Below are 111483 nucleotides of genomic sequence, written 5' to 3'. Positions count from 1 at the left end.
GGCGTGAACAGGTTCAGGAAACTGTGGTTTCAATCGGCGCACTGGCCGACGGCGTCACCGACACCTCACAACGCATCGAGCAACTGGCGGGCCGGGTGCAGGACATCAGCAAGGTGTTGGACGTGATTCGCAGCATCGCCGAGCAGACCAATCTGCTGGCCCTCAACGCAGCCATTGAAGCGGCCCGTGCCGGTGATGCCGGACGCGGTTTTGCCGTGGTCGCCGATGAAGTGCGCGCCCTGGCGCATCGCACCCAAGAGTCCACCCAGGAGATCGAGCAGATGATTGGCAACATTCGTCTCGATACCGGCCATGCGGTGACTGCCATGCAAAGCAGCAGCAACCTGGTGCGGGCCACCCTTGAAGTGGCGCAACGGTCGGGCGATGCACTGGATGAAATCACCCGGTCGATCTCGCAGATCAACGAGCGCAACCTGATGATTGCCAGTGCCACGGAAGAGCAGGCATTGGTGGCGCGGGAGGTGGATCGTAATCTGATGGGGATTCGCAACTTGTCCGAGCAGGTCTTGCTCGGCGCCCAGCATACTCACACGGCGGGTCACGATTTGGCGCAGATGGCCGGGGCGCTGCACCAGACGGTGGCGCGTTTTAAGGTCTAGTTGATCCGGTGGGTGGTTGTGTCGGGGGCTCAGGCCCAGCCCCAGAATTGCAACCACCAGCCACATCCAACCGTCCCGATGGCCAGTAACAGGCAAGCGCTGCCGAACCCGCGCCGCGCCAGGGAAAGGCCTTCGCGGTCCAGCCGTTTCCATCCCAGCAACAGGCTCCAGCCCATCGCGGCCAATAACAGACAAGCCCTGGCCGGTTGCACCCATTCCAGCAACAGACCTTCGTAGCGCAGCAATTTCACCGTTGTGGCCGACAGCCCGAGAAACAATCCAGCACCACCCAGGGGCGTGAGTGTCAGCGCCAGGGGCCAATACAGTGCGGGATCTTGCGCCAGTCGAGCCGTCAGGCGCAGAAGGATCATCAACGCCGTGCCCAACACCATCGAGCTCAAACTCAGATAAACGACGATGCTGAAACCGTCGAGCCAGCTGAAGCTGTCGTTGAGCTGCGGGTAATGGGTGAGCAGCCACCAGGGCGCGCTGTCCTGCAATGCCCAGAGTTGGTCGTGCTCGACCAGCCATTGGGCGAGGGTTTGTTTGAGGGCGACGAACCATGGGCTGACCGTCCACTGAAAGGCGCCCATGGCCAGGCCGATCACACCGAACAGCAACAAGCGCGCGTCCCACGGTGACAGCGTCTGCGCCGTTGCGTGAAGAATCTCTTGGTTGCTGGAACGGGCGATCAGCTGAACGGCGCCGCGTTGTCCGCTGCAGCGTCCGCAGGCGTGGCAGTCACTGGCGCCTCGCATACGACGGATATCGAGCAAGGGCGCGCAGTTGGGCGGCGGCAGGCGCTGCGCGGCATTGTCCATCCAGCGTTGTTCGTCGACCTGAAAATGCACGGGCGCCAGGCGGGCGAGCAGGGCGAAGACGCCGCTGACCGGGCACAGGTATCGGCACCAGACCCGCTTGCCCCGGGCGAACAGCAACCCGACGACGACCGCGGCGACGGTCGAGCCGCCCAGAATCAACAGCGCCGCCTGGGCGTAGTCATAGACGCTGATCAACTGGCCGTAGAGGGTCGTCAGACAGAACGCCAGGGTTGGCCAGCCGCCCCAGCGCAACCATCGCGGCACACCCAAACCTTTGCCGTAATGGCTGGCCCATTCGCTGAGTGAACCTTCTGGGCATAAAACGCCGCACCAGAGTCGGCCGAATAGCACGATCGACAGCAACACGAACGGCCACCAAATGCCCCAGAACAAAAACTGCGCGAACAGGGTCAGGTTATCGAGCAGCCGTGCCTGGCTGTCCGGCAGCGGCAACACCGCTGGTACCACCAACAGCATCGCGTAGAACAGTACAACGGCCCACTGCATGGCACGAATGACGGGCGCGTGACGACGCATGCCATCGCCCAGGCGCTGCAGCCATTGATTGCGGCGACTCAGCTCAGGCATGGGACTTTTTCCGCAGCCCGTTGACGCAGCCAACCGCCGACGGTCAGCCAATAACCGGCCAGCACCAGTAACGTCATGCCGCTGGGCGTCGCACGATAACCGGCAAAGCCCGCGAGAAAACCACCCAATCCATGGCTGTCGCTGAGCAATGCGCTGCTGTCCCAAAGTGCATCACCGACGAGGCTGTACATCACCTCCGGTAAATCCAGGGCGAGTAATTGACCGCCGATTCGCTCGGTGCCGCTGACCAGCAATGCCGCGCCGAGTACCAGCAAAACAACTTCGCTGATGGCAAAGAATCGCTGCCACGAAATGAACCGGCGGCTGCTGTGCAGTAGGGCAATGGTCAGCGCCGACAGCACCAATCCCATTGCGCCGCCGATGGCAAACAAACCGAGCTGCGGACCTCGTAACTGAGCGCCTGCACCATAGAGAAAGACCACCGTTTCACTGCCTTCGCGGCTGACGGCGAGCATGGCCAGCAGTAACAGACCTGCGCCACCTTGCTGGGCCAGGTGGCTATCGGCGTGTCGTTGCAAATCGTGCTTGAGCGTGCGCCCGTGGCGGTGCATCCAGCCGACCATTTGCACGATCAGCAGGCTGGCCACCAGCGCGAGTGCAGCCTGGAACCATTCACTGGCTGAGCCGCTCATGGCCTCACCGGCAAACAGAATCAACACCGCCAGCAGGCCCGAAAGCATCATCCCCAGTACCACACCTGCCCACAAGAACTTCGCCAGTCGATCACCCTGATGCTGCTGGCTGACCCAGGCCTGGAGAATGCCGATCACCAGCAGCGCCTCGACGCTTTCGCGCCAGACAATGAACATTGATTGATTCATGGGAACTCCGTGTTTGAACGGGTTATTTCGCGAGGATGCCGCCCTCGGGCAGTTGCGGATTGAACTCGTCGAAGAAGGGGTAGTGACCGGGCCTGAGGGGGTGAATGACCACGAACGTCGTCACACCCGGCGACAGTACTTTTTCAACCCGCAATGGCGTGCTCTCGAACTCTGCTGGCCCTTGGCCGATATTTTTCAGGATGATCTTGAAGCGCTGTCCGGCCGGAACCTCCAGCAAAGCGGGAGAGAAGTGGCCATCGCGCAGGCTTAGCTCGTAGCTGGGTAACTCGGCATGAACCGTTAATGGCACCACTGCTCCGGCCAGCACCAGCCAGGCTATGTGCAGGCGCTTCATTCAATAGCCGCCTTTTTTACCGATGCCGGCGTAGATGAACTCATAGTGCAATTCGCAGCGTTCAAACCAGGGAGCTACACCGGTTTCCTTGTCGGTATGGCGGCCAAGGGACCCATGACCGCCGGGTGGCAGGACGGTGAAGGTCAGCTGATATTTGCCTGGACCGAGCAGCTTTATATTGTCGCCATAATGCGGACCGTCATTGGCGACCATGGCGTGGAAATCACCTTTGAGTTCGTTCTCGTTGCCCTGTTTTTTCAGGTTGAACGAGACATTGAGGTAAGGCACAAAACTGCCTTCCTGAAAGCCCTGTCGATTGTCCGCCGTGGCGCGAATGTCGGCTTCCAGGTGCACATCGGAATCCGCAGTGGCCCGCATCATTCCGGCAGGCGCCATCTCGATCGGCTGCAAATACACCGCCCCGACTTCCAGCCCTGGGCATAACTGGGGTTCCCCGATCGGGTATTCCTTGGCCTCAGACAACGGTGTGAGCAAGAGCAGGGCGAGTGACAGCGAAAAGGTCGTACGCATGATGTCTTCCTGGGCACTGACGAGTAAGAGCCCGATTGTAGGAAGCTTTCCTGCGAATAATAATGATTATTATCAAGTTTGGAGTGATTAAGGCATTTGATTTCAGTCCTTGATCCGTATCAAGGGCGTTCTTGCGCAGGCGATGTAGGTTGGAGGCACATCCTAGAGGCGAACCGGGGATCGACATGGCCAAGAATTTTCCCATCAGCCCCAAACATCCCGAGCGCATTTGCTGGGGCTGCGATAGATACTGTCCAGCCAATTCCCTGGCGTGCGGCAATGGCTCCGACAGGACAATGCATCCGGCCGAAATGATCGGAGACGATTGGTATCTGCATGGCGACTGGGGCATTGAACCGTTGATCGCGGTAGAAGACGTAACGGACGATCCCGGCCGGAAGGGCTGAGCAACCCCCTTGAAACATAGAAACCACCTGACGGAATTTTTTTTGAAATCAAGGGGTTGCCAGCCTCGGGAAATCAGTACATAATTCACGCCATCGAAAGCACTGACCGCTGAAAAAGCTCAATGTTTTCAAGGAGTTAGATCACGAATCTTACTCCAAGTTTGTACGCGTTTGATGTTGTGCTACATGACATCAGATGTTTGAGGCCGAGTAGCAAAATGGTTATGCAGTGGATTGCAAATCCACCTACGCCGGTTCGATTCCGACCTCGGCCTCCACTTTAAACAAGCTCCGTAGATCTATGATTTACGGAGCTTTTTTATTTGCACTGCCCTGCAAGATTTAGTCTTGAAAAGGTCAGTCGCAAACTTGCTTCGCCGGAGCGGGATGTATATATTTCCCCTCTGCTGCACAGGCGTCAGAACTGCCAGATCGTTATTTGACAGTCTTCAGACTGCTTCACCGCGCTACCGCCCGAATGGCGAAACTGGTAGACGCATGGGACTTAAAATCCCCCGCTCGTAAGGGCGTGCCGGTTCGATTCCGGCTTCGGGCACCATGAATATCAAGGGCTTGCATGACATACCTCATGCAAGTCCTTAATTCTTTTTTCCGCAATCAAAAAATCTTTTCCGCAATTCGCGACCGTAAGTCACTTCGTTGGGGTTACCTTCATGCCCTTTCGCATTCGGATGTACTGTTCTGTCATCCCGACGGTTGTGTGCCCTAACTGGTCCCGAGCTTCGCGGATGCTCCCTGTTGACTCCTCTTTATCCGTTGCCGCTTTTACTCGTAAGTCGCGCATCTGAAATTCTGCTTTTGGAATCCCGGCTGCTTCCCTGGCGTCATCAAACCTTTTCCTGAGCATGCTCGTCGTCATCGGTTGTCCAGAATCGATTACCACCAGACGTGTTGATCTGATTTTGTGTCCAGCCTTTCGAGCCATGATTCGGTCGATCACGATTTTGAGCTCACCAATAATCTCGATCCTTCGTTTCGCCCCAGTCTTGCCTTGCTGCACGGAAAGCTTCCCGTCTTTTATGTCTCGCTCATCCATCTTCAACGTGTCTGCGACCCTTTGACCTGTCAGATAGAACAGGTCCAAAGCATCTCTTAATGGTTGATCGGCATGTTGATAGGCTCTGGCAAGTACGTCGTCTTCGAGTGGGCCTGTCGCATCTCATGTGCGCGTTAATGTACTCTCATCGCGTTAGACTAGATGTACCTTGCACAGTAGCTATCTGCAGTGGCGATAGGGATACTGCCCAGCCCTTAATTACAGGAGTTCAAAATTGAATAGAAGCTCGCGTGAGACGCCCGCAAGATGGGGGCGTGTCCGGAAGATGGCGCTAGTGACGTTCACACTGGTAGTTTTGATTGGGGGGATGGCCGTCTCAGCAATTGTTCAAAATCGTGGGCTGAGTGTTGAAGTAACCCCCAAACAGATAGGTTTGACGTTGCAACCAGCAGAGCAACCGAGCCCTTCTATCTCCACTTACGGCGCCGCCTCTCCCATCATCACTGCGCCTAATGCGCATGTCGTAACTGACGCCAAAGGACCAAACAGGCCGGCGGCCGCAGATGCCACACCGAAGAACGGAATATCCACCCACGGTGCGGCCTCACCAATCGTGACCGGGCAAGGAGCTGTGGTTAAATCCACTGTCGATACGCGGCCATGATGAAGGAAAAACTCCGCTGTGCGGTGATGATGATTTCGGTGCTTGCATTGCCTCAGCTTGCTCTGGCGCAATCCCAGAATATGCAGACCACGGGGCCATGCTCGTCGATCGTTACCGGTGCGGGCGCATCTGTTAATAGCACTTGCATCGGCGTCACGGAAGAAGTGCTGAGGCGTTTGACCGAGACTACTGCCGTGAGCCAGAGCCGGAGGCTCTTTGTTGCAGAAGCTTGGCTCAGTCCAACTGAGATGTTCGGACAACCCAACAGCGGTAAGCAAACTGTAAATGAGCAGGTCTACATCTCAGTCCGTGTGACAAATATTACGGCGGCGCCAATTCTCCTGACGTCAGCTAAGTGGGAGATAGTGCAGGCGCGAAATCTGTCGAAAGGTGGCGCCTCATACTTTTCCAAGAACTTGTTATGGCCTGTGATTTCAATGAGCAAGCCGATCAAAATCGATACTGGAGAACAGGTCGATGTCGAGTTCGCTGAAGGATTGGAACTGAGCGGGATGGCAAGCCGCATCCGTAAGAATCGAGACCTGGACGCTGCTTATACGCTGCCTGGCAACCCAACACGGATCAACGGCGACCAATACGTCAATTGGTTCGCCGAACAGATGGGCCTGCTGTACGGCGACAAGGCAAAGCTGCGGCTCACGCTTTATGAGGGCGACTACAAGCCTGCCGCCAGCGTTTTAGTGCCACTTACCCAGGGCGTGGACTTCTTCTACCACGGCGAAGCGGTGGACCAGAAAGGAAACGTTCTGTACGCGCCCCGTCTGGCTTACGACGCCTTCCTAGGCCAGTACCTCGAAATGCGTGAGAAGATGGAGCCAGGGTTTAGTATCAACACTCCGCCGACGAGGGTGATCGAGGTGATTCCCGATCCTACCGTGTGGGGTAAGCAAAAGTATCGAGATCTCGGAGTTCAAGAGCAGCCGGAGGAGTAGCGTGCTGCGTTGGAGTTAAGGATCAAGCTGCTAGAGAACTGCAGCCGCTGCATTCAGTCTGGTTACCCAGACATACAGCTGAACCTCATGATGATGGTTCGCTCGCCTCCATGAAATTCATTCAGAAATATCCTGTCGCCAAACGTATCGTGAAACCCTCTGCAGTAATCGATAACTGCACCAGCAGTGATCCGCGCTTCTAGCTATGGCATGAATGATCGCCATTATTAGCTTGCCGACTCCGCAACCTCAGTAGGAGCACGAGACTCATCTCTTTTTTTGGTTACTTGCGGCGATCGTTAGGATTCCAGTAATCTACAAACAGGCACATTCGGTAGGTGCCCGCCGTCCACTCTGGCAAAGCAATAGCGCTATCGTGATTTCACCCGTTTCATACCAACCCTGTATTGGGTTCTCGTAGTGGACAACAGGCCCAGCCTTTGGAGGCTGATATGCAACACGCCCTTACTTTCGCTGACGTACAAAGCGTCAAGCGCCTCGCGAAGCAACTCAAACAAGCGCATCCTGAACTGCCTCACGGTAAGCGGCTCGACCTTGCCGCGGCTGAGCTTCTCGGTGTTCGCAATTATCACGAGCTGAACCGCTGGTTTCAGGCAGTGATCGATCAGTACCTGGATTCACCAAGTGGTCCGAATGCGGTCGCGCATTGCCTCTACTGTGATTTTCGATTCGCTGCTGATCTTAAGGACGATCAGAGGGAGCATCGCGAGATTCATGAGCGGATCATGGAGGTTCAGGAGATCACTGGCTATCGCCCAGGAACTTACGTGGAGCGCGAAACCTTGAAAAAGGATGGCCACACCAAGGCGCGCAGTGCCGACCTCTTGGAAGATCGTATTGAGGGGGCGCTGTTGGTTTTGCGCGGATGGTTTGATCGTTCATATCACAGTACTATTGAAGCAGGCCAATGGCGTAAGCACCCCTCCTTCGGGGTATACGTGGCCATGATGGTCCCGTATATAGAGGAGCTTTTTCCTGAATTGGCTCCCTCTCTGGCGCAGCGCTACGGTCGTACTCCTGGCGTGATTGCGCACGGCCAGACCAACTGGCCGCTGCAATAGCTAGCAAACAAGGCCCAGCTTCGGCTGGGCTTTTTACGCTTTAGGTCTCGCCGACAGGTCTATCAAAACTCGCCAGGGGCATGTTATTGGAAGCCTGCTGGAGGCTGCACCATCAAACTGCTTGATTGATACTTCCGCTCCTTCCTGGGCGGAAGTCCTTAGGGCGAAGAGCGCTTTACCCATACATGTACAAAAGGTCGTCGATCAGCTCAAGCTCCTGCTGTGAGTACTGAACCTTGTTGTACCGTCGAATGTCCTCAAGCACACCTCTGATCGGAACTTGCCGCGAAGGATCCTGAACAATTTCGATCAGACGGTCGTAATCGGGATCTCTGCCCTTGAGGTATTTTTCAATCAGTTCTTTGAGCGCTACGCGCGCCTCTAGATCGGTTAGCACTGTTACTTCTCCGGCAAGATAGTGATTTCATCCGCTTTGATGATGGTGGTGGTACCCGGTTTGGGGATGAGTTGCTGCGCACCACCCGTACCGTACTCAGGGTACGCTTTTGTGAACGGCTCCAGGTTCGGACCTTTACCACCGAGTTCGTACGGCACTGTAGCGTTGGGTACACCGTCTTTGTAGAGTTGCAGCGTGTCAAACTTCAAGCGCAGGCGCCCATCACTCCACGCCGGATCCGGGTCGGCCGCTGTAACGTGCTTCGGAGCTCGTACCTGGAAAGCTTCCGTTGCGGCGTCACCTGTCTCAAGTTTTTCAAAACCAAAATACGACAGTCGAGCTTCCTGAGTGTTGATCGTGTTCTGCGCGTGGGTGTTTACGGTTCCGTCAGCATTCTTGTAGCCCATGTATCGGTAACCCGTCGCAGGCAAGGTCGAGTCCGGTCCGGATGGTCCGACATAGAAGTCGGGCTTCGACTCGATGACTGCCGGTGGGGTGACATCTCCAGTTTTTACGCTGGAGTCTGCGAGGGTAGGGGTTGTGTTTGGAGACGATGATCCTCCGGGCTTGGGGCAGTTCGCTGAGGGTTTCAGCGGTGCCTTCTTGGCCACACCGGAAACAGCTTTCGTAATCGCCCTGAACATCAGGCCGAGAGGGTCTACCCATCCAGTTGGATTGGGGGCGTACTGGTAGTTGTTTAAGCCACCTGCCAGCTTTACCGGGTCTGGGGTCAGAAACCGTCCTGTACTCGGGCTGTAGTAGCGATGGCGGTTGTAATGAAGCCCCGTCTCTGCGTCGAAATACTGGCCTTGAAAACGTAGCGGGTTATCGATCTCCGCGATATCCAGCGCAGCCAGGTTGCCATAGGCCCGATATTTGGCCGACCACATGATCGCACCGCTGTAATCGGTGAGTTCCTGCGGCGTGCCCAAATGATCGAGCTGGTAATAGAAAGGCGTGGCTTTCAGTGGGCCTTCACCGTCGAGCATCGCCAAGGGCCGGAAGCTGTCCGGCTCATAGACATAGGTGCGATACCGATTGTCACCACTCTCTACGATCAGACGTTCGCCTTGCCAGAGGAATTCGGAGGTATGGCCGTCGACCGTTTTCTCTATGCGTCGACCAAAGGCGTCGTACTTGTAGGCGGCGATACTACCGCCCGGTAGGCTAACGCCGATCAAACGATGCTGGCAGTCATAGCGGTATTCGGTGACGAGTTTCTGTCCGGTACCTCGGCGCTCACGAATCAGATTTCCGTAGGCGTCGTAGTCGTAGTGACGGTCGCCCTGCATGAGCAGACGGTTGCCCTTGATGTTGACCAAGTGGGCGGAGGGCACGTCATTTTGGCCCAGCAGATTGCCGGCTGGGTCGTGCGCGAAGCTCTCCGGTGTAGCGCCTCGAACGCTGATCAGACGATCAAGCGGATCGTAGTGAAAATTGCGGGCACCCTTGAGGCTGTCATTGATGCCTGCGAGGTTGCCTGTCGCGTCGTAGTTATACCGGCGTTGGATCAGGACGCTATCGCGTTGGCTCACGCTGTGGGCCTGCAGGCGACCTTGATCGTCGTATTGATACTGACTCAACAGCAAGCCTTGCTGGCGCTGCTGTTCACGACCAGCCTTGAACTGGTGAGAGGTGAGGCGAGAACCGTTGAGGTCAATACTGCTCAGATTACCGCCGGGCAATCGGCGATAGTCGAGCTTGCTACCGTCAGGTAGACGGCAATGCTTGAGTTGGCCGATGCTGTCGTACTCGTAGCGCAGGGTGCCCCATCCCTGATGTTCGGTGATCAGCCGATCTTGGGAGTCGTATTCATAGGCCAGTGGCCAGTGACCGTCATCGACGTTGACCAAGCGACCGAGAGCGTCATAGCTGTAGTGAATTTCTTCACCATCATCCAACGTCTTCACGAGCAAGCGACCGGCGGAATCACGCTGGTATCCAGTGACCAGTTCGCTTCCGTCGTCGCCGTACTCGATTTTTTTCAGCAGGTGGCCGTTCAGGTCATATTCGTAGGCAGTACGACGACCATCGAATCCCGTTTCCTGCTGTATCAGACCGTTTGAGTAGTAGTCGAGCAGGTAATGTTCGCCGCGCTCGTTTTCAATCGCCGTGAGCAGCAGGCGTGAGTTGTCGTAGCGATAGCGCAGCTCACTGCCGTCCGGGTTGATGCGGCGGCTGACAAGTTGCAGGTTGTCGGCGAATTCGTAGCGGGTGATGCGGCCCAGTTCATCGCGCTCGGCTGTAACCTTCCCGTAGGCGTTATAGGTGTAAGAGCGGGTCGAACCGCCAGGCTGTATGGTCTGCGTCAAGCGGCCAGCCGCATCCCATTGGTAATGGGTGATGGTGCCGTGCTCGTCCTGGCGGGTGATCTGACGACCCAGTGCGTCGTAGCGGTATTTACGTCGACCACCATCAGGCAATTCTTCTTCGAGCAACTGACCCAGTCCATTCCAGGCGAGCTGATGTCGTCCGCCGTCTGGATGTACGATCTCCAGCACACGACCTTGGGCATCGTAGCTGTAGTGTGTTTCGTTACCATCAGGATCTGTCTGGCGGGTGATGTCGCCCTGGCTATTTCGCTGGTATTTCCAACTGGCTTTGCCGCGATGAATCTCACTCACGAAACCGTGACGGTATTCGTAAAATGTCGGCGCATCTTCAGGCGGAATAACAGCGGCAAGCAGTCCGGCGACGTTGTAGCGGTATTCGGTGATTGCGCCGAGCGGATCCTTTTCTTCGATCAGACGACCTTTGTCGTCATAGACCTTTTGTGTTTCGGCGCCGTCTGCAGCGGTCTCACTGATGAGTCGCGCATTTTCGTCATGCACATAAATCTGCTCGCTGCCATCCGCGTTCGTAACGGTGACTTTGCCGGCATCGTCCCAAGCGTAATGCGAGTCCATCTGCGAAAAACTGGCCCAGTGATGGACGCTGCGTGACGATTTACCTTCGTTTTCCCACTCCCAAAAGAAGCTCGCACCGCCGGCCAGTTGACGCTCTAAAATGACGTGTTGGTCGTTGTAACGGTAATGCTCAGTCTCACCTGCAGCGTTGGTGGCACTGACCAGTTCGCCTTGTCGGTTGTACCGATAGGTCACCAACGTTTGTACGGTGACCCAAGGTTCCTGTCGTTGACCCTGATCTGTGTATTCGGCGCGCCGTTGCTGATAATCCACGGCGACGATATGACGATCTTCGTATTGGATGAGCAAGGAGCGACCGGCACCGTTGTCGATACGCTGGATACGCTCAGCAAAGTCGTAGCTCAACAGCAACTGGTTGTCGTACGCGTCGCTAATGGTGATTAAACGGCCCGCACGGAAATGGTAAAAGCGCGGACTTTGCCCGGCCTGCGTCAGGATGAGCTCGCCGGGAGTGGACCCCAGGTAGATGGCCGCTTTCGACAAGCTATTAGTGATAGCAGGGCGCTGCTGTGTCGGCATCGGAAAACGAGTGGTTCGGTTTTCGTTATCCGTCCACAGGACGCCTTCATCGTCCAGATCCAGTCGATGAGAAAGGGCGTGGCTCCAGCCATATCCAAGACGGCTGTCGATCTCGACCGCACTGGTGCGATAAAGGCGCGTCCACTCAAAAGGCAGCAGGCCGTCGAGTTGGCCATCGGTAAGAGTCAGTAGTTCTTCACCCGTGACCATCGAAACCGGGCAGCCGTTGGTGCAGGTGTCTTGCGCCGGCGCCGCGCTTTTTTCGTCGGGGTTCTTTGATTGTTTCGAGGCGTCATCAGGACGTTTGCTGTGTTCAACGGTCGCATTACGTTTGCCATCAAAGCGTAGCTGCGCGACTCCTTTTTCTACCCGAGTCGCCACACCTCGGGCGGCAACAGCAACGTATTTACCTACGTAACCCATGAAGCCTTTGATTATGTTGAACAACGACTTCACAAATCCGGTAACAGCCTTGACGATGATCTGGCCGTACTTCGCTAAACGTGCGGCCAGGTAAAATAGCCCGGCGCCTTCGGCTGCGACGGTCAGTACGACCGAAATGACGATGTCGATGAGAATCCCGATAACGGCTGCAGATGTCATCTTCGCCGTTTGGCCAGCCGCTTGCGTCGGTGGCAATGCTGAAACCCAGATAGAAGCGCAATGCACCATCAAGAACAGTGCGGCCTCGTCGCTAGCAAGCAACATGGCCTGTTTCATCACATCTGGCGCCTCTTTGGCCAGCTTGATCAGTTCCTCGGCACCGGCCCCCAAGTCCTCTGCGAACTTTTTAGGGTTTTGAAGGATGTCCAAGGCCTTTGAGATGCCATCCCAGACGCCTTTGATGGCTTCCCATCCGCCTTCGAGAATGCCGATCCCAATTGCCATCGCTTTGGCTGACGCACTTTGATTCGACCACTGCGGTTTGAAGCCTGCCCATTCCTTGCGCAGAAACCCTTCCAGATCGGCAGCTAAGCCGTCGTAGGATTTGAACAGGGTGTCGATCTGCGCAGGCGTCACCTGATCGTGGACGTGGATCTTATAGGATTTTCCAGGCTGGCCCTGAAAGCTGCCTTTACCTTGCTTATCTAAGGTAATCGTCGACTTCGCGCCTCCATCCACTGCAATGATGTCGACCTTGATATCGCCGATAGGGATGTCGAAAACCGATTCGAATTTGCTCTCAATCAGCAGCGGACCTACTAGCGGGCACTTGGCGACGTATGAAAAATCACCATCAGTCATGCTGACAGACTTACTGGAGTTGCCAGCCTTTATCACGCGCTCCATACCCAGCAGGGAGGGCATGTCTGCGGCTCGGCTGGCTTTGTCAGCAACCTGCGCGTACCAGCTCTTGGTTTCTTCACGGTACAGCTTCAGGCTGTTTTTGAAGGAGTCCAATTGTGTTTCGATAGTGGCAACGCGATCCATCAGCCTTGCTCCAGAATCAGGTGGTTTAACAGTGCTTCTTTAAGGTTTTTCGGCGCATCCGGGCGGCGCACGAAACGGCTGACTTTCAGCTTCAGGTTGTTCTCTGGCCAAGCGTTGTAAATGTCCGGACGTTCTTCTTCGAGCCACTGCAGGAGATTGCCAATCAGTGTCGAAGGGTTTTCCTTGGTCAAGCTGTCCAGCAACGATTTCGGCACCTCCCACCACGGCCAGTCCCGCACCTTCGGCAACACCCTCGTCCCAACCTCCAGCGTTAGGCCGTTTATCAGATACCGCTCAAACATCGGCAGCACTTCCCCGGCTTTGTCGCCAAGCCCATGCAGAATCGGATAGATATGCCGCCCGTCCCAGAACCGGAAAAACACTTCAGTCCCGTCTGGCATCTTCACCTGCGTCAGGCTGCGCAGATGCTCGAAGACGTCATTCGGTTCGGCGCGTGATACCGCCAGCCAGCCCCAGTCTAGGGCGTCGGTTTCGGCGATCCAGGGCAGGAATGCGGAGTTGGACGATAGCTCGGTGACGTAGGGCATCACCGGTTGCCAGGTGGAGTAGGGCGTGCCGCCCCAGATCGGCAGGAGCTGGGCGGTGGGTTCGGTCAGGTACAAGGTTTTCAGTGCATCGGCATCACTCGCCGCACTAATAACCAGATACAAACGCTCGCCAGTCTGCAGCGGCTGTTGTGCCAGCCAGTCCTTGGGTGTCAGTCGATCAGATGGCACAGGCACCTGCCTTGCATTTTTCGCATTCTTCGCAGAACGGCGCGTTGCGTTTGAGGGTGTTGATCTGCGCCGGGGTCAGGACCTGGCCGGCCTTGTCGGCGTCGGCCTGTATCAGCACGCCGGGCATCAGCGGAGCGGCGCCGGTGCCGCTGCCGGGGCTGCCGCCGGAGTTCATGTTGATCACCGGGCCGCTCAGGGTCACGCCGCTGCCATCAATCTTGATGAAGCTACCACCCCCCATGAGGGTCAGTTCACTGCCGGCTTCGAGCACCACTTTCATGCCGCTGCTCAGGTGGATTTCCTGGCCGGCTTCGATGAATTGCCCGGTACCCACCTTGATGTGTTGGTTAACACCCACGGTGAGGTGGTCGTTGGCGCGGGTTTCGACTTTGCGGTCGGCGTAGACGGTGTGGTGTTCTTCGGCTTTGAATTCGCTGTAGCTGTTTTGCTCGACGGTGTCGTGGCGTTCGTTGCCGACGTGGATTTTCTGGTCGTGCTCGACGTTTTCATCCCAGTCGCGTTGGGCGTGCAGGAAGATTTGTTCCTGGCCCTTTTTGTCTTCGATGCGCAGTTCGTTGTAACCACCGCCACCGGGGGAGCTCAGGGTTTTGAAGGTGCTGCGGGTTTTGTTCGCCGGCAGGGCGTATGGGACGACGTTTTCCTTGTGGTACAGGCATCCGCTGATCAGCGGTTGGTCGGGGTCGCCTTCGAGGAAGGTGACGAGCACTTCCATGCCGATGCGCGGGATGGCGATGCCGCCGTAGTGAGCACCGGCCCAGGCGGAGGAGACGCGCAGCCAGCAACTGGTCTTGTCGTCGGCCTGGCCTTCGCGGTCCCAATGGAATTGCACTTTGACGCGGCCGTATTGGTCGCAGTGGATTTCTTCACCTTTTGGCCCGGTAACCACGGCGCTTTGGCTGCCGAGGATGCGCGGCTTTTTCTGCGTTAGCGGTGGACGGTTCGGCACATCCCACGGGGTGGCCTGGAAACGGTTGCGGTAGCCCTGGTGGAAATCGTCCTTGAGTTTGGTCGTGTCGCTGGTGACCGACTCTTCCAGCACTTGCGGCTGTTTGCCTTCGTGGAGGATTTCGGTCAGCAGCCACAGGTCGTTCCATTTGGCTTTCGGGTGTTGGGTCAGGGCCAGGAAGTGGCCGCTGACCAGCAACGGCTGATCGCTTTTGCCTTCGGCGAGCTGGAAGTCACTGCGGTGACGCTCGAGGGCGCGCTTGGCCAGGTGCTTGCCGCGTTCGCGGTCGATGAAGCGACCGGGGTAGTCGTAGTCTTCGAGGTCGGGCAGGGCGTCGCCGCGTTTTTCGCTTTCGAGGGTGAGGCGCGGCTTTTCGAAGTCGTAGTCGCGGCGAGTGGTGCGGCTGGTGCGGGTTTCCAGGCGCAGGTCGAAGCGCTTGATCACCGGGTTGTTGGCGACCATGCCGGAGTCTTGCTGGTAGGCCACGGGGGTTAGTTTCGGGAACACCGTCTGGTCATCGCCGAACACCAGCTTGTGGGCCGTGGCGCTGTGCTGGAAGTGGTAGTGGATACCTTCTTCCTCGCACAGGCGCTGGATGAACTGCAGGTCCGATTCATCGTACTGAACGCAGTAAATGCGCTCGGGATAAATCGCCCCGACTTTGAATTCATAGGCGTTGCTTTGGATGCCGTGCTCTTCGAGGACGCTGCCGATGATTTTCGGCACGTTAAGGTTCTGGAAGATGCGTTGGTTGATGCGGTGCGCCAGGTAAGACAGTTGCGGGCGCAGGGTCACCGCGTAGCGGGTCAGGCGTTTGCCGGAATCACCCTGGGCGGCGCGGTAGATCTGGCCATGAATGCCGCTGCCGTCAGGCGAGAGCTGCAAGAAGGCCGGTTTGTGCAGCAGGGTCTCGAGGTCCAGAGACGGCTGTTCACTGACCAGCTCCACCTCAAACACAAAGGGCTGGCTGATGGCTTCCCGACCTTGCAGGGAAAGAACCTGGAAGTCGCTGGAAAGACCTTCGATGGTCAGGGCAAAGTGAGTTTGATTGGCCGGCGCGAACATCCCTTGTTCCTCGTGCAGTGCAGCGGCGCTCGCCAATACCGGAAAAAGGAATCAGCAGACGCAAAATTCTGGAAGGGCGAAAACAACATCGACCAGCAGAGCTGGCCGATGCTTGAGACGGTCGGCCTGAATCAGGCGACCGGCTGACGCCAGTCATCGGAACCCGAAGTACCGGATACTTCGTGGGTCCAGGTGATTTTGCGGTAGGTGAATTGCACTTCTTCCAGGTGAGTGAAGTGCGAGTTCGACGGGTCCTGGCAGTTGTGCATTTTGTTGTTGATGGCGACGATGATCGCGTCTTCCAGTTTGGTGGTGTAGTAGTGCTCTTGGGTACCTTGAGCCGAGGTGCGGTACCACTGGATAACGATTTCGCTCATGCGCTCGCCGGAGGTCAGAGCCGCCTGCAGCAGTGGCGAAGCCTTGTCGTAGACCTTGGTGATCACGACTGGCTTGTGGACGCGCTGACCGGTCGGTTGGCCGGACTGCGGGTCACGCGGGATGATCACGTCGTGGCTGAAAGCCTGAACCATGACCTGGTCTTCGTGACCTTCTTGATAAGTGTTGCCAACCGAGTCGGCGGTGAATGCGCCGGCGGTGATCAGACCTTGTTTTTCGCCAGTGACGGACATGTACGCTGGAGTAGCCATGGATGTGCTCCTTGCTAAAAGTTAGGGTGCCCGGGAGGCGGTATCGCCCGGTGGGTGCCTTACTGTGATCAAAGAGCGTGCCAGGATTCTCGAAGCCGTATAAACCAAGGGCTTGGCTTAGAGCGTCCTTGAATTTGCCAAAAAAAGCAGAGATTCAGGAGAAAAGTGCGCAAGAAGTTGCGCAGTACTGCGCAACTTCTTGCGCACTTGGCTGGAAGCCTTGATCAGCGTGCCTTGCAGCGGTTTTCAGGGGGGGGTATTACGTACAACTGCGCAACTTCTTGCGCAGCATGGCGTTAGGCCATGCTTGGCGAATATATCGTTCTACCGTCCTGAAAAATGTGACGGGGGGCTGGCTGCTTTCGGCCCAGAGTGTGTAAAAACGCCTTCGCGAACCCTTGCTATGATTTCTGAGGATTTCATCGCAGGGATCGCCCATGAAGCGCTTTATCCAAGGTGAACATCGAGGCCAAGGCACCTTACTTCCCGAGAGCCTCGACGACTACGTCAGCGATACCAATCCGGTGCGTGTAGTCGACGTCTTCGTCGACGAACTCGATCTGGTCAATCTGGGTTTTGAAGGTGCCATTCCAGCCGATACTGGCCGGCCGGCTTACCACCCCGCGATCTTGCTGAAGATCTACATCTACGGCTATCTCAATCGCATTCAGTCGAGCCGACGTTTGGAGCGAGAAGCTCAACGCAACGTCGAACTGATGTGGTTGACCGGGCGTTTGATGCCGGACTTCAAGACCATCGCCAACTTCCGAAAAGACAACAGCAAGGCCATCCGAGGTGTCTGTCGCCAGTTCGTTGTGCTGTGTCAGCAGTTGGGACTGTTTGGAGAACATCTGGTCGCCATCGATGGCAGTAAATTCAAGGCCGTCAACAACCGTGACCGCAATTTCACCAGCGCCAAGCTGAAGCGGCGAATGGAAGAAATCGAATCGAGCATCAGCCGTTACCTGACCGCGCTTGATGCTGCCGATCGGCAAGAACCAACAGCTTCCGAGCCCAGTACCGTGTGGCTGGAAGAAAAAATCGCCAAGCTCAAAACTCAAATGAAAGAGCTTCAAGCGATCGAGATCCAGCTCAACGAATCGCCGGACAAACAGGTCTCACTGACCGATCCAGACAGCCGCTCCATGATGACTCGCGGCACGGGAATCGTCGGCTATAACGTGCAGACGGCGGTCGATACTCAGCACCATTTGATCGTTGCACACGAGGTGACCAATGTCGGTTCCGACCGCGATCAGCTCAGCTCGATGGCCAAGCAGGCCCGCGAGGCGATGGCGTCAGAAACGTTGTCGGTGGTGGCGGACCGAGGTTACTTCAAAAGCGAACAAATCTTGGCTTGTCACGATGCAGGCATCACCCCCTACGTGCCCAAGCCGATGACCTCTGGAGCCAAGGCTGACGGACGTTTCAATAACGATGCCTTCATCTATGACGCGGAAAAAAACGAATACATTTGTCCAGCTGGCGAGGCGCTGATCTGGCACTACTCCTACGTTGAAAAAGGCCTGAAGTTGCATCGTTACTGGAGTTCGAAATGCCAGGGCTGCGCGTTGAAGTCGCAATGCACTCCGAGCACAGAACGACGAGTTCGACGCTGGGAGCATGAAGACGTATTGGAGGAGATGCAGCTTCGGCTGAGCAAAGCACCAGAGATGATGCGAGTCCGAAAACGGACGGTTGAGCATCCCTTCGGGACGCTCAAACAATGGATGGGGGCGACGCACTTCCTGACGCGAAAGCTGGCCGGGGTGAGCGCGGAGATGAGCTTGAATGTGCTCGCCTACAACTTGAAACGGGTTATGAAAATCATCGGTGCCAACGGTTTGATGAAAGCGCTGACGGCCTGAAAAAGGCTGATTTTGGCCCATCCCAGAGGCTGTAAAAATAGCGTTGGCGTGTTCCAGGCTGAGACTGATGTGGCCCGCGACATAACCGTGCGATCGCTCAGCCAACGAATGTCACTACTCCACAACGACGAGGTCCATGAGCGTTTTTACACGCTCTGGGCCATAAGCAGCCGCTGGACAGACTAGTGGCTAATAGGTAGCGTCGACCCTCTGCACTGAATCTTTCCCGTAGTTGAGTCGTCAGGCGTATTGGTTGGAGGAGTTGCAATGACAACAATCGATGTGAAATCCCGATTCGAAGCAAAGCTTCTCCGTCCGGCAAAGCCTGGTAATGATACGTCGTGGGCGTTTCTGGTACTGCCAGGAGACGCGAGTGAACAGCTTCCGAGGCGAGGAAGGACGACAGTTGAAGGCACAATCAATGCGCACCACTTCCAGGCAACCCTTGAGCCGGATGGTCAGCTGAGCCATTGGCTGCGGGTCAGCAGAGAGTTACTCGAAGCCGCAGGCGCGGCTGTTGGGGACATCGTTACGCTGGAGCTAGCCTCTGTGAAGAAGGAACCCGAGCCTGACATCCCGGCAGATTTTCAGGAGGCACTGGCAGCCACTCCTGAGGCTCGTAAAGTCTGGAACAATACGACGACCATCGCACGAGTAGACTGGATTCACTGGATTACTTCAGCCAAGCAACTCAAGACCCGCGCAAAACGAATCAGTGATGCCTGCGATATGCTCGCATCCGGCAAGAAGCACGTTTGCTGTTTCGACCAGTCCGGTTACTACAGTAAGGCCTTCCGTGCGCCCGAGGCGGATAATTCTTAAATGGGGTATTAGATTCAAATCGTTCGGCTCGTTCACCGGGACCGACTAAGCTGGCCTTTTAGCTTGATTGTTATGAATGTCTGCAAAGGGTTGTGGATTTCGGTCAGTTACGACAGGCAGCAATCGGCTGTGGATTCAACCGGTCGGAGCAACACACCTAAATCCCGCTGTCTGCCGAAGACGTTCACGGCGCCGACGCCCTATTGCATCGGTCTCGCTGATCCCGTCTCGCACCACCCCGAATGCATGTAAGGTCAGGGTGCGCGGGCTGGCGACGTTGATTCCGTACGTTGCACTATCCGGCTAACGACGTTCAGGCCTCCCCGAGGGCTGCCCGCGTTGAGCGGGCATCGGAAATCATCCGAACTAATTCAGGCACCTGATTCAGGGTCACTCGCAGGCAACCCGCGAGCCTCCTTATCGTTTTCGTCCTGGTCGTTCATCTGTGGGTCGTTGTCTGGGTTATCGACGTGGCTGTTCGTACCAGCTTTTGGATGCTCACTCGATACCGAATTAGTAGCATCCACATCAGCCACATCAGCCACATCAGCCATATCTGCATCGACAGGAGCTTCATCGTCGGTCGGTAATGGAACTTCGTACTGGTTCCAGCTCGGGTCGTGGCCAGTTTCGTTGTCCGTAGTGCGTGTTTCGCGTTGCTGCGATTTATTGCCTGGTGCGTTCTCGTTAATTTCCATGGTGGCTCTCCGACCTAATGCGCGTGATTTCCGTGCTTAAACATGAGAAGCGGTCGTGCGCTGCAAGTGCCTACCATCGGACAGACGGCGAACACAAAAAACCCGGCTTGCTGGCCGGGCTTTCTCTCCTATCGCATATCGTCTGATAGCGGTGTTATTTCATCTGCCTCTGGTGTAGTCCTCTCACCAGGTTCTTTCCAGTCTTCTGGGCGATCATCGCTGGGTTTTGTTAACGGATCGTATTTATTCGGATCGTCTGGATCTAGCGTCGGCTCATCTGAACCTGACTCAGGCTTGGATGGAACAGAACCTTGTGTTTGGTCTTGAAAACTCGAATCGGAAGACATACCCACCTCACCAATGAGGTCCAGCTTTTCTGGGCCGTAATAGTTTGAAGTTGGCAGGTGAAAAGTGTGCGACTGAGCAGATGAGCGGGCAGTAAAAAGCCGTTTGGGGTTGCACGGAATTGCCCCCAACTGCATCACCACTGACCAGTCATTTGCATCGGACTTGACCAGCGCACATGGGAATGACGATCGGCAGAGAACGGCCAAAAGCGGCCGGCGAGTACCAACAAGAGTCTGAGATCAGTGGGGCGTTCGGTTGCGTCTACTAAGCCAGGGGCTATTCAATGCTACGCTTCCTGTGATTCGTACTCGAACCCTCATCTAGGGCCAAAAAATGACAGCACTGAGGTTCTTTTTCGTGAAGTACAGATATCGCCTCAAGTCGTCGCTCGATAGCGAGTCCTGGTCCGAAGGCACAAGGCCGATTCGGGCGGATGGCCAATAAGATGCCAATTACAGTGCTAGGCAAATGCTCCCGCAGGAGATGCCAGATCATGTGGTTGAAATTTTAGACCTCAGAAACGAACCATAGGCCGCATACATGTCAACCGAACACCATCAAGCAACATCTGTGTCGCTTCCTCCGGAGTCGGCGATTGCTAAAGCCTACGCATCGATGAATCTCGCCGACGCTTACTCGATCGAGCTTCCCACCGGAGCGTCAACCAATCCCGAATTGTTGGCGAGGTTCATCTTCGCTCACCAAGCGCCTTGGGTCAGCAGCCTCTTAACGGTTCGAGACGCGCTCGTAGCCGGTTTCGGCCTCAAGACAGCTAAGCATCTCGCATCACTGGATGCGGAGAGCGGAGCGGGCCGACTCGGCATCTTTAAGATCTACAGCACAAGTCCAACTGAAGTTGTTCTTGGAGAAGACGACAAGCACCTGGACTTCAGGCTCTCTGTTCTGTGTTCCGGTCAGTCGTCGCCGGGAGCTAAACGTCACTTGACTCTGTCGACCGTTGTTCATTGCCACAATCGCTTAGGTCGTCTCTATATTTTTCTCATTGCCCCGTTTCATCGCTTAGTCGTTCAGTCCAATCTTCGTAGTGCGGCACGGATCGGCTGGCCGTCGGCGACGGAGGCGTAAGCCAAAGCCCAAATCATCATGCGCGGCCAACTGAGGTCTAACCCTTCCCTCAACTCGGACCGCAACCGAAGACTGCCGCTGCGCGGCATAGGTTGCGGCCTGTTAGCTCGGCTTTGAACGACAGCTTCCGGGAAGCATGACCGACGGCAAAGGGTCGAAAGCTGCTTGCTCCGCTATTGCAGCGGAACATACACATCTGTTTGCCATTGATCCTGTGGTGTCTCGGGATGGACGCTCAGGTAATTGAAGAATAGCGGCTGGTCACGGAGTTCCTCTCCACTGGCAGGAAGCCAATCGCGGTAAATCGGATAGATCGTTTCGCCGATGTGATCCGGTGACCCCGCGTGTCGCACCACGACGTAGCGACCGGCAGGAATGACGATCTCGTGCACGCCGAACTCATTCGGCGCCACGGCCTCGTGAATCTCGCCGCAGATTGCGAAGCGGAATGCTTGTGGAGGTGTCGTATCGGGGTTGCTATAGGGAATGCCAAAGGTGCGACTCGATGCCACCGGCGACTGTCCGCTCTGCATACGCCACTCGATGAACGTGCGCACGCTATCATTGACGAGCCCGGCTGGTCCGCAGTGCTCAAGCGCTGCTACCTTGACTTCAGGGAAATCTATGATTCGTACTTGCATGATGATAGTCCTGGAAAAGTGAGGGATTGCGAATACCGCATTCCAGACCTGCCAGTTCGGTTCCTTCCTGAACGCACTCGGCGTCATACCGAACGCCCGTCTGAACGCCCTGCAAAATGCCTCGGGACTTTCAAAGCCGGCACCGAGTGCGGCGTCCAGTACCGAGTGATCCGCGAGGGCGGCTAGGCTATGTGCCGCGCGTCGTAGTCGCATCAGTTGCACATAACGTGAGACAGGCACTCCTACGAACGCGGTGAATTGTCGATGGAAGTGAAACGCCGAAAAGTTCGCCACATGGCTCAACGTCCTCACCGACAGGTCGCCTTCGAGATTGGCATCAATGTAGGCGAGTACGGCGTTGAAGCGTTTTGTGTAAGCGAAATTGGTCGGCATGTCAGACACTGGAAAAAGCTCCTGGAAGTACGGTCGGCAATAGAGTCGACTATAGCGGCGTGAACGCACCTAGCCGCGTTTGCTCAAGGCACGTTTTGGGTTGGCCAATACGATCTCTTCCAAGGCGATGTAAAGGTCAGGGGCATTTCAGGTGTCCACTTCTGGCCGGAAACAGCCTGCTGTAAATGTGGCAGGCAAGGAGATTATTCGGTCATGGATCAGTGGGCGCCTAGGAGTCGCTGCCCCTCTACGCTGTAGCTGCGAGTGTTGCTCTGCGATCGCTCCGCCGCGCACAGGTTTGCCTTTGCAAGAGAAAGAGCTACAGTTTGCGCTACGTGGGGCTGGATGCCTCGATCACGTCAGAGATGAACATCGTGTTTCCAATCGATATCTGGCTTGCCTACACCGCAGCGTGCCTGCTTCTGGTGCTCGCGCCAGGTCCGGACAATCTGTTGGCCGTGGGCCGCGGGCTCAGCCAGGGGAAAACAGCCGCGATATTATCGGGACTGGCATCCGGCGCAGGAATTCTCTTTCATGTGACGGCCGCTTCGTTAGGACTGACGCTACTTATGCAGACCTCCGCAGCAGCCTTCTGGATCGTCAAGCTTATCGGTGCTGGCTACTTGCTCTGGCTAGGTATCAAGGTGCTGCGCTCTCGTAGCCTGCTTAGCTTTCATCCGGCAGCTCGACAATCCCTGCCAAGCATTTTCCTGACAGGCTTCTGCTCCGCAGCACTGAACCCCAAGCCGGGCTTTTTCGTGTTGGCATTCATCCCGCAGTTTGTTGACCCGCACCGCGGCTCAGTGAGTATCCAAATGCTGGTGTATGGGGTGTGGTTTGCTGTACTTACGGCAGCTGGATTCGCACTCATGGGCGTCTTCGCCACTGCACTCTCCGGTTTTTTACGCCAGCGGCCACGACTCGTGAATGGTCTGAACGTGGGAGCAGGGCTGACGTTTGTGGCGTCGGGGGTATCGATCGCGGCGCTCAGCCAAAAGTAGAACTTGGGGTTCGCGAGGTAAGGGGCTCGCCCCGCTGAACAGCACGGTAAAAGTCCAACTCGTGAAATCAAGCTGATGAAGCATGGGTACATGGGGCCGGTAACTGCCGGACATCAAGGGCTGCTATTGGCCGTTTCTTACCTCTCGCGACGGGCCAAAAACGGCCAGGAGCGGTCATTCGGGTTAGACGCTATCCGGAATAACGTTAGTCCCTGACGTTAAATCTGCTCAATAACGCGGCACCATCCGTGACATCAAGAACCTGATCGATCGCAGTGATTTTCTGAGTCGCGTGGCCAAGCTGAGAGTCGGCGTTGCTGTACGCAACCTCTGCCTCATTATGGAGTGCATAGGCCATGTGGGCCGCGATGCGGACGCTCATTGGCTGCCGGGAGAGGTCGATGCCGAACTGGTCGCCACTGTCGTGCTGCGCCTGGTTGTCGAGAACAATAGCAAGTTCGTGCGCAGCAGAAAGCGAGCCGGGGAAAACATCGGGCGCTACTGCCTGGAACCCTACGGGATGAAGCGGCTGGGGTCGGGCAATTACGAGCTGGCCACACCCATTGGAGCGACGAAGAGCGGGATAAGGCTGTTCACGATCGGCCGGCAAAAATCTGCCAAGAAGCCGATATGCGCAATTGCTTCATCGAGGCTGACGCTTGAGAAGTGAGCGCTTTACTAAGCCCGTGTTAGATAGCTACCTTGTCGGAAAGCTGAATTAAAAGCTGTCTGGACGCTTTCAATCAACTGTTCCTCTAACAGCGTTGTGGCTGATGGTAGCTTGCTCGGTGCTCGATGCAAAACGATCTCGATCTCGGGCAATTGAGGAAAATCATCCTCGACCCCGAAGATCCGCCACTCAACCGGAACCATGCTCTGGGCCATTACAGTCACTGCTAAACCTCCGTTTACAGCGATTGTTCCTCCAGCAAAGCTCCGACTGGAATAGGCAATTCGCCAAGGCCGTCCATGGGCGTTAAGAGCAGCTATGGCATGCTCACGGAACACACACCCTTCGGGGAAAAACGCCAGCGGAACCGGCTCCATGCTCTGAGCCATATGTTGGCGCGAACCTACCCAGACTAACCGTTCTTTGCGCAAAATCTTTCCGCAGCTTCGATTTGGCTGTCGCGTGATCAGAGCCACGTCAAGATCTCCCGCCTCAAGTAGGTCAAGCAGCTCCCCACTCAAAGCCCCAGTTACTTCAAGCTGCACTCGTGGGTAAGCATGTGCAAAACGGGTCAACACAGAAGGTAAAAAAAACTGAGCGTAATCATCAGGTATGCCTAGTCTGAGGTGCCCCTCAGTGTATGGCTTTCCAACGGCCGCAAAGGCGCTTTCATTTAGATGGATCATACGACGCGCATAACCGAGAAGTATCTCACCGTCTTCCGTCAACCTTATTTGACGATTATCCCGTTGAATCAATTGTTTGCCCATCTGCTCTTCAAGCTTTTGCAACTGCATGCTTACTGCTGACTGAGTACGGCATAAAAAGTGAGCAGCACGCGTGAAACCTCCACTGTCGACAATGGCTATAAAAGCCTGGAGCAGGTTCAAATCAAGGTTTTTCAATCGCTTACCTCCTACTATCACGTTTCATGATCGATACTATAATAATATTTCATTTGTTTATAGCCAACAAGCATTTTATGTTGCTCCTAGCTTCCAATCGCCCCATCAATAAAAACGAGAAACATTATGAAAATTGGATTTGTTGGTTTAGGAACAATGGGACTTCCCGCGGCTCGGAACATTCAGGCTTTAGGCTTTGACTTGGTTGTATATGACCTGCGGAGGGAAGTGGCAGAGTCTTTATTAGCCAATGGTGCTGTGTGGGCTGACAGCCCTCGAGAAGTGATTGAGAATGTGGATGTCGTAGTTAGCATGGTCTTCGGACCAGTGCAAATTGATCAAGTCGTACGTGGTGCCGGCGGTTTTTTTGAAGCCGATATTACTGGCAAATACTGGATCGACCTGACAACCAGCAGTCCGTTTATGATGCGCAAGCTCGCCGACGAGTTCGTCGCGCGGGGTGGATTTCCTATTGATGCACCCGTTACCGGGTCAGTTGATTCCTCCATACGTGGTGACATGATTTTGTTTGTAGGTGGGCAGGATGCTCATATCGAAAAAACGCGTCCTGTTCTTGAAGCAATGGGTGTAATTCGAAAAGTTGGCCGCTATGGCAACGGTTACGTCGCTAAGCTGGTTAACAACCAGCTTTGGAAAATCCACGCTGCCGCTATAGGCGAAGCTATGGTGGCCGCTAAGGTTGCAGGTTTGGAGCCAGAGGTATGGTGGGAAGCAATGAAGGGAGGGGCCGCCGATAGCTTCGTAATGCAACACGATGTACCGTCGATATTTGCCGGTCACTACGACCCATCCTTCCCGCTTGCGCTGTGCCTGAAAGATCTTGGCCTGATAGAAGAATTGTTAAATGAAACCGGAACACGCTGCGAGCTAACCCGTGCAACTCATGCGCGCTTCGAAGAAGCGAAGCAGCGTTACGGTGAGCGTTCCGGTGAAATGAGTGTCTGCCGGCTCATTGAAGATGATGCAAAGATAGCGTTGCGAGTTGCGGGCGACTGGGTAGCACCGTGGGAAGTCCTACCCGTACACGCATAGGTAACCGCTTAAATAGGATCTCCTCGGAATTCAGGAACTCCAAGAGCTTGCGCTGGCGTAAATTGATCTTCCATACACCACCCAAAAGCTAAAATAATAGGATGATTAAAATGAAGCTTGATTTTATGTATGTATTCAAGTGTGCGACGTTGGCAGTGGTACCTTTAATGTCATTAGGCGTTCAAGCGACGGAGTCTGAATTCAGGGAAGATCAAGCCTTGCGATTGAGTTTTATTTCAGAGCCGGACTCTGAAATCGTTACAAATATGGCCAAAAAAATCCTAGAGGAACAACTCGACTATAAAGTAAAACTCTCACTGCTAGCACTTGGCGTGCAATATCAAAGCATCTCAACTAAAAAGCTTGACGTTATGCTCATGGCTTGGCTACCGAACACCCAAGCTGCTTATTGGGACAAGTATAAAAATAGTGTTGATGATTTAGGCATAATCTATGGCGGGAAGCTTGGATGGGTGGTGCCAGACTACGTGCCGATTAACGAAGTAAGAACAATCGCTGATTTGGAAAATCCCGAAGTTGCAAAGAAATTTAAAGGAACAATACAAGGCATCGACCCTGGTGCAGGCTTAATGAGAAAATCCGAAGAAACAATAAAAAATTACAACTTAGTCGATTACAAACTCTCTGCTAGCAGCGCAACTGCAATGACTATTGCGATGGATCGAGCCATTCTTAAAAAAGACTGGATCGTTGCCACAGCCTGGACCCCTCATTGGATGTTTGGAAAGTGGAACCTACGCTATTTGGAAGATCCAAAGGGCTCTTTAGGTGGTGCTGAAGGCGTACATACCCTTTCTCGCAAAGGGTTCAGTGAAGATTTTCCTCGAGCAGCGAACTTCCTTCAAAACTACAAAATCCCCCTTGCCGACTTGCAGGGAATTATGGCCGAGTCTCATGAGACTTCAAACCCCGATGGGGCTATCACCCATTATCTTGACTCACACCCAGAGAAAATTACTGAGTGGACCGAAAGTGCAAAAAAAATTCCACTCTACAAAAATTGACATAACCCTTGCTATGTCAAACAGCTAAAGTAATCGCACGCAAACTCGTTATCAGCTTCCCAAGCTGATAACGAGGCTTAATTCCCTTCGCCCGCCCCACTGTTTTCACGGTTTCCAGCGGTGCATGTACTGACTGCAATCAGTTGGGGGCCGTTTTGGGGGGGCGTTTCATAATTGAGCGAGGGATTCGAACCCCTTCTCGCGTCCCCACCGGCCGCTTCAGGCCAGAGAATACGGTGTTTTCGTCCTTTGCCCATCCGTAACCTCTGTCGAAAGTAAAGATTTCGTAAGCGCTCCATGAAGCCCACATTCCAAGCCGAAACCTGATGTCCGATGCTGTGCTCCCGATTTCTTTCTGGAGCCAGTCCGTCATGATGCGTCCCGACGCCAAAGTCGAAAAAGTGTACCTATACCCCAAGCCCGTGGACTTCCGAAAATCCATCGACGGCCTCGCGGCCCTGATCGAGCTAGATATCAAGGTAGCGGTATTCGACCCCGTGCTTTTCGTCTTTCTGAATCGCCCCCGTAATCGGGTGAAAATCCTCTATTGGGAGCGCAACGGCTTCTGCCTTTGGCTCAAGCGCCTGGAGTCTGAGCGTTTCAAAACCTCGCCCGATGGCACCGACGAAGCCATCGTGCTGACGGTTCAGGAACTGAACTGGCTGCTCGACGGTTTTGATCTCTGGCGCAACCGTCCGCATCAGGTTTTGACGCCGCGATTCGTTGCTTGATTGGGTATAATCCGGGCCATGATTTCCATGCCCGACAACCTTCCCGATGACCTGGCTGCGCTCAAGCAATTACTTGCTCAGATGCAGTCGAAGGTCGTTCTTCTTGAAGAAGAGAATGCGCTACTTCGTCAGCGCCTGTTCGGGCGCAAGTCAGAGCAAACCGCTGATCCGGCGACGCCACAACTGCTGCTGTTTAATGAAGCCGAAAGTATCGACACGCCAGCGCCCGTTGAAGCTGACGGAGAAGTTGTCGCCCCGACCAAGCGCCGTGGCAAACGCAAGCCACTGTCGGCTGACTTGCCACGCATCGAGGTCATCCACGAACTCTCCGAGCACGAACTGACCTGCGCTTGCGGTTGCCGCAAACACGCCATCGGTGAAGAAACCAGCGAACAGCTGGAGATCGTGCCGATGCAGATCCGGGTGATCAAACATATCCGCAAGGTCTACGGCTGCCGAGGCTGCGAAACAGCACCGGTCACCGCCGACAAACCCGCGCAACTGATCGAAAAAAGCATGGCCAGCCCCAGCGTATTGGCGATGCTGCTGACCACCAAGTACGTCGATGGCCTGCCGCTGCACCGTTTCGAAAAAGTCCTCGCTCGTCACGGTGTCGATATTCCGCGTCAAACCTTGGCGCGCTGGGTGATCCAGTGCTGCGAACACTTCCAGCCACTGCTGAATCTGATGCGTGATCGGTTACTGGAGAGTCCGATTGTTCACTGCGATGAAACGCGAGTGCAGGTGCTGAAAGAGCCAGACCGAGACCCGACCAGCCAATCCTGGATGTGGGTACAAGCCAGTGGCCCACCGGAGCGCCCAGTCATCCTGTTTGACTACACCACCAGCCGAGCGCAGGAGGTGCCGTTGCGGCTGCTCGCCGACTATCGCGGCTATCTGATGACCGATGATTACGCCGGCTATAACGCTTTGGGCGCGCAGCCGGGTATCGAGCGTTTGGCCTGCATGGCCCATGTACGGCGCAAGTTTGTCGATGCGCAAAAAGTGCAGCCCAAGGGCAAAGCCGGTCGAGCCGATGTTGCGCTGACGATGATCAACAAGTTGTACGGCATCGAGCGTGGGTTGAAAGAGATGACCGATGAACAGCGTTTTGCCGGTCGCCAGGAACAGAGCTTGCCGGTGCTCAGCCAGTTAAAAAACTGGCTGGAGAAAACTCATCCCCAGGTCACATCACAAAGTGCCTTGGGCAAGGCCGTGGGTTATTTGGCCAGTAACTGGAGCCGGCTGGAGCGTTATATAGAGGCTGGCTTTTTACCAATCGACAACAATGCCGCCGAAAGAGCAATCAAACCGTTTGTGATCGGTCGCAAAGCATGGCTATTCAGCGATACGCCCAAGGGCGCCGCAGCCAGTGCGCAGATCTACAGTCTGGTCGAGACCGCCAAGGCAAACGGCCAGGAGCCCTATACGTGGCTGCGCCATGTACTGGAGCGATTACCGCAGGCTGAGTCGGGTGAAGACGTTGAAGCGCTACTACCCTGGAATTGGAGGGCATCATGAGTATCAATATTGATCATCTGAGTGTCGATGAGTTAGTGACATTGAATCATCACATTATCGAACGGCTGAAGATGCTGGAGTCGTTGGAAGCTCATAAATCGATGATGCAGTTCCATCCAGGAGCACGGGTAAGCTTCGACTCACCCAGTGGTGAGCGCCTGTCCGGTACCGTCATGAAGTTCAACCGCAAGACCGTCACAGTGGTAACCGACACCAGCCAACGCTGGAATATTTCGCCGCACTTGCTTTCACCGATCAAAAACGTACAAGCGGGCACGGTGGTGGATATCAAGCCACAAAAAATGAAGTAGCTGCGCCGCGAATGGCCTCCGCGCCAGCATGATTTGATTCCTCCCCCACCTCAGACGCCGCCTGTTTGGATAGGTGGGGTTTATGGATCAGTTACAAGATTTCAATCTCAGACGCATACTTTTCTGCACCGGAAACTATGGCCGACTTTTTCAACAGAATCGGCCGATTGCTGCCTGTTGCGAGGGGCCGCTATGGGTCGAAAGCGGTCACCGACTCACAGGCCGGTGCTTTGGAGGAATGACCACTTTGCGTTGCAAAAAAGTGCACAGCGGGTCAAGTGTGACCTGTAGCATCTTGTTAGCTTTTTCTGTCACTAATGCTTCTTTTATATTTTTCGAGAAGATGTTTGTCATTTGCTTTCGCATATAATCGTCTTATAGCGTCGTCTGTAATAGAGGTTTTCCCACACTTCGTTCCGTACAACCCATAGGGCACGACCGCTTGTTTCTGTTCAAAGTCGCGAAGGATTAAACGTGTTTTTTCCAAAGCACTCAAATATTTTCCAGCAATCGCGACAAGATCACGCGATCTTATATCTGAGATTATGTATCGGTGGATAACGCGATTTCTCGAATTATAGAGCTCATTCAAACTATCGAAAGTCTCCACATCAATTACTTGAAATTTTAAAGCATCATCGAAGACTTTTCTCTCCAATATGCCCTTTTCACCATCTGCCTGGAAAAGGTATCTAATTTCGATATTGTCTGTCTTTTCCTCCAGCTGTTTTGCAATTACCAAGCTCAACCTTAAATGCGCATCTATTTGATTTGCTGCAATCGCAATGATCTCAATGAATGCCATAGCATCAATTGCTGAGTAAAGAAGATCATATGACGCTGCAAGAGCCCCTGTAAATCGATCAAACTTATCGAGGTCTGCAGCCAGTTTACGATCACTCTCGGGGACTATTACGACCGAATTCAGAATTTTATTCACGATTGCAAGCTGTTCGGCAATCCTCTTGTCGCCTTCAAGGCCTACATCGTAGATATACTTACCTATCAATGCTTGATCATAATAAGCGCCGAAAAACAGATGTGTGCAAAACTCGGAGTTATCTTCCCTTGACTCGTTCCAGCTTAGTTTTCTGACTCCGTTGGGATTGGCTTTGGCAATTCTGGGAGCAAGTTCGTTCAACGGATAGCAACTCAGCTGAAAGCAGCCTAACGGGTCTTCATAAGGTTGAAACCCGTAAGGCGACTTCTCTTCATAGTCGCTAAGGCCTGAATTAAGGTACTGCCAATCGATTGGGACTTGAATTAAAAGTATTCCGTTGGGCTCAGTCCAGTGTTTCATGCATGCCTGCCATATCGCATTCTAGTCGCTCCAAAATAACAAACTTAACAGTTGGGAGACAGAAATGTCCTGGATCTTTCGGGCACTTCAGTCGCATGGCATGTGCCCTTTTGGGCGATTGCAGTCTTTGACGACCGGTACATTGAATTCCACCCTATGTTCAATCGGCCCCCACACCTGGCGCAGGTGTGGGGGCCTTTTTTGGCGACCGTGTAAACTACTCCCCACCGTGCTGGTCTACCATTCCCTTACTGTCTGGTCGATGCATTCGGCCCACTTCTTCGAACAGGGAGCACCCTTCATGTCGTAAGTCTATGAGGGCTTGGCTACCGTCGCCGTGATCGCCCGCTACCTGGGGCAGGCACCGATCGAGCTGACGACGCTCGAATGTCCGGTACGCTTGAGCGATGCCGACTCTGGGCGAGCCCGCATTGAACTGCAGCAGTATCTACAAGGATCCAAGGCGGCCAACCTGCTGCGGATGATCCCGCCTGACGGGCACATGGTGCAGGGGTAAATAATCGACGCCTGCAACGAACCGGGTGGCGGCTGGCTGCTGATCAATGTCGGGCAATTCGAGTTGACGCCTGAGCCGCCGGCCAACGTCAACTCGGTTCGCCTGGTGGCCAGGATCGCGGGCGGCCCCGATTGGGGGGTGTCGATTCGCCTGGGCGGCAGCGGCGCACGCTGGGTGCCGGTGCGCTCAAGACGTGAGCCGTTGCGCACCTGGTCCAGCTTGACCGCGGTATGGCGCTTTGCCGAAAGCGTCGGCCTGAGTTGATTCAGTGTAGAGCTGTAACCGGTGACAGTTTCAGGGCCAGTTGCAGCATGCCCACCACGTCCGGTCCGTCCTCATTGATGCAGGTTCCGTAGTGCTTACGGATCATGTTGCCGTTGGTATGGCCCACCTGATCGGCGATCCAGCTAGCAAAAGCCATTTCTACAGACCGACGTCCGTCCGTCTTGCCTTCGAATGCGGGATCCCTGCAGCCCGATTTCTTTTGCTTGCTGTTTTTTAGCCCGTAGCAGTTATTGACCCCGGCCGCTAGCCCCTGGATTAGCGGCGCGTCGATCTTCGCCAGAAGGGTTGCCGGTATCGACAAGCCTTCTCTCGACCAAGACATTTTGAAGGGCCTGGCGGGCTTCAGCGTCCAGCTGGTGCTCTCTCTCCTTGAGTTCAAGCAAGATTGGGCTGGACCAGGTGCGATAGGTTTGCTCGGTCTTACGAATTGATGTCATCTGTCCCCTCCTTGATGAGTGCCCGCCAACACCGTCGGCGCAATTTTGGTTCGATAGAACCCTAGTTGAGGAATCTGTTTGCCGCCAAAAAATTGCATGGCAATGGTGCACACCTCGCTGACGCCGCTATTGATGTTATCGTCAAAAAATATATTGATCAGTTTGGGGTTATCTAGCCTTAAAAGTTACGTTGTCTGAATATAAAAAATTGTAAGAGGTGGAAGTGATGCGTAAGTTGTTGGCTGCCATTGCTGTAGCGTTCTTTCTCTCTGGATGTTCTTCCGGACCTCAGATTCCAAACGATGCCCATACCCCGGCACCTGCTGGTGCGAAGCAATTAAGCGGGGATGAAACTCACCAGGTGTTGATTGGTCGTGAACTCAAAAGCAATAACGCCAAAGGCGAGCCGTTCTCGGAAACATTGAGTCCTGGCGGAGCCGCGTTAATTAAAATTGCTAATTATCCAGAGGTTAAAGGTAATTGGACTGTGGCGGGTGACGTGATCTGCGTCACCTATAAAGAATATGGAAAGGAATGCAATACCGTGCACAGTGATGGCGCTTCAGTGTGGCTTGTAGACCAAAATACAAAGACAACTAACAATAAATTCAGTGTGCATTAGTTAAGTATCATCCAGCTAACGCACACCCGTTATCTCACTGTACGCCATCGGCAACCGGTGTATTGCGGCCATCAAGCACGATGGTGAAGAGATACAGCACCAAGTCGATCAGTTGTGCGGGAAGTTCTTCCTGTGCCAACGCCTGACGATAAGCCTCCGACGGTACTGCGGCGAAACGGATTTCGCGTTTTGTCGCACGGGCGATTTCATCAGCGGCTTCGGAAAAAGCGCATGTCGTTGCTGGAAATCATGGCGCCAGCGGCCGGATCGAGTGAATTCGATTCAGCCGCCGATGCTGTCAGCTAAACGAAAGGCTGACCGGTGAAACCACGAGGCAATCGTTGCAGTCCTTCCATGGCGGTGAGCCGTTCGACCCAAGCCGCGCGCCAGTCATTGGCTGTATGCGTAACTTTGGCTTTGCGTGCGGCGCGGCGTGCAGCGTTGCGTTGGTCTTTGCGCGCATCCTTGAACGCGTCGGTGTTGCGGCAGCTTCTGCATTTCACCCGGGTCAGTTCACTGGTTGAAACGAGCTTGCTGCCTTTATGGCCGCAGGCCAGATGCCCGCCGACTTTAAAGTGAGTAACCATCAGACGTCTCCTTCGTTGCGTGTAATGGTTTGACCTCCAGCGTACGGCGACGTTCGTTGCCTGATTAATGGGCAAAAAAAGGCCCGCATGCGGGCGGGCCAGGGGGATTCTTCAAAGGAGTCGGGGCCACTGTAGGGCGTGAGTTGTGAATACAGTGTGAAACAGACTGCGCAGCCAAAAAAAAGCCCAGCGCCAGGCTGGGTTGGGGATGTAGCAGGAAGCGCTCAGGCAAGGACGCACCCGGTGACGATAAGGTCGCCGTTCATGCGTCCTGAATCAGGCCGTGTCCTTGAGGATGTCCAGATCGAATCATCTGAACCGCGGCAGGGGCGGGTCGACAGGTTTGAGCGAAGACAGCGTATTGCGAATCAGTGGTGCGTCCTTCTCGATGTCGTTCAGACGATCACGAATTCTAAGGGCCGTCGGGTGCCCGCCTTGATGATCGACCCAGTCGGCGATTTCCTTGCACGCCGCTGCCAGGCGAGCCTGACGGGAATCGAGAAGGGTGAGCAGAGTGGTGATGGACTCTTTTTCGGACATGGCAAACACCTCCGTTCAAGAAACCTGTATTTGGCAGCAAAAAGCCCGCGGGGAGCGAGCTTTCTGCCGATGGGGTCGCTATTCCTTCAGCTTTTTCAGTATAGACCCCTAAATGGCAGGTGACCTCAGCCTTGTCGGGCCGTCACTTGCGACCTGGCATTAAGCTGCCAGCATTCACGCAGGGCGTCTTCTTCACGATCGAAACCGTCACCGATGAAGCCGCGGGTTCGAGTATCGGCGATGCGATACCAGACGGCGGCGTCGGGTGGTGGATGATCGGGTTCTCCGGCCCTGCGACCATGGATGATGATCTTGTTGCATCGCTTCACAACGAAAATGTCTTCCATGGCTCACCGCAGCTAATTCAGGTTCACATCAACTATAGAAGCCATTGGCGATCATGCAAAAAAATAGACAGGTCAGTTCGTCGCCTCAGCCATTGCCCCGCATCTCCAAAAACACCGCCAGCCCGACTTCCTCTGCCCTGAGCCCTTTGCGCGCTCGTGGTCTGGGCAGCTCAGCCAACGCACCCAAAAGAAAACCATCGAGCACCGCCGGGTGGATGTAGCACTTGCGGCAGACTGCCGGGGTGTTGCCCAGTTGTTTGGCAACGTTCTTGACCATCTCCACCACATGCCGCTTGGCATCCGACTCGGGCTCCCACTGCAGTTCGCGCAAAACCGCCAACGCCAATGCGCTGCCGGCCCAGGTTCGGTAGTCCTTGGCTGTGAAGTCGGCGCCGGTGAGGGTTTGCAGGTAGGCGTTGACGTCGGAGGAACTGACGGTATGTCGTTCACCGTTTTCATCCAGGTACTGAAACAGGTTCTGCCCGGGAATTTCCAGGCAGCGTTTGATAATCCGCGCCAGGCGTCGGTCTTTCACGGTGATCTGGTGCTCGACACCGCTCTTGCCACGGAACTGGAACAGGATCGCGTTGCCGTTGACCTCGACGTGACGGTTGCGCAGGGTGGTCAGGCCGTAGGATCGGTTGTCCCGAGCATACTGGGTGTTGCCGACCCGGATCAGCGTCGCGTCGAGCAAGGTGATGACCGTGGCCATGACCTTGTCGCGACTGAAGCCGGGAGCTGCCAGCAGTGCTTCAAGCTGTTTGCGCAGTTTCGGCAGCGCCAACCCAAAGTCCCGTAAACGTGAGTACTTGTCGGCATCACGCACTTCTCGCCAGCGTGGGTGATAACGGTATTGCTTGCGACCTCGGGCGTCACGGCCGGTGGCTTGCAGATGGCCGCGCGGGTCGGCACAGATCCATACATCGGTGTAGGCCGGGGGCACGGCGAGGGCATTGATGCGTTTGATCTCGTCTTGATCGGTGATGAGCTGACCCGCAAGGTCGTAATAGCAGAACTTGCCGCGCAGTTTCTTGCGGGCGATGCCGGGCTGGGTGTCATCGACGTAATGCAGGTCTGATGGCAGCGCATCGGGCAGCGCGATATCGGGCATGGCGGTAGTCCTTGGCGACGGATCAGGGGCCGTTACAGCCATTGACCGCACGCCGTTGCAGTCGTGCCAGCGGATTTATGCCAGAACCGCTACTGCCTTGATCTGTGCCCAGAGTTGCTGGCCGGGGTGCACGCCCAATTGGTCTCGGGAGTAGCGGGTGATCCGCGCCAGCAGCGGTGTGCCGCCAGCGTCCAGACGGATCAGCACGTGGGCGGCGTTGTCCGCGCCCATTTCACTGATCACGGTGACCGGCAGGCGATTGAGGATGCTGCTTTGCTCGACGCTTTGCAGGCTCAGGCTGACATCCCGTGCCTGAACCTTGCAGCGCAGCGCCTGACCCAAGGTCATCGGTGAGTGAGCCACCCGAATATTCAGGGTCGTGTCGGGCAGTTGCAGGGTTAGCAACTGGTAGTCGGCGTCATGGGCACTGACGTGCCCCTCGATCACCACGCCGGCGTCGTCGCCCAGCGCCAGGGGCAGGTCGAGACGGGCCAGCGTTTCGCCAATAGCCCCGCTGGCCAGCACTTTGCCTTCACTCAGCAAGACGATGTGGTCGGCCAACCGCGCGACTTCATCCTGTGAGTGGCTGACGTACAGCACCGGGATGTCCAGCTCATCATGCAGTCGTTGCAGGTAAGGCAGGATTTCGTTTTTGCGTTGGCTATCCAATGCCGCCAGCGGCTCGTCCATCAACAAAAGTTTCGGGCTGGTGAGCAGGGCGCGCGCGATGCCGACCCGCTGCCGTTCACCACCGGAAAGGTGCTGCGGATGGCGATCCAGCAAATGGCCGATCCCGAGCAGTTCGGTCGCGTGTGCCATGTCGACCCGTCGCTGTGGGCGAGGAATGCGCTTGAGGCCGAACTCCAGATTGGCCAGCACCGACAGATGGGGAAACAGGCTGGCTTCCTGGAAGACGTAACCCAATGCCCGTTTATGTGGCGGTACGAAAATCTTCTTGTCGCTGTCCTGCCAGACTTCATCGTTGACCTGGATGAAACCCTGCTCGGCCTTCTCCAGGCCGGCGATGCAACGCAGACAGGTGGTCTTGCCCGAACCGGAATGACCGTAAAGGGCAGTGACGCCGCGGCCGGGCAATTGCAGATCCACCTCCAGGGCGAACCCTGAATACCTCAGTTTCAGACGCGTATGAATCATCGATCAGCTCCAGCCCGCTTTGGTTTTACGGCTGGAGTAAAGCGCCAGCAACACAATAAAGGAGAACACCAGCATCGCTCCGGCCAGCCAATGGGCCTGGGCGTACTCCATGGCTTCGACGTGATCGTAGATCTGCACCGAGACCACGCGGGTCTTGTCGGGAATGTTGCCGCCGATCATCAGCACCACGCCGAACTCACCGACGGTGTGGGCGAAACCGAGAATGGCAGCGGTGATGAAACCGGGGCGGGCCAGCGGCAGGATCACGCTGAAAAATGTGTCCCAGGGATTGGCGCGTAAGGTCGCGGCCACTTCCAATGGGCGAGTGCCAATGGCGGAAAAAGCATTTTGCAGCGGTTGGACCACGAACGGCATCGAGTAGAGCACCGAGCCGATCACCAGCCCTGCAAAACTGAACGTGAGGGGACCGAGGCCGAGTGACTGGGTGAAGTGGCCAACAAACCCGTTGGGGCCGAGCGCCAGCAACAGGTAGAAGCCAATCACCGTCGGCGGCAGCACCAGGGGCAGGGCGACGATCGCCCCGACCGGGCCGCGCAACCACGAGCGAGTACGCGACAGCCATAACGCAATCGGAGTGCCGATGACCAGCAGGATAAGCGTCGTCAGGGACGCCAGTTTCAGGGTCAGCCAGATGGCGGAAAAGTCGGCACTCAATAGCGTCATTTAGAGTTGGTAACCGTAGGATTTGATGATTGCGGCGGCTTTCGGACCTTTGAGGTACTCAACCAGTGCCTTGGCAGCGGGGTTGTCCTTGCCTTTGTTGAGGATCACCGCGTCTTGTTTGATCGGGTCGTGCATGTCGGCTGGAACGATCCAGGCCGAGCCGCTGGTGACTTTGCCGTCTTTGTAGATCTGCGACAAGGCCACAAAACCGAGTTCGGCGTTGCCAGTAGAGACGAATTGATAGGCCTGGGTGATGTTCTGGCCTTCAACGATCTTGGTTTTGACCTTGTCGGTCAGGCCCAGCTTGGCCAGCACTTGAGTAGCGGCCAGACCGTAAGGCGCGGCTTTCGGGTTGGCGATGGACAGATGCTGATACTGGTTGTCGCTCAACACTTTGCCCTTGGCATCGACGTAACCTTCCTTGGCCGACCACAACGCCAGGGTGCCGATGGCGTAGGTGAAGCGCGAGCCCTTGACCGTGTCGCCTTCGGTTTCGAGTTTTTGCGGGGTGGTGTCGTCCGCCGAGAGGAACACTTCGAACGGTGCGCCGTTCTTGATCTGGGTATAGAACTGGCCGGTGGCACCATAGGAGGTGACCAGTTTATGCCCGGTATCTTTTTCGAAATCAGCGGCGATCGCCTGAATCGGTGCAGTGAAGTTGGCGGCGACGGCGACCTGGACTTCGTCCGCCTGGGCTGACCCGAAAGCGAACACTGCAAGCAGGGTTGCCAGACAGGTGGGGGCAAAACGTGAGGCACGAATGGTCATGAAACGGCTCCGTTATAGGCAAGTGCAACGAGGGGGTGAAACGCTATATAGCGGAATATATAGCGAAATGCCTGCAAACGGAATGTGTCGGATGCGCGTTATTGAGGCCACGCATAACCCTGTAGCAGCTGCCGAAGGCTGCGTTCGACTGCGAAGCGGTCGTGAAACCAGATACCGCGGTCTTTCAGGTTAATCGTGGCAGCTGAATTTACGACTGCTTCGCCCGAGCGCGGACCGGGCCGAACGCAGCCTTCGGCAGCTGCTACAGGTGAGTGCATTACCGACCCAACAACTTGGCCAATCCTTCCTCAGCCAGGCGCCGGGTCAGTTCAGCCGTGGTCATTTCAACGCCCAGCGTGAATGCCTGACCCGCCCAGAGATTGCTGAAATCCGCTTCCCCCTTGGCCCGCAACGGCATCAGCGCACCACCCGCCAGCGGGAAGACCGGGGCTTTTGCGCTCATCGGCCCAAGTTCGCGCATCACCCGATTGAGAATTCCGCGCGCCGGGCGTCCGGTGAAAATGTTAGTGACGGCAGTTTCACTTTCCTTGGCCGTGCGCAACGCCTTGTGATGAGACGCGCTGACCTTGGCCTCTGGCGTGAACAAGTACGCCGTGCCCACTTGCACCGCCGAAGCCCCTAACAGGAAAGCCGCCGCGACGCCTCGTGCATCGGCAATCCCGCCGGCAGCAATCACCGGCACTTTCACGGCATCGACGATCTGCGGCACCAGCGCAAAGAGGCCCACCTGGCTGCTCAGATCATCACTGAGAAACATGCCCCGATGGCCACCGGCTTCGTACCCCATGGCGATGATTGCGTCACAACCCTGCTGCTCCAGCCAGATCGCCTCTTCGACGGTGGTGGCCGAGGAGAGTACTTTCGCCCCAGTGGCTTTCACGCGATCCAGCAGGGACTTTTCCGGCAGTCCGAAGTGAAAACTCACGACTTCGGGGCGAAACTCTTCGATCACTTCGCAGGCTGCGCTATCGAACGTCGCTCGATTGGACACTGGCGTCGGCGCGTCGAAGTCCACGCCAAGTTCCCGGTAGTAGGGTTCCAGCAGATTCTTCCAGTCTCGAGCGCGTTGCTCATCGGCGGCGGGTGGCTGATGGCAGAAGTAGTTGACGTTGATCGGACGTTGAGTGTGTTGACGAATCGTTTTCAGCTCCTCGCGCAACTGATCGATGCTCAACATGGCTGCCGGCATTGAGCCCAGTCCGCCGGCATTACTGGCTGCGATAACCATGGCCGAATGGGTCGCGCCGGCCATGGGCGCCTGGATGATCGGCAGCTCAATGCCAAGCAGGTCAAGAATGCGGGTGTCTGGCCATTTGCTCATTTGAAGGGTTCTCCGACGTCATAACAGGGCAGGGACGGTAGGACCGTTTTTGTATCAGCAATGACTGACATAAGGCCAGTCGAGTTTTCAGTTCGTGTGCCACTCTTGGCTTAAAGTCGAGTACGGTGAAATGTGGCTGTGTGTTATTTCAACTGCACGACAACTGAGTGATTCCATCTGGAGGCAGCAATGTTCCAAGGCATTTTGATCGACAAAGACGACAGCGGTTACCGGGCCACACTGCAAGAGATCAATGACGATCAACTGCCCGAGGGCGATGTGACAGTGCGTGTTGCGTACAGCACGCTGAACTTCAAGGATGGCCTGGCGATCACCGGCAGCAGCCCGGTGGTGCGAAAATTCCCGATGGTGCCGGGGATCGATCTGGCAGGTACTGTCGAAGTCAGCGGGCATCCGGACTACAAGGTCGGTGATCAAGTCGTACTCAACGGCTGGGGTGTTGGCGAAGGGCATTGGGGCGGACTCGCGCAGAAGGCTCGCTTGAACGGCGACTGGCTGATTCCGCTGCCCAAGGCGTTCACCGCGGCGCAAGCGATGGCTATCGGCACGGCCGGTTACACGGCGATGCTGAGCATCCTGGCGCTGGAACATAATGGCGTGACGCCCGAGCAGGGAGACGTGTTGGTCACCGGCGCCAATGGCGGTGTAGGCAGTTTCGCCATCGCACTGCTGAGCAAGCTCGGCTATCGGGTGGTCGCGTCTACCGGCCGCACCTCCGAGCACGATTACCTCAAGCAATTAGGCGCCAGCGAAATCATCGACCGCGCCACGCTGTCCGAGCCGGGCAAACCCTTGGCCAAGGAGCGTTGGGCGGCGGTCATCGACTCGGTCGGCAGCCACACATTGGCCAACGCCTGTGCCAGCACCAAGGCCGACGGCACTGTCGCCGCGTGTGGCCTGGCGCAAGGCATGGACTTCCCGGCTTCAGTCGCCCCGTTCATTTTGCGCGGCGTGACCCTGGCCGGGATCAACAGCGTGACTCAGCCCAAAGCCAAGCGGATACTGGCCTGGAATCGTCTGGCCAAGGATCTCGACTTCACCTTGTTGCCGCTGATCAGCCACGAAATCGGCTTGAGCGAAGTGATCGAGGCTGCACCGCGATTACTCGCCGGCCAATTGCGTGGTCGGGTGGTGGTCGACGTCAATCGTTGACTGTCTCACCGCCAATCAAACAGACAAACGACAGAGACAAGGACTATCGACCATGGATGTAAAACAGCGTGAAGTGCGGCCCTTTAGCGTCTCGGGCCTGCAAGTGCGCACCTGCAATGCCGCAGAGCAGCAACCAGACACGGCGCGCATCGGCCCGATGTGGGAACAATTTTTCGTTGAGGGAATCTTCGACAAGATCGCCCACAAGCAGCCGGATTCCTTTGTTTACGGCGTCTATTCCAACTACGAGTCCGACGCTTCGGGCCACTTCGATGTGACCGCGGGGGTGGCGGTCACCGCGCCCTCCGAGGACTTTCCGCAGGTTCAGGTGGAGGGAGGCGAATACCTGGTGTTCAGCGCCAAAGGGGCGATGCCAGACAGCGTCATTCAGGCGTGGGGCCTGATCTGGGCCTACTTTAAGGACAACCCGCAGGTTTGCCGCACGTTCGCCACAGACTTCGAGGTTTATACCAGCCCGGATTCAGTGTCGGTCTATATCGGCATTCAGGACTCAGACGGGTTTTCGCGCTCAAGCAACTGACGCTTGCGCTCCACACCCCAGCGATAGCCTGAAAGGTTGCCGTCGCTGCGCACCACGCGGTGGCACGGAATCGCCACCGCCAGGTTGTTCGCGCCGCAGGCTTGAGCCACGGCGCGCATCGCTTTTGGCGCGCCGATTCGCTGAGCGATATCGGCGTAGCTGGCGGTGCGACCGACGGGAATCTCCCGCAGGGCTTGCCAGACCCGTTCTTGAAAAGCGGTGCCACGAACATCCAGCGGCAAGTCCAGGCCCAGGGCCGGCGCTTCAATAAAACCTACAACCTTGGCGATCAGTTGCTCGAACGTGTGATCGGCGCCAATCAGATTCGCACGTCGAAACTTGTCCTGCAGATCGCAGACCAGTTGGTGCGGGTCATCGCCCAGCAGGATCGCGCAAACACCACGCTCACTCTGCGCCACCAGAATCGCTCCCAGGGAACACTGGCCGACGGCAAAACGAATGTCGTTGTTCTGACCGGCGGCGCGGTAATCACCTGGTTTCATGCCCAATAGTTGATCGGCGGATTCATAGAAACGGCTGTTGGAGTTGAAGCCGGCGTCATACAGCGCGTCGGTCACCGAGTCTCCGTCCGCGAGACGCTCACGAACCCTGCGTGAACGATGGGCCGCGGCGTAGCCCTTGGGCGTCAGACCGGTCACCGCTTTGAACACCCGATGGAAGTGAAAGCTACTCAGGCCCGCAGCAGAAGCCAGCTCGCTCAGAACAGGCAGATTCTCCGCGGTTTCGATCTGGCGGCAAGCGGCGGCCACCGTCGCGGCATGTTGTGCGGCGACGTCGCTTTGATCTTTCGCGGCGCGTTTACTGGGGCGATAACCCGCCGCCTGGGCCTGTTCGGCAGTGTCGAAGAACTCGACATTCTGCGGTTTCGGCAAACGCGCCAGGCTGCTGGGACGGCAGTAAATGCCGGTGGTTTTCACCGCATACACAAACTGTCCGTCTGCCCGGGGATCACGCGCGACGACGGCGGCCCAGCGCGGGTCGTTCTCGGTGGCGATCTTTGTCGAATGGCTTGTCATGGCTTCATGTCCGTTGATCCGTTTCATGCAGATTAACCAGCCGACGGGGTCGCTGCACCCCGGGTCTTGCGGTCGAATTCGAAGGCTTCACCCGGCGGTACGAAAGGTGCAGTTGATCCGTTGTTCGCCCAGTCGCGGGTGTTGGCCGTCCTTGATTGGCAAGACGCCGTGATACCGCAAGCGATCCACGCCACCCCAGACCACGATGTCGCCATGCAACAGCGGCACTCGTTGGCTTTTATCGCTGCGTTCGAAACCGCCGAACAGAAACATCGCCGGCAATCCCAGGGACACTGAAACAATGGGCGCTGCGTAGGAAACTTCGTCTTTGTCCTGGTGCAACGACATCTTGGCTCCGGGAACATAACGGTTGATCAGGCAGGAATCAGGTACAAAATCCGCAAACCCTGCTTCCCGCGCCGCCGCTTGTGCCAACTCGAGAAACACCTCGGGCATTTTTGGCCAGGGTTCTCCGGTCAGCGGATCATGGCGGGTATAGCGATAGCCGCTGCGGTCGGTGGTCCAGCCCAGCGCGCCGCAACTGCTCAAGGCGACCGACATGGTAAAGCCCCCGGGCGTGATCATCTGCCGAAACGGTGCCGCCGCCAGAACTGCGTCCAGTGCGGGCAGCAACTGATCCAGCCAGGGCAGGGCAAAGCCTCTGAGGACGCAGGACTGTTCGCCGATCCGATCGAGCCTGGTTTGCTGCTCGGGTTCCGCGTCGGCAAACAAGTCGAAGGTGATCGGGTTCATGGGGTCATAACGCATCGTGAAAGATGATTCCAAGGGTATGCCGTTTTCCGCTGTGCAGGCGACTCACGCCGTGACGCAGGGTGACTCGGTAATAGCCACGAACGCCTTTGACCGGCCGTTGGTTGACGGCAAAGATCAGCGCGTCACCTTTCTTCAGGCCAATGACCTGGGGTCGCGATTGCATTCGAGGGCGCTGTTCCGTCAGTACGAACTCGCCACCGGTGAAATCGTCGTCGGGCTCGGACAGCAGAATCGCCACTTGCAGCGGGAAGACGTGTTCGCCGTACAGATCCTGATGCAAGCAGTTGTAGTCCTGCGGTCCATATTGCAGCAACAACGGCGTCGGGCGTTCCTGACCGGCGGCATGGCAGCGTTCGAGGAACGCTTCATGGGTTTCAGGGAAACGCGTCGGCAGGTCCATGAGCTCGTACCAGCGATTGGCTATCGGCACCAGGCGAGGGTAGAGCGCACTGCGCAAACGGGCGACGACATCCGGCAACGGGTATTTGAAGTATTTGTACTCGCCACGGCCAAAGCCGTGACGAGCCATGATCACTTGCGAGCGAAACGGTTCGGCACTGGCATACAGAGCGCTGATTTCATCGCACGTCTCGTGGCTAAACAGCGACCGGATGATCGCGCAGCCATCCTGATCGAGTTGCTGCTCGAGCATGACCCAGTCCAGTCCATCGAGAGAGTGCTCGCTCATCGCTGCGCCTCACGATCCAGCAGTTGCCGTTTGCGCTCCAGCCCCCAACGGTAGCCGCCGAGGCTGCCATCCTGACGCAGCACTCGATGGCACGGCACGATAACCGCCAGCGGGTTTGCTCCGCAGGCATTGGCCACCGCCCGAAAAGCCGTGGGTTGACCCAGTTGTCGCGCGATATCCAGATAGCTGGCGGTTTCACCCACCGGTATTTGCCGCAGGGCATCCCAGACTCGTCGTTGAAATACGCTGCCTGTCAGATCCAGCGGCAAATCAAGGGTGCTACGCGGGTCTTCGAGGTGGCGAAAGGTTTGCTCCAGCTCAGGCATCAAGCTTTCATCACGCTGCGGTGCTTGTTGGCCGGGGAAGCGTTGCGAAAGATCGCGTTCCAGCGTGGCCTGGTCATCGCCGAGCAGCAGCGCACACAACCCCTCGGCGCTGAATGCGAGCAGCAAGACGCCAAGGCTGGAAGTGCCGCTGATGAAGCGAATCGAGGTAGTAGACATGTTCTGACTCCTTAACCAAAGGTTGAGGTGGCCAGTCTAGGGAGCGGGGACTTCGTTAACACTCCGGCGCTTGCGGTTGAATTCCAGAGGCGGGAGCAGACGTCCATGTTGTCGCTCCGGGTCCCTTTACAGCGCTTTGCTGACGCTTATTTCGCTGATGACGTCTTCGCTCGAACCATGAAGAGCATCCAGCGCGGCCTTGGCTTCTTCTTCCGTGCCGTTTTCAAGCTGGGCAAATTCGAAGCGACGCTCACCATTGAGTTTGTATTTGATGACGTACTTGGTCGTTTGGGCCACGGTCATACCTGCTTGTCTTCGTGTTTGGGTGTCACTCAGCTCAGTTTCGTGCTGGAGCGGCGGATGATCTTGATGGTGTGAGTCAGGGTCGGTTTGTGAGTTACGCTGATCGGCCGGCGGTTGACCGTGTCGATGGTGATGTTCCAGAAACCGGTACTCGGTGCAGTAATCCGGGCAGGGAAAGTGTCGAATGCTCCACCATGGTAAGTGTGGCGGCCGCCATTCTTGAAGCTGCGGAAATTGGCGTCGTTCATCAAGCGGATATTGCATGTTTGGGAGCATTGAATGACGACGATGTCGTCTTCGTTGAGGTGCTCGCGCTGGTGGATAAATTTCATGAGGCGCCTCCAGAAGGGCTTTTTCTACAAAATCAAAACGATAGCATGGGCGATTGGCGCAGTTTATCAGCCCGAACGGGTTATTATCCGGTCGTCGGGGTCCGCTTTGACAATTAAAAACAGTTATACGGAATTCTATGAGCGATAAACGCAGCAAGCCTCGGAGAAAAACAGCATTTGTACTGTCGGAGTGTCTTTATCGGAGGTGTTGTATGAAGTGGGGTGTGCTGGTCCTGCCTATGGCGATAGCGATGAGTGGCTGTGCGAGTGTCTCGGAGATCAATGAGACGCTGCCCACCATGAACGTGATTTCAGGCAAGAAGCCTCATGAGTACGCGCAATGCCTGACCGAGAAACTGGCCAGCAGCCGGGGAGCGCTGCAAGTCGAACCGCATAAGGACGGTATGCGAGTCATCGTGCCGCAGAAGTTCTCCTCGGGCCCGGCCGCCGTATTTGATATCGAAGACCGCTCCGGCGGCAGCAGCATCAAGTTGCATGAGCGCATCTCCAACGTGCCGTTGCGCCCCATGGATGTACGTAATGCCGCTACCGCGTGCATTTCCGGCTGATAGACTGTCGCCCGTCAGCACCGATGCCGCCAAAGCAGCGCTTTGGCGGCATTGTCATTTCTGGAGTCGAGCATGAAGCGAGAGCAGGTACGGGAGCGCCATGCAGAGGGTCACATCTCTGCCACCCACGTGATTCAGAATCCGGCGAATTCGGGAGAATGGATCGTGTTTTTCAAAAAAAGCGCCGGTCGCAGTTATTTTCTGGTGGATGAAAACGATGAAGTCGAATCCTTCAGTAGCCTCGACGATTTGATCGAGACGGTGCGCGGTCTCGGGATCAAGTTCGCCGAAATTCACATGTAGGGCAGGGCGCCTTACTTGCAGACCACCACGACGCTGCGGTTCTTGTAGTTGCCGACGTCGACACCCAGCGTCTTGTCGCTTTCCTTGGTCGAAGGTGTTCCGTCGGTACCGACGATCCGATAGCCGGTGCCGGCGCAAGAGGCATCGGCTTTTTCGTAGCAGGTCGCCCAGGAATTGGCTTCCCCGGAGCAATCGATCGCCAGGCCTTGCTCGCCGTTGTTCAGGTAGGTCGTTTCGGAAGTGGCGCAGCCGCTCAGGGCCAGTGCCGCGATCAGTGGCAAAAATTTATTCATGTCGTTGTCGTCGTCAGGATGAAGGGGCTGAGCCTGTGACAGCGCTGGCATCAAAAGGTTATAGCGAATGGCCACTTGGTTGCAGGCAATCACAAAAAAGCCCTGCGCGAGCAGGGCTTGGGTCGAGTCGGGTGCTTCTCAGGACTTGTCCTTGCCGCGACGCTTCGGGGCTGGGTGTTCGAGCTCCAATACGGATGCCACTTCGATCGCCAACGCCTCGGTCGGGAAAGGCCCGGCAATATTCTCGCCGCTGGCACTGTCTACCCACCACTGGCCGTCTTTCGCCTGATTGATCAGGAACCCGTTGACACTTTTTGCTTCCGACATCTATCTGCCTCGTTGGCTGGTTCAATCGCGCAATGTTAGCGCCAAATGCACTCAACCGGTGCTGATGGTGTAGGGTTGTGCGATTCGCGGCCGTGCAGATCTGATGGTCTGTGCTATCTATAAAGGCTGCGGAGCTATCTCGGGAACTATCCGCGAGAATATTTCTCTATGATGGCATCGGTTAGCCAGTGCGGGGCATTGTAAGGTGCACGCCGCCTGATTAGACTGCGCCGAAACTCGTACACACAGCCCTATCAAGGACTTTTATGATCAAGAAATGCTTGTTCCCAGCAGCCGGTTACGGTACTCGCTTCCTGCCAGCGACTAAAGCCATGCCCAAAGAAATGCTGCCGGTGGTAAACAAGCCACTGATCCAGTACGGCGTCGAAGAAGCACTGGACGCTGGGTTGACCGAAATTTCCATCGTTACCGGTCGCGGCAAACGGGCTCTGGAAGACCACTTCGACATCAGCTACGAGCTGGAAAACCAGATCAAGGGCACCGACAAGGAAAAATACCTGGTCGGCATCCGTAAACTGTTGGACGAGTGCTCGTTCTCCTACACTCGCCAGACCGAAATGAAAGGCCTGGGCCACGCCATTCTGACTGGCCGCCCGCTGATCGGCGACGAACCGTTCGCGGTAGTGCTGGCGGACGACTTGTGCGTCAACCTCGAAGGCGACGGCGTCCTGACCCAGATGGTCAAGCTGTACGAGCAGTATCGCTGCACCATCGTAGCGATCCAGGAAGTGGATCCGCAGGAAACCAACAAGTACGGCGTGATCTCCGGCGAGCTGATCGCTGATGATTTGTACCGCGTTCGCAACATGGTCGAAAAACCAGCCCCGGAAGACGCACCGTCCAACCTGGCGATCATCGGTCGTTACATCCTGACGCCGGATATTTTCGAGCTGATCAAACAAACCGAGCCAGGCAAAGGCGGCGAGATTCAAATCACCGACGCCCTGATGAAGCAGGCGAAAAACGGTTGCGTGATTGCCTACAAGTTCAAGGGCAAGCGTTTTGACTGCGGTGGCGCTGAAGGCTACATCGAAGCCACCAACTTCTGCTTTGAGAACTTCTACAAGACTGGCAAGGCCTATTAATAGCCTCTGACCCAGTTGTTTCTTAAAAGCCACCTCTTCAGGTGGCTTTTTCATTTTCCGTCCCCATATCGATTGCAGCGCTTGCCCAGCGGACGTCTGCGGGTATGCTTGTGGACTGCCGAGGAGATTGAAAATGGCCTACGATTTTGACCTTTATGTGATTGGCGCCGGTTCCGGCGGTGTGCGGGCTGCGCGTTTTGCTGCCGGTTTTGGCGCGAAAGTGGCCGTGGCCGAGAGCCGCTACCTGGGTGGCACTTGTGTGAATGTCGGCTGTGTGCCGAAGAAGCTGCTGGTCTACGGCGCGCATTTCGCCGAAGACTTCGAGCAGTCGCAAGGTTTTGGCTGGACGCCGGGCGAAGCGAAGTTCGATTGGGCAACGCTGATCGCCAACAAGGATCGCGAGATTAATCGCCTGAACGGTATCTATCGCAACCTGCTGGTTAATAGTGGCGTGACCTTGCATGAAGGCCACGCCAAAATCGTTAATCCGCACCAGGTCGAGATCAATGGCGAGCGTTACACCACCAAAAACATCCTGATTGCTACCGGTGGATGGCCACAGATTCCGGAAATTCCGGGGCATGAGCATGCAATCAGTTCCAATCAGGCGTTCTTCCTCAAAGAGCTGCCCAAGCGCGTTCTGGTGGTAGGCGGTGGTTACATCGCCGTCGAATTCGCCGGGATCTTCCACGGTCTGGGTGCCGAGACCACGTTGCTGTATCGCGGTGAGCTGTTCCTGCGCGGCTTCGACGGTGCGGTGCGCAAACACTTGCAGGAAGAACTGACCAAGCGCGGCATGGACCTGCAATTCAACGCCGACATCGAGCGTATCGACAAGCAGGCCGATGGCAGCCTGAAGGTGACCCTCAAGGACGGCCGTGAGCTTGAAGCGGATTGTGTGTTCTACGCCACCGGTCGACGTCCGATGCTCGACAATCTTGGGCTGGAAAACACCGGCGTCAAACTCGACAAGAAAGGTTTCGTCGAGGTCGACGAGCAGTATCAGACTGCTGAGCCGTCGATCCTGGCGCTTGGCGATGTGATCGGTCGGGTTCAGCTGACGCCGGTGGCGTTGGCGGAAGGCATGGCCGTGGCGCGACGTTTGTTCAAACCTGAGCAGTATCGCCCGGTCGATTACAAGATGATCCCGACCGCGGTATTCAGCTTGCCGAACATCGGCACGGTCGGTTTCACCGAGGAAGAGGCCCGGGAGGCCGGTCACGATGTGGTGATCTTCGAAAGCCGCTTCCGGCCCATGAAGCTGACCCTGACCGAATGCCAGGAGCGCACCCTGATGAAACTGGTGGTGGACGCCAAGAGCGACAAGGTTCTGGGCTGTCACATGGTCGGTCCGGAGGCTGGGGAGATTGTGCAGGGCTTGGCGATCGCCTTGAAAGCGGGTGCCACCAAGCGAGATTTCGATGAGACCATCGGCGTGCACCCGACTGCCGCCGAAGAGTTCGTCACCATGCGCACGCCGGTCGCGGGTTAATCGTCCTTTTGGGGCTCTGATGCGTCTGGCGCTGTCGCAATGACGGCCGCCAGGCGCACGCTCTCATCGAGGCTCGCCTGGGTCTTGAGCAACTCAATTTCCAGCGCTTTGTTTATCTGCGACTGCTCATCGACGCTCTGTTTCAGCGACTGGCTTTCCAGCAGGGCAGCGCGCAAGCGTTCCTGGAGGAGGGTGCGTTCGCTGTCGATACGGTTCACCTGTTCCAGTAGCTGATCCTGTCGAGCGTTGGTTTGCTTGAGTTGATCCTGCAGTAGGCTCAACTCTCTCAGGGTGCCACGGTTCTCCGTCAGCAAACGCTCGTTGTCGCGGTGCAGTTGGGTGATCTCATCCTGGCGCACCAATGCGCTTTGCTGGGCCTGACGCAATTCCATTTGAATTTGCTGCACCTGGCCTTCGTGGCGACGTTGTTCCTGCTCGCGCTGTTCTTTGACAGCGTTGCGATAATGTTCCAGGGCATCGCGAGCGTGCAGGTGCTTTTCTTCCAATGAGCGGATCTGCTCATCCTTGTCTTGCAAGCGTAATTCGAAATCGGCCAGCGCCTGGTTCAGTCCGGCGTTGCGGGTTTGCTCGGTCTGCAGCATGGCGCGGGTTTCTAGCAGGGACTCGGACTCTTGGGTCAGTGCCAGACTTTGAATCTCGTACTGCTGATGCAATTGCGTGTTGGCTTGTTGGGCTTCATGCAACTGCGTATCCAGCTGTTTTTTTTGCTGATCGAACTGCCCGCGGGCCTGATCGATGGGTTCCTGAGCCTGCTCCTTGAGTCTTTGTGCCAGTCGCGAGACCAGTCCCGCCAGCTCGTCATCAATGGGTTCTGGCGGCACTTCGGCGCGCTCGGCGCCGTCATCCAGCTCCTTCAAATAGCGGTGGATAGTGGTTTTTGAGCCGGTATTGCCCATCTCGATCCGTACCGCATCGATGCTTGGGTTTTCGCCGCGGGCGAGAATTGCCAAACGTGCCGCTTGCACCACTGCTTTATTAACGCCGCCACGAGCCATGAGTTCTCCTACGATTTCGTACTGTGGTACATGCCACTTAAGTACATACTGTACCACGCTAACGAAAAACTTTAAATACGATAGGTATTCATGCGGGATATACTGGTATTACCCCGTGTGATGAGCCCTGTTGCGTGTTTTCACCCGCCAAAGCGGTACGTTTTAGAGAGTTGAGCCGATGACTGAGCTGGATCGTTACCTGCAAGCCGCCACCCGCGACAACACCCGTCGCAGTTACCGGGCGGCTATCGAGCATTTCGAAGTCAGTTGGGGCGGCTTCCTGCCAGCGACCAGCGACAGCGTCGCGCGCTACCTCGTTGCTCACGCGGGCGTGCTGTCGATCAATACCTTGAAGTTGCGTTTGTCAGCACTGGCGCAATGGCACAACAGTCAGGGATTTCCCGACCCCACCAAGGCGCCGGTAGTGCGCAAGGTCTTCAAGGGCATTCGCGCGCTACACCCGGCTCAAGAAAAACAGGCCGAGCCATTACAGCTTCAGCATCTGGAGCAAGTGGTTGCCTGGTTGGAGCAAGAAGCGCAAACCGCAAAATCTGAGCACGATCAACCTGCCCTTTTGCGGGCCAGGCGCGACAGGGCGCTGATTCTGTTGGGCTTCTGGCGCGGCTTTCGTAGCGATGAGTTGTGCCGGTTACAGATCGAGCACGTGCAAGCGGCTGCCGGCTCAGGCATCACGCTCTATTTGCCGCGAACCAAGAGTGACCGCGAAAACCTCGGCAAGACTTACCAGACGCCAGCGTTGCAGCGCCTGTGCCCGGTGCAGGCGTACATCGACTGGATCACCGAAGCCGCGCTGGTCCGTGGACCGGTATTCCGGGGCATCGACCGTTGGGGCCACCTGAGCGAGGAGGGGTTGCACGCCAACAGCGTGATCCCGTTACTGCGCCAGGCGCTTGAACGTGCCGGCATCCCGGCCGAGCACTACACCAGTCACTCCTTGCGGCGCGGCTTTGCCACTTGGGCTCATCAGAGCGGGTGGGACTTGAAGTCGTTGATGAGTTACGTGGGCTGGAAGGATATGAAGTCCGCCATGCGCTATGTTGAAGCCAGCCCGTTTCTCGGGATGACACCGCTCGCGGAAAAAACCATTGGCGCTGCTAAGTAAGTTTTCTTCTATTAATACGTTCGGCTAATAGCGAAAACCAATGAGCAGCATGAGCTTTGCCAATGAGCCATCCGGCAATCGAGTCGGTAGGATTCACGCCATCAACTTCTCAACCCAACTTCTCAACCCAACTTTTCAACCCTGACGGAGAGTCATCGATGCCTATCATCAACAGCCAAGTTAAACCGTTCAAAGCTGACGCCTTCAAAAATGGCGACTTCGTAAAAGTGTCGGACGCTGACCTGAAAGGCAAGTGGTCTGTCGTGTTCTTCTACCCAGCCGACTTCACCTTCGTTTGCCCGACCGAACTGGAAGACCTGGCTGACAACTACGACGCGTTCCAGAAGCTGGGCGTCGAGATCTACAGCGTTTCCACCGATACCCACTTTGCTCATGCTGCCTGGCACAACACTTCGCCAGCCATCGGCAAAATCCAGTACACCATGATCGGCGACCCGACTCACGCCATCTCCCGCAACTTCGACGTGCTGATCGAAGAAGCAGGTCTGGCTGACCGTGGCACCTTCGTGATCAACCCTGAAGGCCAGATCAAAATCGTCGAACTGAACGACGGCGGTGTGGGTCGTGACGCTTCCGAGCTGCTGCGCAAAATCAAGGCTGCTCAGTACGTCGCTGCTCACCCAGGCCAGGTTTGCCCAGCCAAGTGGAAAGAAGGCGAGGCCACTCTGGCTCCGTCCCTGGACCTGGTCGGCAAGATCTAAGTCTGTGGATCGCATCATCAGGGCGGGTTTCCGCACCTAAGTAAGCTGCAACCGCCCTCAAAAACGCCCGGGCGAGATTCGCTCGGGCGTTTTTTTTTCGAATTCACTCCCTATTAAAAGCATGGAAATCGCCCGTATGTTGGACGCCAATCTTAAAGCCCAGTTGAAGTCATACCTGGAACGGGTCACCCAGCCGATCGAGATCATCGCATCCCTCGACGACGGTGCGAAATCCCAGGAAATGCTCGCTCTTCTGAAAGACGTTGCCAGTCTTTCTACCCAAATTACCTTGCTCGACAACGGTGACGATGCACGTAAACCATCGTTCTCGATCAACCGCCCGGGTGCCGATATCAGCCTGCGTTTCGCCGGCATCCCGATGGGCCACGAATTCACATCCCTGGTGCTGGCCCTGCTGCAAGTCGGCGGTCACCCTTCGAAGGCCAGCGTTGAAGTGATCGAACAGATCCGTTCGCTCAAAGGCGAGTTCAGCTTCGAGACTTACTTCTCGCTGTCCTGCCAGAACTGCCCGGACGTGGTCCAGGCATTAAACCTGATGGCCGTGCTTAACCCGAACATCCGCCACGTCGCCATTGACGGCGCGCTGTTCCAGGCCGAAGTCGATGATCGTCAGATCATGGCCGTGCCAAGCATTTACCTGAACGGCGTGAACTTCGGTCAGGGTCGTATGGGCCTTGAAGAAATCCTCGCCAAGATCGACACCAGCGGGATCGAGCGTCAAGCCGAGAAGATCAGCGCCAAAGAAGCCTTTGACGTACTGGTCGTCGGCGGTGGTCCGGCCGGTGCTTCGGCCGCGATATACGCTGCCCGTAAAGGCATTCGTACCGGTGTGGCGGCTGAACGTTTTGGTGGGCAGGTGCTCGACACCATGGCCATCGAGAACTTCATCTCCGTGCAGGAAACCGAAGGGCCGAAACTGGCTGTGGCACTGGAAGAACACGTCAAGCAGTACGACGTCGACATCATGAACCTGCAACGCGCCGACAAGTTGGTGCCGGGCAAGAACGGCGAGTTGCACGAAGTCCACTTCGCCAGCGGCGCGACCCTGAAAGCCAAGACCGTGATCCTGGCGACCGGTGCGCGGTGGCGTGAAATGAACGTCCCGGGTGAGCAGCAATACCGCAACAAAGGCGTGGCGTACTGCCCGCACTGCGACGGTCCGCTGTTCAAAGGTAAGCGCGTAGCGGTGATTGGCGGCGGTAACTCCGGCGTCGAAGCGGCCATCGATCTGGCGGGCATCGTGTCCCACGTAACACTGCTGGAGTTCGACGTGCAGTTGCGCGCCGATGCGGTCTTGCAGCGCAAGTTGCACAGCCTGCCGAACGTCACTGTCATCACCAGTGCGCAAACCACTGAGGTGTTGGGCGACGGTCAGAAGGTCAACGGCCTGCGCTACAAGGATCGTCAGTCGGACGAGTTGCGTACCGTCCAGCTGGAAGGGATCTTCGTGCAGATCGGCTTGCTGCCAAACACCGATTGGCTCAAAGGCACGATCGAGTTGTCGCCTCGCGGTGAGATCATCGTCGATGCTCGCGGTGAGACTTCAATGCCGGGCGTGTTCGCTGCCGGTGACGTGACCACCGTGCCGTACAAGCAGATTGTGATTGCGGTGGGCGAGGGCGCCAAAGCCTCCCTGAGCGCATTCGATCACCTGATCCGGACCTCGGCTCCGGCATAAAACCCGACGCTGAAAACACAAAAACCCCATGAGCGATCATGGGTTTTTTTTGTGCTTCACACATTCCCAATGTGGGAGCGGGCTTGCTCGCGAATGCGGACTGTCAGCCGACATCACTGATGAATGACACACCGCATTCGCGAGCAAGCCCGCTCCCACAGGGATCTGCAGTGGGGCTTACATCGGTGCGGGTTGGATGATCTCAACCCAGTACGCATCCGGGTCTTTGATAAAGGCCAGGCTCTTCATGCGGCCATCATTCAGGCGCTTCTGGAAATCGCAGCCCAGCGCTTCGAAGCGCTCGCACGCAGCGACGATATCCGGCACCGAGATGCAGATGTGGCCAAAACCACGCGGGTCGGTGTTGCTGTTGTGGTAAGCGAAATCCGCGTCGTTCTCGGTGCCGTGATTGTGGGTCAGTTCGAGGATGCCGGGGATCGACTTCATCCATTCAGTGCGGGCAGCAGCGTCGGCCGGGATCTGGTTTTTATCGACCAGCGCCAGAAAGTACAGGCTGAACTCGGCTTCCGGGAAGTCGCGTTTTTCCACCAGCGAGAAACCCAAAATGCGCGTGTAGAAATCCAGGGACTTGGTGATGTCCTTGACCCGCAGCATGGTGTGGTTGAAGACGAACTTCTGGGTGGCGGTGTCAGGTTGGGCAGTCACGCCTGGGAAGGTGTTCAATTCGTGCAGGCTCATGGGCCCTCCGGAAAATAAGTGGGGCTAACGAATGGCGACAATGATACGCAAGGGCTCTGACATCACCAAACCCAAAGCGTCGGCTATTGCCTGACAGGCGGGCGAGGCTCAGACTTTACGGTTCAATCCGTGAGTGTTCATTGCAATGATTCGTTTCTGTAAATCTATGTTCGTCCTGATCGGCGTGCTTTCAGGTGTTAACAGCGCTCACGCAGACGCGCCAGTCATGACCTGGCCCAACGGCTGGGAAGTCGAAGCCGTCCCGCAAGATGACGCCAACACCCACGTTTCCCGCCAGCGTGCGGTGAAAAACGATCAGGGTGGCACGCCGGTGATGGTGATGGAGTTGACCATGACTCAGGTGGAAAGTGGTCATAAGGTGAATCTGCAGGGCGTATTGCTGGAGATGCGCAAGTCGGTGCAGAAGGACTTCTTTCAAGGCGGTTATCAAAGTGTCTGCAACAAGATTCATCCGACGACCTTGAGCCGCTTATCAGCGCTGGAAACAACCTGCACGATCACGCAGAACGGAAGGCATGTGCTCTCTCAAACATTGGTTGCCGCCGTGGATGCCGATAAGGCCTATGTTCTTTCCTACGCGGGGCAGGCTGAGGTTTATAAGGCAAGTCAGGATGAAATAGACGCGGCCCGTAACAGCTTGAAACTTTAGTTAATGATTTCAATGGCTGCCGGTTTCAGCGCATTCTGAAATTTTTAGATACCCAAACGGATTAAGCACAAAGTTATTCAGCAAGTAGCGAGTTGATCGACGCTAATCGTTGCATTTAGAAGGCGTCCATGAAAAAGCCCTGCATTGGCAGGGCTTTTTTTGTCACCGTGAGTGCTTAGCCACGCAGCCAGGAATCAACGGTAGCTGCACCGTATTGTTCCTTCCAGGCTTTCAGGCCGCGGTGGTTGCCACCCTTGGTTTCAATCAGTTCACCGGTGTGCGGATTCTGATAAACCTTGACCACGCGAGCGCGGCGGGTTTTAGGCGTCGGCTGTTGCAGACCGGATTTTGCCGGGTTCGGATCGAGAATGGCGATGATGTCGCGCAGGCTCTTGCCGTAGGTTTTCATCAGCCCCTGGAGCTTTTCTTCGAATTCGATTTCTTTCTTGAGCCCGGCATCATTCTTCAGGGTTTCCAGCTGCTTGAGCTGCTCTTGAAGGGCCTTTTCAGCTGCACGAAATTCAGCGAGTCTGGACAATATCTTTACTCCAATAGTGTGTTTGGCTGATACCAACCGCAAACAAAGCTATAAGCCAAGAGCCTTGAAGCGACTCGGTGATAATGGCTCACCTGCCAATCTAGCGCAGGCATGAAAAATTGTAGTAGTTAATTGGCCAAGAGTAAATCCTGTCTTTTTCTTCATGTAACAACAGTAGTCTTTTGATTCAAATGGGTGCGCGATCTCCTTGTCTCGTCGCTTAGCGTCGCTAGTTAATGGTGACTTAATGCGTTAATGAAGTCCGCGCCGGGCATCGGTCGGCCGAACAGATAACCTTGCAAGAAGTTCACGCCGTGGGTGGTCAGATAATCACTTTGCTCCACGGTTTCCACACCTTCGGCGACGATACCCAGGTCGAGCTTGGCCGAGAGTTCGATGATGGTGTCCAGAATATGCCGTGAGAGGGCGTCAACGCCGATCATGGCGACAAAACTCTGGTCGATTTTCAGAAAGTCCACATTGAACTGACGCAGGTAACCCAGGCTTGAGTGACCGGTGCCGAAGTCATCGATCGCGATCATCACGCCCAGCGCGTGAAGCTGCTCGAACAGTTGGTGGGTGATGGCCGTGGGTTCGATGAGTTCGCGCTCGGTGAGTTCCAGCACCAGGCTGACGGCACCCGGTTCGAAGGCCGCGAGGAATTGACGGCAATCCTCGACCAGTTCCAGGTCCTTGCAGTGGCTGGCGGTAATGTTGATGCCGATGTGAAAAGCGCCCTCGAAAGAGGATGAAACAGGCGCCAACCATTCGGCGGTCTGCTGCATCAATGAGCGGGTCATCGGCACGATCAGCCCGGAGTGTTCGGCAAACGGAATGAACAGCTCCGGACGCACCAGACCTTCCTTGGGATGATTCCAGCGCATCAGCACCTCGGCGCCGGACCACTTCTTGTTATCGCCATGCACCACAGGTTGAAAGTACGGAATGAACTCCGCCGCCTCCAGGGCGCGCCGCATTTCATTGCTCGGTGATGACGAGCGTTTTTGCACAAAGTGCCCGATCAATCCGGAAATCACACCGAAGAAGATCAGCAAGCTGAACAGCGGCGGATACTCACTGCTCATGAAGCGCCAGGTTTCGCCTTCGGGAAATCCGGCCGTCACCGAAAAGGCGTAACGCGAGGACGCCAATTCGGTTTGCGCCACCGCAAAGGCAGGCAGGGCACCTTCATGGAATTTGCCATCGGCGGACAACCAATGGGGGCCTACTTGGAGTAGCAGCAATGTCTTGCGACCGATCAGCCGCAGTACGTTACTCAGGTGATACCCGTCCAGGGTGCTCATCGCGCCCTGTTTTTCTTTGCTGAGCCGATACACAAGCAATGCGGTATCAGGCGTGACCGGGTTGCCCTTCATCAGCAACAACGCGCCTTCGCTGTAGTCGCCGGAAACGATCGTTTCCTGAACTTCACCGAACAAAGAGCTGCAGTAAATGGTGTTGTCCCACACCAGATTGGTCGAGCGCACGAACGGCCGGCGGGTGACCTGTTCGCGCAAGGCCAGTTTGACGTCGTTGCAGTTTTGGCCGGCCAGCGGCAGAAGCTCCCGAGCGGCCTGGGCGGTGTTGTCGAGCATCAATTCGAATTGGCGAATGGCTTCTTCGGCCGTCTGTTCAGTGCTTTGCTTGAGCGCACGCTCAGCTTGCATATAAAGAATGGCAAATCCCAACAGCACCGGGAGTAATCCGCTCAGTAGCGTCACAGCCATCCTGATACCGCGTTTGCGGCGGGTTTTGACGTTCAGTGGCATTTGCGAAACCTGTCACGATGAAGTAGGGCTCTCAAATGCTGGCAGGACGGGACGCCTTCCAAAAAGAGTTCAGGTAGAGGCCATGATAGTTGGCCCTCGGTGTGTGTGCCGCTCAACGGTAATTCAGGCGTTCGGCCAGTTTGATAAAAGCCAGCGCCGCAGGGGATGACTGGCGCTGGTCGAGTACCGCCAGACCAACCTGACGGATGACCGGTGGCGATAGCGGTTTTTTCACGTAGCGACTGTCGCGGTCGTCGGGTAATGAGCTTTCGGCGACAACCGTCAGCGCGTCGCCTCGGCCAACGGTGTCCAGCGTGCTCAGTAGTTGCGAGCAGCGATAACGGATGTTCGGAGTTAGCCGGGCGGCACTGAACAGTCGCGACACCAGTTCCGAGGAACCGGCCTCGGTCAAGACAAAGGGGTCGTTGCACAAATCGCTCAGGGTCAGGCTGTCGCGACGGGCCAGCGGATGATCGACGGGTAGCAGCGCGACCATTTGGTCTGCGATCAGCGCAAAGGTGTCGAACCGCTCCTCGGGCAACACCACGAAGCCGATATCGATACGCCGTTCCTCCAGCCACTGGATCACCTGCCGGTCCGGGCCTTCGTCAATGTGGACCTCGATGCCCGGGTGAGCCGCGCGGTAGTGCTGCAGGATCAGCGGCAGCAGTTTGATCGATGAGGTCGGGCCGAACGAGCCGATGCGCAATGTGCCGCGTTTCATCCCGCGCGCATCCGCCGCTTCCTGGCGCAAGGTGTTGGCCAGGCCCAGCATCGCTCGGGCGCGCAGCAAAAGTTGTTGGCCGATGTCGCTGAGTTCGACCCGGGACTGATGCCGGCGCAGCAGCTCGACGCCCAATTCCTGTTCCAGCGACTTGAGGGCGTGAGAGACCGCGGATTGGGAAATCCCCGAGCGATTGGCTGCCGCCGTAAAGCCTTGAAGCTCGGCGACCAGAGAAAATATCTCCAGTTGGGCAAGGGTCATGAGTGTTTACTCATTTTACGATGAGAAGGTATTAGTCGAATGATACTTCATCTCTCCCGATTTCTCGTTCTGGAAACCTATGACGACCTATGAGCAGAGCCTGTCCAACCCTTCGGACGTGCCGGTTTATCTGAAACTGGCGGCAGTCACCATGATCTGGGGCGGCACCTTTGTCGCCGGGCGGTTTCTGGCCGACAGCCTCAGCCCCTTGTTTGCCGCCAGCCTGCGATTCTTGCTGGCCAGTGTGGCGCTGCTGGTGTTTCTGCTACTGGCTCGCGTGCCTCTTGCAAGGCCCAGCCCCAGGCAATGGCTGCAATTGGCGCTGCTGGGTTTTTTCGGAATCTTTTTCTACAACCTGTGCTTCTTTTATGGGCTGCACTACATCAATGCTTCACGGGCGTCATTGATCGTGGCGTTGAACCCTGCCGTGATCGGGCTGGCGTCATGGCTGCTATTTAAGGAGCGCTTGAGCCGAGCGAAAGTCATCGGAATTGCGATCTGTATTGCCGGGGCGAGCCTGGTAATCATCAGCCGTAACCCACAACTATTGGCCAGCAACCCCGATGCCTGGATCGGCGATCTGTTGATCTTCGGCTGTGTGCTCGGCTGGGGCGTTTATTCGCTGTTCTCCAAAGACCTGAATCAAACCCTGGGGCCGGTGCAAACGGTGACGTACTCAATTCTGATGGGCACGCTGATGCTGTGGGTGACCAGTGCTGTTCGCGGTGAGTTGAGTATTACGGCACTCACCAGCCTCGGACCAACGCAATGGTTGAGCCTGATGTACCTGGGCGTATTGGGCTCGGCGCTGGCCTATATCGGCTATTACGACGGTATTCGCAAAATCGGCGCGACGCGTTCAGGCGTGTTCATCGCCCTCAACCCGCTGACTGCGGTGATCCTCGGTGCGCTGTTGTTAGGCGAGCAGTTGACCTTGGCGATGTGCCTGGGAGGAGGGCTGATCCTCGCGGGGATTTTCCTGTGCAACAAACCCCTTGCGCGCGCAGGGAAAAAGGGGATTTGATACAGAAGGCGGACAAACCTATTTACGCTGTGTAGAATCTGGTTACGCATATAAGAATAATCGTCTTCTGGCAGCAGAAGCCTTGCCCGCAAGAGCCTTGGGTCGACAATGAAGAGTTTCGGGTTTCAATTGATCTATGGTGACTTCCTCGCCCGCAGCGTGCGGGGTATCTCCTGCGCGCCACCCGCCGGTCTCAGCATTGCTAGCAACTAACGATCCGTTAATTGACAAGAAAATGATGAGGCGCCAACCATGGCAGATTTATACGAAAACCCAATGGGCCTGATGGGCTTTGAATTCATCGAATTCGCATCGCCGACCCCGAACACCCTGGAGCCGATCTTCGAGATCATGGGCTTCACCAAGGTCGCGACCCACCGTTCCAAAGACGTGCACCTGTATCGCCAGGGCCAGATCAACCTGATCCTCAACAACGAACCGCACAGCGTCGCTTCGTACTTCGCGGCCGAGCACGGTCCGTCGGTGTGCGGCATGGCGTTCCGCGTCAAGAATGCCCAGCAGGCGTTTGCCCGGGCCCTGGAACTGGGCGCCCAGCCGATTCACATCGAAACCGGCCCGATGGAACTGAACCTGCCCGCGATCAAAGGCATCGGCGGTGCGCCGCTGTACCTGATCGACCGTTTTGGTGAAGGCAGCTCGATCTACGACATCGACTTCGTATTCATCGAAGGCGTTGACCGCAACCCGGTCGGGGCTGGCCTGAAGATCATCGACCACCTGACCCACAATGTGTATCGCGGTCGCATGGCCTACTGGGCCAACTTCTACGAGAAGCTGTTCAACTTCCGCGAGATCCGTTACTTCGACATCAAGGGCGAATACACCGGCCTGACCTCCAAGGCCATGACCGCGCCGGACGGCATGATCCGTATCCCGCTGAACGAAGAATCGTCCAAGGGCGCCGGGCAGATCGAAGAGTTCCTGATGCAGTTCAACGGCGAGGGCATCCAGCACGTTGCCTTCCTCAGCGATGACCTGATCAAGACCTGGGATCACCTGAAAAGCATCGGCATGCGCTTCATGACCGCGCCGCCGGAAACCTATTACGAAATGCTCGAAGGCCGTTTGCCGAACCACGGTGAGCCGGTTGATCAACTGCAATCGCGCGGCATTCTGCTGGACGGTTCGTCCGAGTCGGGCGACAAGCGTCTGCTGTTGCAAATCTTCTCGGAAACCCTGATGGGCCCGGTGTTCTTCGAATTCATCCAGCGTAAAGGCGACGATGGTTTCGGCGAAGGCAACTTCAAGGCGCTGTTCGAATCCATCGAGCGCGACCAGGTTCGTCGTGGCGTGCTCTCCACCGACTAAACCGTTTCAGATGTAAAAAAGCCCGGTCAGCAGCAATGCTGGCCGGGCTTTTTAAGTTCAAAAGATCGCAGCCTTCGGCAGCTCCTACAGGGATATTGTGTTCACACTGTAGGAGCTGCCGAAGGTTCGGGCCGCGTTCGGACGATCTTTTGCTTTTAAGGGCGTCGATGTCGCATCAAATGCTTGAACCCTTCAAATACCAACACCACAACAGCCAACCAAATCGGGATGTACGTCAGCCACTCACCGGCCTTGATGCTTTCCCCCAGCAGCAACGCAACGCCGAGCAACAGCACCGGCTCGACATAGCTCAACAACCCGAACAGGCTGAACGGCAGCAGTCGGCTGGCGATGATGTAAACCACCAGCGCCGAAGCACTGATGACGCCGAGTAACGGGATCAGCAGTGACAGCCACGGGTGCTGATCGAACACGGCGAAACCCTGTTCACCGCCCTGAACGAACCAGAACGCCACGGGCAACATCAACGCCATGTCCATCCACAAACCGCCGAGGTTGTCGGTCGCCAGTCGCTTGCGCAGGATGAAGTAGAGCGGATAACCGATGACGACCAGCAAGGTCGCCCAGGAAAAGCCGCCGACCTGATACAGCTCGTTGAGCACGCCGAGGGAAGCAAAAAACACGGCAACCTTTTGCAGGTAAGACAGTCGCTCGCCATAGGCGACCCGCCCGGTCAGCACCATGGACAGCGGCAACAGGAAGTAGCCCAGGGACACATCGAGGCTATAGCCATTGAGCGGCGCCCACATGAACAGCCAGAGTTGCAGGCCCAGCAAAGTCGCGGAAACGATCAGGCCGGCGAGCAGTTTTGGTTGGCCAACCAGCCGCCGAAAAAGGGCGACTACGCGTTTCCATTCACCGGAAACCACCATGAACACGGTCATGCATGGCAGGGTCAGCAGCATTCGCCAACCGAAGATTTCCACGCCGCTCAAAGGCGTGAGCAGCGAGGTGTAGTAATACATGACGGCAAACAGCACCGAGGCTGAAACCGATAGAGCGATACCTTTAGACAAACTGTCCTCGCGAAGTTGAACGTGAAACGGGCGCAGAGGATACGTGGTTCGGCCGGAGAATGTGTCGCCAGATAAAAGATCGCAGCCTTCGGCAGCTCCTACTGGGGTACACCGATCTAGGTAGGAGCTGGCGAAGCCTGCGATCTTTTGCTGTTAGCGCGGTTTGCGCCCCGACACAAAGTGGCTCACATCATTAAACCCCGGCGTCGACGCATGCCCAGGCACAACCAGCGAATCAATAAACGCTTCATCCTCGGCCGTAATCTTCACCGCCTGCGCCTTGGCGTAGGCATCCCACTGTTCTTCGGTACGCGGTCCAACGATGGCCGAAGTCACGGCGCTATTGTTCAGCACCCAGGCGATGGCGAATTCGACGATGCCCACGCCGCGACCCTGGGTGTACTGCTGGATCTGCTGAGCAATGCGCAGGGATTCGACGCGCCATTCGGTTTCCAGAATGCGTTTGTCTGCGCGGCCGGCGCGGCTGTTGGCATCCGGCTTCACGTCCGGCGCGTATTTACCGCTGAGCACACCACGCGCCAGTGGGCTGTAAGGCACCACGCCCAGTCCATAGTTTTGCGCGGCGGTGATCTGCTCGGTTTCCGCCTGACGGTTGACGATGTTGTACAGCGGCTGACTGATCACCGGCCGGTCGACGCCCAGTTGATCGGCCACACGAATCACCTCGGCGATGCGCCAGCCACGGTAGTTCGACAAACCCCAATAGCGAATCTTGCCCTGGCGGATCAGATCGCCAATCGCCGACACCGTGACTTCCAGCGGCGTGTTGTGGTCTTCGCGGTGCAGGTAATAGATGTCGAGATAATCGGTGCCCAGGCGCGTCAGGCTGGCATCGATGCCATTAAAGATGTGCTTGCGGCTCAAACCGCTGCGGTTCGGAACGCCGTCCACCGGGCCGAAACCGACCTTGGTCGCCAGCACCCATTCGTGGCGGTTACCGGCAATCGCTTCGCCGACGATCTCTTCGGAGCGGCCGTTGGTGTAGACGTCTGCGGTGTCGATGAAATTGATGCCCTGGTCCCAGGCCTTGTCGATGATCCGCAGGGAATCTTCGGTGCTGGTCTGTTCGCCGAACATCATGGTGCCCAAGGTCAGGGTGGAAACCTGTAAACCCGAATGACCCAGCGTGCGATAGCTCATGACGAAATCCTTTTACCGGTGGGAGAAAGGCTCAATCAAATACCAGAACGACTGTCCAGAGCAAACGCAAATCTAAAACACCCTCAGATCAAATGTGGGAGCGAGCTTGCTCGCGAAAGCGGTGTGCCAGGCAACCTTGATGCCGACTGACACTCCCTTTTCGCGAGCAGGCTCGCTCCCACAGGGGATCTTCGGTGATCAGACGCGAAGCGTACGCGTCATGCGCAACGCCAACAAACTCCCGCACACAATCACGCCCGCCAGCAGGTAAAGCGCGGCATCGGTCGACCCGGTGCTGTCCTTGACCCAACCCACCAGATACGGACTCAGGAACCCGGCCATCTGCCCCATGGAGTTGATCAACGCCAAACCACCCGCCGCAGCGCCCGCGCTCAGCAGCGCGGTAGGCACCGGCCAGAACATCGGCAAACCGGTGAGGGCGCCCATGGTGGCGATGGTCAGGCCGAGGATAGCAATGGCCGGCGTAGTCGCAAAATTCACAGCGATCAGCAAACCGACCGCACCCATGAGCATCGGCACCACCAAGTGCCAGCGGCGTTCTTTGCGCAGGTCCGCCGAGCGGCCGACCATCAGCATGAACAGCGCCGCCAGCAGGTACGGAATCGCGCTGAGCCAGCCAATCACCAGGTTATCGCTGAAGCCCAGGTTCTTGATGATCGACGGGAGCCAGAAGTTGATCGCGTAGACGCCGCTCTGGATGCAGAAATAGATCAGACCGAAGGCCCAGATCGCTGGGTTCTTGAACACGGCCAGCAACGAGTCGGTGGTGGTTTTCGGTTTGTTGGCCAGGTCTTCAGCGTGGTCGGCTTCCAGTACCGAGCGCTCGAACGGCGTGAGCCATTTGGCGTTGGCGTAACTGTCGCTCAACAGGAAGTAGGCGAGGGCGCCGAGGATCACGGTCGGAATGCCTTGCAGCAGGAACATCCACTGCCAGCCCGCCAAACCTGCCTGGCCTGCCTGGCCTGCGCCGAAGTGGTTGAGAATCCAGCCGGAAAACGGGCTGCCGAGCAGGCCGGACACCGGGATCGCCGACATGAACAACGCCATGATGCGGCCACGGCGGAAGGTCGGAAACCACTGCGAGAGATAAAGCACCACACCCGGGAAAAACCCGGCTTCGGCCGCGCCGGTGAACAGGCGCAAGGTGTAGAACTCGGTCGGTGTGGTGACGAACAGCAGGCAGGTCGACAGCGAGCCCCAGACGATCATCATCAGCGCGATCCAGCGGCGCGGGCCGAATTTGGTCAGGGCCAGGTTGCTGGGGACGCCGCACAACACGTAGCCGATAAAGAAGATCCCGGCCCCGAGGCCGTACACGGTTTCACTGAATTTCAGTGCGTCGAGCATCTGCAGCTTGGCAAATCCAACGTTCACCCGGTCGAGGTAGTTGAACAGGTAGCAGATGAAGATGAAGGGGATCAAACGCAGGGTAATGCGTTTGTAGACGGCGTTTTTCTCGTCAACGATGGCCTGGGTAGCGGCGGCGCTCTGTGACATGGCGGGTTCTCTCTTTATTATGATTTTTTGCGATGCAAGGGTAACGTTGACCGCCCAGTGAGTCTCGGCCACCGCTTGGGTCATTGTCTTTGTGCCTGAGCACAGGGTTTGCAACCAAGGCCTGTGCGGGTGAACAATCCGCTCCATCACGCTTTCAAGGATCACCGCTATGTTCGAACTCGATCACGACCTGGCCCAGGACATCGTCGACCGGGCGATGGCCATCCTGCCGTACAACGTCAACGTCATGGACAGCCAGGGCCTGATACTCGGCAGCGGCGAACCGGAGCGGGTCAACACCCGCCATGAAGGCGCGCAACTGGTGCTGGCCAACGGGCGGGTGGTGGAGATCGACGCCCAAACGGCGATTCATCTGAAAGGCGTGCAGCCGGGCATCAACCTGCCGCTGTTGCTCGATCAGCGCTTGATTGGCGTGCTGGGCATCACCGGTGAACCCGAGCAATTGCGCACCTATGCCGAACTGGTGCGGATGACCGCCGAGATGCTGGTCGGCCAGCGCAATCAGCAGGCCGAACAGCAATGGCGGCGCCAGCGATGCGACGATCTGCTGGCATTGCTGCTCAGCGAGGCCGGGGATTCGCCGCGGTTGATCGACGAAGCGCAACAACTGGGGCTCAAGCCGCAGATGACGCGGGTGCCGTATCTGTTCGAGTTAGGGATGGAACACGGTCCGGGGCAAACCGTCGAGGCGCTCAGCGCCTGGTTGACCTCACGCTACCCGGACAGTTGGTGCGTGAGTTCGGCCAAGTCCTCGTTGCTCTGGTGCCGACCGGCGGCGCAGGCGATCGAGAATGACCGGCTGCTGGAAAAACTCGACGGCCTGGGCTGGAACATTCTGCGCATCGCCGTAGGCGGGCAGGCGGATGGATTGTCCGGGCTGCGTCGTTGCTATCGACGCGTTGGCGACTTGCTGGCCTATGGGCGCGATGTGTTACCGCACTCCCGTTTGCTGACGCTCAACCGTTATCGGTTGCCGGTGATGCTCTGGCGGCACCGCAACGACGACGCGCTGGACGAGTTGCTCAAACCGCTGCGCAAAGTCATCGCCAAGGATGGCAACGGCCAACTGCTGGCGACCCTGCGCAGCTGGTGCGATCACGATGGTCAGAGCCAGGCCTGTGCCGATGCGCTGGGCATCCATCGCAACAGTTTGCGTTACCGGATGGAGCGGATTGCCGAGCTCAGCGGTGTTGACCCGTTAAGGCTGGACGGAATGCTGGCGCTTTATCTCGGTGTCCAGCTCCTTCCCCAAACCGAACTCCCCAACACCAATCCGTAGCAGCTGCCGAGCCTGCGAGGCTGCGTTCGGCTGCGCAGCAGTCGTGAAATCATGCGACGCGGAGCATCAGGTAAACCGTGCTTGCAGAATTTACGACTGCTTCGCCGCCGAACGCAGCCTCGCGCTGCTCGGCAGCTGCTACAACGAACGGTGTGGAGGGAGGTTTTGTGGAAATGAACAATAAACGCCACACCGGCTTGTGCAGCGGACCGGCGTTATTGTTCTTGCCTGCTGGCAGCATGGAACGCATTGGAACTGGAGAATTCGCATGAAAATCGTCATCGCCCCCGATTCGTTCAAGGACAGCCTGAGTGCCCAGGGTGTGGCTGATGCCATTGCTCTGGGGTTGGCGCAGGTTTGGCCCGATGCGCTCCTGGTCAAATGCCCGATGGCTGACGGCGGGGAGGGGACCGTCGAGTCTATTCTGGCGGCGTGCGAGGGCGAACTTCGCCGCACCCATGTCCGTGGGCCGCTCGGCGCAATGGTTGAGGCCGCTTGGGGCTGGTTGCCCCAGAGCCACACTGCGATCATCGAAATGGCCGAGGCCAGTGGCCTGCAACTGGTTCCGCCGGGCAAGCGTGACGCCTGCATCAGCAGTACGTTCGGCACCGGCGAGTTGATCCGCGCGGCGCTCGATGCCGGGGCGCAACGGGTGATTCTGGCGATTGGCGGCAGCGCCACCAACGACGGCGGGGCGGGGGCGATGCAGGCCTTGGGCGTCAAGCTGCTGGACGCCCAGGGCCAAATACTGGCACCGGGCGGCTTGGCCCTCGCGCAACTAGCGCGAATCGACATGAGTGGAATCGCCCCGCGACTGGCCGAAGTGCAATTCGACATCGCCGCCGACGTCAACAATCCACTGTGCGGACCTCACGGTGCCTCAGCGATTTTCGGCCCGCAAAAAGGGGCATCACCCGAGCAAGTCGAGCAACTGGATCGAGCGCTCGGGCACTTTGCCGAGCGGTGCGCGCAAGTCCTGAACAAAGACGTACGTGACGAACCGGGCAGCGGTGCGGCAGGCGGCCTGGGGTTTGCCGCCAAGGCGTTTCTGGGGGCGCAGTTCAAGGCCGGGGTCGAAGTGGTCGCCGAACTGGTCGGCCTGGACGATGCGGTCAAGGGCACCGACCTGGTGATCACCGGTGAAGGCCGTTTCGACGCTCAGACCCTGCGCGGCAAGACGCCGTTTGGTGTGGCGCGTATTGCTCGGCAGCATGGCGTGCCGGTGATCGTCATCGCCGGGACACTGGGTGAGGGTTATCAAGCACTGTACGAACATGGCATCGATGCCGCGTTTGCCTTGGCCAGCGGGCCAATGACGCTGGAGCAGGCGTGTGCCGAGGCGCCCCGGTTGTTACGGGAACGGGCCAGTGATGTTGCGCGGGTTTGGCGGGTGGCCGCTCGCAAAGCCTGAAGCCGTACGATCGCCTGTAGCAGCTGCCGAGCCTGCGAGGCTGCGTTCGACTGCGAAGCAGTCGTAAATCCGGCAACCGGTTTTTCCTGACACACCGCGCCGCATGACTTCACGACTGCTGCGCAGTCGAACGCAGCCTCGCAGGCTCGGCAGCTGCTACATAGAGCTAGAGTGTTTCATGGTTGAAACACTCGTAATCCGGTGAAATATTTTTCTCCAAATCCCCGCAGGAATCCTCATCCCCAGCCGATACAGCCAATAGGCCCACACAAACCTATTCCAACAGTGGCGCCAAACTGAAAGCGCGTGCGCCACCGCCCGCCCTTCAGCGATCACGCAAGGATGCTCGTAGCCCCATCACCCGAGAATCATCCTATGTCACTGCGTAATCTGAATATCGCGCCTCGAGCCTTCCTGGGTTTTTCCTTCATTGCCTTGCTCGTCATCGTGCTGGGTGTGTTTGCCGTGAACCGCATGTCGACCATCCGCCAAGCCTCCATCGACATGGCAACCACGCAGCTGCCCAGCATCGTGTTTCTCGGCAACCTGACAGAAAACATCCTGCGCCTGCGCATTCTTTCTTTCCGGGTGTTGGTCAACCGTGATCCTAACGCGTTGCAGGAAGCCCAGACACGTACCGGCTTGCTGGTCGACAAGGTTCGCAGCGCACAAGCCAGTTATGCAGCGTTGCCGGCCACCCCGGAAGAAGCCGCGCTGTACAAGACGTTCACGACAACACTGGACAGCTATATGCAAGACCAGAATCAGATGCTGGAGCTGTCGCGGCAGAACAAACTCGATGAGATGCGCACGCTGATCAACACCCGGATCAAGGACGGTACGGACCAGATGGGCGAGCAGTTGAACAAACTGGTAGCGTTCAACAACACATATGCGAAAACCGCCGCGGCCGAAGCGGGCGAGCACTACAGCAACGCCGTGACTGGCATCATCGCAGTGGCGGTGACTGCGGCGCTGATGACCGTGCTGCTGGCCTGGCTGCTGACCCGCAGCATCGTCACGCCGCTCAACCGTGCGCTCCAGGCGGCCGAAAACATTGCGGGCGGCAACCTGACTAAAACCATCGACATCGACGGCAAGGACGAACCGGCCCGTTTGCTCGGTGCCTTGTCCACGATGCAAACCAACCTGCGCAAAACCATCGAACAGATCGCCGGTTCCGCCACCCAACTGGGTGCCGCCGCTGAAGAACTCAGCACGGTCACCCAAGAAGCGTCCCGCGGTCTGCAACAGCAGAACAACGAAATCGAACAGGCCGCCACCGCCGTCAACGAAATGACCGCTGCCGTGGAAGAAGTGGCACGCAACGCGGTGTCGACGTCCGAAGCCTCGAACCAGTCGACTCAGGCCGCCCGCGAAGGTCGCGACCGTGTGGTGGAAACCGTCGGCGCGATCCAGACCATGACCCACGATGTGCAAAACACCTCGGTGATGATCGAAGGCCTGGCCGCTCAGGGGCGCGACATCGGCAAGGTGCTGGACGTGATCCGCGCCATCGCCGAACAGACCAATCTGCTGGCGCTGAACGCTGCAATCGAAGCCGCCCGTGCCGGTGAAGCCGGGCGCGGTTTTGCGGTGGTGGCGGACGAGGTTCGGGCGTTGGCCCATCGCACCGCGCAATCGACCCAGGAAATCGAAAAAATGGTCGCCGGCATCCAGAACGGTACCGGCCAAGCGGTCTCCTCAATGCAGCAAAGCAATCAACGCACTCAAAGCACCCTGGAAATGGCCCGCGCCGCCGGTGTGGCGCTGGAGCAGATCACTCAGTCGATCCAGCTGATCAACGAGCGCAACCTGGTGATCGCCAGCGCGTCCGAAGAACAGGCCCAGGTGTCCCGCGAAGTCGACCGCAACCTGGTGAACATCCGCGACCTGGCCACCCAGTCCGCCGCTGGCGCCAACCAGACCAGCGCCGCGACGCACGAACTGTCGCGCCTGGCCGTGGATTTAAATGCCATGGTGGCGCGTTTCGTGATTTGAGATAGGGTTGTGGCTTGGAACCCGCGCGACTGGAGAATTACATGCGCTATTCAGCCTTGACCAAACGAATTGCCGGTGACGGCGCAGCGGCCTGGCAGATTCATGACCGAGCACTGGAATTAATCGAGCAGGGCGTTGATGTGCTGCTGCTATCGATCGGCGATCCCGACTTCGATACGCCGCAGCCCATCGTTCAGGCGTGCATCGATAGCTTGTTGGCCGGTGACACCCACTACCCGTCAATACGTGGCAGTCGGGGGTTGCGCGATAGCATTGCCAACCGCCATCGACGTCGCAGTGGTCAAGCAGTGGATGCCGATCATGTGATCGTGCTGCCGGGTGCGCAATGTGCGGTGTATTCGGTCGCGCAATGCCTGCTCGACCCCGGCGATGAAGTGATCGTCGCCGAGCCGATGTACGTGACCTATGAAGGCGTGTTCGGTGCTTGCGCAGCCAAAGTGGTGCCGGTGGCGGTGCGCCCCGAGAACGGCTTTCGGGTCGATCCGGCGGATGTCGCGGCGCTGATCACGCCTAAAACCCGCGCCATCGTGCTCAACAGTCCGAACAATCCTTCCGGCGCCAGTTTGCCACTGATGGTCTGGCAGGAACTGGCATCGCTGTGTGTTCGTCACGACTTGTGGTTGATCAGCGACGAGGTCTACAGCGATCTGTTGTACGAAGGCGAACACATCAGCCCGGCGAGCCTGCCGGGCATGGCCGAGCGCACGGCGACCATCAATAGCCTGTCCAAATCCCACGCCATGAGCGGTTGGCGTGTGGGCTGGGTGATCGGGCCGAAACCTTTGGCCGAACACTTGGTGCACCTGTCGTTGTGCATGCTGTTTGGCATTCCGGATTTCATTCAGAACGCCGCGCAATTGGCGCTGGATGAGGATCTGCCGGAAGTGGCGTTGATGCGCGAGGAGTATCGCCAGCGTCGCGACCTGGTGTGCGCGAGCCTGAGTGATTGCCCGGGCATCCGGCCGATCCGGCCTGATGGCGGCATGTTCGTGATGATCGATGTGCGCCAGACCGGGTTGTGTGCCCAGAGTTTTGCCGAGCGGCTGTTGGAAGGTTATGGCGTGTCGGTGCTGGCGGGTGAAGCGTTCGGCCCGAGCGCGGCGGGGCATATTCGACTGGGGTTGGTGGTGGATCAGCTGAAGCTGGCGGATGCGTGCCAGCGGATTGCGTTGTGTGCGGCGGACCTTCTGGAGGCGCGTCGGGCCTGAAGTTGTGCTGGCTTTGATGGCCCCTTCGCGAGCAAGCCCGCTCCCACATTCGACCGCGATCAAATGTGGGAGCGGGCTTGCTCGCGAAAGCTATCTAACAAACGCCAAATCCATCAAGCCTTCCACGCCCCGACATTCACCAGATTCGCCGGCCTTTCACCCGCCAGCGCCGCCAGCAGATTATCCACCGCACAAGTGGCCATCGCCTCCCGCGTTTCATGCGTCGCCGAACCAATGTGCGGCGTCGCCACCACGTTGTTCAGTTGCAACAGCGGCGAGTCAGTGTTCAGCGGTTCGCGTTCGAACACATCCAGCCCCGCAGCGCGAATCTGCCCCTCACGCAAGGCCTGAATCAGCGCTGGCTCGTCCACCACCTTGCCCCGTGAAATGTTGATGAAGATGGTTTCGGGGCGCATCAGGGCAAACTGCTCGGCGCCGATCAGCCCTTCGGTTTCAGCGGTCAGCGGCAAGGTCAGGCAAACGAAATCCGCCTGCTGCAACAGCTCCGGCAAGCTTCGGTATTGCGCGTCGAACCGTTGTTCCACCGCCGGTTTTGGCGAGTGGCTGTGGTAGATAACCGACATGCCAAACCCGAAATGCCCACGCTGGGCCAAGGCCTCACCGATCCGCCCCATACCGATGATGCCCAGGGTTTTACCGTGCACATCGGTACCGAATTGCGCGGGACCGACATTGCGCTTCCACTGACCGGCGCGAACCATGTTCGCCAGTTCCACCACGCGCCGGGCGGTCGCCAGGATCAGCGCGAAACCGGTGTCGGCCGTGGTTTCGGTGAGTACGTCCGGGGTGTTGCTGAGCAGGATCCGTCGTTCGGTCAGGTAGTCGATGTCGTAGTTGTCGACCCCCACGGAGACGCTGGCGATGGCCTCCAGGTCAGGTGCCAGATCCAATAATCCGGCATCCAGTTTCAGACTCGCACCGAGCAACCCGTGGGCGCGGGGCAGGGCCTCGCGCAGCGTTGCCAGGCCGTCGGCATTGAGGTTGTCGATCAGCGTCACCTCGGTCTGCTCGTGCAGGCGAGCCATCAGCAGCGGCGAGAGTTTCTTGTACAGCACAACCTGCTTTTTCATCATCGTCATCTCAACTTCAATTCAGGAATGAGCAGCGGTCGGCCGTTGCACAACGGCCTTGGCCACAACCCGGTCACTGGCGCCGGGCTTGAGGAACATCGTCAGCACCACCGAGAGCATTAACGCGCCGCTCATCAACAGATAAGAAGCACCCGGCGAGCCGGTGGAGCTGTTCAGGTAGCCCACCAGATACGAACCGCCAAACGAGCCGAGCGCACCCATGCTGTTGATCAGCGCCATGGCGCCACCCGCGACGTTGGCCGGCAGGATTTCCGGGACGATGGCGAAAAACGGTCCATACGGCGCATACATGCAGGCGCCCGCGATCACCAGCAAGGTGTAGGACCACCAGAAGTGTTCAGCGCCCAGCGCGTAGGAACCGTAGAACGCAATCGAAGCGATCAGCAGTGGCGGCCAGACAAAGCGTTTGCGCTTCTGCAATTTGTCCGAGCCCCAGGACACCAGCAGCATGCCGATCACCGCTGCCAGATACGGCAGCGCCGAAAGCCAGCCGGCCTCGATCATGTCCATTTGCGCGCCGGCCTTGAGGATCGACGGCAGCCACAGCACGAAGCCGTAAACGCCAATGCTCCAGCAGAAAAACTGCAGGGCCAGGATGATCACCTTCGGCGAGCGGAAGGCTTCTGCGTAGTTCTTCACCGCTTTGATACCGACCTGTTCGGCCGCCAGGGCGCTTTGCAGATCCTGCTTCTCTTGATCGCTTAGCCATTTGGCTTGAGCGGGACGATCATCGGCCAGACGCCACCAGATAAATGCCCAAAGCACCGCCGGCAAACCTTCGATGATGAACATCCAGCGCCAGCTGAAATGCTGCACCAGATAGCCCGACACCACCGACATCCAGAGCATGGTCACCGGGTTGCCGAGGATCAGGAAGGTGTTGGCGCGCGAGCGTTCGGCACGGGTGAACCAGTGGCACAGGTACACCAGCATCGCCGGCATCACCGCGGCTTCGACCACGCCGAGCATGAAGCGAATCACGACCAGCCAGTAGGCGTTGGAGACGATCCCGGTCAACGTGGCCAAACCACCCCAGAGAATCAGGCTGACGAAAATCAGCTTCTTCACGCTGTGCTTCTGGGCGTAGATCGCGCCCGGCACCTGGAAGAAGAAGTAGCCGAGGAAGAACAGCGCGCCGAGCATCGACGACAGGCCCGGTGTGATCATCAGGTCGGCGGCCATCCCGGAGGCGGCAGCGAACCCGTAGTTGGCGCGGTCCAGGTACGCCAGGCTGTAGGTGATGAACACGATGGGCATGATGTACCACCAGCGGCGGGCGGCGAGTGTTGCGGTTTTCATAGTGGTGCTCCTGAGCTTGTTGTTTTTGTCGCAGCAGGTAACGGGTTAAAGATTTTCAGTGACTGTGCGGGCCTCATCGCGAGCAAGCTCGCTCCCACAGGTGATTTGTGTTTGAACCCGATCCAATGTGGGAGCGAGCTTGTCTCCGGGCGGCGATCCGACGATGGCGGCCTCAAACTCGGCAGACATTTCGAGGCGATTGGGCAACCCCTCCATATCCCCACGGCTCTGCACCGCGCGGCTGCCAATCCAGTTGGCACGCTTCACGGCGTCGGCAAAGCTGTGGTTTTCCAGCAGGGCGCTGATCATGCCGACTGCAAATCCGTCGCCGGCACCGACGGTGTCGACCACCGTTTCCACCGGCACGCCCGCCACGAAACCCTGATCCAGATGGGTGCGGTAATACGCACCGTGCGGGCCCAGTTTGATCGCCACGGCTTCAGCGCCCTGATCGAGGTAAAACGCCGCGATGTCGGCCGGGTCTTCAAAACCGGTCAGCAAGCGGCCTTCACTCAGCCCCGGCAGCACCCAATGGGCGAGGGTGGCGAGGCGGTTGATCTCGGTAATCATCCGTTGCTCGCTGGCCCACAGGCTCGGACGCAGGTTCGGGTCGAAGGACACGCTGCGCCCGGCATCACGCATGCGGGTCATTAACTCGAAAGACATTTCCCGGGCCGTTTCGGACAGCGCAGGGGGAATGCCGGTGGCGTGCAAGTGCCGGGCGTTCAGCAATTCAGGCGCGATCGACTGCCGCGACAGATGACTCGCCGCAGACCCTCGGCGGAAATACTCGACCACCGGATCGCTGCCATCGTCGGTGCGCGACTTGAGTTGAAAACCGGTTGGGTGCGCGGTGTCGATGGCGACGTTGCTGCAATCCAGGCCTTCTTTCTCCAAAGTATCGATGACGAACCGTCCCAGCGAATCAGCGCCCACCCGGCTCAGCCAGGCCACGTTGAAACCCAACCGCGACAAGCCAATGGCAACATTGCTGTCGGCCCCGGCAATGCGTTTGTGGAAGTGGCCGACGTCGGCCAAATCACCGTTGTGTTCGGCGACAAACATCGCCATGGTTTCGCCGAACGACAGAATATCGATCTCAGACATGAGCGCTCTCCAACCGGGTTTGACCGAGGCGGGCGAGGGTGGCGACGTGCTCGGTGGTCAACTGCACCAGGTCGTCGCCTTGCAACGGATATTCCGCCGCCCGCATGACGCCTTGGGCCATGTGCCGCAGCAGTTGTTCCCACAGATACAAGTCACTGGCGGCCGGCGGTATGGCGACCAGTTTGCCGTCGGCCCGGCGTGTCACGGCTTTGCAGTGCACGTAGCCGACGTGGCGACCGAGCAACCGCGCGGCGCTGGCGGCGGACTGGTCTTGCCAATGCCAGTTGCCGATGTCGAAGGTCATTTTGACCGGCAGGCTGTGTTGCTCGACTTTAGCGAAAAAGCGCTGGAACGGTTCGATCCTGCCACCGTGCAAGGTTTGATCGTTTTCCACCAGCAACTGCACCGCACTTTTTCCCAGTACGCGGGCCAAGGTCTGGAGGTCGCTGTTGTCGGTGAAATAGCCCAGGGACACTTTCAGCCATTTGGCACCGAATGCCTGGGCGCGCTGTAACGCAGAGATCAGTTCGGGATTGGGTTTGGACTGGCCAGCCAGCCACAACTCCATCGGTGAGGAATACACACTTTCGAGGCCCTGGGCCTGAGTGGCATTGGCCAGTTGGGCGGGGTCTTCGACGGTCAGCAGTTCTTCGCGCCATTCGATGCGCGTGGCGCCGGCGGCGGCCAACACCTCAATAAACGATCCCTGGCCGCGTTGGCGAACAAGGTCGGCGCCGTAGCTCGAAAGGCTGATGGAAACGGGTGGTTTATTCATTGTTGTATACCTCTGAAACCGGTTTCATTTTTATTCAAAAAAAAGGTTGGTGACCTTTAGGACCTCATCGCGAGCAAGCTCGCTCCCACACTGGTTTTGTGAGCGCCGTAGGCCCCCTGTGGGAGCGAGCTTGCTCGCGATGGGGCCAGTCCAGTCACCGAAAATGTCCATCGGTCGACCCACGCACAATCAACCGCGCCGAAAAATCGAGGGTCCGCACCGGCCCGTCATCACCGCGCAAACGCTTGAGCAAACACTCGAACGCGCTGGCACCAATTTCGGCCGTCGGCTGGGCGAGGGCGGTGATCCCGCTGCCCACCAGCGGATACCAATCCAGATCATCGAGGGCGATCAGGCCGACGTCCTCGAACAGATTGCACTTCAGTTCACGCAACGAATGGGTGCTGGCCAGCGCGGCGATTCCGTTGGCGCAGAACAGCGCCTTCGGGCCGGGGCCTGGCGTTTCGAGGAAGGTTTTCAAACGTGTGCTCAGATCGCTGCCGGTCTCGGCAATGGTCCCTTGAAGCGTCGAACGCTGCTCGATCTGTGCCTTGAAACTGCTGACCCGCTCAATCCGCGAACTGGTGCCGTCAAACGGCTCGGTCACCAACAGCACATCGCGATAGCCGCGCTCTTCAAGGTGCGTGAGGGCGAGTTCGACCGCTGCCGGATTGTCCAGCCCGACCAGATCACTCTCCAGCTGCTCGACCTTGCGATCCACCAGCACCAGCGGCATTTCCCGATGCAGCTCGCGTAATTCATCGCGGTGATGACCCAAGGTGTTCACGATCAAGCCTTCGATGTTGTAGGAGCGCAGCAGGGCCAGGTGCTGGCGTTCCTGCTCGTCATCGCGGTCGGTGTTGCACACCACCAGGCTGTAGCCGTGCTGACGGCAGGCGGTTTCCACCCCATGCATCACGGCTATCGAATAAGGGTTACGGATATCGGCCACCAGCATGCCGATCAGGCGGGTTCGCCCGCGTTTCAGACCGCGGGCCATCTGGTTCGGGCGATAGCCCAACTCGCTGATCGCCTGTTCGATGCGCAGGGCAATGGCATCGGAGAGCAGGGCGCGGTCATCGCCGATGAAGCGCGAGACGCTGGCTTTGGAGACGCCGGCGTGTTCGGCGACGTCGAGCATGGTCACGCGGCTGCGCTGGGCGGCGGAGAAGTCGTTCAAAGGGTCGACCTTTCTATTGGAATTATTAGGCTCGAGCACGCTGCGCTGAAACCGGTTTCAGGAAACTCCATTAATGGTCGTCCGTCAAGCAAGTCGTGCCGCGATCCAACGCGCTAAACGTTTATATTCCGACGAGCGGTAGCAATACCTGTCAAATATGACAGTAGGCGGCAATGAGATAAGCGGGTCTAATTTCTTCCATACACACCCGATTGCTCTGAACCGGAGAATAGCGGATGGCTTCTACAACAAGTGCCGGGATTGGCCTGTTCGCCCAAGCGTTCACCGTGGAGGGAGTGGACCCAAACGACCCGACGGCGCAGTTACCGCCTGATGCATCGACCAATGGCGTCTACCTGAACATTCCCCTGTGGGAATCGCCATCCATAGAGGCTGGAAAAAGCGACTTGTTGGAAATCTGGGTGCTGGAACCGGGACTTCCGGTTGAAACGCGTTTCTATAGCCACCCTTTTCCTGTCCCGATAACAATCCCCGCGCGGTTCCCTCTGCCGCCACAGTACCTGCAACGTGAAGGTGAGATCAGCCTGCGGTACCGGGTGACATTGGGAGATAACGGCAACGAGGACACAGCGTTGCCTCAACGGTTCACCTTAAGGCGTCAGGTGCCGACCAATTTGGCTGAACCGGTTTTTCCCAATGCCACACTTTGGGGTTACCTCAATTGCAAATCGGTCCCGTCTATGTGGGAAGAGATTCGGGTTCGTATTCCGCCACAAGCGGGCAAGTTTGAGCGCGATGACGAGTGCTTTCTGGATTGGGAGTCTTTCAGGAGCCTGAATGGAATCGGCGCCATCCCGAATACATCCACTCGTTTCACCAAACGGTTGACGGAGCAAGAGGCTGCTAACGGTTTCAGCTTCGTACTCATGCAGTACGACAGGTTAATAAGGCCCATCGAGGGTCTCGGTTCGGCATTAGTGAGCTACTCGCTTTATCGCTATAACGTTCCAGTGGGAAAGTCTGCCGTGGGCTTGGTAAAGATCGATCGCGTCATTCCAGGGCAGAAAGAGTTCTGTGGTCCATGAAGTTACTGAAGGAGCAGTAATAGTTGTAAGTGTTTAGCGTTTAACAGCATTTGAAACTGAAAAACGTCAATGCCGGATTTCAAGTACTGGGTCAACCACCTGATACTCGGAGCATGCAGCCAGCAGTCGCGCGGTTCTCCATCGGGCAATGACGTGTGCGGGTCAATTATTAACTCATGATGGAGAGTACGAAAATGAATATGCAGGTTAAAACAGGTGTCGGTGTACTGGCTTTACCACCCACCATTGTCGACCAGCTGCCGGATAATCGCCTGACTTATAAGCAACTCAGGGAAGACCGAATCATCAAGGTGCGGTTAGCCGATATTGACGATAAAAGTCCCGACGGCGGCGCTAAAGTCGAACTTCATTTGTTCCCGAAAGGTGTAATCCCTGTCGAATTCGATCCCACTTATGTCGTCGTGACCAAATTAAAAGCCGACCAGACTGGGGGGGATTGGGCATATCCGATTGAGTTTGAAGTACCCGTCACGTCACTGATCGAGAGGTTCCATGTTGACGGTGAGTACACGCCTTACGAGCTGGCATTCATTATTTATGATGCCTTTGAAAACAGCGATACCTCCGGTCCATACGCCGAAGCTCTGGTCGACTTGACCGCGCCTTACCAACGGCAACCCGGCGGGCCCAACGGTACGGGCCCAAGGCCGACGCTGCTGACCCTTGGTGCTACGGTGCCAGCCGTCATCGACGATGCCTGGTTGAACGACCCCGCCAACTCCGGTGGACTGAACCTGACCATTCCCACCGCTTATCAAAAATTTGAAGCGGGCAACGACAAGGTCAACTTCTATATTTCTACGCAAACAACTTTTTCATTGATGCAGGGTGCAGGCGCAGCGGTTCCAGACTTTCCACTACCCACGGGTGGAGCTATTAATGTTCCGCTTGCGTATCTGACTGCCCTGGATGAGGGCACGTACTATTACTCCTACAACCTCACGGATTTACCAGGGAATATCAGCAACAACGCTGCCATTACCACCATGTTCAGAAGGGTCAAGACACCGGCACCTGTTCTCGAAGCGCCAACAATCCCGGTTACCGGAGCTTCTGGCCGTACGCCGATCACCTTTTCGACGGTGCATCCTGCGCCGACCAAAGCCATCATGGAAATCAAATTTCCACTTAACTCGTTTCCCGGTGACCGGATCATCCCGTACATCACCTCCGACCAGGCAGGTGCGCCTATTGCCTTGCCGGAACAAGTGATTCCACCCGCAGGTACCCCAGGCCCTCTGACTTTCGAGTTGGATTACGACATTTTTGATCAGGTTTTTGGAGATCCCAACGGGGCCGAAGAGGTGGAGTTCGAATATTGGTATGAACTGTCCCGCTCTACGATTTCGGACAATCCGGTTTCGCCATCCGCATTTGGTGTCGTCGACTTTGCTTACGCCGGGCCGGAACAACCGAACCTGCCGGAGCTGGAGAACCCTAATATTTCACCGGTGGTCATCCAGGGCGCAGGTAACCCGGCGCCGGCCCCTAACACGCTCGGCCCAGCGCAGGCAGGCGTTGCGGCGGCCATGAACTGGCTTGTGTGGACTGACCTCAATCGCCCTGTAACAGGCCGGGAGATCGTCAAGTTCTACTACCAGGGCAAACAGGTTGGCGACCCGATACCAATGCGGGTGGGGGATACAACAGTCACGACCACATTGCCTTGGGAGACGATTCGGGCTGAAATGAACGGCACTGTCGCAGGCGGTAATCCCAGAGAGGCTTACGTGACCGTCGAGTACCCTGGCAGTGCCAACGTGATGAAACAGGTGGTTACGACAAAAGTCGACGTGACAGCGATCGTGATCAATCTGCCGGCACCTCAAATTATTGTTTCAGCCTTCCGAACAACAGCTGCATTAGTACCGGAGCGCGTCGTTACCAGTATCAACTGTCCGAGCCTCAACCACCCGGCAGTGGCGAATGGACCCATGCCGCCTTATCAACCGCGCCAACTGCGGATCAGGATCCGGCGCGATGCCAATATCCCGACGGGTGCCACGGTGGATCTGGACTTTGAAGGCCGGACAACCAACGCGGTGGGTGCCCCTGCTATCCCCAATACACAAATCACCGCTTCGGCACCTATGCCACCGACAGGGGACCTTGAGTTCAGACTGACAAACTACACCGCGATCAGGACGATCCAGTTGCCAAGTACGACTCCGGGCCAACGTCCTGCTACCCGCTATGCGCGTATCGCTTATACGGTCAACGGGATTGTGTCGGAGGTCACGGTGCCTGTGGCGTTGTTGAACTCGAGCCTGGTGTATTGCGAGCAAGAGCGTCCTGAGCCAACCCCTTAATCGATACTTCAAGTAAATCTTCCTACTGATGGAGGCAGCGTTAGTTGTCGTCTTCATCAGTGGAAGCGAAGTTTTTTACGTTCAGATACGGAGCCTCTCACAACAACAATGGATAAATCTCACATATACAAGGATTTGTCCTACATATAGCTGGATAGGTAAACCGTAGTCTGGCGGCCGTTTTAGTCCGGCTTGCGCACTGTTTGAGTCGGAGACTCGTTCCTGAGGGAATGCAATCGAGTAGGACTCAACTATGTCGTTAAAGACGCAACCTCCATTTCCCAAAGCATCAATCGGCATCTGGGCAATTTCGTTTATGTCCCTCGTGTTGAATTCTTCACTGATCCAGGCTGCCACTGTTCCGGCTGGCCCCCCTCGGTCCATCGATTCCAATACCCCCCTTGAGACCTGGCAACTTGAAGCCAACGCCGTACTTATCGGCTCCGGTGCCGCAACGCTCGGTATCACCAGTTCAGCGGGCGGGGTGATCGACCTGACCAACTCGAGCGTCACCTCCGCGGGAGAAGGTGGTTTTGCCCAAGGTATTTTCCTGACGAATGCCAACGCCACACTGAGCAATTCAACGGTTACCAGTGTCTCCGGGATCGGCATATCGGCTGTACGAGGCGTCTCAAGTATTGGCGGTTCCACAGTGACCCTGCGTAACCAGGCTGTTGTTCGAGGTTTGCAAGGCGGGATCGCAGGCAACCGTTTCAGTGAAATCAACGTTCAGAACTCGACTGTCGAAGGCACCGGCGCCAACAGTTTCGGGATTCGTCTGCTTGAGGGTTCATTATCGGCCAGCGGTAGCACGATTACCGGTGGTCTCAATGGCTTGACGGTGGGTACTGACACACAGGCGTCAGCGATCATTCCAACGAAAATCGTGCTGGACAATACTCGGGTGGAGGGCAAGAGCGGCTCGGCCATTGTGGTTGGCATCAACGCGCCTGATTTCCCCACCGTGGCCAACATTGAAGTACGCAATGGTTCGAGCCTGGTCGCCGGTAACGGTACGCTGCTTGAAGTCCGCCCTGGCGCCTCGGCCGGTTTTCTCGTGGATAACAGTAACTTGACTGGCAATGTCGTGGTTGCTGCCGGCAGTTCAGCCAACGTCACCTTGCAAAACAATGCGTCGTTGACCGGTGATTTACAGAACGTTACCACCGCTATGCTCAACAATAAGGCGCGGATGACCGGCAATGTGCTGGGCGCTTCCAGCGTGGTGATCGACAACGCGTCTACGTTCACCGGCAATTTGCAAGAGGTAGCCAATGTAACGATCAACAACCAAAGCGTGATAACCGGCAACGTGCTGGGCGCCTCAAGCGTGGTGATCGATAACGGGTCTGCGTTTACCGGTAATTTGCAAGATGTGGCCAATGCAACGATCAACAACCAGAGCGTGATGACCGGGAATGTCACTGCAGCCGCTGACAGTGTTGCCGGCCTGTCTTTGGACAACGGTGCCAGCCTGCTCGGTCAGGTGAACAATGTTTCCAACTTCACCATCAGCAATCAGGCCCTGTGGCAAATGACCGACAGCCAGTCGGTCAATAACCTCACACTTAACAATGGCGGCAGGGTGCGCCTGGGGGGGAATCAGGAATACTTCCAGCTGAACGTGACCAATCTGGTGGGCAGTGGCACGTTTGAGATGGGCACTGATTTCGCCAAGGGTATAAGCGATCTGTTGAACGTCACCGGCAGCGCTGCGGGCGATCATCAATTACTGGTGTCTAGCACAGGCCTTGACCCGGTCAATGATTCGTCGATCAAGGTGGTGCAGAGCGTCGCAGGAAGCGCTCAGTACGGCCTCGTCAACGATCGGGTTGATGTCGGGGCGTTTACTTACCGCTTGGTCAAGGAAGGTGATGACTGGTACCTGCAACCCGATAAAGAAGTCGTCAGCACGCCGACCCGTGCGGTCATGGCGATTTCCGCCGTAGCGCCGACGGTGATCTATGGCGAGACCGTTCTATTGAACAACCGGATGGGGGATCTTCGCGTCAACGGCGGGCAAACAGGGGGATGGGTCCGCTCTTTCGGTAGTCGATACAGCATCAGCAACAATGCCTACGGGAATGGTTACAGCCAGAACCAGTACGGGTTTTCCATGGGGGTCGACACCCCGGTACAGATTGCAGGCGAGCGAGTATTGCTGGGTGTTTTTGCCGGTTACAGCAAGTCGAATCTCGACTTGAGTCGCGGCAGCTCCGGCGAAATCGATAGTACGTCCATCGGCCTTTACGGTACCTGGCTCGGCGATAGCGGCTACTACCTGGATACCGTGGCCAAACTCAATCATTTCCGCAACGATGCCAAGGTGACGATGAGCGACGGCAGGCAAACCGAGGGTAATTACAACAACCTGGGCGCGAGCGCATCGGTCGAGTTTGGTAAACACATCGACATCAAGGACGGGTATTACGCAGAAGTGTTTACCCAGTGGCAAGCAGCCTCCGTGCAAGGCAAGGACTTCAGTCTGGATAATGGTTTGAAGGCTGACGCCGACACGACGCGTTCCATGCTTGGCAAGGCGGGCGTAACCTTGGGGCGGGGTATGACACTGTCCAACGGCAGCGTACTGCAACCGCACATTCGGGCAGCCTTAGTTCATGAGTTCGTGAAAAGCAACGAAGTGCGGGTCAACGATAACAAGTTCAATAATGACCTGTCGGGCAGCCGGTTCGAAGTCGGGGCAGGGGGCTCGTGGACATTGAACGATCGCTGGCAGCTCCATGCTGAACTGGATACCAGTAAAGGCGACAATGTCACTAAGGATTTTGGCGTGAACATGGGGGCTCATTACTCGTTCTGAGTGCTAAATAAAAAGGGAAGCTTCGGCTTCCCTTTTTATTGCCCTTTTTGTTGATGCCAAATTGGACTATCCCGCTTTTAGTACCTGAAAGTTGCCCTTGAGAAGAAAGGTCTTTCCGTCAGTGTCTGGCAGTTCGAGGTCGACTTTGAAGGAACCCTTGACACTTTCTCCCACGGCTGGCTCCAACACGATGTTGCCCGAAACACCTTCATAAATAATGTTGTCTGCGTCTTTGAAGCTGAAGCTCACATCGTCGCGACTTTTCAATGGGTATTCACCCACGTCGAAAGTTGCGGGAATGCAAATATGCAGCTCTCGAGCAGGCATGCTTTTCGCTTTTGTTTTTGAAGCAGGCCGGTCAATAGCCGTAATCAACACGGCTTCAGTTTTGTTGGCGCCCGCTTTGACCCTCTCGATCAGTCGGGATGTGGCAATAAACTCTGGAAATTCTTTGTCAGTTGCGAAAGCAGAGGCGTTGACGTAGTTGCCGGCTGCAAAGCTGGTGCGTTTGATCACAGCGTTCATGGATTCGGTCTCCGTTACGTTAAGTAAGGTATCCAAAGGCCTTGCTCGGCCCTAATCCTGGATGAACTATAAAAGCCCGTTATGGTGCAGGTTGTAAACTGTCATTGTTGACAGTTTACAAAGGCTGGCATTCGTGAAATTAATGACGAAACCATCGTGCAAGATGTCTGCTGATAGGCACTTATAGTGCTCGCTGCTATACCGTGACAGGCAACCAGACAGCACATAACAACAGAACGCTCATGCCTCTATTGAAATACGTTTGCGCCGCGGGTGATCGCAACAATCTGCCAGACCTCGCACCCAATACCGCCCAGGCCCCCGCACACGGCAGCGACACCGAAAAGAACACCAGCGACAAGTGCATCACCTGTAGGGTTTTTTCTGCACCGTTCCTGGAAAAAACACCCACCACGGCCAACGCCATCATCCAGGTCTTGGGGTTTATCCACTGGAGTCCGGCCGCTCCCCAAAATCCGAGTTGAGGGCTGTCGGACGGAGATTGGGGATCGATCAGGTCTGGCGGCAAGCGGAAAATCTGCCACGCCAGGTAACTGAGCCAGACAGTGCCCACCCATAGCATGGAAGTTTCTATAACGGGATGGGCTTTCAAGGCTTGCCCCAAACCGCTGCCTGCCAGCATTACTACCAGTGCCGCACTGGCGCAGGCTCCGAAAATGATCGGCAATGCGGCTTTGAAACCGTACCTCGCGCTGTTGCTCAGGACCAAAATGTTTGTTGGCCCCGGCGTAATGCTGTCGGCGCGAGCAAAGCACCAAAGTACGCCGGGCAAGGTGTTTCTGCTCGAACCGGGTGACATCCACGACGGCGAAGCACCGACCGAAGACGGTTTCACCTACCGCATGCTGTACCTCGATCCGCAATGGCTGAAACGTGAACTCAGTGCAGTCTTCGATGAAACTGCTGAACCCCTTGTTCGGTGACGCCCACCAGATAGCTGTCATGCCAGTGCGGGTCGTAGGCATGTCCTTCGAAATGCGCGCGCAGGGTCTCGATGCCGGTGTCGGCGTCCTGGGCCAGGTCGATCCAGTTGTGAGTCGTCATGCTGCACCTGTGAGACGGATAGCCGACTTATTTAACGCCTGCGCCGAGGGCGATGACTAGTGTGCCGTCTCACAAATAAAGCTCCTCATGCCTGTGAGACCATTGCCGCACGGGCTCGCTGTATCTTGTTCAAAATATCTTCCCCCTTTGCGTTCCAAACGTAGCGGGTCGGCTGGGCATTTCGCAGTGCCAGGAAGGTGGTGATCGAGCTTTCCAGTTCGCGAACCGAACTGAAACTGCCGTCACGCAGGTACACCGTGATATCGCGAAAGAAGCGTTCAACCATGTTCATCCACGAGCTGGAAGTCGGGGTGAAATGCATGTGGAAGCGTTTATGTTTTTCCAGCCAAGCCTTCACTTTTGGATGCTTGTGCGTGGCGTAGTTGTCGACGATCAAATGCAGCTGAAGGTGCTTGGGCGTTTCGCGATTGATCTTCTTGAGAAACTCCAGCCATTCCTGATGCCGGTGTTGGCGCTCGATGGAACTGATCAAGCGTCCCTGAAGATAGTCCAGCGCTGTGAACAAGGTGACGGTGCCATGGCGGATATAATCGTGCGATTGCGTGCGGATATGACTGATCCCCAAAGGCAGTCCAGGCTGAGTGCGCTCCAAGGCCTGAACCTGGCTTTTTTCATCGCAACAGAGCACCAATGCCTTATCCGGCGGATCCAGATACAGCCCAATAACGTCCCAGAATTTCTCTTCGAAGTTTGGATCGTTGGACAGTTTGAAGGTACGTGTCAGGTGCGGCTTTATATCGTTGGCGGTCCATATGCGCTGGACGCTGGCCGGCGAGATGCCGGCGACTCGCGCCATGCTTCGGCAGCTCCAGCGAGGTTGACCGATACGCGGTTGAGTGACTTGCTCAAGGGTTCGTTTCAATGCTTCGGCCGGCAAGGATGGCTTGCGACCGCGTCCGGGCAGATCCACCAGGCCTTGTAGACGCAGCTCTTGAAAACGCTTGCACCAACGGGTGACTGAAACAACGGAAAGACCGGTCAATTGGGCAATCTCGTTACGCGAACGACCTTGAGCCGCCAGCAAAATCACCCGCGCTCGACGACCGTCGCGCTGACTGATTGTGGCGGATCTTATGCGCCGACTCAGTTCAACTTGTTCGGCTTCACTGAGCACAATGTCCTGAAAATTCATGTGATCATTCCATGCACTGACTGACCACAGAAGCATAGCTCAGACTAGAAACTTATTTCGGAGACAGGACACTAGAACGTTTGTGCAGGGATCAGTTGAACAGTCCCGCCGCGATGTTGATCGAGAACCCGAGAATGGCCGTGTTGAACAGAAAGCCGATCAGCGACTGCGCCAGGACAATCTTGCGCAAATCCCGAGTCGCCACGCCAACATCGGACGTCTGGACCGCCGCGCTGATGGTGAACGAGAAGTACAGGAAGTCCCAGTAATTGGGCGTTGTCAGACCTTCAGCAAAACGCAGTGCCGGGTCTTTGCCGCCCCAGGTGTAGAACAGACGGGCGTAGTGCACGCTGAAAATTACCCCGATCAGCAGCCATGAACCGATGACCGTCAACGCGGTAAAACCGTAATGCAGCAGCTTGCGGGCCGTTTCCAGGTCCTTGCTGCCGGCCAGCTCGAAGGTGATGGTCGCCAGGCTGGCAATTGCGGCGACGCATACAACAAACAGCACCAGCCCGGCGTTTTCGTCTTCGACCTCGGCAATGCGCTTCACGTCCGGCGCTTTGGCGCGCGCGGTGAGCCAGAGCATCAGGATCAGGTAAGTCCAGACCCCGGTGTTCCAGCCGATGAGGATTTTGCTGATGATCGAGTCGGCTGGTGTCAGAATGCCTGCCGCAACGCCGAGAGTGAAGGCGGCGGACAGGCGAGGGTGGGTGCGGGCGAGGAAGGGCATGTGAACTCGATGCGTCAGGGCTTTGCAAACACCTTAGCCCAGCGCAGTTCGTTGTGACCACACTGGTGAAACCAATGAGGATCCCTGTGGGAGCGAGCTTGCTCGCGATAGCGGCATAACAGCCAACATAGGTATCGACTGTTATGGCCTCATCGCGAGCAAGCTCGCTCCCACAGGAGGCCGGTGGTGTGGGTTAGAGGTCTTTATGCCGCTTGCGGACCAGTTTCATCACCACCACAAAAAACACCGGCACAAACACCACCGCCAGCGTCGCCGTGATCATCCCGCCAATCACCCCGGTGCCGATCGCTTGCTGGCTTGCCGAGCTGGCACCGGTGGCAATCGCCAGCGGCACCACGCCGAGGATGAACGCCATCGACGTCATCACAATCGGCCGCAGGCGCAGGCGCGCGGCTTGCAGCGTGGCGTCGATCAGGTCGTGGCCTTCGTCGTACAGGCTCTTGGCGAACTCGATGATCAGGATTGCATTCTTCGCCGACAGCCCGATGATGGTGATCAGCCCGACCTTGAAGAACACGTCGTTGGGCATCCCGCGCAAGGTCACGGCCAATACCGCGCCGAGCACGCCGAGCGGCACCACCAGCAGCACCGAGGTCGGAATCGACCAGCTCTCATACAGCGCCGCCAGACACAGAAACACGATCAATAGCGACAGCCCGAGCAGGATCGGCGCCTGACTGCCGGACAACCGTTCCTGCAATGACAACCCGGTCCATTCCTGGCCCAATCCCGCCGGCCCTTGCGCCACCAGCCGTTCGATTTCGGCCATGGCTTCGCCGGTGCTGTGACCGGGCGACGGTTCGCCGGAAATGCTGATCGCCGGGTAGCCGTTGTAGCGAGTCAATTGCGCCGGCCCCTGGGTCCACTTGGCCTGGACGAAGGCCGACAACGGCACCATTTTCCCGACGCTGTTGCGCACGTGAATCTTCAGCAGATCGGCGACCTGACTGCGCTGATCGCCTTCGGCCTGAACCACCACCCGCTGCATCCGCCCCTGATTGGGGAAGTCGTTGATGTAGGCCGAACCGACGGCGGTGGACAGCACATTGCCAATGTCGGCAAAGGAAACGCCCAACGCGTTCGCCTGTTTGCGGTCGACTACCAGTTGCACCTGCGGCGCTTCGGCCAGCGCGCTTTCGCGCACGTTCATCAGGATCGGGCTTTTTTCGGCGGCAGCGAGCAATTCACTGCGTGCCTGCATCAGCGTGGCATGGCCAAGACCGCCACGGTCCTGCAGGCGGAACTCGAAACCGCTGGAGGTGCCAAGACCGTCAACCGGCGGCGGCAGTACCGCAAACGCTACGGCTTCCTTGATCTGGCTCAACGCGATGTTGGCGCGATCGGCAATGGAACTGGCCGAGTCGTCGCTGCCCCGATCAGACCAGTCTTTGAGCGTGGTAAACGCCAACGCGGCGTTCTGCCCGCTACCGGAGAAGCTGAAACCGAGAATCACCGTGCTGTCGCCAACGCCCGGCTCGTTAGCGTTGTGGGCTTCGATCTGCTCGACCACCTGCACCGTGCGGTTCTTGCTCGCACCCGGCGGCAGTTGAATGTCGGTGATGGTGTAACCCTGATCCTCCACCGGCAGGAACGAGGAGGGCAGTCGACTGAAGCACACGCCCAATCCGATCAACAGCACGCCGTAGATCAGCAGGCAACGGCCAGTGCGTTTCAGCGCGTAGGCGACCCAGCCCTGGTAACGCGCGGTCAGTTGCTCGAAACGCCGGTTGAACCAGCCGAAGAACCCGCGCTTCTCGTGATGCTCGCCCTTGGCAATCGGCTTGAGCAACGTTGCGCACAGTGCCGGGGTCAAGGTCAGGGCGAGGAATGCCGAGAACAGAATCGAGGTGGCCATCGACAAGGAGAATTGCCGGTAAATCACCCCGACCGAACCCTGCATGAATGCCATCGGAATGAACACCGCGACCAGCACCAGCGTGATGCCGATGATTGCTCCGGTGATTTGCTTCATCGCCTTGCGCGTTGCCTCTTTGGGCGACAGGCCTTCGGTGGCCATGATCCGCTCGACGTTTTCCACCACCACAATCGCGTCATCCACCAGGATGCCGATCGCCAGTACCATGCCGAACATGGTCAGCACGTTGATCGAGAAGCCGAGGGCCAACATGGTCGCAAAGGTGCCCATCAGCGCCACCGGCACCACCAGGGTCGGAATCAGCGTGTAGCGGATGTTTTGCAGGAACAGGAACATCACCGCAAACACCAGCAACATCGCCTCGCCGAGGGTGTAAACCACCTTGGTGATCGAGACTTTGACGAAGGGCGAGGTGTCATACGGGATCTTGTATTCCACGCCAGCCGGGAAGTAGCTCGCCAGCTCGTCCATCTTCGCCCGCACCAGCGTGGCAGTGCTCAAGGCATTGGCGCCCGGTGCCAACTGCACGCTGACGGCGGTCGACGGTTTTCCGTTGAGGCGGGTGGAGAACTGATATTCCTGACTGCCGATCTCGACGCGCGCCACGTCTTTGATGCGCACCGTTGAGCCGTCGGGATTGGCTTTCAGGACGATGTCGGCGAATTCTTCCGGCGTCGACAACTGGCCTTTGACCAGAATGGTCGCGGTGATTTCCTGAGTGGCGCGGGTCGGCAAGTCGCCGATGCTGCCCGCCGACACTTGAGCGTTCTGCGCGACGATGGCGGCATTGACGTCAGCCGGGGTCAGGTTAAAACCGATCAGCTTCTGCGGGTCGATCCAGATTCGCATCGCCCGTTCGGCACCGTACAACTGCGCCTTGCCGACGCCGTCCAGACGCTTTATCTCGTTCATCACGTTGCGCGCCAGGTAATCGCTGAGCGCCACGTCGTCGAGCTTGCCGTCGCTGGAGGTGAGGGTGATCAGCAGCAGGAAACCGGCGGAAACTTTCTCCACCTGCAAACCCTGCTGCGTCACCGCTTGAGGCAGGCGCGACTCGACCACTTTCAGACGGTTTTGCACATCGACCTGAGCCATTTCCGGGTCAGTGCCCGGCTGGAACGTCGCGGTGATGGTGGCACTGCCGAGGCTGCTCTGGGATTCGAAATACAGCAGATGGTCCGCGCCGTTGAGTTCTTCCTCGATCAGGCTGACCACGCTTTCGTCCACGGTTTGCGCCGAAGCACCGGGGTACACGGCGTAGATTTCGACTTTCGGCGGCGCTACGTTGGGGTATTGCGCCACCGGCAACTGTGGAATGGCCAAGGCGCCGGCCAACAGGATGAACAGGGCAACCACCCAGGCGAACACCGGGCGATCGATAAAGAACTGCGGCATAAAGAAGCGTCCTGCTTACTGACCAGAAGCCTGGGCAAGAGGAAGAGGGGTGTCGTCGATCTGCACTTTTTCACCGGGACGGGCGTGTTGCAGGCCTTCGGTGACGATGCGATCACCGGGCTTGAGCCCGGCGGTGACGATCCAGCGATCGTTCTGCACGGCGCCCAGTTCGACCGGTTGCTGGCCGACCCGCTGTTCGGCGTCGAGCAACAGCACTTGGGCGATGCCGGCACTGTCACGCTGGATGGCCCGTTGCGGCACGCTGATGCCTTGCTGATTGACCGCTTGCTCCAGACGGACGCGAACGAAGCTGCCCGGCAGCAAGTCGAGGTCCGGGTTGGGAAATTCGCTGCGCAGAATGATCTGACCGGTGCCGGGGTCGACGGTGATGTCGGCGAACAGCAACTTGCCGGGTAACGGATAGAGACTGCCGTCGTCCTGGATCAGCGTGGCTTTGGCCTGGTCCTGACCGACCTGCTGCAACTGGCCGGAACGGAACGCCCGGCGCAGGTCGTTGAGTTCGCGGGTCGATTGGGTAAGGTCGGCGTGGATCGGGTTCAGTTGCTGAATCAATGCCAGCGGTGTGGTTTCGTTCTGCCCGACCAGTGCGCCTTCGGTCACCAACGCGCGGCCGATGCGCCCGGAGATCGGCGCCGTGACCGTGGCGTAACCCAGGTTGAGTTTCGCCCGCTCCACGGCGGCTTTGTTCGCGGCGACGTCGGCAGCGGTTTGCCGGGCACTGGCCCGGGCGTTGTCATAATCCTGGCCGCTGATGGCATTGCCTTCGATCAACTGCGCGTAACGCTGCTCTTGCAGGCGCGCCTGGAACGCATTGGCTTCAGCCTTGCGCAGCGCCGCTTCGGCACTGTCCAGGTCAGCCTTGAACGGCGCCGGGTCGATACGGAACAACACTTCGCCTTTTTTCACATCGCTGCCTTCACGGAACGCCCGTTGCAACACCACCCCGGCAACCCGGGCGCGGACTTCGGCAATGCGTGGCGCGGCAATCCGCCCGCTCAATTCGCTGGTGATCGACAGGGGGCTGGCTTGGATGGTCTCGATGCGAACCGTGGCCAGAGGCGCCTGTTCTTCGGCCGTCGAGGCCTTGTCACAAGCGCTCAGCGTCACCGCCAGTGCAATCAGGCTGAGCCTGGCAAGCAGATTCTTTGACATGTAATACCCCAATAATGACCCCCCAGCATCCTACGGGGAGGCGACGACGGTAGCGGTGAAGCTTTGTAGGCGCTGTGTGAAATTGTGTAAGGGTTTTACTCAGGCACGGGCGAGGGCGTATATCCTTGGCAGCTTGATTCCTTTTGCGACTGTCAGGCCGCCTTCGCGAGCAAGCTCGCTCCCACATTTTGAAATGCATTCCCCTGTGGGAGCGAGCTTGCTCGCGATAGCGGTGTATCAGGCGCTACAGCACCTTCTGGAAACACCCATGCCCAACATCCTCCTGGTCGAAGACGACACCGCGCTCTCCGAATTGATTGCCAGTTACCTGGAACGCAACGGCTATAGCGTCAGCGTGATCAGCCGTGGTGACCATGTGCGCGAACGTGCGCGGGTCAATCCGCCGGACCTGGTGATCCTCGACCTGATGCTGCCGGGGCTCGATGGCCTGCAAGTCTGCCGCTTGCTGCGCGCCGATTCGGCCACGTTGCCGATCCTGATGCTCACCGCCCGCGACGACAGTCACGATCAGGTGCTGGGACTGGAAATGGGCGCCGACGACTACGTCACCAAACCCTGCGAACCGCGGGTGTTGCTGGCCCGAGTGCGGACGTTGCTGCGGCGCAGCAGCCTCACCGAACCGCAGACGGCCAATGACCGCATTCTGATGGGCAATCTGTGCATCGACCTGTCCGAGCGCACCGTGACGTGGCGCGAGCAGTTGGTCGAACTGTCCAGCGGCGAATACAACCTGCTGGTGGTGCTCGCCCGGCATGCCGGCGAAGTGCTCAGTCGCGACCAGATTCTGCAACGCCTGCGCGGCATCGAGTTCAATGGCACCGACCGCTCGGTGGACGTGGCGATTTCCAAGCTGCGCCGCAAGTTCGACGACCACGCCGGCGAGGCGCGCAAGATCAAGACCGTGTGGGGCAAGGGTTATCTGTTCAGCCGTTCCGAGTGGGAATGCTGAGTCGATGTTCAGAATCCTGTTTCGCCTGTACCTGGTGACCATCGTTTCGTACAGCGCGGCGATCTATCTGGTGCCTGACGTGGTGATCAAGGTCTTCCAGGAGCGCTTTGTCACCTACAACCTCGATTATTCGCGCGGGCTGCAAACCCTCATCGTCAAACAGTTTCACGCCGTGCCCCCGGAACAGTGGCCGGCATTGGCCGCAGAGATGGACAAGGAATTCAAGCCGCTGCACATCGTCCTGACCGGTAACGACGATGCCGATTTCACCCCTGATGAGCGCAAGCGTTTGCAGCGTGGCGAGAACGTCGTGCGCATCGGCGACTGGGGCTGGCGCACCCTGGCGGTGTCGCCGCTGAACGAGCGGACGGTGGTGGAGATGGTCGTGCCGCCGGACCCGATGGACGTCAGCCTGTTGTATTGGAGCATCAACGTGCTGATCGGCGCGACCATGCTCGCCTGCCTGTTGCTGTGGTTGCGCCCGCACTGGCGCGACCTGGAACGTCTCAAAGGTACGGCTGAACGTTTCGGTAAGGGCCACCTCGGCGAGCGCACGCAGATTTCCCCAAGCTCCAACATCGGCAGCCTGGCCAATGTCTTCGACACCATGGCCGGCGACATCGAGAACCTGCTTAACCAGCAGCGTGACCTGCTCAATGCCGTCTCTCACGAATTGCGCACGCCCCTGACACGACTGGATTTCGGCCTGGCGCTGGCGTTATCCGACGATTTGCCTGCCGCCAGCCGCGAGCGTCTGCAAGGTCTGGTCGCGCACATTCGCGAACTCGATGAGTTGGTGCTGGAACTGCTGTCCTACAGCCGCCTGCAAAACCCGGCGCGGTTGCCGGAGCAGGTCGAAGTGTCGCTGGATGAATTTATCGACAGCATCCTTGGCAGCGTCGACGAAGAACTGGAATCCCCGGACATCGTTATCGATGTGCTCTTGCACGGACAACTTGAACGCTTCGCCCTCGACCCAAGGCTGACTGCCCGCGCTATTCAGAACCTGCTGCGCAATGCGATGCGCTACTGCGAAAAACGCATTCAGATTGGTGTGCGGGTGTGTGCCAAGGGGGCTGAAATCTGGGTGGACGATGACGGGATCGGTATTCCGGATGAGGAGCGTGAGCGGATTTTCGAACCGTTCTATCGGCTGGATCGCAGTCGGGATCGGGCCACGGGAGGCTTCGGTCTGGGGTTGGCAATCAGTCGGCGGGCGCTGGAAGCCCAGGGCGGCACACTGACTGTGGAACCGTCGCCATTGGGCGGCGCACGGTTCCGTTTGTGGCTGCCCACCTCAGCCTGACGCATTTTTTGTAGCAGCTGCCGAGCCCGCGAGGCTGCGTTCGAGCCGGGGTCGCGCTCGACCGAAGTCCTCGCCAACCCGACGGATGCGGTTTTCCTGGAAGAACGGGGTGCCTGACTTTATGACTGCTCCGTCCGAACGCGGCCCGAACCGAACGCAGCCTCGCGGGCTCGACAGCTGCTACAGGGGGTTAACCTGGCACTTCGGTTGATGGAATCAACCCAACCCCAGCCACCTGCATCCGCTCGATCGCCGCGGCCAGTGAGCCGTCCAGATCAATCGCCCGACACGCATCCAACACCACAAACGCGTTAAACCCTGCCGCCCGCGCATCCAGCGCAGAGAACATCACGCAGAAATCGAGTGCCAGCCCAACCAGATAAACCGTGTCGACACCGCGTTCCTTCAAGTACCCGGCCAAGCCTGTGGTGGTCGTTCGGTCCGCCTCCAGAAACGCCGAGTAACTGTCGATGTCCGGGTTGCAGCCCTTGCGGATGATCAATTGGGCGTGGGGCAGGTCCAGATCCTTGTGCAACTCGGCACCGGGCGTGGCTCGCACGCAATGGTCCGGCCAGAGCGTCTGTTCGCCATAAGGCAGTTGAATGACGTCATAAGGCGCGCGGCCCGGGTGGCTGGAGGCGAAGGACGCATGTCCGGCCGGGTGCCAGTCCTGGGCGATGATGACTTGAGTGAACCGGGCGCCGAGGCGGTTGATCAGCGGGATGATCCGGTCGCCCTCCGGCACCGGTAGATGGCCGCCGGGGATGAAGTCGTTCTGTACGTCGATGACCAGCAAGGCTGTGCGTGAAGAGATTGGCATGGCTAGGTTCCTCCTTGGAATTGAGAAACCGAGCATAGTGACAAACGGGATCACGCGCTAAGTCGGCCTCTCAACAATTTCGCCATGTCCTCCAGGTCCGCCACCGGATTATGCCCGATCAACATCCAGGCATGTTGCATGTCAGCCCAATAGACAATGTTCATCCCGTACCGTTGCTCCTGGGCGAAATGCCGGCTGCCGCTGTTGGAGCGGGTGACGCACAGCGCCATGGGGCCGTGGGCCGGGTCCAGGTAGGTAATCTGGGCAATGGCGACGCCGTCGTACTCGAGGATTTGCGCGCGCTTGAACTCGGACCGTGGCAGGGTCAGTTTCGCCGGCACAAGATTCAGGCCAAGACGCGCATCGATGGTCCGCAGTTGCGCCTGCTGAGCGGCTTCGTCAGTGGGCAAGTGGTCCAGGGTTTGCGGCACGTAAAGCGACATGTACTCGGCCACCAGCCCGCGCCAGTTTTCCTTTTGCTGACTCAACTGCCAACCGAGGAACAGCCGATCCGCTACCACACCGCTCACCACCAATCCGGCGGCCGCTGCGAGAAACCAGCGCCGATTCATGGCCGGACGTTCAGGTGAAGGCAAGGTGTCGAGCATCGATTGCAAGCGATCCACGGGCGCCTGTCGACCCAACTCGTCGTAGGCCTCCTTGAACGGCAGGCTGCTGCGGGCCAGCCATTGCAGGCGCAGGTTGAGCGTTGGGTCATCAAGGATGGCCGCGTCGATGCGGGTGCGCTGTTCGCTGTCGAGCTGGTTGTCGAGGTAGGCCACCAGTTGCTCATCCGAGGGTATCGTCGGTCGTGCGCTGTCGTTCATCGACGTTCTCCAGTGGAAGGGTTCGGCACAGTGTGCAATGGCGGATACTCGGCCAGTTTCGCGCGTGCGACGGCCAGGCGACTCATGACCGTGCCGATGGGCACGTCCAGGACCTCGGCCACTTCGCGGTAGGACAAACCCTCGACGTAGGCGAGAAACACCGTTTCGCGCTGGGCTTCGGGCAGGGCATCCACACGCCTGATCACCTGAGCCGCGAGGACATGGGTTTGCGCCGCGTATTCACCATCGAACGACAAGGCGTTGTCGGCATCCACCAGCCCCTGTCCATGACGCACCCTTCGGGAGCGGACTTCGTTGAGCCAGATCGAGTGCAGAATACACAGCAACCAGCGGTCCATGCGGCTGCCCGGGACAAACTGCCCGGCACGCTCGAGCGCCCGCACGCAGGTGGCCTGCACCAGGTCTTCGGCGACATGCCGTTGCCGGGACAACAGCAAGCCGTAGCGCCATAAACGCGCCAAGTGCTGCCCCAGTTCTGTCCGTATTGCCTGATCGCTGGCGATGGCGACCTCCGTCTGCTCGGTGTGTCAGGTTTTCGATGAATCGTTGATGGCTTCGGCCAGGTCCTGGTATTCCTCGCAGGTGGTGCTGCCGCAGATGGTTTTGATCTGCTGCAACTGTTCCTGAGCGAGGTCCAGCCGACCTTTGATCACATACGCTTCGCCGAGGTATTCGCGAACTTGTGCGTAGTGCGGGTCAAGTTGGACCGATTGCAGGTAATAACCGATGCCTTCGTCGGTGCGCCCCAGTTTACGTGTAGCGTAGCCGCGATAGTTCAAGGCCTTGGCGGTGTTTGGCTCTTTGAGGGTGTCGAGCAGGGCCAAGGCTTCTTCGTAGCGACCGTCCTTGGCCAGGCGATAAGCGTAATCGGCGCGGTCGGCGTCCGGTACCAGACTGCTGGTTTGCTTGAGGCATTTTTGCGACCGGGAGTCGAAGACCTGCCCTTTGGGGCAACTAGGTCTTGCGGGGGCGTCATCGCCACCACCATTGGCGAATGAAAGCGAACTGGACAAGGCGACTGCCAGCAGCAACGGGGCGGTTAACACAGCGAAACGGGTGTTCATGGGCGATGCTCCACAGGTTAATTCGTTTCAGTTCGTACCACGTCCCGGCAATGTGCGGCGCAAAGTATTATCACGCAGGCTGAAATGGTGAACTCTCATGGGGGATGAAAGGTGAACACCACAGGGTGAACAATTATTCATTTCTTTCTGGCGGTCTGTGCAAGGAAAGCTCAAATCGAGGCGCTATGCTCGATAGCATTCGTTGTAGATCTGGAGCACTGCCATGAAAGATCAGGTCCATCACTCGGCGGCCGCCGGCTATAAAGCCGGCGCTGATACCTACGTTCGCGGTCGTCCGGACTATCCGCCGCAAGTGGCCGATTGGCTGACGGGCACCCTTGGTTTGAACGCGGACAAAGCCGTGGTTGATCTGGGCGCCGGCACTGGCAAGTTCACCGGTCGGCTGGTGGCGACGGGTGCGCAAGTGATTGCGGTGGAGCCGGTGGCGCAGATGCTCGAGAAATTGTCCGAAGCCTTCCCCGAAGTGCTGGCCGTCAGCGGCACCGCCATGGACCTGCCGCTGCCCGATGCTTCGGTGGACGTGGTGATCTGCGCCCAGGCCTTTCACTGGTTTGCCAGTACTGAAGCACTGACCGAAATTGCCCGTGTACTCAAACCCGGCGGCAAGCTGGGACTGGTGTGGAACCTGCGGGATACCCGGGTGAGCTGGGTGCCGAAACTGGATGCGATCGTCAATGCGCTGGAGGGCGATACGCCGCGCTATTACACCGGGGCCTGGCGGCAGGCGTTTCCGCATGCGGCGTTCGGACCGCTGGCAGAACAGCGTTTCAGCCATGGGCATACAGGTTCGCCGGAAGATGTGATTTTCAACCGCGTGCGCTCCACCAGTTTTGTTGCAGCATTACCGGCGGTGGAGCGGGCAAAGGTTGATGAGCAGATCAGGGCGCTGATTGCGGCGGAGCCTGATCTGCGTGGCAGAGACGTAGTCGCTGTGCCCTATGAGACGGCGGCGTTTGTGGCAGAGAAGGGCAGTTAGATCGGTGGTGAGGCCATTCGCGAGCAAGCTCGCTCCCACATTGATTTGTGGACGACACAGATCAAATGTGGGAGCGGGCTTGCTCGCGAAGAACGATGACTCGGTATTAGCTCAGTAGACGGATCGGTTCTCCCGCAGACCAGGCCTGAATGTCCTCAATCATCTGCAAAAAGAACTGGTGATAGTTCTGTTGGCTGACATACCCGACGTGGGGCGTGGCCAGCACATTGTCCAGGGTTCTGAACGGATGATGAGGCGGCAAGGGTTCCTGCTCGAAGACGTCCAGCGCAGCGCCTGCCAGTCGCCGTTTCTGCAACGCCTTGATCAACGCCGCTTCATCGACGATCGGCCCACGCGCCGTGTTGACCAGCAGCGCCGAGGGCTTCATCCAGTCCAGCGCCTGGGCGTCCACCAAGCCTCGGCTACGATCGCTGAGTACCAGATGGACCGACAGCACATCGGCCTGTTCGAACAGTTCCTGTTTGCTGACGTAGGACACGCCGACCTCGGCTGCACGTTCGGCGGTCAGGTTCTCGCTCCAGGCAATCACCCGCATGCCGAATACTTGACCGAACTGGGCAACGCGAGTGCCGATGCTGCCCAGACCCAGGATCGCCAGGGTCTTGCCGTGCAGGTCGCCACCCAGGCTTTGCTGCCATAAACCGGCGCGCAGGGCGTTGGCTTCGACCACCAGGTTGCGGGTCGCAGCCATGATCAGCGCCCAGGTCAGTTCCGGCGCGGCGTGCTTGTAACTGTCGGTACCACAGACCTGGATGCCCAGCGCGGCGGCCGCTTTCAGGTCCAGGGCGGCGTTACGCATGCTGCCGGTGACCAGCAGCTTGAGTTTCGGTAAGCGTCGCAGCAGGTCCTCATCGAACCGGGTGCGCTCGCGCATCACGCAGATCACCTCGAACTCGCCCAACCGTGCCGCCAGGATTTCGTTGTCGGCAGGGTAGTCATGGATGAAATTCACTTGGCCGATGTCGTCCAGCACCGACCAGTCCACCACGTCACGGGCCACGTCCTGCCAGTCATCAATCACCGCAATCTGCACTGCCATCAGCCTTACCTCATCAATGAACGGGGTTGGTTTTGTTCAGCCAGGCGAGCAGGGCCTGGTGGAATTGCGCCGGTTCCTCCATTTGCGGCGCGTGTCCCATGCCGGGGAATTCGACCAGCGTCGACCGGGGAATCAGTTTCGCCACCTGTTTGCCGAGGACGTTGTAGTGACCGAGTTTCGCCTTGACCTCGGGCGGTGCGATGTCGCTGCCGATGGCCGTGGTGTCGGACGTACCGATCAGCAGCAGGGTCGGCATCTTCAGGTCCTTGAACTCGTAGTACACCGGTTGGGTGAAGATCATGTCGTAGATCAGCGCCGAGTTCCACGCTACCTGGGTTTTACCCGGGCCTTTGCTCAGGCCCGCATACATGTCCACCCAGCGGTCAAACTCGGGTTTCCAGCGGCCGTCGTAATAGGTACTGCGTTGATAGTCATGGATGCCTTGTGCGGTGACCTTCAACTCGCGCTCATACCATTGATCAACGGTGCGATAGGGCACGCCGAGGGCTTTCCAGTCTTCCAGGCCGATGGGATTGACCAGTGCCAGTTGTTCGACTTGATCGGGGTATTGCAGCGCATAGCGAGTGGCGAGCATGCCGCCGGTGGAATGCCCGAGAACACTGGCCTTCTGAATGCCCAGGGCCTTGAGCAGTTGCTGGGTGTTGGTTGCCAGTTGCTGGAAACTGTACTGATAGTTGTCCGGTTTACTGGAGGTGCAGAAACCGATCTGATCCGGGGCGATGACCCGGTAACCGGCCTCGCTCAGGGCCTTGATCGAAGTGTCCCAGGTGGCACCGCAGAAGTTCTTGCCGTGCATCAGCACCACGCTGCGTCCATTGGCCTTGCCGTGGGCTGCGACATCCATGTAACCCATTTGCAGGGATTTGCCCTGGGACTCAAAGGCAAAATGCTTGACCGTGTAGGGGTACTCGAAGCCTTGCAGCTCCGGCCCGTATTCCGGGCCTTCGGCGTGAGCAATGACAGGCAATGCAGCGGTCAGCAGCAGGCCGGGCAGCCAGCGGGAGCGGGTGAGGGACATGGGTGAACTCCATTGGAAATCGGCCGATGCTGGATCGGCATGATTAGGGCGACATTAAACACAGGCAATCGCCGTGGATGATCGTTCAACCCATCCAGCCCAATGTGGCCATGGCCAACACACCATAACGGGCGCCTTTGGCAAGGGTCACGATCAGCAGGAATCGCCCCAGCGGCTCGCGCATCACGCCGGCCACCAAGGTCAGCGGATCACCGATCACAGGCACCCAACTCAGCAGCAACGACCAATGACCGTAGCGCTGATAATGGACTCGGGCTTTTTCCAGATGGCGCGGGCTGACCGGAAACCAGCGCCGATCACGAAACCGCTCGATACCGCGCCCCAGCCACCAGTTCACCAGCGACCCCAGAACATTGCCCAATGTCGCCACGGCTAGCAGCGACCAGAGCCAATACTTGCCGCTGAGCAACAGCCCCACCAACACCGCTTCGGACTGCAAGGGCAGCAAGGTTGCCGCACCGAATGCGGCGAAGAACAGCCCGATGTACGCACCGAACATCAATGGGCGGGGTAGTCCGCCACTACCACGTCAGAGCCGTCCTTTTTCAGGCCGATCACTTGATACGCATCGCTCATGCCGTCCATTTCCATGCCCGGCGACCCCATGGGCATACCGGGTGCGGCCACGCCCAACAGATCGTCGCGCTTGCTCAAGGCCAGCACCTGATCGGCAGGGACATGACCTTCAACGAATTTGCCGTTGATCAAACCGGTATGGCACGACGCCAGACGCGGAGGCACGCCGTGCTGTTGCTTGAATTCGCTCATATTGGCTTCGACGTGATCCTCGACTTTGAAGCCGTTGGCTTCCAGATGGCTGATCCATTTTTTGCAGCAACCGCAATTGGCATCGCGGTGAACCTCGATCGGGATCAGGTCGGCGGCCTGGGCCAGGGAGGAAATGAACAGGGCGCTCAGGGCGACCAGACGCAGGTGGGTTCGCATGGGGAATCTCGTTTCGAATTGCGGCCAAAAAAATGCATTCTGACCATTTTTTTTGGCCAGGCATTCAAGGAGTGTTTCGAAGTAATACAAAACTGGCCAGCCTTGATCATCGTAGATCAAAGCTGTCAGTCAGATGAGGCGCACATTACAAGATTGTCAGGTTGGCCGCTGAGTGCCGGGGACGGCACTCAGGGTAGGGCAGAATTAACGAACTCTGAACCGCCCCATGATCGCGCTCACGCGACTGTTGGCTTCCAGCAGTTGTTGGGTATTGAGCTCGCTGGCCTGGCCGCTTTTCACCAGTTCGTCGACCATGTGACGGATTTGCACCATGCTGCGGTTGATCTCTTCGGTCACCGCGCTTTGCTGCTCGGCGGCCGTGGCGATCTGGGTGCTAAGGCTGTTGATGTGGCTGACGTTGCCGGCCATTTCATCCAGACCGGTGTTGACCCGTGCCGTGGCATCAGCGGCCGACTGGCAGCTGGTCTGGGTGTTTTCCATGGCGGTTACCGACGAACTCACACCCTGCGTCAGGCGGGTGAGCATTTCATTGATTTGCGACGTACTGGCCTGAGTGCGGGCGGCGAGGGCGCGGACTTCATCGGCGACTACGGCAAAACCGCGGCCCTGTTCGCCGGCGCGGGCGGCTTCGATGGCAGCGTTGAGGGCCAACAGGTTGGTTTGCCCGGCAATGGCGCCGATGACCCCGAGAATCTCGGTGATGCGTTGAGCGTCCTGTTGCATGCTTTCGACTTTATGGGTTGCGCTGGCCACTTCGTCGATCAGCGCAATCACGCTGCTGGACGCTTCGCCCACCACGACCCGCGAACGGTCGGCGTTTTCGTTGGCGCGCTGGGTGAAGGCAGCGGTTTCGGCGGCGTTTTGCGCAACGCTTTCGGCGGTCGAACTCATCTCGGTGATGGCGGTGACGGTCTGATCGGTTTCCGAGGCGTGACGCACCAGTATCTGGCTGGTGTGGGCGGAGGTGCGTTGCAGGTTATCCAGGCTGGAGGCCATGGCGCCGGTGGCCAGGGTGACTTCGCCGATCATGTTCTGCAAGTAGGTGATGAAGGCGTTGACCGAGTGGCCGATGGCGCCCAGTTCGTCTTCGGCGCGAATGGTGATGCGTTTGGTCAAGTCGGCGTCACCTGCTGACAGTGCGTCGATGTTGGCCTTCAGGGCTTTCATACGCTGGACCAGTTGGCGAATCGCATAGATCTGTAGCAACACCAGCAGGATCACCATCGGGATTTGCAGCAGGCTCAGGGTGCTGAGCACGTCGTCGCGCTGGGCGGTGATCAGCTTGGTCGGCAGGGCGGTGGCGAGGAACCAGGGTGTGCCTTCGATCGGGCGCATGAAGAAGGTGCTGGCTTCGCCGTTGTTGTCGAACTCGCCCCGCTGCGACTGGTCACGGTTTTGCAAGCCGGCCTTCACCTGGGTAGCGAACGGCGAGTTGCCGGCCAGCTCACTGATGTTCTTCAGTACGATCGGCCCGCTGATGCGCGAACTGTTGCTGATGATCTTGCCGTCGGCTTCGACGATCAGCATTTCGGCGCCGAGGTCTTTCTCCTTGCGTGCCACCAGGTCATTGAAAAAACCCAGGGTCACGTCGATGGTCGACACGCCGTAGGCCGCGCCATTCTTCTGGATGGCCATGGCGCAGTTGGTGCGTGGCTCGGCGCTGGCGTCATCTTTATAGGCTGCCGCCCACGCGCATTGGCCGCGCGGGGTTTGCATGCCGCCTTTGTACCAGGTCTGGTCGTAGTAGTTGGGCGCGGCATCGCTGTTCCAAAAGGTGTTAACGGCCAGTTTTCCCGAGGCATCCCGGTGCCAGAACGTGCTGAACTTGTTGCGCCCGGCTTCGCGCTGACCGGGCAGCGGCCAGATCCCGCCGCCGAACACTTTCAGCTCGCCGTACTGGTCGACCAGGCCCGGCAGGACGGTGTCGATGGCGGCGCTGTCGAGCAGGGGAATGGTCTGGGTGATGCTTCGCTGTTGCGCCTGAACCTTGTTCAGTTCGCCCTGGATTTGCTCGGCGACTTCGGCAATTCGGTTGAGGGCCACTTGTTCTTCGGTGTGACGCAGCTTCGGTGCGACCAATTGGCTGATGCCGACCACTGTCAGCACGGACAACAGCAGGATGAACAGGACCAGAAACAGCGTGTAACGAGCCTGAATGGTACGGAATGCGGGCATGGGACCGGTCCTTAGTGCAGCGTTCTTGTTGTGGTCGTCGGTATGAAGTCGACGCTTCCAAGGGCTATCGGCTCGCGAAAGCCGAGCTTTAGGTACCATCGTGCAGGAACGGTGCGGGGTGACGGGCGGTGCGCGGTATAGTGATGGATACAAACTAACTAACCAAAGCGTACGTACCACTTGGTTAGTTGCTATTTCACTTTCCAAGTTAATGCCTGGATCAATGAAAAAGGGCAATTGCCTGGTTGTATCGTAAATGTATGAGAATTGTAAAAAGTCGGAAATAATTGTAGGTGTGGCTAGTGGCCAGGCTGATACTCGCCCGCTCTAAACCAGATTAAACAAGGAGCTTTTTATGGTCGCCTCACACGGACGTCTGCATCAGGTAGCGCAGTCGGAAGTTCGGTCATGACTATCGGCTATACCGGGGCCTGGACGGCCAAGGCAGGGTTGCTGGTCAAGGACACGGCGGGCGGCAAACCTGTGACGCATAACGCCAGGGTCAAGCAGATGCTGGCATTGGTGGGTACCAATCCAACCTTGCTGAACACCGCGAAAATGGATGAGCAGAAACTGCACAGAAACATCAAAGGCTTCGACTCGGAAAACGTCCCCCCCAAACAGCTGGGCAATCTCAGTGCCTTCTTGAGAGGCAAAGGCCTGATTTCCGATATTACGTCGATGACGCTAATGAATGCTGGTGACAAGTTTGACCGGTTTGGGATACAGAAAGACCCGGATGCGAAATTCAACGCACTGGAGTATTTCGCCACCCAACTGGACACCATTCAGAACAACAGTATCAGGGGTGACAAGTACGCCGTGGGCCTGATCCCGGAATACAAAACGGCGATCTACGTGCTGCAGAATTTACAAACTTACGGCAAGGGTAATGGCACGACGGTGCCGACCGACAAAGGCGTCAGCTCCAAGGCGTGACGCCCGATTGTCCTGGCCCACTCAACTTGTCGAATGGGCCAGGTGTCGGTTACCGGTCAAGCAACTCCATGACTTCCTCCGGGTAACGTAAACCAGCCGTGGCATTGGCCGGGAATATCGCTTCCAGCGCTTGCAAGTCTTCGCCGCTGAGCTTCACATCCAGCGCGGCCACATTTTCTTCCAGGTATTTACGCTGTTTGGTTCCCGGAATCGGGATCACGTAATCACCCTGAGCCAGTACCCATGCCAGCGCCAGTTGGCCGGCGGTCACGCCTTTTTCTGCGGCCAGGTCCTGCACTTGCTGCACCAGCAACAGATTTTTGGCGAAATTCTCGCCTTGAAAACGCGGGCTGAAACGGCGGTAGTCGTCTGCCGCGAAATCATCAGGACTTTTCAGCGCTCCGGTGAGAAAGCCACGACCCAAAGGGCTGTAGGGGACGAAGGCAACCCCCAGGCGCTGACACGCAGCCAGACAACCGTTTCCCTCCTGGTCACGGCTCCATAACGAATACTCGCTCTGCAGCGCACTGATCGGATGAACCTTGTGTGCCCGCTCAAGCGTTGCGACCGAGGCCTCGCTCAAACCCAGGTACCGAACCTTGCCGGCTTTCACCAGGTCGGCCATGGCGCCGACGGTTTCCTCGATGGCCACCTGCGGATCGATGCGGTGCTGGTAGTACAAATCCAGGGTCTCGACACCGAGGCGCTTGAGGGTGCCGTCGATAGAGGCGTGAATGTAATCCGGTCGGCCGTTGACGCCCCGCGCAACCGGATTGCCCGGGTCGCGGACGATCCCGAATTTGCTGGCCAGAAACACCTGGTCACGTTTGCCGACGATGGCCTTGCCGATCAGTTCTTCATTGGTGTGCGGGCCGTACATGTCGGCGGTGTCGAGCAGGTTGATCCCCAACTCCAGCGCGCGGTGCAGAGTGGCCGTGGCTTCGCGGATGTCCACGCCAGTCGTGTAGAAATCGCTCATGCCCATGCAGCCCAGACCTATCGCGCTCACTTGTGGACCGTTTTTGCCCAGTTGACGTGTTTGCATGAAATCAGCTCCTTGTGAATGTGGAGTCCATTGTTGACCTCGACAGAAACAAGATAAACCGGCTAAAACTGCTATCACTGTTCGTAATTTCTAAATAATCAGCCGGTAAGCAAAAGCAATGGACCGTTTTAACGCCATGCGCGTATTCACTCGAATCGTCGAACTGGGCGGCTTTGCCAAGGCGGCGGATAGCCTGCAATTGCCCCGGGCCTCAGTGACCATCCTGATCAAGCAGCTGGAGGCGCATCTCGGTGTGCAGTTGCTGCAACGCACGACGCGGCAGATCAGCCTGACGCTCGACGGTGCGGCCTATTACCCTCGTTGCGTACGGTTGCTGGCGGACCTGGAGGAAACCGAAGCGGTGTTCAGCGCTGCACGCAACAACCCCAAGGGGCTGTTGCGCGTGGACATGCCGGCGGGCGTGGGACGCTTGATGGTGATCCCGGCATTACCGCACTTTACTGCCCGGTATCCCTTGATCGAGCTGGAAATCGGCTTGAATGACCGGCCAGTCGACCTGATACGCGAAGGCGTCGATTGCGTGCTGCGGGGCGGCGACTCACTGGACGATTCACTGGTGGCGCGGCCGTTGGCCATGCTGGACCAGGTCACGTGTGCCAGCCCCGACTACTTGAAGCGATTCGGAACGCCTCAGTGTCTGGCTGACCTTGAAGGCCATCAGATGGTGGAGTACTTCTCCAGCAGCAACGGCAAGCGTTATGGGCTGGAGTTCATGGTCAATGATCAGGTTCAGGCTATTAATCTACCCAAGCAAGTCTCGGTCAACAGCGCCGATGGTTACCTGGCCGCTTGTGAGGCGGGGTATGGTCTGGTCCAGACCCCGTATTACCACGTAGCCCGCCAGCTGAGCGAAGGCCGTTTGTGTGAAGTCCTCAGGACGGTACCGACACCGGGGATGCCGCTGACGGCGCTCTACCCGCCACACCGTCAGTTGTCCCGGCGGGTGAGGGTGTTTGTCGATTGGCTGGTTGAGCTTTGCGCGCAGCCGGGCAATGACTTTTATCGAAAAGACTCACGCGGCTGAGCGGTCTCTGTTCAGCGCTTCGGCGCTACTCTGCGTGTTGGCGTTTTGCTGTAAATCGTCATGCAAGCGTTGCATGTGCGGGCAGTGCAGGTTGAGGTGTCGAGACTGCGCCCCTCGATGAAACAGGGCGAACCACCCATTGGTGTTTGATGTAGGCATCAGCCCGGTAAAGGTGAAGCCAAGGGCCGCCAAGTTGCGAAAGTCCTGGGCAAAGTGCCGTGACATCTGAAGTTTGACCGAGATCAGCCAGTGCCTGGGCAATTGACCGATCTGGTCAAGCAGACGTTTGGTCAAACGCTGAATGACCATGTCGAATCTTTTATGGTGTTGCTTGAGTTGCAAGGGCAGAGAAGACAACGGCGTCGTGTCCGGATGAGTCCCGAACACGGAACACAAGTGCTGCATAACCCCCCGGCAGCTGTCAGGCCATGGGATGTCGGGGAGTGGACGCGTATGTCCTTCGGCGACGTAACAACCCATCACGATGGTTTCCGGCAGCGGCTCAGCGAAGGGCGAAGGGACGTAGTCAGGAAGCAAACCCGTGCTGTGGAAGCCGATGTTTGCTGCCATGCGTTGCGTGTAGGGATGGTGTGTCACTTGTTTGATCGAGACGCTCTTGAACCCCATGGAACCTGACCGCGACAGCAACTCCCGTCCCAGACGGGTCGCGATACTCTGTCCCTGCGCGGCCGGATGCACCACACTGAGGGCCAGCTCGGTGGTGTCCGCAGGTGTGTCATGGCACAACGCGGCATGCCCTAGAACGCGTACGTCATCCACCGCCAGCATCGACTTCCAGCGCCCCTCGGCATTGTGCTGATTGATCATATTCGGCAAGTAAACATCCGGCTGAACGTAATGATCGCCATAGACCTCGCGAAACAACTGGCTCACGGCACGCGCGTCGGATGGCCGATAGGGTCGAAAAATCAAATGCGGCATCATGCGGGCTCCGGCGACGGTGCGTCATACACGCGCAAGTCCAGGACCCGCAGTTGTTTGCCGGAGCGTGGGTGAAGCTTCATTGCGGTGACCGCACAGGACAACACTCGCAACTCCAACAGACCCTCGCGGCTCAGTTCCTCGATGGCGGGATAGTGTTCAACCAGCGCCTCGTACAACTCTCGGCACACCGGTACGGTGGCCATTGATAGCGCTGAGGGAACCCACTTCACACTCAAAATATCTTTGTATTCGTCATGTTCGATCAGCAATTGCCATTGGTCGTTGTGGGCAATGCGCTGGACGATCTGCTGGATGTCATCGATCAGCAGCGACAGCACCCCGACTCGCACTCGCTGGCTGTGCACGCTACGTCCCTTGAGGGCGAATTTGCGCTTCGGGGTTGAGACGGGTTCGCGCCAGCACGCGCGGTCGCCCACCGGATAACGCAGCAGTGGCATGAGCCGGCGAGTCAGATTGGTCACCACCAATAATCCGGTGCGATCGCATTCTTCGATGACTTCACCGGTGAGTTCATCGACGATCTCCAGCAAGGTTTGTGGTTCAAACACCCGATGCTCGCCCAAGGCGCAGTCGCGACCGCTGGCCCCGATAAGGCCGGCGTCTACACTGGCGTAGCCAATGGAAGCAATGCGCACGTTGGGAAACACGTCGGTGAGGATTGCCACCTGCGGGGCAAACAGGCTTTCGCCGCCATACAGAAACGTATCAACCCCGCGCAGTACTCGCCGATGCTGGTTCAGGTAGGCCGCCAGTCGCAGCAGCTGTGCCGGGACACCGACCAGCACGTTGATCCGGTGCTGATCAATCGCATCGGCCAATACATCCAGCTCGACTTGCCCGGTAAATGGAAACTCGCAGATCGATCGCCTGACGTGCGCCAGTGAGTCGTGGATGAACAGAAAACTGGCGTAAAGATCACCGGAAAAAAACAGATTGGCGACACGGTCGCCGTCGTTCAGCTGAGAGGAGAAACTTTCTCCGAACGTACTGACCAGTTCTTGCCATTCGTTATAGGTGTACACCGTCAGTTTGCCCTGGCTGGTCGATCCGCCGGTTTTAAACACCAGCGCATCGTCGACCTTTGCGGTCAGGACCGGCCAATGACTCAAGTCATTGCTGCCAGACCAATAGTCCACGGCGTTGGTGAGCGGTATATCTTGTAACGTAATGCCCTGCGACGGTAAGTGTTCCAGTTGTTGGCGGTAGAAGTTTGAATGTTGCCTTATATAAGGCAGTAGTTGTTCGAGCGAATAAGTTGATTTCACTGGGGGCTCTCTTTTTTTTATCAGGCGTCTAGAGGTTAAAAACAAGTTGTGAGTAGTCGGCGGTATTTTTATTTTCTTTTATCAATAACCAACGGTGTTTTGCCGCTGTGTTTGTTTCGAGTGAACGCTTGCTCCGTGCACACTTGAACTTCGACAGTTAACAGGTTGGCGTTTACGGCATTTGCCAGCGCTTCATGGTTCAGCAATGCGTTGCGAACCTGGTTGATGTCTGCATCCGTTAGAACGTTGAGTCGCTCGACGCCATCAGGGGCGTGGTCCAGAACAATCTGAATGGGCGCGCCGACGCTATCCTGCAGAGCCGACGGCGAAATGAACTCCGCGCCCATTCGCACCAGTTTTCCGTGGCGCTGGAGCAGTTCGAACCGGGGTGAGTCCAGTCCGCACGGGCAGGTTCCGGGTATCCAGCGACCGGTGTCGCCCACGTCATATCGGCGCACGGTTTGGCCCTGCCGCGCTCGTGAAGTAAACAGCAGGCGACCGATTTCATTGGTCTGAACCGGTTCATCCTGTTCGATCTGCACAATTTCCAGATGCTGGGTATCGCACATCAAGTGAAACACCCCGTTCGCGGTGGCTGCGCACGCATGCCCCAAGGGACCTGCATCGACGGAGCCATAGATCGCCGAGCGGATCATCGAGACCCCGCAGCTTTCCATGAGGCTCAGGCTGGTTTGGCCCGGATGCTCGCCGCCGAGGAACACTTTGCCAATACCTGCGTACGTGCGGAGTCGGGCCTGCTCGTTGAAGAACAGACGATGCAAGGTGCTCGGCATGCCAATCAGCACGGTGACACGCTGGTCAACGATCAGTTGGGCGATTTCGCTGAAGTCATCGTCCTGGGGCGCACCCATGGGGAAATGTGTGACGCCCATCTGTTCCAGTATTTTGGTAAAACTGAGGAAGCCTCCGTACAGGCTGCCGCCGTAAAACAGGTTCATGACCCGGTCCTGTGAAGGATCGAGCCCGGCGGCGAACAGGCCGTCGGCCGCTGCGCGCATCTGCCGTTGAAAGTCGCGATAGCTGAAACCGGCGAGGGCTGGAGTACCGCTGCTCCCTCCTGAGCGAAAATACAATTGCGCCGCAGCGCCCATCGGCTGGGTCGTGAAGGTGTTTTTGTCCATGATCGGCGCACGGGGGGTGTCAGGGGCGGGCGGGACCGGGTCGAGCGTTGCCCGGCCAGGCAAAACATCCGGTGACAGACTCACCGAGAGGCGGCGACTCAGACGCGTCAACGCGTAGACGCCATCATGGGGCTCACCGGCGTAGCCGTCATGAATCGCCGCGCAAGGCGCAATACGGGTGACCCCAGCGTTGACCAGCGTTCGCACAAGTCCTGACGTTTCTGTCGGAGAGCAAATCAGCGCGCAACTTTGCAGGACCGTGCGCCAGGGCAACAGCGTCTCAGCGATCAAGTGTTGCGGCACGGGTTTGAGCAGCACCGTGCGAAACAGCGGCGAAGGCGCGAGTGTCTGATGGTGTTCCCAGATGATCCGCCATCCGTGGCCGGCCCAGACCTGGCCGGTCTGGTTCGCAAAACAATAGTCCAGTTGCGCCATGGCCGTGCGGGTGGTGATCTCGCACGCTTCCTGGTCCGTGGGCACCAGCGCCGGCCAGTGCGATGCGCGACGCTTGAAGGCTTCGCTCAAACGCTCGCCCAGGTCCTGCAGGATGGCCGGATCGTTGCTGTCCACCAGCAGCCATTGCGGGCTGGAACACGCTTGTTGATCCAGACTGCACACCTCATCCACCAACGCATCCAGCGCCGAAGAGTTGGCCGCGTCAGGCGACAGATAAGCGAAACTAATCCTGTGCCCCCAATCGATCCAGCGACATCCAGTGGGGATCTGCTGACGAATCGCCTTGAGCGCCTTTTCACCGCCCCAGGCTGACACGCCATCGGCCTGGGCGCAGAGTTCGGCAATCCAAGAGGTGTCAACGGGCAGCACCGCGACGAATTCGCCAAGCCTGCCGCTGGTGTCGCACCGCACAAGGGCGGCCAGCAATTGCGCGGTCAAACCCGCATCGCTGGCGCTGGGGCGTAACCAATTGATGTTACCGGCCAGCAAGCTTTCGAGAACCGCGCAGATCGCCAGCATCGGCGCATTGCCTGGCGTCACATGCACCACCAGCCCCAACGGGTGCCAGCTTTCAAAGTGTGGCCGCTGGTAGTCGATACGCCTCAGCGATCGGGGTTGCGAACCCAGTTCCCGCTCAAGCTTCGTGCTCAGGTTGCTGCGCTGGCAGAACTCGATCAGCCCCTGACATTGATCGTCGTCCAGAGGCAGGTTCAGGCTGCGAGTCTGTAGTTGCGTGGCGAAACGAGCCGCGGTTTCGATGACGGTCTCGCTGTCGATCGGTGCAGAAAGCAATCCGGGCAATTGTTTCTGAAGGCGCTCGAGGGCGCTTTCCGGGGTAACGTCGTCACGCAGTTGGCCATTGATGAGGTACATATCAAGCCCCTCCCAGCAGTTCTGAAGCCGCCATGGCGCAGCTGCGACTGGCGGTGGTGCCAGCGCGTCCGTGCAGCTCGAACCAATCGGTCGTCAGGCCGCATCCGCAATGTGCGCCGGGGTGTAATGTCGCCAGATCTCCCATGACCACAGCGTGAGCAGGGCTTGACGAAATGTACGGGGAGACGAATTCCAGCAAGCCGCGCTGGCCGTATGGCCGGACCGTGAAATCGGATGGGTTGCGCACGAAAACCTTCGAGTAAATGGGTGCATGAAAATGATGGTGGGCACATTGGATGTAGGGCACGGCATGCTCGACGGCGCCGTAACCATCCCGACAGCGGGACAGGTCGATGCCCAGTTGCCGGTTGATTCGGGCATACAACTCAAGCAAGGGAATCTCTTGTGCTGCCTGGGTTTTCCAGCCGCCCCCCAAAAACACCAATGACTGTGCGGATAGCTTGAGATTCGGTGCGCAGGTGTTTTCCATGTGCTGTAGCGCATGCGAAAGAAACGCAGGAAATCCGAGTATCCGTACGGGCAATCCCTCGTCGGCAAACTCCTGCAAGGCGCGAATCACGCCAAACAGGTCGAACTCGTGACCTTTACCCGACCGGCGCAATCCGTAGACGATTCGATTGACGGGCGCATAGCTGCAGAGAAACTGGTCGGTGTAAGCAGTGCCCAAGGTGATGGCCGCTTCGGGCTCGTAGCTCAGGAGCAAATAATTGCAGGGGCTTTGCGGAGTATCCCAACCGTAGTGCCGGAAAATGTGGCTCACCATGCCTTGGGCCGCCGCCATGCTGCGAGGGTCATAGCGCATGCGACTCCTCTGGCCGCTGGTGCCGGATGAGGTCAGCTCCAGCGCGCCTTCGCCGGTGGGGCCGAACAACAAGTGGCGTTTGAAATAGTTGGCGAAAATCGGTGGCAACCTGGACCAGTCATCCAGTGTCTCCAGGTCCTGGGCATCGAGCCCGTTGGCGTTTAGCCAGCGTTCGTAGCCAGGCGTGTGGTGACAATGAAACAGGCTAATTTCCCCCATCGCCTGGTCGAACAGACCCTCGGGTACGGAATCCAGGCAATAGGGTTGCGTTAACGCGCAGAGCGCATCGGTGTGGGGTAAATGGATCATCAAAAGACCTACTGTGTGGTGTCAGACGGCAAGCGCGATGTGAGCGCGCCGCAGAAAGAGGCGTAGGGGCGCCAGGCTCAGTAGCCCCGCGATACCCGCCATCAAAGCGAACGATTCGTGGCTGTCACCGGCACCGGCGGCCGCAATAAGGGAGCCGCCGCCGCCCATGACGGCGATCGAGATCATGCCGATCATGGCCGAGACCAGACCTTTGCTGTCGTCGCTGGCGAACAGCGCAAGCCGGTACAGCGCGGCATTGCTCATGCCAAGCCCAACGGCGTAAAGCGCCAGGCAGCTGATCAGCACGACTGTCGAAGCACCGTAGATGCTGGCGGCGACTAGCGCGATGAGCCCGCCGCAAAACGGCCAAAGCGCGTATCGAATCAGTGATGGCAGTTCAATGTTGGCAATCAGTCGGTTGAGGATCAGATTGCCGAGAACGACGGCCGCGAACACCGGGATTTGCCACAGGCCATAGTGCAGAGTTGAAAGCCCCTGGTTGTGGATCAGCAAGAGCGGCGCCAACCCGATCCAGGCAATCAAGGGCAGGCTCATCACGCCCAGCGCGACTGCGGCGCAAAGGAATCGCGGGTTAGTCAGCAGCGCGGCATAGCGGCGCAGAGTGCCGTGCCATTCAAAACGCACTGCTTCCAGTCGCTGACCGTCGTGGCGCAGGGTGCCCACGGTTTCCGGCATGAACAGGTAAAGCCCGAGCCAGACCATCACGCCGCCGAGACCCAGCAGTAAAAACAATTCCCGCCAGGTCAACCATTCCAGCAGCAGACTGCCAAGCAACGGCCCCAGAAGCGGGGAGAGCAGTGCAACGTTCCCTAACAACGCCATGATTTTGACCGCGTCGGCTTCGCAGAAAACTTCTTGCAGGGCTGGGTAGCTGACCGCGATGACAAACCCCAATCCCATGCCCTGAATCAGTCGCAAGCCGTTGAACGCATAAATGCTTTGCACGTTGAACGCGGCGGCACAGGCCAGGGCGAATACCGTACAACCGATGAGCAACATCCGGCGGCGACCGAAATGATCAGACAGCGGGCCAATCAGCCATTGCAGAAGAATGCCGCCTGCCAGATAAAGATTGAAGGCGTAGGGAACATGGTCGGGGCTGGCATCCAGTTGGCGGGTGACGGTCAACATGCCGGGCATGATCATGTCGCTGGCCATATACGTCAGAAGTTCGAAAAAAGTAATTGCAAGGCAAAAGCCAAATAATTGAGGTGAGCTTATATCTATTAAAGGTTTATGCATGATCTTCCTGTGAATGTGCAGCTCGATAATCAGTTCTCGAGGTGGCATCACAAGAATAGTCATTGTCGATCGATAATTTCAGCGCGGCTATTGAGACTTAAAGTTTCAGATTTTTCGCCAAGTGTCTGGATCGCGGGCCAAGGAATAAAAATGAACGTATTTTCGCAAAATAAACTACAACTGCTTAAGGAAAGTCCTACACAAAAATGCCCGCTATAGGGCGGGCATTGTTACTGGGCTTGTCAGGTTAGTTCTACTTCCTATGGGGAATACGCAGTTGTTCCCTCTTTAAAGTAATAATCAGATGTTATCGATGCTGGTAATAACCCGGCCCACCACGGTCGTAATGATGGCCGCCGTGCCAGCCGCCGTGGGGGAAAATGATGCAGCCGCTCAGGGAAAGTATGGCAAGCAGCGGAATCAGCAGTGTGATTCGACGGAACATTTCAAAATCCTCATGGTTATCGCC

109 protein-coding genes, 2 tRNA genes and 4 pseudogenes (1 of these 115 cut by a window edge) are annotated in these 111483 nt (G+C 57.6%); 45 read left to right on the top strand and 70 right to left on the bottom strand.

The window, feature by feature from the left end; translation table 11 throughout:
• A protein-coding gene (locus ACMXYH_RS17040; RefSeq protein ID WP_415767714.1) for a methyl-accepting chemotaxis protein crosses the window boundary here: on the top strand, positions 1 to 620 show its 3' portion. The gene continues 442 nt to the left of window position 1, outside the view; 620 of the gene's 1062 nt are visible here — the last part of the coding sequence; its start codon lies off the left edge, out of view; it ends in the stop codon at positions 618 to 620.
• Between the two features lie 29 nt (positions 621 to 649).
• Here ACMXYH_RS17040 and ACMXYH_RS17035 read toward each other — a convergent pair whose 3' ends face one another.
• Genes ACMXYH_RS17035 through ACMXYH_RS17020 form a run of 4 tightly spaced genes read right to left on the bottom strand, consistent with a single transcriptional unit; the run spans position 650 to position 3757 of the window.
• A complete protein-coding gene (locus ACMXYH_RS17035) occupies positions 650 to 2029 on the bottom strand; it encodes a 4Fe-4S binding protein (protein WP_415764222.1) in 1380 nt (459 codons plus the stop codon).
• A complete protein-coding gene (locus ACMXYH_RS17030) occupies positions 2017 to 2871 on the bottom strand; it encodes an FTR1 family iron permease (RefSeq protein WP_415764221.1) in 855 nt (284 codons plus the stop codon). The genes ACMXYH_RS17035 and ACMXYH_RS17030 overlap by 13 nt, the downstream gene beginning before the upstream one ends.
• Before the next feature lie 22 nt (positions 2872 to 2893).
• Complete coding sequence (locus tag ACMXYH_RS17025; protein WP_415764220.1) at positions 2894 to 3226, bottom strand: cupredoxin domain-containing protein; 333 nt, start codon at positions 3224 to 3226, stop codon at positions 2894 to 2896.
• Complete coding sequence (locus tag ACMXYH_RS17020) at positions 3227 to 3757, bottom strand: iron transporter (protein WP_415764219.1); 531 nt, start codon at positions 3755 to 3757, stop codon at positions 3227 to 3229. It lies immediately after the preceding gene.
• A 185-nt stretch (positions 3758 to 3942) separates the two neighbouring features.
• On the opposite strand from ACMXYH_RS17020, the gene ACMXYH_RS17015 reads away from it, so the two are divergent.
• The 3 genes from ACMXYH_RS17015 to ACMXYH_RS17005 all read left to right on the top strand — a co-directional run bounded on the left by ACMXYH_RS17015 (position 3943) and on the right by ACMXYH_RS17005 (position 4723).
• Positions 3943 to 4164 carry a DUF3079 domain-containing protein gene (locus tag ACMXYH_RS17015; RefSeq protein ID WP_309673996.1) on the top strand — a complete coding sequence of 74 codons (222 nt, stop codon included), beginning with the start codon at positions 3943 to 3945 and terminating at the stop codon, positions 4162 to 4164.
• 204 nt (positions 4165 to 4368) lie between these two features.
• Positions 4369 to 4442, top strand: a tRNA-Cys gene (locus ACMXYH_RS17010).
• 194 nt (positions 4443 to 4636) lie between these two features.
• A tRNA-Leu gene (locus tag ACMXYH_RS17005) sits at positions 4637 to 4723 on the top strand.
• Positions 4724 to 4816: 93 nt separating this feature from the next.
• On the opposite strand, the pseudogene ACMXYH_RS17000 reads toward ACMXYH_RS17005, so the two are convergent.
• Positions 4817 to 5311 (bottom strand): annotated as a pseudogene (locus ACMXYH_RS17000) (tyrosine-type recombinase/integrase); the annotation flags it as partial.
• Between the two features lie 531 nt (positions 5312 to 5842).
• Between ACMXYH_RS17000 and ACMXYH_RS16995 the strand changes: the two are divergent.
• Together ACMXYH_RS16995 and ACMXYH_RS16990 are read left to right on the top strand one after the other, a co-directional pair.
• Positions 5843 to 6799 carry a hypothetical protein gene (locus tag ACMXYH_RS16995; protein WP_415764218.1) on the top strand — a complete coding sequence of 319 codons (957 nt, stop codon included), beginning with the start codon at positions 5843 to 5845 and terminating at the stop codon, positions 6797 to 6799.
• A 452-nt stretch (positions 6800 to 7251) separates the two neighbouring features.
• The gene (locus tag ACMXYH_RS16990; RefSeq protein WP_415764217.1) at positions 7252 to 7881 is read left to right on the top strand and encodes a hypothetical protein; all 630 of its coding nucleotides are present in this window, start codon (positions 7252 to 7254) and stop codon (positions 7879 to 7881) included.
• 175 nt (positions 7882 to 8056) lie between these two features.
• On the opposite strand, the gene ACMXYH_RS16985 is transcribed toward ACMXYH_RS16990, so the two are convergent.
• From ACMXYH_RS16985 to tssI, 4 genes are read right to left on the bottom strand one after another with little or no spacing between them, the layout of a single operon-like run.
• Positions 8057 to 8278: a hypothetical protein gene (locus ACMXYH_RS16985; RefSeq protein ID WP_403143328.1), complete on the bottom strand. Its 222-nt coding sequence runs from the start codon at positions 8276 to 8278 to the stop codon at positions 8057 to 8059.
• Between the two features lie 2 nt (positions 8279 to 8280).
• Positions 8281 to 13155, bottom strand: coding sequence for an RHS repeat-associated core domain-containing protein (locus ACMXYH_RS16980; protein ID WP_415764216.1), 4875 nt, complete (start codon positions 13153 to 13155; stop codon positions 8281 to 8283).
• Entirely contained in the window at positions 13155 to 13892 is a 738-nt protein-coding gene (locus ACMXYH_RS16975; protein WP_415764215.1) for a DUF4123 domain-containing protein, read from the bottom strand. Before ACMXYH_RS16975 ends, ACMXYH_RS16980 begins: the two co-directional genes overlap by 1 nt.
• Positions 13882 to 15924, bottom strand: a complete 2043-nt coding sequence (tssI, locus tag ACMXYH_RS16970; protein ID WP_415764214.1) for a type VI secretion system tip protein TssI/VgrG — start codon at positions 15922 to 15924, stop codon at positions 13882 to 13884. The genes ACMXYH_RS16975 and tssI overlap by 11 nt, the downstream gene beginning before the upstream one ends.
• Positions 15925 to 15927: 3 nt before the next feature.
• Here tssI and ACMXYH_RS16965 point away from each other — a divergent pair, with 3 nt between their 5' ends.
• Entirely contained in the window at positions 15928 to 16071 is a 144-nt protein-coding gene (locus ACMXYH_RS16965; protein WP_415764213.1) for a hypothetical protein, read from the top strand.
• On the opposite strand, the gene ACMXYH_RS16960 is transcribed toward ACMXYH_RS16965, so the two are convergent.
• Positions 16056 to 16571: an Hcp family type VI secretion system effector gene (locus ACMXYH_RS16960; protein WP_054051032.1), complete on the bottom strand. Its 516-nt coding sequence runs from the start codon at positions 16569 to 16571 to the stop codon at positions 16056 to 16058. The genes ACMXYH_RS16965 and ACMXYH_RS16960 overlap by 16 nt on opposite strands.
• 437 nt (positions 16572 to 17008) lie before the next feature.
• Between ACMXYH_RS16960 and ACMXYH_RS16955 the strand changes: the two genes are divergently transcribed.
• On the top strand, positions 17009 to 18439 hold the full coding sequence (locus ACMXYH_RS16955; protein ID WP_415764212.1) for an IS1182 family transposase: 1431 nt from the start codon (positions 17009 to 17011) through the stop codon (positions 18437 to 18439).
• 267 nt (positions 18440 to 18706) lie between these two features.
• Complete coding sequence (locus tag ACMXYH_RS16950) at positions 18707 to 19261, top strand: YdeI/OmpD-associated family protein (RefSeq protein WP_403143339.1); 555 nt, start codon at positions 18707 to 18709, stop codon at positions 19259 to 19261.
• A gap of 371 nt (positions 19262 to 19632) precedes the next feature.
• Here ACMXYH_RS16950 and ACMXYH_RS16945 read toward each other — a convergent pair whose 3' ends face one another.
• Both ACMXYH_RS16945 and ACMXYH_RS16940 read right to left on the bottom strand, forming a co-directional pair.
• Positions 19633 to 19959: a hypothetical protein gene (locus ACMXYH_RS16945; RefSeq protein ID WP_415764211.1), complete on the bottom strand. Its 327-nt coding sequence runs from the start codon at positions 19957 to 19959 to the stop codon at positions 19633 to 19635.
• 128 nt (positions 19960 to 20087) lie between these two features.
• Positions 20088 to 20441 carry a hypothetical protein gene (locus ACMXYH_RS16940; RefSeq protein ID WP_415764210.1) on the bottom strand — a complete coding sequence of 118 codons (354 nt, stop codon included), beginning with the start codon at positions 20439 to 20441 and terminating at the stop codon, positions 20088 to 20090.
• A gap of 406 nt (positions 20442 to 20847) precedes the next feature.
• Between ACMXYH_RS16940 and ACMXYH_RS16935 the strand changes: the two genes are divergently transcribed.
• Positions 20848 to 21393: a DUF2867 domain-containing protein gene (locus ACMXYH_RS16935; RefSeq protein WP_347806450.1), complete on the top strand. Its 546-nt coding sequence runs from the start codon at positions 20848 to 20850 to the stop codon at positions 21391 to 21393.
• A 173-nt stretch (positions 21394 to 21566) separates the two neighbouring features.
• On the opposite strand, the gene ACMXYH_RS16930 is transcribed toward ACMXYH_RS16935, so the two are convergent.
• Positions 21567 to 22436: an AraC family transcriptional regulator gene (locus tag ACMXYH_RS16930; protein ID WP_347806451.1), complete on the bottom strand. Its 870-nt coding sequence runs from the start codon at positions 22434 to 22436 to the stop codon at positions 21567 to 21569.
• Between the two features lie 365 nt (positions 22437 to 22801).
• Between ACMXYH_RS16930 and ACMXYH_RS16925 the strand changes: the two genes are divergently transcribed.
• Both ACMXYH_RS16925 and ACMXYH_RS16920 read left to right on the top strand, forming a co-directional pair.
• Positions 22802 to 23428, top strand: a complete 627-nt coding sequence (locus ACMXYH_RS16925) for a LysE family translocator (RefSeq protein WP_128604990.1) — start codon at positions 22802 to 22804, stop codon at positions 23426 to 23428.
• A gap of 292 nt (positions 23429 to 23720) precedes the next feature.
• Positions 23721 to 24098, top strand: a complete 378-nt coding sequence (locus tag ACMXYH_RS16920) for a hypothetical protein (RefSeq protein WP_415764209.1) — start codon at positions 23721 to 23723, stop codon at positions 24096 to 24098.
• 8 nt (positions 24099 to 24106) lie between these two features.
• Here the strand turns inward: ACMXYH_RS16920 and ACMXYH_RS16915 are convergent, their stop codons facing one another.
• Positions 24107 to 25003 (bottom strand): LysR substrate-binding domain-containing protein, encoded by an 897-nt coding sequence (locus tag ACMXYH_RS16915; RefSeq protein ID WP_129436790.1) that lies wholly within the window; start codon positions 25001 to 25003, stop codon positions 24107 to 24109.
• A 126-nt stretch (positions 25004 to 25129) separates the two neighbouring features.
• On the opposite strand from ACMXYH_RS16915, the gene ACMXYH_RS16910 reads away from it, so the two are divergent.
• The 5 genes from ACMXYH_RS16910 to ACMXYH_RS16890 all read left to right on the top strand — a co-directional run bounded on the left by ACMXYH_RS16910 (position 25130) and on the right by ACMXYH_RS16890 (position 29644).
• A complete protein-coding gene (locus ACMXYH_RS16910; protein WP_415764208.1) occupies positions 25130 to 26056 on the top strand; it encodes an NAD(P)-dependent oxidoreductase in 927 nt (308 codons plus the stop codon).
• Positions 26057 to 26166: 110 nt separating this feature from the next.
• Entirely contained in the window at positions 26167 to 27081 is a 915-nt protein-coding gene (locus ACMXYH_RS16905; RefSeq protein ID WP_415764207.1) for a glycine betaine ABC transporter substrate-binding protein, read from the top strand.
• Positions 27082 to 27407: 326 nt separating this feature from the next.
• Positions 27408 to 27812 (top strand): IS66 family insertion sequence element accessory protein TnpB, encoded by a 405-nt coding sequence (gene tnpB / locus ACMXYH_RS16900; protein WP_415764206.1) that lies wholly within the window; start codon positions 27408 to 27410, stop codon positions 27810 to 27812.
• An 18-nt stretch (positions 27813 to 27830) separates the two neighbouring features.
• Entirely contained in the window at positions 27831 to 29333 is a 1503-nt protein-coding gene (tnpC, locus tag ACMXYH_RS16895) for an IS66 family transposase (RefSeq protein ID WP_415764205.1), read from the top strand.
• Complete coding sequence (locus ACMXYH_RS16890) at positions 29330 to 29644, top strand: hypothetical protein (RefSeq protein ID WP_129444071.1); 315 nt, start codon at positions 29330 to 29332, stop codon at positions 29642 to 29644. Before tnpC ends, ACMXYH_RS16890 begins: the two co-directional genes overlap by 4 nt.
• A gap of 298 nt (positions 29645 to 29942) precedes the next feature.
• On the opposite strand, the gene ACMXYH_RS16885 is transcribed toward ACMXYH_RS16890, so the two are convergent.
• A complete protein-coding gene (locus ACMXYH_RS16885; protein ID WP_415764204.1) occupies positions 29943 to 30944 on the bottom strand; it encodes a hypothetical protein in 1002 nt (333 codons plus the stop codon).
• A 322-nt stretch (positions 30945 to 31266) separates the two neighbouring features.
• On the opposite strand from ACMXYH_RS16885, the gene ACMXYH_RS16880 reads away from it, so the two are divergent.
• On the top strand, positions 31267 to 31461 hold the full coding sequence (locus ACMXYH_RS16880; protein WP_415764203.1) for a hypothetical protein: 195 nt from the start codon (positions 31267 to 31269) through the stop codon (positions 31459 to 31461).
• A 63-nt stretch (positions 31462 to 31524) separates the two neighbouring features.
• Positions 31525 to 31725 (top strand): hypothetical protein, encoded by a 201-nt coding sequence (locus tag ACMXYH_RS16875; RefSeq protein ID WP_347806479.1) that lies wholly within the window; start codon positions 31525 to 31527, stop codon positions 31723 to 31725.
• Position 31726: 1 nt separating this feature from the next.
• On the opposite strand, the pseudogene ACMXYH_RS16870 reads toward ACMXYH_RS16875, so the two are convergent.
• Both ACMXYH_RS16870 and ACMXYH_RS16865 read right to left on the bottom strand, forming a co-directional pair.
• A pseudogene (locus ACMXYH_RS16870) lies at positions 31727 to 31882 on the bottom strand (site-specific integrase); the annotation flags it as partial.
• A 91-nt stretch (positions 31883 to 31973) separates the two neighbouring features.
• Positions 31974 to 32183, bottom strand: a complete 210-nt coding sequence (locus ACMXYH_RS16865; protein WP_415764202.1) for a hypothetical protein — start codon at positions 32181 to 32183, stop codon at positions 31974 to 31976.
• A 226-nt stretch (positions 32184 to 32409) separates the two neighbouring features.
• Here ACMXYH_RS16865 and ACMXYH_RS16860 point away from each other — a divergent pair, with 226 nt between their 5' ends.
• Positions 32410 to 32805 (top strand): hypothetical protein, encoded by a 396-nt coding sequence (locus tag ACMXYH_RS16860; protein WP_415764201.1) that lies wholly within the window; start codon positions 32410 to 32412, stop codon positions 32803 to 32805.
• Between the two features lie 37 nt (positions 32806 to 32842).
• Here ACMXYH_RS16860 and ACMXYH_RS16855 read toward each other — a convergent pair.
• The 9 genes and pseudogenes from ACMXYH_RS16855 to ACMXYH_RS16815 form a co-directional block, all read right to left on the bottom strand.
• Positions 32843 to 33031, bottom strand: a pseudogene (locus tag ACMXYH_RS16855) (NmrA family transcriptional regulator); the annotation flags it as partial.
• Positions 33032 to 33107: 76 nt separating this feature from the next.
• Positions 33108 to 33392 (bottom strand): hypothetical protein, encoded by a 285-nt coding sequence (locus ACMXYH_RS16850; protein ID WP_046047412.1) that lies wholly within the window; start codon positions 33390 to 33392, stop codon positions 33108 to 33110.
• A gap of 309 nt (positions 33393 to 33701) precedes the next feature.
• A complete protein-coding gene (locus ACMXYH_RS16845) occupies positions 33702 to 33932 on the bottom strand; it encodes a hypothetical protein (protein WP_010460746.1) in 231 nt (76 codons plus the stop codon).
• A gap of 125 nt (positions 33933 to 34057) precedes the next feature.
• On the bottom strand, positions 34058 to 34279 hold the full coding sequence (locus ACMXYH_RS16840) for a hypothetical protein (RefSeq protein ID WP_129444546.1): 222 nt from the start codon (positions 34277 to 34279) through the stop codon (positions 34058 to 34060).
• Positions 34280 to 34364: 85 nt separating this feature from the next.
• The gene (locus ACMXYH_RS16835; RefSeq protein WP_129444544.1) at positions 34365 to 35390 is read right to left on the bottom strand and encodes a DNA topoisomerase IB; all 1026 of its coding nucleotides are present in this window, start codon (positions 35388 to 35390) and stop codon (positions 34365 to 34367) included.
• A 75-nt stretch (positions 35391 to 35465) separates the two neighbouring features.
• Positions 35466 to 36545 carry a molybdenum ABC transporter ATP-binding protein gene (modC, locus tag ACMXYH_RS16830; RefSeq protein ID WP_415764200.1) on the bottom strand — a complete coding sequence of 360 codons (1080 nt, stop codon included), beginning with the start codon at positions 36543 to 36545 and terminating at the stop codon, positions 35466 to 35468.
• Positions 36546 to 36548: 3 nt separating this feature from the next.
• Positions 36549 to 37229 (bottom strand): molybdate ABC transporter permease subunit, encoded by a 681-nt coding sequence (gene modB, locus ACMXYH_RS16825; protein ID WP_415764199.1) that lies wholly within the window; start codon positions 37227 to 37229, stop codon positions 36549 to 36551.
• Positions 37230 to 37997, bottom strand: a complete 768-nt coding sequence (gene modA, locus ACMXYH_RS16820) for a molybdate ABC transporter substrate-binding protein (protein WP_415764198.1) — start codon at positions 37995 to 37997, stop codon at positions 37230 to 37232.
• 277 nt (positions 37998 to 38274) lie between these two features.
• Positions 38275 to 39339 (bottom strand): NAD(P)H-dependent flavin oxidoreductase, encoded by a 1065-nt coding sequence (locus tag ACMXYH_RS16815; protein ID WP_415764197.1) that lies wholly within the window; start codon positions 39337 to 39339, stop codon positions 38275 to 38277.
• Between the two features lie 189 nt (positions 39340 to 39528).
• Between ACMXYH_RS16815 and ACMXYH_RS16810 the strand changes: the two genes are divergently transcribed.
• Positions 39529 to 40512, top strand: a complete 984-nt coding sequence (locus ACMXYH_RS16810; RefSeq protein WP_129444536.1) for an acrylyl-CoA reductase (NADPH) — start codon at positions 39529 to 39531, stop codon at positions 40510 to 40512.
• 52 nt (positions 40513 to 40564) lie between these two features.
• Complete coding sequence (locus ACMXYH_RS16805; RefSeq protein ID WP_134420146.1) at positions 40565 to 41053, top strand: GyrI-like domain-containing protein; 489 nt, start codon at positions 40565 to 40567, stop codon at positions 41051 to 41053.
• On the opposite strand, the gene ada is transcribed toward ACMXYH_RS16805, so the two are convergent.
• The 6 genes from ada to ACMXYH_RS16775 form a co-directional block, all read right to left on the bottom strand.
• Positions 41017 to 42090, bottom strand: a complete 1074-nt coding sequence (ada, locus tag ACMXYH_RS16800; protein WP_415767713.1) for a bifunctional DNA-binding transcriptional regulator/O6-methylguanine-DNA methyltransferase Ada — start codon at positions 42088 to 42090, stop codon at positions 41017 to 41019. The two genes, ACMXYH_RS16805 and ada, sit on opposite strands and share 37 nt — an antisense overlap.
• A gap of 87 nt (positions 42091 to 42177) precedes the next feature.
• On the bottom strand, positions 42178 to 42858 hold the full coding sequence (alkB, locus tag ACMXYH_RS16795) for a DNA oxidative demethylase AlkB (RefSeq protein ID WP_415764196.1): 681 nt from the start codon (positions 42856 to 42858) through the stop codon (positions 42178 to 42180).
• Positions 42848 to 43552: a 2OG-Fe(II) oxygenase gene (locus tag ACMXYH_RS16790; RefSeq protein ID WP_415764195.1), complete on the bottom strand. Its 705-nt coding sequence runs from the start codon at positions 43550 to 43552 to the stop codon at positions 42848 to 42850. Before ACMXYH_RS16790 ends, alkB begins: the two co-directional genes overlap by 11 nt.
• Positions 43549 to 44055 (bottom strand): methylated-DNA--[protein]-cysteine S-methyltransferase, encoded by a 507-nt coding sequence (locus tag ACMXYH_RS16785; RefSeq protein ID WP_415764194.1) that lies wholly within the window; start codon positions 44053 to 44055, stop codon positions 43549 to 43551. The genes ACMXYH_RS16790 and ACMXYH_RS16785 overlap by 4 nt, the downstream gene beginning before the upstream one ends.
• Positions 44056 to 44181: 126 nt before the next feature.
• Positions 44182 to 44358, bottom strand: a complete 177-nt coding sequence (locus ACMXYH_RS16780) for a hypothetical protein (protein WP_156363902.1) — start codon at positions 44356 to 44358, stop codon at positions 44182 to 44184.
• A gap of 29 nt (positions 44359 to 44387) precedes the next feature.
• Positions 44388 to 44690, bottom strand: a complete 303-nt coding sequence (locus tag ACMXYH_RS16775; RefSeq protein ID WP_129444526.1) for a DUF1883 domain-containing protein — start codon at positions 44688 to 44690, stop codon at positions 44388 to 44390.
• Positions 44691 to 44902: 212 nt separating this feature from the next.
• On the opposite strand from ACMXYH_RS16775, the gene ACMXYH_RS16770 reads away from it, so the two are divergent.
• Together ACMXYH_RS16770 and ACMXYH_RS16765 are read left to right on the top strand one after the other, a co-directional pair.
• Entirely contained in the window at positions 44903 to 45259 is a 357-nt protein-coding gene (locus tag ACMXYH_RS16770; protein ID WP_129444524.1) for a hypothetical protein, read from the top strand.
• A 72-nt stretch (positions 45260 to 45331) separates the two neighbouring features.
• On the top strand, positions 45332 to 45562 hold the full coding sequence (locus ACMXYH_RS16765; protein ID WP_134420142.1) for a hypothetical protein: 231 nt from the start codon (positions 45332 to 45334) through the stop codon (positions 45560 to 45562).
• A gap of 11 nt (positions 45563 to 45573) precedes the next feature.
• Here the strand turns inward: ACMXYH_RS16765 and ACMXYH_RS16760 are convergent, their stop codons facing one another.
• Together ACMXYH_RS16760 and ACMXYH_RS16755 are read right to left on the bottom strand one after the other, a co-directional pair.
• Positions 45574 to 45855, bottom strand: a complete 282-nt coding sequence (locus ACMXYH_RS16760; RefSeq protein WP_056740098.1) for a hypothetical protein — start codon at positions 45853 to 45855, stop codon at positions 45574 to 45576.
• A 138-nt stretch (positions 45856 to 45993) separates the two neighbouring features.
• Positions 45994 to 46182, bottom strand: coding sequence for a hypothetical protein (locus ACMXYH_RS16755; RefSeq protein WP_129444520.1), 189 nt, complete (start codon positions 46180 to 46182; stop codon positions 45994 to 45996).
• 266 nt (positions 46183 to 46448) lie between these two features.
• Here ACMXYH_RS16755 and galU point away from each other — a divergent pair, with 266 nt between their 5' ends.
• Both galU and gorA read left to right on the top strand, forming a co-directional pair.
• Positions 46449 to 47288: a UTP--glucose-1-phosphate uridylyltransferase GalU gene (gene galU, locus ACMXYH_RS16750; protein ID WP_129444518.1), complete on the top strand. Its 840-nt coding sequence runs from the start codon at positions 46449 to 46451 to the stop codon at positions 47286 to 47288.
• 133 nt (positions 47289 to 47421) lie between these two features.
• Positions 47422 to 48780 (top strand): glutathione-disulfide reductase, encoded by a 1359-nt coding sequence (gene gorA, locus ACMXYH_RS16745; protein ID WP_415764193.1) that lies wholly within the window; start codon positions 47422 to 47424, stop codon positions 48778 to 48780.
• On the opposite strand, the gene ACMXYH_RS16740 is transcribed toward gorA, so the two are convergent.
• Positions 48777 to 49796 carry a DNA-binding protein gene (locus ACMXYH_RS16740; RefSeq protein ID WP_415764192.1) on the bottom strand — a complete coding sequence of 340 codons (1020 nt, stop codon included), beginning with the start codon at positions 49794 to 49796 and terminating at the stop codon, positions 48777 to 48779. The genes gorA and ACMXYH_RS16740 overlap by 4 nt on opposite strands.
• Positions 49797 to 49974: 178 nt before the next feature.
• Here ACMXYH_RS16740 and ACMXYH_RS16735 point away from each other — a divergent pair, with 178 nt between their 5' ends.
• The 3 genes from ACMXYH_RS16735 (at position 49975) to ahpF (ending at position 53340) form a co-directional block, all read left to right on the top strand.
• A complete protein-coding gene (locus ACMXYH_RS16735; RefSeq protein ID WP_134420136.1) occupies positions 49975 to 50919 on the top strand; it encodes a site-specific integrase in 945 nt (314 codons plus the stop codon).
• A gap of 158 nt (positions 50920 to 51077) precedes the next feature.
• Positions 51078 to 51641, top strand: a complete 564-nt coding sequence (gene ahpC, locus ACMXYH_RS16730; protein ID WP_007975937.1) for an alkyl hydroperoxide reductase subunit C — start codon at positions 51078 to 51080, stop codon at positions 51639 to 51641.
• A gap of 136 nt (positions 51642 to 51777) precedes the next feature.
• A complete protein-coding gene (ahpF, locus tag ACMXYH_RS16725; RefSeq protein WP_415764191.1) occupies positions 51778 to 53340 on the top strand; it encodes an alkyl hydroperoxide reductase subunit F in 1563 nt (520 codons plus the stop codon).
• A 177-nt stretch (positions 53341 to 53517) separates the two neighbouring features.
• Here the strand turns inward: ahpF and gloA are convergent, their stop codons facing one another.
• The gene (gene gloA / locus ACMXYH_RS16720) at positions 53518 to 54039 is read right to left on the bottom strand and encodes a lactoylglutathione lyase (protein WP_415764190.1); all 522 of its coding nucleotides are present in this window, start codon (positions 54037 to 54039) and stop codon (positions 53518 to 53520) included.
• Between the two features lie 145 nt (positions 54040 to 54184).
• On the opposite strand from gloA, the gene ACMXYH_RS16715 reads away from it, so the two are divergent.
• Positions 54185 to 54709 carry a DUF4946 domain-containing protein gene (locus ACMXYH_RS16715; protein WP_134420132.1) on the top strand — a complete coding sequence of 175 codons (525 nt, stop codon included), beginning with the start codon at positions 54185 to 54187 and terminating at the stop codon, positions 54707 to 54709.
• Between the two features lie 175 nt (positions 54710 to 54884).
• Here ACMXYH_RS16715 and ACMXYH_RS16710 read toward each other — a convergent pair whose 3' ends face one another.
• From ACMXYH_RS16710 to ACMXYH_RS16700, 3 genes are all read right to left on the bottom strand, one after another.
• A complete protein-coding gene (locus tag ACMXYH_RS16710) occupies positions 54885 to 55247 on the bottom strand; it encodes a histone-like nucleoid-structuring protein, MvaT/MvaU family (protein ID WP_129444504.1) in 363 nt (120 codons plus the stop codon).
• 233 nt (positions 55248 to 55480) lie between these two features.
• On the bottom strand, positions 55481 to 57016 hold the full coding sequence (locus ACMXYH_RS16705) for an EAL domain-containing protein (protein ID WP_415764189.1): 1536 nt from the start codon (positions 57014 to 57016) through the stop codon (positions 55481 to 55483).
• Positions 57017 to 57128: 112 nt separating this feature from the next.
• Positions 57129 to 58001, bottom strand: coding sequence for a LysR family transcriptional regulator (locus tag ACMXYH_RS16700; RefSeq protein ID WP_415764188.1), 873 nt, complete (start codon positions 57999 to 58001; stop codon positions 57129 to 57131).
• Positions 58002 to 58080: 79 nt separating this feature from the next.
• Here ACMXYH_RS16700 and ACMXYH_RS16695 point away from each other — a divergent pair, with 79 nt between their 5' ends.
• Entirely contained in the window at positions 58081 to 59025 is a 945-nt protein-coding gene (locus ACMXYH_RS16695) for a DMT family transporter (protein ID WP_415764187.1), read from the top strand.
• Positions 59026 to 59277: 252 nt separating this feature from the next.
• Positions 59278 to 60354, top strand: a complete 1077-nt coding sequence (hppD, locus tag ACMXYH_RS16690) for a 4-hydroxyphenylpyruvate dioxygenase (protein WP_046054072.1) — start codon at positions 59278 to 59280, stop codon at positions 60352 to 60354.
• Between the two features lie 155 nt (positions 60355 to 60509).
• Here the strand turns inward: hppD and rarD are convergent, their stop codons facing one another.
• The 3 genes from rarD to ACMXYH_RS16675 form a co-directional block, all read right to left on the bottom strand.
• Positions 60510 to 61391: an EamA family transporter RarD gene (gene rarD, locus ACMXYH_RS16685; protein ID WP_134420124.1), complete on the bottom strand. Its 882-nt coding sequence runs from the start codon at positions 61389 to 61391 to the stop codon at positions 60510 to 60512.
• Between the two features lie 153 nt (positions 61392 to 61544).
• On the bottom strand, positions 61545 to 62552 hold the full coding sequence (locus ACMXYH_RS16680) for an aldo/keto reductase (RefSeq protein ID WP_415764186.1): 1008 nt from the start codon (positions 62550 to 62552) through the stop codon (positions 61545 to 61547).
• A gap of 198 nt (positions 62553 to 62750) precedes the next feature.
• Complete coding sequence (locus tag ACMXYH_RS16675) at positions 62751 to 64070, bottom strand: MFS transporter (RefSeq protein ID WP_415764185.1); 1320 nt, start codon at positions 64068 to 64070, stop codon at positions 62751 to 62753.
• Between the two features lie 169 nt (positions 64071 to 64239).
• Between ACMXYH_RS16675 and ACMXYH_RS16670 the strand changes: the two genes are divergently transcribed.
• From ACMXYH_RS16670 to ACMXYH_RS16655, 4 genes are all read left to right on the top strand, one after another.
• Complete coding sequence (locus tag ACMXYH_RS16670; RefSeq protein WP_347805559.1) at positions 64240 to 65370, top strand: sugar diacid recognition domain-containing protein; 1131 nt, start codon at positions 64240 to 64242, stop codon at positions 65368 to 65370.
• A 268-nt stretch (positions 65371 to 65638) separates the two neighbouring features.
• A complete protein-coding gene (locus ACMXYH_RS16665; protein ID WP_415764184.1) occupies positions 65639 to 66781 on the top strand; it encodes a glycerate kinase in 1143 nt (380 codons plus the stop codon).
• Positions 66782 to 67156: 375 nt separating this feature from the next.
• Positions 67157 to 68782: a methyl-accepting chemotaxis protein gene (locus tag ACMXYH_RS16660; protein ID WP_415764183.1), complete on the top strand. Its 1626-nt coding sequence runs from the start codon at positions 67157 to 67159 to the stop codon at positions 68780 to 68782.
• A 41-nt stretch (positions 68783 to 68823) separates the two neighbouring features.
• Positions 68824 to 70011 carry a pyridoxal phosphate-dependent aminotransferase gene (locus tag ACMXYH_RS16655; protein WP_415764182.1) on the top strand — a complete coding sequence of 396 codons (1188 nt, stop codon included), beginning with the start codon at positions 68824 to 68826 and terminating at the stop codon, positions 70009 to 70011.
• A 113-nt stretch (positions 70012 to 70124) separates the two neighbouring features.
• Here the strand turns inward: ACMXYH_RS16655 and ACMXYH_RS16650 are convergent, their stop codons facing one another.
• The 5 genes from ACMXYH_RS16650 to ACMXYH_RS16630 all read right to left on the bottom strand — a co-directional run bounded on the left by ACMXYH_RS16650 (position 70125) and on the right by ACMXYH_RS16630 (position 75445).
• Positions 70125 to 71102, bottom strand: coding sequence for a 2-hydroxyacid dehydrogenase (locus tag ACMXYH_RS16650; RefSeq protein WP_129444480.1), 978 nt, complete (start codon positions 71100 to 71102; stop codon positions 70125 to 70127).
• A gap of 21 nt (positions 71103 to 71123) precedes the next feature.
• Positions 71124 to 72422, bottom strand: coding sequence for an MFS transporter (locus tag ACMXYH_RS16645; RefSeq protein ID WP_415764181.1), 1299 nt, complete (start codon positions 72420 to 72422; stop codon positions 71124 to 71126).
• 45 nt (positions 72423 to 72467) lie between these two features.
• Positions 72468 to 73529 (bottom strand): sugar kinase, encoded by a 1062-nt coding sequence (locus tag ACMXYH_RS16640; RefSeq protein ID WP_415764180.1) that lies wholly within the window; start codon positions 73527 to 73529, stop codon positions 72468 to 72470.
• Positions 73522 to 74304 carry a sugar phosphate isomerase/epimerase family protein gene (locus tag ACMXYH_RS16635; protein WP_415764179.1) on the bottom strand — a complete coding sequence of 261 codons (783 nt, stop codon included), beginning with the start codon at positions 74302 to 74304 and terminating at the stop codon, positions 73522 to 73524. Before ACMXYH_RS16635 ends, ACMXYH_RS16640 begins: the two co-directional genes overlap by 8 nt.
• A gap of 154 nt (positions 74305 to 74458) precedes the next feature.
• Positions 74459 to 75445 carry a LacI family DNA-binding transcriptional regulator gene (locus tag ACMXYH_RS16630; protein ID WP_415767712.1) on the bottom strand — a complete coding sequence of 329 codons (987 nt, stop codon included), beginning with the start codon at positions 75443 to 75445 and terminating at the stop codon, positions 74459 to 74461.
• A gap of 275 nt (positions 75446 to 75720) precedes the next feature.
• On the opposite strand from ACMXYH_RS16630, the gene ACMXYH_RS16625 reads away from it, so the two are divergent.
• From ACMXYH_RS16625 to ACMXYH_RS16615, 3 genes are all read left to right on the top strand, one after another.
• The gene (locus ACMXYH_RS16625; RefSeq protein ID WP_415764177.1) at positions 75721 to 76530 is read left to right on the top strand and encodes a hypothetical protein; all 810 of its coding nucleotides are present in this window, start codon (positions 75721 to 75723) and stop codon (positions 76528 to 76530) included.
• A gap of 194 nt (positions 76531 to 76724) precedes the next feature.
• Complete coding sequence (locus tag ACMXYH_RS16620) at positions 76725 to 78860, top strand: hypothetical protein (protein WP_415764176.1); 2136 nt, start codon at positions 76725 to 76727, stop codon at positions 78858 to 78860.
• A gap of 316 nt (positions 78861 to 79176) precedes the next feature.
• The gene (locus ACMXYH_RS16615; RefSeq protein WP_415764175.1) at positions 79177 to 81681 is read left to right on the top strand and encodes an autotransporter outer membrane beta-barrel domain-containing protein; all 2505 of its coding nucleotides are present in this window, start codon (positions 79177 to 79179) and stop codon (positions 81679 to 81681) included.
• Between the two features lie 66 nt (positions 81682 to 81747).
• Here the strand turns inward: ACMXYH_RS16615 and ACMXYH_RS16610 are convergent, their stop codons facing one another.
• Complete coding sequence (locus ACMXYH_RS16610; RefSeq protein WP_415764174.1) at positions 81748 to 82206, bottom strand: hypothetical protein; 459 nt, start codon at positions 82204 to 82206, stop codon at positions 81748 to 81750.
• A gap of 196 nt (positions 82207 to 82402) precedes the next feature.
• Complete coding sequence (locus tag ACMXYH_RS16605) at positions 82403 to 83026, bottom strand: LysE family translocator (RefSeq protein WP_415764173.1); 624 nt, start codon at positions 83024 to 83026, stop codon at positions 82403 to 82405.
• Here ACMXYH_RS16605 and ACMXYH_RS16600 point away from each other — a divergent pair.
• Positions 82938 to 83150 carry an AraC family ligand binding domain-containing protein gene (locus ACMXYH_RS16600; RefSeq protein WP_415764172.1) on the top strand — a complete coding sequence of 71 codons (213 nt, stop codon included), beginning with the start codon at positions 82938 to 82940 and terminating at the stop codon, positions 83148 to 83150. The two genes, ACMXYH_RS16605 and ACMXYH_RS16600, sit on opposite strands and share 89 nt — an antisense overlap.
• On the opposite strand, the pseudogene ACMXYH_RS16595 reads toward ACMXYH_RS16600, so the two are convergent.
• The 5 genes and pseudogenes from ACMXYH_RS16595 to ACMXYH_RS16575 form a co-directional block, all read right to left on the bottom strand.
• A pseudogene (locus ACMXYH_RS16595) lies at positions 83110 to 83271 on the bottom strand (AraC family ligand binding domain-containing protein); the annotation flags it as partial. The gene ACMXYH_RS16600 and the pseudogene ACMXYH_RS16595 overlap by 41 nt on opposite strands.
• A gap of 85 nt (positions 83272 to 83356) precedes the next feature.
• Positions 83357 to 84424, bottom strand: coding sequence for an IS630 family transposase (locus ACMXYH_RS16590; RefSeq protein WP_415764171.1), 1068 nt, complete (start codon positions 84422 to 84424; stop codon positions 83357 to 83359).
• Positions 84425 to 84515: 91 nt separating this feature from the next.
• Positions 84516 to 85157 carry a DUF1345 domain-containing protein gene (locus ACMXYH_RS16585; RefSeq protein ID WP_415764170.1) on the bottom strand — a complete coding sequence of 214 codons (642 nt, stop codon included), beginning with the start codon at positions 85155 to 85157 and terminating at the stop codon, positions 84516 to 84518.
• A 193-nt stretch (positions 85158 to 85350) separates the two neighbouring features.
• Positions 85351 to 88449, bottom strand: coding sequence for a multidrug efflux RND transporter permease subunit (locus tag ACMXYH_RS16580; protein ID WP_415764169.1), 3099 nt, complete (start codon positions 88447 to 88449; stop codon positions 85351 to 85353).
• Positions 88450 to 88464: 15 nt separating this feature from the next.
• Positions 88465 to 89622, bottom strand: a complete 1158-nt coding sequence (locus ACMXYH_RS16575; RefSeq protein WP_415764168.1) for an efflux RND transporter periplasmic adaptor subunit — start codon at positions 89620 to 89622, stop codon at positions 88465 to 88467.
• 268 nt (positions 89623 to 89890) lie between these two features.
• Here ACMXYH_RS16575 and ACMXYH_RS16570 point away from each other — a divergent pair, with 268 nt between their 5' ends.
• A complete protein-coding gene (locus tag ACMXYH_RS16570) occupies positions 89891 to 90592 on the top strand; it encodes a response regulator transcription factor (RefSeq protein ID WP_008155184.1) in 702 nt (233 codons plus the stop codon).
• Between the two features lie 4 nt (positions 90593 to 90596).
• On the top strand, positions 90597 to 91898 hold the full coding sequence (locus ACMXYH_RS16565) for an ATP-binding protein (protein ID WP_129444457.1): 1302 nt from the start codon (positions 90597 to 90599) through the stop codon (positions 91896 to 91898).
• 190 nt (positions 91899 to 92088) lie between these two features.
• Here ACMXYH_RS16565 and pncA read toward each other — a convergent pair whose 3' ends face one another.
• From pncA to ACMXYH_RS16545, 4 genes are all read right to left on the bottom strand, one after another.
• Positions 92089 to 92718: a bifunctional nicotinamidase/pyrazinamidase gene (pncA, locus tag ACMXYH_RS16560; protein ID WP_415764166.1), complete on the bottom strand. Its 630-nt coding sequence runs from the start codon at positions 92716 to 92718 to the stop codon at positions 92089 to 92091.
• 50 nt (positions 92719 to 92768) lie between these two features.
• Complete coding sequence (locus tag ACMXYH_RS16555; RefSeq protein ID WP_415764165.1) at positions 92769 to 93545, bottom strand: anti-sigma factor family protein; 777 nt, start codon at positions 93543 to 93545, stop codon at positions 92769 to 92771.
• The gene (locus tag ACMXYH_RS16550; RefSeq protein WP_415764164.1) at positions 93542 to 94027 is read right to left on the bottom strand and encodes an RNA polymerase sigma factor; all 486 of its coding nucleotides are present in this window, start codon (positions 94025 to 94027) and stop codon (positions 93542 to 93544) included. The genes ACMXYH_RS16555 and ACMXYH_RS16550 overlap by 4 nt, the downstream gene beginning before the upstream one ends.
• A gap of 66 nt (positions 94028 to 94093) precedes the next feature.
• Complete coding sequence (locus ACMXYH_RS16545) at positions 94094 to 94630, bottom strand: tetratricopeptide repeat protein (protein ID WP_415764163.1); 537 nt, start codon at positions 94628 to 94630, stop codon at positions 94094 to 94096.
• 223 nt (positions 94631 to 94853) lie between these two features.
• On the opposite strand from ACMXYH_RS16545, the gene ACMXYH_RS16540 reads away from it, so the two are divergent.
• Positions 94854 to 95627, top strand: coding sequence for a class I SAM-dependent methyltransferase (locus ACMXYH_RS16540; RefSeq protein WP_134420084.1), 774 nt, complete (start codon positions 94854 to 94856; stop codon positions 95625 to 95627).
• Between the two features lie 106 nt (positions 95628 to 95733).
• Here the strand turns inward: ACMXYH_RS16540 and ACMXYH_RS16535 are convergent, their stop codons facing one another.
• The 5 genes from ACMXYH_RS16535 to ACMXYH_RS16515 form a co-directional block, all read right to left on the bottom strand.
• Positions 95734 to 96687, bottom strand: a complete 954-nt coding sequence (locus ACMXYH_RS16535) for a D-2-hydroxyacid dehydrogenase family protein (protein WP_415764162.1) — start codon at positions 96685 to 96687, stop codon at positions 95734 to 95736.
• A 13-nt stretch (positions 96688 to 96700) separates the two neighbouring features.
• Positions 96701 to 97726 carry an alpha/beta fold hydrolase gene (locus tag ACMXYH_RS16530; protein ID WP_134420080.1) on the bottom strand — a complete coding sequence of 342 codons (1026 nt, stop codon included), beginning with the start codon at positions 97724 to 97726 and terminating at the stop codon, positions 96701 to 96703.
• A gap of 85 nt (positions 97727 to 97811) precedes the next feature.
• A complete protein-coding gene (locus ACMXYH_RS16525; RefSeq protein WP_347805163.1) occupies positions 97812 to 98246 on the bottom strand; it encodes a YqaA family protein in 435 nt (144 codons plus the stop codon).
• Positions 98246 to 98692, bottom strand: a complete 447-nt coding sequence (locus ACMXYH_RS16520) for a DUF411 domain-containing protein (protein WP_415764161.1) — start codon at positions 98690 to 98692, stop codon at positions 98246 to 98248. Before ACMXYH_RS16520 ends, ACMXYH_RS16525 begins: the two co-directional genes overlap by 1 nt.
• 204 nt (positions 98693 to 98896) lie before the next feature.
• Complete coding sequence (locus tag ACMXYH_RS16515; RefSeq protein ID WP_415764160.1) at positions 98897 to 100888, bottom strand: methyl-accepting chemotaxis protein; 1992 nt, start codon at positions 100886 to 100888, stop codon at positions 98897 to 98899.
• 408 nt (positions 100889 to 101296) lie between these two features.
• On the opposite strand from ACMXYH_RS16515, the gene ACMXYH_RS16510 reads away from it, so the two are divergent.
• Positions 101297 to 101827 carry a hypothetical protein gene (locus tag ACMXYH_RS16510; RefSeq protein ID WP_415764159.1) on the top strand — a complete coding sequence of 177 codons (531 nt, stop codon included), beginning with the start codon at positions 101297 to 101299 and terminating at the stop codon, positions 101825 to 101827.
• Positions 101828 to 101876: 49 nt separating this feature from the next.
• On the opposite strand, the gene ACMXYH_RS16505 is transcribed toward ACMXYH_RS16510, so the two are convergent.
• Positions 101877 to 102872 carry an aldo/keto reductase gene (locus ACMXYH_RS16505; RefSeq protein WP_415764157.1) on the bottom strand — a complete coding sequence of 332 codons (996 nt, stop codon included), beginning with the start codon at positions 102870 to 102872 and terminating at the stop codon, positions 101877 to 101879.
• A gap of 118 nt (positions 102873 to 102990) precedes the next feature.
• Here ACMXYH_RS16505 and ACMXYH_RS16500 point away from each other — a divergent pair, with 118 nt between their 5' ends.
• Positions 102991 to 103917, top strand: coding sequence for a LysR family transcriptional regulator (locus tag ACMXYH_RS16500; RefSeq protein ID WP_415764156.1), 927 nt, complete (start codon positions 102991 to 102993; stop codon positions 103915 to 103917).
• Here the strand turns inward: ACMXYH_RS16500 and ACMXYH_RS16495 are convergent.
• The 6 genes from ACMXYH_RS16495 to ACMXYH_RS16470 form a co-directional block, all read right to left on the bottom strand.
• Positions 103906 to 104859: a GNAT family N-acetyltransferase gene (locus ACMXYH_RS16495; RefSeq protein ID WP_415764155.1), complete on the bottom strand. Its 954-nt coding sequence runs from the start codon at positions 104857 to 104859 to the stop codon at positions 103906 to 103908. The genes ACMXYH_RS16500 and ACMXYH_RS16495 overlap by 12 nt on opposite strands.
• Positions 104859 to 106148: an AMP-binding protein gene (locus ACMXYH_RS16490; RefSeq protein ID WP_415764154.1), complete on the bottom strand. Its 1290-nt coding sequence runs from the start codon at positions 106146 to 106148 to the stop codon at positions 104859 to 104861. The genes ACMXYH_RS16495 and ACMXYH_RS16490 overlap by 1 nt, the downstream gene beginning before the upstream one ends.
• A gap of 68 nt (positions 106149 to 106216) precedes the next feature.
• On the bottom strand, positions 106217 to 108619 hold the full coding sequence (locus ACMXYH_RS16485) for an acyl-CoA reductase (protein WP_415764153.1): 2403 nt from the start codon (positions 108617 to 108619) through the stop codon (positions 106217 to 106219).
• 1 nt (position 108620) lies between these two features.
• Complete coding sequence (locus tag ACMXYH_RS16480) at positions 108621 to 109751, bottom strand: acyl-protein synthase (RefSeq protein ID WP_415764152.1); 1131 nt, start codon at positions 109749 to 109751, stop codon at positions 108621 to 108623.
• Between the two features lie 21 nt (positions 109752 to 109772).
• Positions 109773 to 111014: an MFS transporter gene (locus tag ACMXYH_RS16475; protein WP_415764151.1), complete on the bottom strand. Its 1242-nt coding sequence runs from the start codon at positions 111012 to 111014 to the stop codon at positions 109773 to 109775.
• A gap of 307 nt (positions 111015 to 111321) precedes the next feature.
• A complete protein-coding gene (locus tag ACMXYH_RS16470) occupies positions 111322 to 111459 on the bottom strand; it encodes a hypothetical protein (protein ID WP_165353291.1) in 138 nt (45 codons plus the stop codon).
• Positions 111460 to 111483 lie beyond the last annotated feature (24 nt).

Source organism: Pseudomonas frigoris, from assembly GCF_047758635.1.
In the GTDB taxonomy this organism is placed as follows: Bacteria; Pseudomonadota; Gammaproteobacteria; order Pseudomonadales; family Pseudomonadaceae; genus Aquipseudomonas; species Aquipseudomonas frigoris.
This window is presented reverse-complemented; position numbering and strand designations above follow the sequence as displayed.

Coding starts and splice junctions, on each gene's coding strand:
- ACMXYH_RS17035 (WP_415764222.1), bottom strand. CDS start 2,029: ATGCCTGAGCTGAGTCGCCGCAATCAATGGCTGCAGCGCCTGGGCGAT.
- ACMXYH_RS17030 (WP_415764221.1), bottom strand. CDS start 2,871: ATGAATCAATCAATGTTCATTGTCTGGCGCGAAAGCGTCGAGGCGCTG.
- ACMXYH_RS17025 (WP_415764220.1), bottom strand. CDS start 3,226: ATGAAGCGCCTGCACATAGCCTGGCTGGTGCTGGCCGGAGCAGTGGTG.
- ACMXYH_RS17020 (WP_415764219.1), bottom strand. CDS start 3,757: ATGCGTACGACCTTTTCGCTGTCACTCGCCCTGCTCTTGCTCACACCG.
- ACMXYH_RS17015 (WP_309673996.1), top strand. CDS start 3,943: ATGGCCAAGAATTTTCCCATCAGCCCCAAACATCCCGAGCGCATTTGC.
- ACMXYH_RS16995 (WP_415764218.1), top strand. CDS start 5,843: ATGATGAAGGAAAAACTCCGCTGTGCGGTGATGATGATTTCGGTGCTT.
- ACMXYH_RS16990 (WP_415764217.1), top strand. CDS start 7,252: ATGCAACACGCCCTTACTTTCGCTGACGTACAAAGCGTCAAGCGCCTC.
- ACMXYH_RS16980 (WP_415764216.1), bottom strand. CDS start 13,155: ATGGATCGCGTTGCCACTATCGAAACACAATTGGACTCCTTCAAAAAC.
- tssI (WP_415764214.1), bottom strand. CDS start 15,924: ATGTTCGCGCCGGCCAATCAAACTCACTTTGCCCTGACCATCGAAGGT.
- ACMXYH_RS16960 (WP_054051032.1), bottom strand. CDS start 16,571: ATGGCTACTCCAGCGTACATGTCCGTCACTGGCGAAAAACAAGGTCTG.
- ACMXYH_RS16955 (WP_415764212.1), top strand. CDS start 17,009: ATGAAGCGCTTTATCCAAGGTGAACATCGAGGCCAAGGCACCTTACTT.
- ACMXYH_RS16950 (WP_403143339.1), top strand. CDS start 18,707: ATGACAACAATCGATGTGAAATCCCGATTCGAAGCAAAGCTTCTCCGT.
- ACMXYH_RS16945 (WP_415764211.1), bottom strand. CDS start 19,959: ATGGAAATTAACGAGAACGCACCAGGCAATAAATCGCAGCAACGCGAA.
- ACMXYH_RS16940 (WP_415764210.1), bottom strand. CDS start 20,441: ATGCAGTTGGGGGCAATTCCGTGCAACCCCAAACGGCTTTTTACTGCC.
- ACMXYH_RS16935 (WP_347806450.1), top strand. CDS start 20,848: ATGTCAACCGAACACCATCAAGCAACATCTGTGTCGCTTCCTCCGGAG.
- ACMXYH_RS16910 (WP_415764208.1), top strand. CDS start 25,130: ATGAAAATTGGATTTGTTGGTTTAGGAACAATGGGACTTCCCGCGGCT.
- ACMXYH_RS16905 (WP_415764207.1), top strand. CDS start 26,167: ATGAAGCTTGATTTTATGTATGTATTCAAGTGTGCGACGTTGGCAGTG.
- tnpB (WP_415764206.1), top strand. CDS start 27,408: ATGTCCGATGCTGTGCTCCCGATTTCTTTCTGGAGCCAGTCCGTCATG.
- tnpC (WP_415764205.1), top strand. CDS start 27,831: ATGATTTCCATGCCCGACAACCTTCCCGATGACCTGGCTGCGCTCAAG.
- ACMXYH_RS16890 (WP_129444071.1), top strand. CDS start 29,330: ATGAGTATCAATATTGATCATCTGAGTGTCGATGAGTTAGTGACATTG.
- ACMXYH_RS16885 (WP_415764204.1), bottom strand. CDS start 30,944: ATGAAACACTGGACTGAGCCCAACGGAATACTTTTAATTCAAGTCCCA.
- ACMXYH_RS16865 (WP_415764202.1), bottom strand. CDS start 32,183: ATGACATCAATTCGTAAGACCGAGCAAACCTATCGCACCTGGTCCAGC.
- ACMXYH_RS16860 (WP_415764201.1), top strand. CDS start 32,410: ATGCGTAAGTTGTTGGCTGCCATTGCTGTAGCGTTCTTTCTCTCTGGA.
- ACMXYH_RS16850 (WP_046047412.1), bottom strand. CDS start 33,392: ATGGTTACTCACTTTAAAGTCGGCGGGCATCTGGCCTGCGGCCATAAA.
- ACMXYH_RS16845 (WP_010460746.1), bottom strand. CDS start 33,932: ATGTCCGAAAAAGAGTCCATCACCACTCTGCTCACCCTTCTCGATTCC.
- ACMXYH_RS16840 (WP_129444546.1), bottom strand. CDS start 34,279: ATGGAAGACATTTTCGTTGTGAAGCGATGCAACAAGATCATCATCCAT.
- ACMXYH_RS16835 (WP_129444544.1), bottom strand. CDS start 35,390: ATGCCCGATATCGCGCTGCCCGATGCGCTGCCATCAGACCTGCATTAC.
- modC (WP_415764200.1), bottom strand. CDS start 36,545: ATGATTCATACGCGTCTGAAACTGAGGTATTCAGGGTTCGCCCTGGAG.
- modB (WP_415764199.1), bottom strand. CDS start 37,229: ATGACGCTATTGAGTGCCGACTTTTCCGCCATCTGGCTGACCCTGAAA.
- modA (WP_415764198.1), bottom strand. CDS start 37,997: ATGACCATTCGTGCCTCACGTTTTGCCCCCACCTGTCTGGCAACCCTG.
- ACMXYH_RS16815 (WP_415764197.1), bottom strand. CDS start 39,339: ATGAGCAAATGGCCAGACACCCGCATTCTTGACCTGCTTGGCATTGAG.
- ACMXYH_RS16810 (WP_129444536.1), top strand. CDS start 39,529: ATGTTCCAAGGCATTTTGATCGACAAAGACGACAGCGGTTACCGGGCC.
- ACMXYH_RS16805 (WP_134420146.1), top strand. CDS start 40,565: ATGGATGTAAAACAGCGTGAAGTGCGGCCCTTTAGCGTCTCGGGCCTG.
- ada (WP_415767713.1), bottom strand. CDS start 42,090: ATGACAAGCCATTCGACAAAGATCGCCACCGAGAACGACCCGCGCTGG.
- alkB (WP_415764196.1), bottom strand. CDS start 42,858: ATGCGTTATGACCCCATGAACCCGATCACCTTCGACTTGTTTGCCGAC.
- ACMXYH_RS16790 (WP_415764195.1), bottom strand. CDS start 43,552: ATGAGCGAGCACTCTCTCGATGGACTGGACTGGGTCATGCTCGAGCAG.
- ACMXYH_RS16785 (WP_415764194.1), bottom strand. CDS start 44,055: ATGTCTACTACCTCGATTCGCTTCATCAGCGGCACTTCCAGCCTTGGC.
- ACMXYH_RS16780 (WP_156363902.1), bottom strand. CDS start 44,358: ATGACCGTGGCCCAAACGACCAAGTACGTCATCAAATACAAACTCAAT.
- ACMXYH_RS16775 (WP_129444526.1), bottom strand. CDS start 44,690: ATGAAATTTATCCACCAGCGCGAGCACCTCAACGAAGACGACATCGTC.
- ACMXYH_RS16770 (WP_129444524.1), top strand. CDS start 44,903: ATGAAGTGGGGTGTGCTGGTCCTGCCTATGGCGATAGCGATGAGTGGC.
- ACMXYH_RS16765 (WP_134420142.1), top strand. CDS start 45,332: ATGAAGCGAGAGCAGGTACGGGAGCGCCATGCAGAGGGTCACATCTCT.
- ACMXYH_RS16760 (WP_056740098.1), bottom strand. CDS start 45,855: ATGAATAAATTTTTGCCACTGATCGCGGCACTGGCCCTGAGCGGCTGC.
- ACMXYH_RS16755 (WP_129444520.1), bottom strand. CDS start 46,182: ATGTCGGAAGCAAAAAGTGTCAACGGGTTCCTGATCAATCAGGCGAAA.
- galU (WP_129444518.1), top strand. CDS start 46,449: ATGATCAAGAAATGCTTGTTCCCAGCAGCCGGTTACGGTACTCGCTTC.
- gorA (WP_415764193.1), top strand. CDS start 47,422: ATGGCCTACGATTTTGACCTTTATGTGATTGGCGCCGGTTCCGGCGGT.
- ACMXYH_RS16740 (WP_415764192.1), bottom strand. CDS start 49,796: ATGGCTCGTGGCGGCGTTAATAAAGCAGTGGTGCAAGCGGCACGTTTG.
- ACMXYH_RS16735 (WP_134420136.1), top strand. CDS start 49,975: ATGACTGAGCTGGATCGTTACCTGCAAGCCGCCACCCGCGACAACACC.
- ahpC (WP_007975937.1), top strand. CDS start 51,078: ATGCCTATCATCAACAGCCAAGTTAAACCGTTCAAAGCTGACGCCTTC.
- ahpF (WP_415764191.1), top strand. CDS start 51,778: ATGTTGGACGCCAATCTTAAAGCCCAGTTGAAGTCATACCTGGAACGG.
- gloA (WP_415764190.1), bottom strand. CDS start 54,039: ATGAGCCTGCACGAATTGAACACCTTCCCAGGCGTGACTGCCCAACCT.
- ACMXYH_RS16715 (WP_134420132.1), top strand. CDS start 54,185: ATGATTCGTTTCTGTAAATCTATGTTCGTCCTGATCGGCGTGCTTTCA.
- ACMXYH_RS16705 (WP_415764189.1), bottom strand. CDS start 57,016: ATGCCACTGAACGTCAAAACCCGCCGCAAACGCGGTATCAGGATGGCT.
- ACMXYH_RS16700 (WP_415764188.1), bottom strand. CDS start 58,001: ATGACCCTTGCCCAACTGGAGATATTTTCTCTGGTCGCCGAGCTTCAA.
- ACMXYH_RS16695 (WP_415764187.1), top strand. CDS start 58,081: ATGACGACCTATGAGCAGAGCCTGTCCAACCCTTCGGACGTGCCGGTT.
- hppD (WP_046054072.1), top strand. CDS start 59,278: ATGGCAGATTTATACGAAAACCCAATGGGCCTGATGGGCTTTGAATTC.
- ACMXYH_RS16680 (WP_415764186.1), bottom strand. CDS start 62,552: ATGAGCTATCGCACGCTGGGTCATTCGGGTTTACAGGTTTCCACCCTG.
- ACMXYH_RS16675 (WP_415764185.1), bottom strand. CDS start 64,070: ATGTCACAGAGCGCCGCCGCTACCCAGGCCATCGTTGACGAGAAAAAC.
- ACMXYH_RS16670 (WP_347805559.1), top strand. CDS start 64,240: ATGTTCGAACTCGATCACGACCTGGCCCAGGACATCGTCGACCGGGCG.
- ACMXYH_RS16665 (WP_415764184.1), top strand. CDS start 65,639: ATGAAAATCGTCATCGCCCCCGATTCGTTCAAGGACAGCCTGAGTGCC.
- ACMXYH_RS16660 (WP_415764183.1), top strand. CDS start 67,157: ATGTCACTGCGTAATCTGAATATCGCGCCTCGAGCCTTCCTGGGTTTT.
- ACMXYH_RS16655 (WP_415764182.1), top strand. CDS start 68,824: ATGCGCTATTCAGCCTTGACCAAACGAATTGCCGGTGACGGCGCAGCG.
- ACMXYH_RS16650 (WP_129444480.1), bottom strand. CDS start 71,102: ATGAAAAAGCAGGTTGTGCTGTACAAGAAACTCTCGCCGCTGCTGATG.
- ACMXYH_RS16645 (WP_415764181.1), bottom strand. CDS start 72,422: ATGAAAACCGCAACACTCGCCGCCCGCCGCTGGTGGTACATCATGCCC.
- ACMXYH_RS16640 (WP_415764180.1), bottom strand. CDS start 73,529: ATGTCTGAGATCGATATTCTGTCGTTCGGCGAAACCATGGCGATGTTT.
- ACMXYH_RS16635 (WP_415764179.1), bottom strand. CDS start 74,304: ATGAATAAACCACCCGTTTCCATCAGCCTTTCGAGCTACGGCGCCGAC.
- ACMXYH_RS16630 (WP_415767712.1), bottom strand. CDS start 75,445: ATGCTCGACGTCGCCGAACACGCCGGCGTCTCCAAAGCCAGCGTCTCG.
- ACMXYH_RS16625 (WP_415764177.1), top strand. CDS start 75,721: ATGGCTTCTACAACAAGTGCCGGGATTGGCCTGTTCGCCCAAGCGTTC.
- ACMXYH_RS16620 (WP_415764176.1), top strand. CDS start 76,725: ATGAATATGCAGGTTAAAACAGGTGTCGGTGTACTGGCTTTACCACCC.
- ACMXYH_RS16615 (WP_415764175.1), top strand. CDS start 79,177: ATGTCCCTCGTGTTGAATTCTTCACTGATCCAGGCTGCCACTGTTCCG.
- ACMXYH_RS16610 (WP_415764174.1), bottom strand. CDS start 82,206: ATGAACGCTGTGATCAAACGCACCAGCTTTGCAGCCGGCAACTACGTC.
- ACMXYH_RS16600 (WP_415764172.1), top strand. CDS start 82,938: ATGTTTGTTGGCCCCGGCGTAATGCTGTCGGCGCGAGCAAAGCACCAA.
- ACMXYH_RS16605 (WP_415764173.1), bottom strand. CDS start 83,026: ATGTCACCCGGTTCGAGCAGAAACACCTTGCCCGGCGTACTTTGGTGC.
- ACMXYH_RS16590 (WP_415764171.1), bottom strand. CDS start 84,424: ATGAATTTTCAGGACATTGTGCTCAGTGAAGCCGAACAAGTTGAACTG.
- ACMXYH_RS16585 (WP_415764170.1), bottom strand. CDS start 85,157: ATGCCCTTCCTCGCCCGCACCCACCCTCGCCTGTCCGCCGCCTTCACT.
- ACMXYH_RS16580 (WP_415764169.1), bottom strand. CDS start 88,449: ATGCCGCAGTTCTTTATCGATCGCCCGGTGTTCGCCTGGGTGGTTGCC.
- ACMXYH_RS16575 (WP_415764168.1), bottom strand. CDS start 89,622: ATGTCAAAGAATCTGCTTGCCAGGCTCAGCCTGATTGCACTGGCGGTG.
- ACMXYH_RS16570 (WP_008155184.1), top strand. CDS start 89,891: ATGCCCAACATCCTCCTGGTCGAAGACGACACCGCGCTCTCCGAATTG.
- ACMXYH_RS16565 (WP_129444457.1), top strand. CDS start 90,597: ATGTTCAGAATCCTGTTTCGCCTGTACCTGGTGACCATCGTTTCGTAC.
- pncA (WP_415764166.1), bottom strand. CDS start 92,718: ATGCCAATCTCTTCACGCACAGCCTTGCTGGTCATCGACGTACAGAAC.
- ACMXYH_RS16555 (WP_415764165.1), bottom strand. CDS start 93,545: ATGAACGACAGCGCACGACCGACGATACCCTCGGATGAGCAACTGGTG.
- ACMXYH_RS16545 (WP_415764163.1), bottom strand. CDS start 94,630: ATGAACACCCGTTTCGCTGTGTTAACCGCCCCGTTGCTGCTGGCAGTC.
- ACMXYH_RS16540 (WP_134420084.1), top strand. CDS start 94,854: ATGAAAGATCAGGTCCATCACTCGGCGGCCGCCGGCTATAAAGCCGGC.
- ACMXYH_RS16535 (WP_415764162.1), bottom strand. CDS start 96,687: ATGGCAGTGCAGATTGCGGTGATTGATGACTGGCAGGACGTGGCCCGT.
- ACMXYH_RS16530 (WP_134420080.1), bottom strand. CDS start 97,726: ATGTCCCTCACCCGCTCCCGCTGGCTGCCCGGCCTGCTGCTGACCGCT.
- ACMXYH_RS16525 (WP_347805163.1), bottom strand. CDS start 98,246: ATGTTCGGTGCGTACATCGGGCTGTTCTTCGCCGCATTCGGTGCGGCA.
- ACMXYH_RS16520 (WP_415764161.1), bottom strand. CDS start 98,692: ATGCGAACCCACCTGCGTCTGGTCGCCCTGAGCGCCCTGTTCATTTCC.
- ACMXYH_RS16515 (WP_415764160.1), bottom strand. CDS start 100,888: ATGCCCGCATTCCGTACCATTCAGGCTCGTTACACGCTGTTTCTGGTC.
- ACMXYH_RS16510 (WP_415764159.1), top strand. CDS start 101,297: ATGACTATCGGCTATACCGGGGCCTGGACGGCCAAGGCAGGGTTGCTG.
- ACMXYH_RS16505 (WP_415764157.1), bottom strand. CDS start 102,872: ATGCAAACACGTCAACTGGGCAAAAACGGTCCACAAGTGAGCGCGATA.
- ACMXYH_RS16500 (WP_415764156.1), top strand. CDS start 102,991: ATGGACCGTTTTAACGCCATGCGCGTATTCACTCGAATCGTCGAACTG.
- ACMXYH_RS16495 (WP_415764155.1), bottom strand. CDS start 104,859: ATGCCGCATTTGATTTTTCGACCCTATCGGCCATCCGACGCGCGTGCC.
- ACMXYH_RS16485 (WP_415764153.1), bottom strand. CDS start 108,619: ATGTACCTCATCAATGGCCAACTGCGTGACGACGTTACCCCGGAAAGC.
- ACMXYH_RS16480 (WP_415764152.1), bottom strand. CDS start 109,751: ATGATCCATTTACCCCACACCGATGCGCTCTGCGCGTTAACGCAACCC.
- ACMXYH_RS16475 (WP_415764151.1), bottom strand. CDS start 111,014: ATGCATAAACCTTTAATAGATATAAGCTCACCTCAATTATTTGGCTTT.
- ACMXYH_RS16470 (WP_165353291.1), bottom strand. CDS start 111,459: ATGTTCCGTCGAATCACACTGCTGATTCCGCTGCTTGCCATACTTTCC.